At 46.4% G+C, this 82,436-nt stretch carries 73 protein-coding genes and 1 rRNA gene; 51 read left to right on the forward strand and 23 right to left on the reverse strand.

The genetic code is table 11. The features are described from left to right. The first annotated feature begins 13 nt into the window (after positions 1 to 13). Positions 14 to 130: ribosomal RNA gene (gene rrf / locus CUS_RS12290) — 5S ribosomal RNA — on the forward strand. Between the two features lie 294 nt (positions 131 to 424). On the opposite strand, the gene CUS_RS12295 is transcribed toward rrf, so the two are convergent. The 5 genes from CUS_RS12295 to CUS_RS18720 form a co-directional block, all read right to left on the reverse strand. Next, entirely contained in the window at positions 425 to 1,051 is a 627-nt protein-coding gene (locus CUS_RS12295; protein WP_002851315.1) for a putative bacteriocin export ABC transporter, read from the reverse strand. A 2-nt stretch (positions 1,052 to 1,053) separates the two neighbouring features. Next, positions 1,054 to 3,153 carry a hypothetical protein gene (locus CUS_RS12300; RefSeq protein ID WP_002851281.1) on the reverse strand — a complete coding sequence of 700 codons (2,100 nt, stop codon included), beginning with the start codon at positions 3,151 to 3,153 and terminating at the stop codon, positions 1,054 to 1,056. Positions 3,154 to 3,239: 86 nt separating this feature from the next. After that, positions 3,240 to 3,578 (reverse strand): lactococcin 972 family bacteriocin, encoded by a 339-nt coding sequence (locus tag CUS_RS12305; protein ID WP_002851297.1) that lies wholly within the window; start codon positions 3,576 to 3,578, stop codon positions 3,240 to 3,242. 429 nt (positions 3,579 to 4,007) lie between these two features. Then, positions 4,008 to 4,439, reverse strand: coding sequence for an IS66 family transposase (locus CUS_RS12310; protein WP_002851276.1), 432 nt, complete (start codon positions 4,437 to 4,439; stop codon positions 4,008 to 4,010). 729 nt (positions 4,440 to 5,168) lie between these two features. Next, positions 5,169 to 8,096: a BspA family leucine-rich repeat surface protein gene (locus tag CUS_RS18720; RefSeq protein WP_002851225.1), complete on the reverse strand. Its 2,928-nt coding sequence runs from the start codon at positions 8,094 to 8,096 to the stop codon at positions 5,169 to 5,171. Between the two features lie 531 nt (positions 8,097 to 8,627). On the opposite strand from CUS_RS18720, the gene CUS_RS12325 reads away from it, so the two are divergent. From CUS_RS12325 to CUS_RS12365, 9 genes are all read left to right on the forward strand, one after another. Next, entirely contained in the window at positions 8,628 to 9,245 is a 618-nt protein-coding gene (locus CUS_RS12325) for a flavodoxin family protein (protein ID WP_002851209.1), read from the forward strand. Positions 9,246 to 9,527: 282 nt separating this feature from the next. Next, positions 9,528 to 11,813, forward strand: coding sequence for a YceG family protein (locus CUS_RS12330; protein WP_002851263.1), 2,286 nt, complete (start codon positions 9,528 to 9,530; stop codon positions 11,811 to 11,813). A gap of 2 nt (positions 11,814 to 11,815) precedes the next feature. Continuing rightward, positions 11,816 to 13,000, forward strand: coding sequence for a toxic anion resistance protein (locus tag CUS_RS12335; protein WP_002851240.1), 1,185 nt, complete (start codon positions 11,816 to 11,818; stop codon positions 12,998 to 13,000). A gap of 159 nt (positions 13,001 to 13,159) precedes the next feature. Beyond that, entirely contained in the window at positions 13,160 to 13,741 is a 582-nt protein-coding gene (locus tag CUS_RS12340) for a TerD family protein (protein ID WP_002851316.1), read from the forward strand. A 13-nt stretch (positions 13,742 to 13,754) separates the two neighbouring features. After that, complete coding sequence (locus CUS_RS12345) at positions 13,755 to 14,408, forward strand: TerD family protein (protein WP_002851169.1); 654 nt, start codon at positions 13,755 to 13,757, stop codon at positions 14,406 to 14,408. A 122-nt stretch (positions 14,409 to 14,530) separates the two neighbouring features. Further along, a complete protein-coding gene (locus CUS_RS12350) occupies positions 14,531 to 17,299 on the forward strand; it encodes a cation-translocating P-type ATPase (RefSeq protein WP_002851283.1) in 2,769 nt (922 codons plus the stop codon). Between the two features lie 275 nt (positions 17,300 to 17,574). Next, positions 17,575 to 18,819 carry a phosphoribosyltransferase domain-containing protein gene (locus CUS_RS12355; protein ID WP_002851223.1) on the forward strand — a complete coding sequence of 415 codons (1,245 nt, stop codon included), beginning with the start codon at positions 17,575 to 17,577 and terminating at the stop codon, positions 18,817 to 18,819. Positions 18,820 to 18,822: 3 nt separating this feature from the next. Continuing rightward, positions 18,823 to 19,878 carry a cysteine protease StiP family protein gene (locus tag CUS_RS12360; protein ID WP_002851236.1) on the forward strand — a complete coding sequence of 352 codons (1,056 nt, stop codon included), beginning with the start codon at positions 18,823 to 18,825 and terminating at the stop codon, positions 19,876 to 19,878. Between the two features lies 1 nt (position 19,879). Continuing rightward, on the forward strand, positions 19,880 to 20,635 hold the full coding sequence (locus CUS_RS12365; RefSeq protein WP_002851216.1) for an HAD family hydrolase: 756 nt from the start codon (positions 19,880 to 19,882) through the stop codon (positions 20,633 to 20,635). 82 nt (positions 20,636 to 20,717) lie between these two features. Here CUS_RS12365 and CUS_RS12370 read toward each other — a convergent pair whose 3' ends face one another. Then, positions 20,718 to 21,740, reverse strand: a complete 1,023-nt coding sequence (locus CUS_RS12370) for a hypothetical protein (protein ID WP_002851207.1) — start codon at positions 21,738 to 21,740, stop codon at positions 20,718 to 20,720. A 205-nt stretch (positions 21,741 to 21,945) separates the two neighbouring features. After that, positions 21,946 to 23,715: a dockerin type I domain-containing protein gene (locus tag CUS_RS12375; protein WP_002851282.1), complete on the reverse strand. Its 1,770-nt coding sequence runs from the start codon at positions 23,713 to 23,715 to the stop codon at positions 21,946 to 21,948. A gap of 732 nt (positions 23,716 to 24,447) precedes the next feature. Between CUS_RS12375 and CUS_RS12380 the strand changes: the two genes are divergently transcribed. The 3 genes from CUS_RS12380 to CUS_RS12390 all read left to right on the forward strand — a co-directional run bounded on the left by CUS_RS12380 (position 24,448) and on the right by CUS_RS12390 (position 28,269). Then, positions 24,448 to 24,897, forward strand: a complete 450-nt coding sequence (locus tag CUS_RS12380; RefSeq protein ID WP_002851247.1) for a hypothetical protein — start codon at positions 24,448 to 24,450, stop codon at positions 24,895 to 24,897. Positions 24,898 to 24,942: 45 nt separating this feature from the next. Then, positions 24,943 to 25,755, forward strand: a complete 813-nt coding sequence (locus CUS_RS12385; RefSeq protein WP_002851226.1) for a zinc-ribbon domain-containing protein — start codon at positions 24,943 to 24,945, stop codon at positions 25,753 to 25,755. A 444-nt stretch (positions 25,756 to 26,199) separates the two neighbouring features. Further along, a complete protein-coding gene (locus tag CUS_RS12390; protein WP_002851167.1) occupies positions 26,200 to 28,269 on the forward strand; it encodes a CotH kinase family protein in 2,070 nt (689 codons plus the stop codon). 50 nt (positions 28,270 to 28,319) lie between these two features. Here the strand turns inward: CUS_RS12390 and CUS_RS12395 are convergent, their stop codons facing one another. The 5 genes from CUS_RS12395 to CUS_RS12415 form a co-directional block, all read right to left on the reverse strand. Then, positions 28,320 to 29,171: a hypothetical protein gene (locus CUS_RS12395; protein ID WP_002851256.1), complete on the reverse strand. Its 852-nt coding sequence runs from the start codon at positions 29,169 to 29,171 to the stop codon at positions 28,320 to 28,322. Between the two features lie 151 nt (positions 29,172 to 29,322). Further along, positions 29,323 to 30,471, reverse strand: coding sequence for a zinc dependent phospholipase C family protein (locus tag CUS_RS12400; RefSeq protein WP_002851198.1), 1,149 nt, complete (start codon positions 30,469 to 30,471; stop codon positions 29,323 to 29,325). A gap of 40 nt (positions 30,472 to 30,511) precedes the next feature. After that, positions 30,512 to 31,093 (reverse strand): flavin reductase family protein, encoded by a 582-nt coding sequence (locus CUS_RS12405; RefSeq protein WP_002851286.1) that lies wholly within the window; start codon positions 31,091 to 31,093, stop codon positions 30,512 to 30,514. After that, on the reverse strand, positions 31,090 to 31,446 hold the full coding sequence (locus tag CUS_RS12410) for a hypothetical protein (protein ID WP_002851314.1): 357 nt from the start codon (positions 31,444 to 31,446) through the stop codon (positions 31,090 to 31,092). The genes CUS_RS12405 and CUS_RS12410 overlap by 4 nt, the downstream gene beginning before the upstream one ends. Then, a complete protein-coding gene (locus CUS_RS12415; protein ID WP_227945382.1) occupies positions 31,439 to 31,798 on the reverse strand; it encodes a hypothetical protein in 360 nt (119 codons plus the stop codon). The genes CUS_RS12410 and CUS_RS12415 overlap by 8 nt, the downstream gene beginning before the upstream one ends. Before the next feature lie 199 nt (positions 31,799 to 31,997). Between CUS_RS12415 and miaB the strand changes: the two genes are divergently transcribed. From miaB to CUS_RS12515, 20 genes are all read left to right on the forward strand, one after another. Next, on the forward strand, positions 31,998 to 33,395 hold the full coding sequence (gene miaB / locus CUS_RS12420; RefSeq protein WP_002851213.1) for a tRNA (N6-isopentenyl adenosine(37)-C2)-methylthiotransferase MiaB: 1,398 nt from the start codon (positions 31,998 to 32,000) through the stop codon (positions 33,393 to 33,395). Between the two features lie 293 nt (positions 33,396 to 33,688). Further along, on the forward strand, positions 33,689 to 34,102 hold the full coding sequence (locus CUS_RS12425) for a YlbF family regulator (protein ID WP_002851163.1): 414 nt from the start codon (positions 33,689 to 33,691) through the stop codon (positions 34,100 to 34,102). 97 nt (positions 34,103 to 34,199) lie between these two features. Further along, the gene (gene mutS, locus CUS_RS12430) at positions 34,200 to 36,815 is read left to right on the forward strand and encodes a DNA mismatch repair protein MutS (protein ID WP_002851274.1); all 2,616 of its coding nucleotides are present in this window, start codon (positions 34,200 to 34,202) and stop codon (positions 36,813 to 36,815) included. 210 nt (positions 36,816 to 37,025) lie between these two features. Then, the gene (gene mutL / locus CUS_RS12435) at positions 37,026 to 39,167 is read left to right on the forward strand and encodes a DNA mismatch repair endonuclease MutL (RefSeq protein WP_002851273.1); all 2,142 of its coding nucleotides are present in this window, start codon (positions 37,026 to 37,028) and stop codon (positions 39,165 to 39,167) included. A 73-nt stretch (positions 39,168 to 39,240) separates the two neighbouring features. After that, entirely contained in the window at positions 39,241 to 40,203 is a 963-nt protein-coding gene (miaA, locus tag CUS_RS12440) for a tRNA (adenosine(37)-N6)-dimethylallyltransferase MiaA (protein ID WP_002851262.1), read from the forward strand. 65 nt (positions 40,204 to 40,268) lie between these two features. After that, entirely contained in the window at positions 40,269 to 40,517 is a 249-nt protein-coding gene (hfq, locus tag CUS_RS12445) for an RNA chaperone Hfq (RefSeq protein ID WP_002851215.1), read from the forward strand. A 15-nt stretch (positions 40,518 to 40,532) separates the two neighbouring features. Continuing rightward, positions 40,533 to 41,762 carry an HlyD family efflux transporter periplasmic adaptor subunit gene (locus tag CUS_RS12450; RefSeq protein WP_002851278.1) on the forward strand — a complete coding sequence of 410 codons (1,230 nt, stop codon included), beginning with the start codon at positions 40,533 to 40,535 and terminating at the stop codon, positions 41,760 to 41,762. After that, positions 41,713 to 42,453 (forward strand): YggS family pyridoxal phosphate-dependent enzyme, encoded by a 741-nt coding sequence (locus tag CUS_RS12455; RefSeq protein ID WP_002851221.1) that lies wholly within the window; start codon positions 41,713 to 41,715, stop codon positions 42,451 to 42,453. The genes CUS_RS12450 and CUS_RS12455 overlap by 50 nt, the downstream gene beginning before the upstream one ends. Positions 42,454 to 42,456: 3 nt before the next feature. Next, entirely contained in the window at positions 42,457 to 43,062 is a 606-nt protein-coding gene (locus CUS_RS12460) for a cell division protein SepF (RefSeq protein ID WP_002851238.1), read from the forward strand. A gap of 5 nt (positions 43,063 to 43,067) precedes the next feature. Then, positions 43,068 to 43,847, forward strand: a complete 780-nt coding sequence (locus CUS_RS12465) for an RNA-binding protein (protein WP_002851232.1) — start codon at positions 43,068 to 43,070, stop codon at positions 43,845 to 43,847. A 13-nt stretch (positions 43,848 to 43,860) separates the two neighbouring features. Next, positions 43,861 to 44,643 carry a DivIVA domain-containing protein gene (locus CUS_RS12470; protein WP_002851254.1) on the forward strand — a complete coding sequence of 261 codons (783 nt, stop codon included), beginning with the start codon at positions 43,861 to 43,863 and terminating at the stop codon, positions 44,641 to 44,643. 69 nt (positions 44,644 to 44,712) lie between these two features. Further along, complete coding sequence (lspA, locus tag CUS_RS12475; RefSeq protein WP_002851203.1) at positions 44,713 to 45,210, forward strand: signal peptidase II; 498 nt, start codon at positions 44,713 to 44,715, stop codon at positions 45,208 to 45,210. Beyond that, positions 45,203 to 46,117, forward strand: coding sequence for an RluA family pseudouridine synthase (locus tag CUS_RS12480; RefSeq protein WP_002851184.1), 915 nt, complete (start codon positions 45,203 to 45,205; stop codon positions 46,115 to 46,117). The genes lspA and CUS_RS12480 overlap by 8 nt, the downstream gene beginning before the upstream one ends. Before the next feature lie 8 nt (positions 46,118 to 46,125). Beyond that, on the forward strand, positions 46,126 to 46,941 hold the full coding sequence (locus tag CUS_RS12485) for a Cof-type HAD-IIB family hydrolase (protein WP_002851182.1): 816 nt from the start codon (positions 46,126 to 46,128) through the stop codon (positions 46,939 to 46,941). A gap of 124 nt (positions 46,942 to 47,065) precedes the next feature. Further along, positions 47,066 to 47,905 carry a transketolase gene (locus CUS_RS12490; RefSeq protein ID WP_002851280.1) on the forward strand — a complete coding sequence of 280 codons (840 nt, stop codon included), beginning with the start codon at positions 47,066 to 47,068 and terminating at the stop codon, positions 47,903 to 47,905. Between the two features lie 3 nt (positions 47,906 to 47,908). Continuing rightward, positions 47,909 to 48,856 (forward strand): transketolase family protein, encoded by a 948-nt coding sequence (locus CUS_RS12495; RefSeq protein ID WP_002851246.1) that lies wholly within the window; start codon positions 47,909 to 47,911, stop codon positions 48,854 to 48,856. 875 nt (positions 48,857 to 49,731) lie between these two features. Next, complete coding sequence (locus CUS_RS12500) at positions 49,732 to 49,968, forward strand: hypothetical protein (protein ID WP_002851289.1); 237 nt, start codon at positions 49,732 to 49,734, stop codon at positions 49,966 to 49,968. A gap of 12 nt (positions 49,969 to 49,980) precedes the next feature. Then, positions 49,981 to 50,418, forward strand: coding sequence for a GNAT family N-acetyltransferase (locus CUS_RS12505; protein ID WP_002851205.1), 438 nt, complete (start codon positions 49,981 to 49,983; stop codon positions 50,416 to 50,418). A 27-nt stretch (positions 50,419 to 50,445) separates the two neighbouring features. Then, entirely contained in the window at positions 50,446 to 50,736 is a 291-nt protein-coding gene (locus tag CUS_RS12510) for a hypothetical protein (RefSeq protein WP_002851228.1), read from the forward strand. 11 nt (positions 50,737 to 50,747) lie between these two features. After that, positions 50,748 to 52,019, forward strand: coding sequence for a replication-associated recombination protein A (locus tag CUS_RS12515; RefSeq protein WP_002851298.1), 1,272 nt, complete (start codon positions 50,748 to 50,750; stop codon positions 52,017 to 52,019). Between the two features lie 252 nt (positions 52,020 to 52,271). Here CUS_RS12515 and CUS_RS12520 read toward each other — a convergent pair whose 3' ends face one another. Further along, complete coding sequence (locus tag CUS_RS12520; protein ID WP_002851164.1) at positions 52,272 to 53,189, reverse strand: S1 RNA-binding domain-containing protein; 918 nt, start codon at positions 53,187 to 53,189, stop codon at positions 52,272 to 52,274. 419 nt (positions 53,190 to 53,608) lie between these two features. Between CUS_RS12520 and CUS_RS12525 the strand changes: the two genes are divergently transcribed. After that, positions 53,609 to 54,487: a fibronectin type III domain-containing protein gene (locus CUS_RS12525; RefSeq protein WP_002851219.1), complete on the forward strand. Its 879-nt coding sequence runs from the start codon at positions 53,609 to 53,611 to the stop codon at positions 54,485 to 54,487. 100 nt (positions 54,488 to 54,587) lie between these two features. Here CUS_RS12525 and CUS_RS12530 read toward each other — a convergent pair whose 3' ends face one another. Genes CUS_RS12530 through CUS_RS12550 form a run of 5 tightly spaced genes read right to left on the reverse strand, consistent with a single transcriptional unit; the run spans position 54,588 to position 59,319 of the window. Continuing rightward, positions 54,588 to 55,466 (reverse strand): ComEA family DNA-binding protein, encoded by an 879-nt coding sequence (locus CUS_RS12530; RefSeq protein WP_002851244.1) that lies wholly within the window; start codon positions 55,464 to 55,466, stop codon positions 54,588 to 54,590. A gap of 3 nt (positions 55,467 to 55,469) precedes the next feature. Beyond that, the gene (locus CUS_RS12535) at positions 55,470 to 57,740 is read right to left on the reverse strand and encodes a glycoside hydrolase family 3 C-terminal domain-containing protein (RefSeq protein ID WP_037277320.1); all 2,271 of its coding nucleotides are present in this window, start codon (positions 57,738 to 57,740) and stop codon (positions 55,470 to 55,472) included. Continuing rightward, positions 57,740 to 58,261, reverse strand: a complete 522-nt coding sequence (locus CUS_RS12540; RefSeq protein ID WP_002851242.1) for an immunity 42 family protein — start codon at positions 58,259 to 58,261, stop codon at positions 57,740 to 57,742. The genes CUS_RS12535 and CUS_RS12540 overlap by 1 nt, the downstream gene beginning before the upstream one ends. Before the next feature lie 6 nt (positions 58,262 to 58,267). Further along, positions 58,268 to 58,714 (reverse strand): YaiI/YqxD family protein, encoded by a 447-nt coding sequence (locus tag CUS_RS12545; RefSeq protein WP_002851252.1) that lies wholly within the window; start codon positions 58,712 to 58,714, stop codon positions 58,268 to 58,270. After that, positions 58,714 to 59,319: a hypothetical protein gene (locus CUS_RS12550; RefSeq protein ID WP_002851249.1), complete on the reverse strand. Its 606-nt coding sequence runs from the start codon at positions 59,317 to 59,319 to the stop codon at positions 58,714 to 58,716. Before CUS_RS12550 ends, CUS_RS12545 begins: the two co-directional genes overlap by 1 nt. Before the next feature lie 250 nt (positions 59,320 to 59,569). On the opposite strand from CUS_RS12550, the gene CUS_RS12555 reads away from it, so the two are divergent. The 15 genes from CUS_RS12555 (at position 59,570) to spoVM (ending at position 73,314) form a co-directional block, all read left to right on the forward strand. Then, positions 59,570 to 60,229, forward strand: a complete 660-nt coding sequence (locus CUS_RS12555) for an HAD family hydrolase (RefSeq protein ID WP_002851284.1) — start codon at positions 59,570 to 59,572, stop codon at positions 60,227 to 60,229. A 115-nt stretch (positions 60,230 to 60,344) separates the two neighbouring features. Continuing rightward, a complete protein-coding gene (locus tag CUS_RS12560; protein WP_037277323.1) occupies positions 60,345 to 61,232 on the forward strand; it encodes a YicC/YloC family endoribonuclease in 888 nt (295 codons plus the stop codon). A gap of 9 nt (positions 61,233 to 61,241) precedes the next feature. Further along, a complete protein-coding gene (locus tag CUS_RS12565) occupies positions 61,242 to 61,496 on the forward strand; it encodes a DUF370 domain-containing protein (RefSeq protein ID WP_002851234.1) in 255 nt (84 codons plus the stop codon). Next, complete coding sequence (gmk, locus tag CUS_RS12570; RefSeq protein ID WP_002851285.1) at positions 61,489 to 62,136, forward strand: guanylate kinase; 648 nt, start codon at positions 61,489 to 61,491, stop codon at positions 62,134 to 62,136. Before CUS_RS12565 ends, gmk begins: the two co-directional genes overlap by 8 nt. Further along, positions 62,129 to 62,335, forward strand: coding sequence for a DNA-directed RNA polymerase subunit omega (gene rpoZ, locus CUS_RS12575; protein ID WP_037277325.1), 207 nt, complete (start codon positions 62,129 to 62,131; stop codon positions 62,333 to 62,335). Before gmk ends, rpoZ begins: the two co-directional genes overlap by 8 nt. Positions 62,336 to 62,366: 31 nt before the next feature. Continuing rightward, positions 62,367 to 64,820, forward strand: a complete 2,454-nt coding sequence (gene priA, locus CUS_RS12580; RefSeq protein ID WP_002851204.1) for a replication restart helicase PriA — start codon at positions 62,367 to 62,369, stop codon at positions 64,818 to 64,820. Between the two features lie 14 nt (positions 64,821 to 64,834). Further along, the gene (gene def / locus CUS_RS12585) at positions 64,835 to 65,302 is read left to right on the forward strand and encodes a peptide deformylase (RefSeq protein ID WP_002851258.1); all 468 of its coding nucleotides are present in this window, start codon (positions 64,835 to 64,837) and stop codon (positions 65,300 to 65,302) included. Further along, positions 65,299 to 66,231, forward strand: a complete 933-nt coding sequence (fmt, locus tag CUS_RS12590) for a methionyl-tRNA formyltransferase (RefSeq protein WP_002851305.1) — start codon at positions 65,299 to 65,301, stop codon at positions 66,229 to 66,231. Before def ends, fmt begins: the two co-directional genes overlap by 4 nt. Positions 66,232 to 66,266: 35 nt before the next feature. After that, positions 66,267 to 67,556 (forward strand): 16S rRNA (cytosine(967)-C(5))-methyltransferase RsmB, encoded by a 1,290-nt coding sequence (gene rsmB / locus CUS_RS12595; protein ID WP_002851186.1) that lies wholly within the window; start codon positions 66,267 to 66,269, stop codon positions 67,554 to 67,556. A gap of 4 nt (positions 67,557 to 67,560) precedes the next feature. Beyond that, entirely contained in the window at positions 67,561 to 68,607 is a 1,047-nt protein-coding gene (rlmN, locus tag CUS_RS12600; protein ID WP_002851248.1) for a 23S rRNA (adenine(2503)-C(2))-methyltransferase RlmN, read from the forward strand. Between the two features lie 18 nt (positions 68,608 to 68,625). After that, positions 68,626 to 69,354: a Stp1/IreP family PP2C-type Ser/Thr phosphatase gene (locus tag CUS_RS12605; RefSeq protein WP_002851250.1), complete on the forward strand. Its 729-nt coding sequence runs from the start codon at positions 68,626 to 68,628 to the stop codon at positions 69,352 to 69,354. A 33-nt stretch (positions 69,355 to 69,387) separates the two neighbouring features. Next, complete coding sequence (pknB, locus tag CUS_RS12610; protein WP_002851296.1) at positions 69,388 to 71,637, forward strand: Stk1 family PASTA domain-containing Ser/Thr kinase; 2,250 nt, start codon at positions 69,388 to 69,390, stop codon at positions 71,635 to 71,637. A 6-nt stretch (positions 71,638 to 71,643) separates the two neighbouring features. Beyond that, complete coding sequence (gene rsgA / locus CUS_RS12615; RefSeq protein ID WP_002851271.1) at positions 71,644 to 72,525, forward strand: ribosome small subunit-dependent GTPase A; 882 nt, start codon at positions 71,644 to 71,646, stop codon at positions 72,523 to 72,525. After that, positions 72,518 to 73,147, forward strand: coding sequence for a thiamine diphosphokinase (locus CUS_RS12620; protein ID WP_002851197.1), 630 nt, complete (start codon positions 72,518 to 72,520; stop codon positions 73,145 to 73,147). Before rsgA ends, CUS_RS12620 begins: the two co-directional genes overlap by 8 nt. A gap of 83 nt (positions 73,148 to 73,230) precedes the next feature. Continuing rightward, positions 73,231 to 73,314 carry a stage V sporulation protein SpoVM gene (gene spoVM / locus CUS_RS20800; RefSeq protein WP_100084584.1) on the forward strand — a complete coding sequence of 28 codons (84 nt, stop codon included), beginning with the start codon at positions 73,231 to 73,233 and terminating at the stop codon, positions 73,312 to 73,314. Positions 73,315 to 73,435: 121 nt separating this feature from the next. Here spoVM and CUS_RS12625 read toward each other — a convergent pair whose 3' ends face one another. The 5 genes from CUS_RS12625 to CUS_RS12645 all read right to left on the reverse strand — a co-directional run bounded on the left by CUS_RS12625 (position 73,436) and on the right by CUS_RS12645 (position 80,074). Then, on the reverse strand, positions 73,436 to 74,611 hold the full coding sequence (locus CUS_RS12625) for a glycoside hydrolase family 130 protein (protein ID WP_002851206.1): 1,176 nt from the start codon (positions 74,609 to 74,611) through the stop codon (positions 73,436 to 73,438). Between the two features lie 195 nt (positions 74,612 to 74,806). Further along, complete coding sequence (locus CUS_RS12630) at positions 74,807 to 75,472, reverse strand: sortase (protein WP_002851160.1); 666 nt, start codon at positions 75,470 to 75,472, stop codon at positions 74,807 to 74,809. A gap of 15 nt (positions 75,473 to 75,487) precedes the next feature. Beyond that, entirely contained in the window at positions 75,488 to 76,672 is a 1,185-nt protein-coding gene (locus CUS_RS12635) for a Cna B-type domain-containing protein (protein ID WP_002851257.1), read from the reverse strand. Between the two features lie 395 nt (positions 76,673 to 77,067). Continuing rightward, positions 77,068 to 79,545, reverse strand: a complete 2,478-nt coding sequence (locus tag CUS_RS12640) for a right-handed parallel beta-helix repeat-containing protein (RefSeq protein WP_100084587.1) — start codon at positions 79,543 to 79,545, stop codon at positions 77,068 to 77,070. Positions 79,546 to 79,711: 166 nt separating this feature from the next. After that, positions 79,712 to 80,074, reverse strand: a complete 363-nt coding sequence (locus CUS_RS12645; RefSeq protein WP_002851208.1) for a hypothetical protein — start codon at positions 80,072 to 80,074, stop codon at positions 79,712 to 79,714. A gap of 201 nt (positions 80,075 to 80,275) precedes the next feature. Between CUS_RS12645 and gap the strand changes: the two genes are divergently transcribed. Together gap and CUS_RS12655 are read left to right on the forward strand one after the other, a co-directional pair. Beyond that, positions 80,276 to 81,316: a type I glyceraldehyde-3-phosphate dehydrogenase gene (gap, locus tag CUS_RS12650; protein ID WP_002851313.1), complete on the forward strand. Its 1,041-nt coding sequence runs from the start codon at positions 80,276 to 80,278 to the stop codon at positions 81,314 to 81,316. A 205-nt stretch (positions 81,317 to 81,521) separates the two neighbouring features. Beyond that, positions 81,522 to 82,397 carry a hypothetical protein gene (locus CUS_RS12655; RefSeq protein ID WP_037277329.1) on the forward strand — a complete coding sequence of 292 codons (876 nt, stop codon included), beginning with the start codon at positions 81,522 to 81,524 and terminating at the stop codon, positions 82,395 to 82,397. Positions 82,398 to 82,436: the final 39 nt, after the last annotated feature.

The following is an 82,436-nucleotide window of genomic DNA, read 5'->3' on the forward strand; positions in this document are numbered from 1 at the left end:
CCTCTTCAATTTAGTCGGTGATCATTGAGATGAGGTCACACCTGTTCCCATGCCGAACACAGAAGTTAAGCTCATCTTCGCTGAAAATACTCGGCGGGCGACCGCCCGGGAAAATAAGTTGTCGCCGACACAAAACCTAAAAAGACTGATGATTTTTTCATCAGTCTTTTTTTGATTTAATCTTGATGAGTGCAGCGATGAGGACGAATAATCAGCAAGGCGAGTTGTTTCGACAACTCGCTCCTGCTGTATCCTGCGTAGTGGAAAAGAAAAAGCCCTCAGAAACGCTTACAGAGCGTTTCTGAGGGCTTGCGTTTATTCGTTTCAATAGGGTTTGTGCCTGTTGCGGTATGCTCCACAATTCTGATTATGAATTATGCGGAACGGAAAATGAGTGCTCCAATAGGCTTAGGGAACCGTCTGATCAGCCGATCTTAATTATCCTATCACATTGATCTGCAACATACGTATCGTGAGTAACTATTATCACAGTTTTGTTATCTTCTTTATTGAGTCTTCTTAATGTTTTAATAACAATATCTCTGTTATCAGGATCTAAGGATCCTGTAGGTTCATCTGCCAGAATGTATTTTGAAGGTTTTAAAATAACTCTCGCCAGAGCAACTCTTTGCTGTTCACCGCCGCTAAGTTGATATATTTTCGCCTTTTCATATCCATCAAGCCCCACTTTTTTTAGTGCATTTCTGATCAATTCCTTTTTATTTCCCTTTGTGAAACGTAAGGCAAGTTTCAAATTATATTCTACTGTTTCTTCGTCTATCAGGGCATAATTCTGGAAAAGATAGTTGAATTTATAACGTATTATAGAAATTGCTTTATTACTCTGAGGGGTAATATCCGTAAGATCATCTATAGACACTCTGCCTTTATCGACAGTTTCAAGAAGACCTATGATATTAAGAAGTGTACTTTTTCCGCTTCCGCTTGCACCGACTATAGCCACGAATTCTCCGTCATTTATTGTCAGGGAGAAATTTTCATAGATCACTTTTTTACCGTATTTTTTGCTTATCTTTTTTAATACTATCATAACTATCCTCTCTTTGTATATTCAAGAATGCTTTTGCTGTCTTTATAACTGATAAATACAGATGTCAGCAAAACATCAAAAATTATCATTATGATACCGATCAGCAGGACAAGCCAATTTCTGAACAGTACCAATGACACGATCGTAACACTGATATTTGATAATAAAGAATCAACATATATTCCCGAATAACGGTCAATGAAACCATAACCAAGAATTTTTTTCACTGCTATGTGAACTACATAGTGTTTTATATGTATTGTGATATTCTGAATAGATATCATTATCTCTGCAATAAGTGTCAGCAACAGTATAACACTATATATTTTTATCATCATGCTGTTTTGTGCGATTTGGTCTTCAACTGCCTCGTAAATACTGCATGAAACAAACTTTACTTCATCAAGGTCATAATATTTTCCAAAAATATTATTTATTTCAGCTTGGCTGTCCTTGTAATCATCTACATGAATGTAATAATTATCTTGTGCAACTATCTGATAGTCATAATCCTCAGCATTGTTTTCAGTCAATACATACAGTATCGGGTCTTTGATCCTGTTATAATTATCTACAGCTGTATCAACAAGCATAGTAAAATACTCCTGATCGTTTTCGGCCCATATCAGTTTGGTCTTATTTGTCGGTGAAAAGTCCGAACTGAAATACTCTGTTATTTCATCCAGTTTATCTTTATATTTTAATGGGACGATAACGATCGTATCTGTTTCATTTTCTGATATTTCGATATTATCACCGTTTTCATCTTTAACAGGAAACTTTTTCAGATAATTTGTGTTTACTTCTACACTCATTCTTGGGACAAATTCCGTTTGCTTGAATTCTTTGGCATACAATGGCGAAAAATAGCAAAAATCGGCATATATGCCACCTTTTTCATTCAGTTCAATATATAGTTTTTTGAAATTGCTGTAATCCTCATCTGTTTCGCCTGTCCATGAACTATCATTGCTTATAATATAATTCGTGATATAAGCATAGTCATGTATCTTTTCCCAATCATCATATTTGCTGTGATTAAGATTATTATATGAACGTATCTGCGCGATAACGTTTATAGAAAAACCTATAACGACAATGCTGAGTACACTTTTAATTATAATATTGAAACGACTTATGGCTTTTATAGGCAGTCTGTTTTTGACAGCATCACTTATCGAAATGCACCTTAAGTAGACAAATGGAACGGCATTAAGTACAATTGTAAGGATAAGTACAACACCGTAACTTTTTATTATATGCAGAATGAAATCACTATACAAACTATTTTTTTCAGAAAACAAAACTAATGACAATATAATGGCAGATAAAGCAAAAGCCATCGCTTCAAGCAAAGCGATCACCGCAACACTGCCTATACAAAGATCCGTATTATTATACCCAAGTAACTTTTTTACCGCATATTTTTTTGATGACATTATAATATCATAAAATGTAATAACACCGAGAATAACAATAGTGATGTAGACTATTATCATTATTGGTTTTGTCTCGCCCGCTTCACCACGTTCAGATGTATCCTCTGTCACTATAATACCATTAGCACCAAGCTGCTTTTTTATACTATCATAATCGCCGTTATTAGCAGTACATATTATAAATGATTTATTTAATGGATCGGCAGAATTATCAAAATATGTTTTCATTGTTCTGATACTGAATAACATATCTTTTCCGAAGCTGTTGATCCTTCCTATACACTTCGGGTCATCATTTTTTTTAGTTGTAAGATACTTATCAGAAGAACGATCCTTGTCCTCAAAAAAATGACCTTCCCCAAGGGAAATGTCTTCAAAAACGGTATAGTTATATGCCAAAATATTTTTAGCGTAAATACCATCTTTATCTACACTGTTGCAATACAAATTTCCGCCGTATTGCTTTAGTGTATCATCAAGTGTGTTATATATTTTCTCTTTATCGTCTTCTTTTGAAGATAAAAAGACATGACAGGCAAACGTATTCTTTTCACCTATCTTATTAAGTTCAAGTAGATAAGCATTTTTCTCTTGTACATAATCGTTTATGAATACTGTACAAGCAATAACTATAAACAACAGAAAGTATACTATTTTTTTCATTTTATTCCCTTCGCAAAAAAAGAGAGTAAAGAGCGATCATTTATATCGCTCTTTACTGTTCTTATCATGTCTTAAGTTGATCCATACTACTTAACTCCACCCGGATGATCATAATATGAATTGTATTCATCATAGTACAGATATTTTTGTGTTTCTGCTTTTGCCCATTTACCCTTTTTAGCCTCTTTCTTGTCTTTATCCGTAAATCCACCATCTCCGTTCCTTTTTACAATGGCTGTAGCTGTATGCTTTTGTACTTTGCAATAGAAATTTGAATACTGACCTGAAGCAAGTAAAAATCTTGTCATGCCATAGTCAAATTTATCGGTAGAATGACCATAGCCAGCAGAAGCTACAAAAGCAGTTGTTGTCGCCATCGTTGTTGCGGCTGCAAAGGTCAAGATTTTCTTCGCGATTTTGTTCATGTTTAATTACTCCTTATCGTTATGTATTACATCATTACCCAACCCATACCACGGTTAATGTCGTATTAAAAGCTGTTAAAATATCCCCTCCTCATTCTTGTGGCAAAATACATTGAAAAATCCTATAAAAACTTTGCTTTGTATAACAATTTGAATTGAAGAATAATGCAATTTTATTATAACACCACAGAGTAAATTTGTCAATATGTATAATTAAAATTAGTTTAATTTTAGTTATGCCTAATTAAATACACTTAATTGCTCAAAAAGGCTTATATTCGGTAAATGAGATATATGAATGCGAATTAGCATTTGTTTTTATGTGGAATGTAAAACTTATATGAATTACCGATTTTCCTTGTTCATCATTTGTCCCCCCCAACACCCCCCACCAAAACACAGATCCCCGAGCAGTAGCCCGGGGATCGCTCATATTGCTTTACAAATTTTCTGCACAGATTCGTTCCAAGGCAGAAGTTCTTCAAGTATATCGGGATTGATAAAAAACTCCATGCTCGGCAGAACTGTCAGCAGCAACTCAAAATATTTGAAAACATCAAGTCTGTTTGCCTTAGCAGTTTCTACGATACTGTAGATATCAGCACTTGCTCTAGCACCTTTGGGCGTGTCGCTGAACAGCCAGTTTTTACGCCCAACGGTGAAAGGTCTTATCGCATTTTCAGCGGCATTGTTCGAGATCGAACAGTCACCGTCTTTGAAGTAGTTACCGAGAAATTCCCATCTCTTGAAAGCATATTCAAATGCCTTTCCAAGCTGCGTTTTCGGAAGTACTGTCGGTGCTATCTTTTCAACCCATTGTTTCAGCTTAACTTCGTTTTTGATCTTCGTTATCTCATTCATTCTAATCAACTCCTCTTAGACTTCTTTAGTTATTACTAGTTTAATCTATTTTGAGTTGATTTGGTAGGGTGGGGGATTTTGAGGCGGGTGCGCTATAATCAATAACCGTCAAGCCCTCCGCAAATACAAAATCAAGACCCCGCCGAGATCAATATCCGGCAGGGTCCGATTCGCTTATCGCCTTTAAATTTGAGTTTCATGTCTACATACTTAATTATATCCTATAAGGAAGCAGGATAATCTTCGCGCTTTTATTCATGCGTTCGAATGTATGCTTTAGAGTTCAGTTTCACTCAGTGTATGGTTGATTATTACTGATCTGGGATAAAATGATGTTATACCATTTCTTATTGTATATGGTATATTCTATGACTCTATCTTCCAGAATAAATCGTATTATTTTTTTATCATTATTTAATTCGACTTTATTTACTTTATGCTTTTTTCCAAGATAAGTAACAAGCAATTTTGTATTGCTATTATATATTGTATGACTGAAAACAATAAACAATATTATAACAGCGAATGATATTGTAACATATAAAATCAATATATTATTTTGTGAAAATAAAAGCCATAATAATTCACAGAATAAAACAGTAAGTATATGAGAGATTCTCTTGTTATCAAATAAAAGTTTAACAGAAAAAAGACCGTTACTGTTTTTAAGAATGATATGTTTTTTTACCAGTGTGAATATCACTGAAATCAAACTGAAAATAATAATTATCATGAGTTTTCTCCTTCTTGATTTGAAACCTCTTGATATATTAATTGTTTTAACAATTCAAAATCTACCTCGGTTTCGACAATTGCTATTTGTCCATATTTTGGATCTCCCAAAAATCTATTGATATATCCAGGTGATGTCCATTCTGTGGGATAGTAATCACGAAGCCACTGATCGGTTGTACATATATTTGAGAAACATATATATCCTCCAGTTGCATCAATAGCTTCGTACAATTCCTGCTGCTTCTTATCTGTAATTATTTCATACAATGGCGTTGTCAAAAAACCAGCAAATGAAAGAGCAGAACCCACCTTAGGATCAGCCTTCAAAATTATTACTAATACGCCAGCTAATGATATAATATCAATTGGTTTTTCAAGGTATGGAACGTCTACTTGTGTGTAATTAACAGCATTAACTTTTATTGATTCAAAGTTTTCTTCATCAGTTATTATTGCAAGTTTTACGTATACGTTGTCACATTCTACCTGAGATGTTTTATATGTCTGTCTTCCCCCATTCGGCGCATACAACCAGTTATCCTCCGAAATATGGATCTCATATTCGCCCTCGTTATTATTAGTTGGGTTATTGACGAGTATCATATATGCTGAATCTTGTTCAAGTTTAAAGACATATGTTATCTCTGTGAAATCGTCAGAAAGTCTGATTTCTACAGGTTCAGTTACCTCAGTTTCAGTAGCATTGAATATCTTAACAGTAGATTCATAATCGTCAGTCGTATATCCTTCACCGTACTTTGTTTCCTTAGTGCCTGTTATAGTAAAAGCAAAGTAGCTGTTTTTGGAAGTGGATAAAGCGAATGTGGCATCAATACCTACGTTTCTTTTTCGTATAGCGATAATTTCGTTTTTTCTGGGTCCATTCTTATCCTCCGGAGAAACAAGTGTAGAAGAACCTCTCATATTCATGCCCAAATCTTCAAGATCTGGTATTTTCGGATTTTTCCCGCTAATGCTTTCGCTGTCATCGATCCAGCTGTCAATAATAGGGGCTATAGTATAACTCGATACATTTTCTTCCTTTTCGTAGAAATCTTCAATACCATCCCCATCAGAATCTGTATCATTAGGTATGTAGATAGTCACCGCATGTTTGATAGCGTTTGCTGTATCCCATTCGCCGTCAACTCTTGCCGCGATCGCTAGCTTGTAGCTAGTACCCGGTGTCATGTTCTTTGGAGTTGTGTAAGAAGTGGTAGTGATATCCTGTTTCTGTATTCTCCATTTGCCTGCCAGATATAAAGCGATGCCGTATCTGTCAGCGTCCTCGACTTTGTCCCATGTTAATCTTCCCTGGTGATATATCTGGTTGTATTCAAACTTTATGTTTGTAGGGTATGTGAGTTTGACAGTGCCAAAGAGTTTATAAGTGTTTTTACCGTTGTTTTCAATAACTGCATAATCACCATTACCGCTGATAACAGTTTTAGGGTCATTAATATTCACCCAGCCGTCACCGTTAGGGAGTACGGCGTCTTCTTTAATATTTTTAAAATTCTCACTAAGAGTAAGTGTGTTCAGCTTTTCACAGCCAGCGAACATATCATACATATATTTTACTTTGCTTGTGTCGAAACTACTCAAATCAAGTTTTTCTAAGTTTGAACAACCATTAAACATATTGTTCGTACTTGTAACATTACTTGTATCAAAATTACTTACATCAAGTTTGGTCAGTCCAGAACACCCCCAGAACATACCTGCTATCGTTGTGACCATGCTTGTATCCAAACTGCCCAGATTAATTGATGTCAAACTAGAGCAATTTTCAAACATATAACTCATATTTTTTACATTGCCCGTATCAAACCCGCTAACATCAAGTGATGTCAGGCTGGAACAATTATAAAACATACTGTTAATGTCTGTAACATTGCTTGTATCCAAACTGCCCAGATTAATTGATGTCAAACTAGAGCAATCTTCAAACATATAACTCATATTTTTTACATTGCCCGTATCAAACCTGCTAACATCAAGTGATGTCAGGCTGGAACAATCGTAAAACATACTGTGAATGTCTGTAACATTGCTTGTATCAAAATTACTTACATCAAGCGATGTCAAGCCGGTACAACCACCGAACATATAATACATATTTGTAACCTTGCTTGTATCAAAACTGCTTACATCAAGTGAGGTCAGGCTTGTACAGTAATTGAACATATATGACATATTTGCAACATTGCTTGTATCAAAACTGCTTACATCAAGTGAGGTCAGGCTTGTACAGTAATTGAACATATATGACATACCCCCAACCTTGCTCGTATCAAATCCACTTAAATCAAGTGAAGTCAGGCTTTCACATCCAGAGAACATATCACTCATTTTTGTAGCATTGCTTGTATTAAATGAACTTAAATCAAGTGTGGTCAGGCTTTTACAGTAATTGAACATCCCACTCATATTTGTAACATTGCTTGTATCAAATGAACTTAGATCAATTGAAGATAATTCATCACAACCATCGAACATTCTACTCATATCTGTAACATTGCTAGTATCAAATCCGCTAACATCAAGATCGGTCAGGTTGAAACAGTCATAGAACATATCAGACATATCTGTAACCTTACTTGTGTCAGCATTTGATAGGTCGATAGAAGTACAGCTAAAATCATTGAATAGCCCATAACAATTTTTCGGCAGTACTGTTCCTGCTTCAGCTATGACAGATTTTATTTGTCCGCGGTTATTTATGTTAGCAATCCATATATCAGTATTGTTTACCTCACCCCTAAGCGTAAGCACACCAGTATTTTTATCAAAAGTATAGCAAACCTCTCTAGCCGCCTGCGCGGTTATGCACTGTGATATCATAGGCGCACAATTGCTAACAGTACCACCAAACACAAATGTCAGCGAGAGAAGCCCCGCTATGATCTTTTTACTCTTCATTTTTATATCCTCCTAAACTTTCCTTACCGATACGGCAGAACGAATTATTCAAAATTGATAATTCGTACATTATATTGTACCATAACCAAATATTGCATGTCAATAATATAACATATTATTCGATGTATTTTACTTAAAAATATAATTTATGAAAACAAAATATCAGTGTTATATACAAAAAGCTTTGTATCCCACAATGCGCAGATACAAAGGCTTATTTAATATTAAATTGGTCAGCAATATTGTCTGTTTGTTGCGGTCATTCGGGTTCGTAGGGTGTTCGATTAGGAAGTCCTATAGCAATCCAACTATTTAAATTCACAAAATCCGGTCGCTAAAGCTCGGATTTATGGGTTTTGTGACCGGATTTTGTTTGAATTTTAAGGCGGATTGCTATAAGTCAAACTGAAATACCGCCATCGCACTTACTGATGATTTTTCATCAGTCTTTTTTTCTTGATTTATTTTATAAAATGTGCTATAATTTAAAAGTAAACTTTGGTTTATATATTATGATCGGAGGTACATTTTATGAAAGTTCTGATGCTTAACGGCAGTCCCAAGTCAAACGGAAATACAGCCCTCGCACTTGCTGAGATGGCGAAAATCTTTGCTGCTGAAAATGTTGATGCTGAGATCGTTAATGTCGGCAATAAAAATATTCGCGGCTGCCTTAGCTGCAACGGCTGTTCTAAAAAGGGCTGCTGTGTTATCGACGACGGAGTTAACGATATCGCTGAAAAACTTAAAGCGGCTGACGGTCTTGTTATCGCATCGCCTGTTTATTACGCTTCTGCTAATGGTACGCTTGTTTCATGTCTTGACAGGCTTTTCTACAGCATTCAGTGCGATTTACGCATGAAGGTGGGTGCTTCTGTTGCTGTTGCAAGACGCGGCGGCTGCTCTGCAACATTTGATGAACTTAATAAATATTTTACTATTTCGGGAATGCCCGTTGTTTCAAGCCAGTATTGGAACAGCGTTCACGGTGCTGCACCGGGACAGGCATCTGAGGACGCTGAGGGCCTTCAGACAATGCGTACTCTCGCCAAAAATATGGTTTTCCTGATGCGTTCGATCGAATTGGGTAAGAAAGAGTTTGGTCTGCCTGAACAGGAAGAACATGTATTCACAAATTTCATAAGATGATTTCTTTACCGCGCCCTTTATTAAGGTGCGGTTTTGTTATAGGTCGATTTTCACAATATCATCATAAATGATTTGGTTGAAGTGCCTAAGTATAACGCTGGTTATATAGATAAATTAACGAATTGAATACCAAAGTGTGAATAACTCTTGACTTTTATTTGCGGTTTAGGGTATAATATATAAGGTTAATTGTGCCAATTTTTTAAGCACGAAACTTTAGAAAAAAATTGCCCGCGGCGGGCATCTGCTGCCTGCTGACGGATATATTAAGGGTATGTCTGAATGTTTGAGCATAAGAAATTAAGAGGGCTTGACGATTACTTTAAAGAACTTAACGCAAGACCTGAAAAATGTGTTTATTTTTACCGTATCTGCGGATATAATGAGCAGGTCGCAGAATTTATAAAGAGGTATTACGAAGCCGCAAGAACAGGCGGTGTCATTATCGAGGGCAGGATACCTAATCCCGATAATAAGAACCTTGCCTATTTTGAAGAAATGATGGGCATGGATTTTAAGATGGACTTGAATTTCCTGACCATGAAGCTGAAAAAATGGCTCCCGCGAATGAGTGATTATCAGCGTGATACCGTTGCAGGGTCTATCTATAACACCCTAGCAACTCTGCGCAGTCAGGGCAAAAACGATAATATGCTGAAAAACTGCTATATCAAGTTCATGTGCTGGCTGTATTATAAGTTTGAGCGTGTGACTGCTCAGCTGGGCGAGAACAAAGTGCCCAAAATATTGTATGAAGGCGATATAAGCAACTACGAACTGCTGTTGATAACAGTGCTTTCAAATGCGGGCTGTGATGTCGTCTTGCTTGAGTATAACGGTGATGAGGGCTATCTTAAGGCTGACCCTCAGTCATTGGTGTCCTATAAGCTGGATATCGCAGGACTGAGCGCTTTCCCTGACGGCTATAGTCTTAGGGGTATGCGCGATATGCAGCAGGCTGAAGCGAGCAAACAGCGTCTTTACGGACCTGCACCGAAGTTTTCCAACTGTACCAATGCCTGGATAAGCGGCGAGCAGGATCATATCGCTGAATTTAAAATGCCTGTCAGCGCGCGCGGCAATGACCCGAAGCTGTTTTACAATATCTATACAAGGATAAATGGCGTCTGGGATAAATTGACCTATCTGAATGACCTCTACCAGATGCAGCTGGAGATCAAAAACAGCGGCAGGAGAGTCGTGATCGTAGATGAAGTCATTCCGCTGCCAACACCGGACGAGATAAATAATGTTCCCCGCAAATACTATAATAAACCCGAACAGATGATAGCCGACCTCGCTCTTCAGATACGCTACGGCAATAATATCGAACTGCAAAGGGTAATGGTCAAGAGCTTTGTTGATACCATGCTCGATGAATGCAAAAATGAGAGCAATAATCTCAATAAGCTGACCAACAAGGCTGTCTACCTTATCTGCTGGCTGAAAAGGTATATGGCTCAGCTGTTTGCCAACTGGCGTATGCCCGAAGTCGCATGCTTTATCTATATGGGCGGCTGCCGCAACGAGAATGAGGCGATGTTCATGCGTTTCATTTCAAGGCTGCCTGTCGATGTGCTGATACTTCTGCCAAACCTGAATGCGGAAAAATGCTGCCTGAAAGACAAGCTGCTGTATGAACAGAACTGCGCTGAAACACTTGATGTGAAGAAATTCCCCGCAGAGAACACTCAGCTGCAAATGGCGACGCTTGCCTATCATGCCGAACGTGAACTGGATACGCTGATGTACCATGATTCCGGCATCTACCGCAACAGACAGTATTCTAAGGCTAATGCCGTAACACTTAAAACAATGTACGAGGAAATAGCTATCCTCTGGAAAGAAGAACTTAAGTACAGACCGAATTTCAGTACAGTTGACGATGTGGTGAACATGCCTGTGCTGTTTGCAAAAGTTTCGGGCGTTAAAGATTCTGATCTTGAACAGTACTGGGGCAGCATAAAACAGCTGCTCACCCCCGATACTTTCCTGATAACTCAGGCACCGTATATAAGTTCTGACAGCTATAATGAAATGAAAAGTTACAGCACAGAATTTCTTAAAAGAGGTGTGCTGCAAAGAAATGTCATCAAAAATCACCCCAGCTTCCGCTACGGCTTTTTGCGTGACGAGATACAGGATCATATCCTTGATAAATTGCAGCTGCTTATCGACAGCCGTATGATAAAAGGTACTTTTGAGAACGGCACCGAATATACGATAGTTGCAACTGTAATGAATATGAATATGGATCTTGTCAGGAAGATACAGAGTTTTGACTTCACCAAGACCAATCCGAAACTGATATACATCAATTCGGGTGAGCGTATGATCTCGCTCGAAGATTCGATCATTGTTGCATTCCTCAACCTGATAGGCTTTGATGTGGTGTTCTTTGTGCCCACAGGCTACCAGAGCGTTGAAAAGCATTTCAATACATTGATAATGGAAGAACATCAGATAGGTGACTACGTTTATGACCTTAACGTTCCCGATCTGAGAAGATTTGTAGTCAAAAAACAGCCAACTTCATGGCGTGACAGAATATTTAAGAGAGGTAAATAACTATGGGACTTGATTTCAGCAAGGCAGCTCCACAGGCTGCACCGACCGCAACACCGACAACAAACGCAATGCCAACTATGGCAGCAGCTCCCGTTCAGCAGGATACTGAACTGGCAGTGGTAGAAAAGTACGACATCGTGGCAGACAGAGAGCAGATGACCACTGAACTCGTCAACTCGCCCGAAGTAGATGCTCTTGTAAGCACTATCGAACTGGACAACCTTGATTCTATCGTATCTTTCGGCGCTGAGGCTGCCGATGAGATCTCAAAGGCTTCCGATCAGGTGCTCAACAGCATGAATATGTCACAGATCGATGAAACCAGTCAGCTGATGCAGACACTTGCAAGCATTATGTCAAAGTTCGATGTTGACGAGATAAAGGACGATCCTTCGTTCTTCAAAAAGTTCTTCAACAACGCAAGAAAGCAGCTGGATAAGATACTCTCCAAGTACCACACTATGGGCGATGAAGTAGATAAGATCTACGTTCAGCTGAGAAAATATGAGGACGAGATAAAGCAGTCCAACAGAAAACTCAATACCATGTTTGAGGCTAACGTGGGCTTCTATCACGATCTGGTAAAGTATATCCTCGCAGGCGAGCAGGGCTGTAAGGAACTTGAAGCATACATCGCACAGAAGCAGGATGAGCTTGCAAAGACAGGCGATAACTCCATACAGTTTGAGTTACAGACACTCAATCAGGCACTCATGATGCTCGAACAGAGAGTTCAGGATCTGCGTACTGCCGAGAACGTTGCTATGCAGTCGATACCGATGCTCAAGACTATGGAGTTCTCCAACTATAATCTGGTCAGAAAGATCAACTCCGCATTCATCATTACCCTGCCTATCTTCAAGCAGGCTCTTGCTCAGGCTATATTGCTCAAGCGCCAGAAGATACAGGCTGAGTCGATGGCTGCACTCGACCAGAAAACTAACGAGATGCTTATAAAGAATGCTCACAACACTGTTGAACAGTCCAAGATGACCGCAAGACTGGCATCAGGCAGTTCAATACAGATAGAAACTCTCGAAACCACATGGAAGACTATCATGAACGGTATCGAAGAAACCAGAGGCATCGAGGCTGAGGCACGCAAGAAGCGTCAGGACGATAAGATCAGACTGGAAGCTATCAAGCAGGATTTCAAGGCTCACTACGATGTGCCCGTTAAAAAGTAAGCTATCTGTAAAGTGCAACCATTAGTTGCGAAACTTCCACTGCTTGTCGCTGGACAAGCGCGGAAATTTCTGCTATAATTGCAATTACAGAAAGATAAATGGGGCAATACCCCAAGACAACAAGGCGAAAGCCAAATGATCCAAAGGAGGAACATTATTATGCCAATCAATCTTAGCAAAGGACAGAAAGTCAGCTTAACAAAGGGTAATCCCGGACTGAAGAACATCATGGTAGGTCTGGGCTGGGACGTAAATGCGTTCGATTCGGGTGTAGATTTCGACCTCGATACCGCTGCATTCATGGTAGATGACAGCGGCAGGTGCCCCAGCGAGAAGGAATTCATCTTCTACGGCAACCTTGAACACACCAGCGGTTCTGTAAAGCACATGGGCGATAACCTGACAGGCGGCGGCGACGGTGATGACGAGCAGATCATGATCGACCTGAGCCTGATCCCTCAGAATATCTCCAAGATCGCTTTCACTGTTACCATCTATGATGCTGACAACAGAAGACAGAACTTCGGTCAGGTATCCAACTCTTTCGTTCGTATAGTTGATCAGGCTACAGGCGAGGAGATCGTCAGATATGATCTGGGTGAGGATTTCTCCATCGAAACAGCTATAGTTGTTGGCGAACTGTACAGAAACAACGGCGAGTGGAAGTTCAACGCTATCGGCAGCGGTTTCCAGGGCGGACTTGCAGCACTCTGCGGTCACTATGGTATCGACGCTGAGTAAGGAGTAAGCTGCTATGTCGATCAGTTTGCAAAAAGGACAGAAAGTCAGCCTTTCTAAAGAGAGCGCAGGACTTTCAAAGGTTATTGTCGGTCTTGGCTGGGACGAAGCAAATCGACCTCAGCCCCAGCAGAAGCAGGGCGGTTTTTTCTCCGGACTGTTTGGCGGTTCAAACACTTCGGGCAATATGCAGTCTGTCGGCGGTGACACCATCGACTGTGACGCAGCTGCATTCATGCTCCAGAACGGCAGACTTGTCAATAAGAATGACATAATCTACTACGGCAATCTGCGCCACGCAACAGGTACAGTCGTTCACATGGGCGATAACCTTACAGGTGCAGGTGATGGCGATGATGAGCAGATCGTTGTTGATCTTGCTCAGGTGCCGCCTCAGTATGACAGGATCGTTGTTACTGTAAACATCTACCACGCAAAGCAGAAAAATCAGCATTTCGGCATGATAAACAATGCTTTCATCAGACTGGTGGATGCCAGAAACAACAAGGAGATATGCAGGTATAACCTGACTGACAGCTATCCGGGCATCACCGCAATGGTGTTCGGTGAGATCTACAGGCATAACAATGAATGGAAGTTCAATGCTATAGGTCAGGGCACCAACGACGGCAGTTTATCTGAACTTGCCGGAAGATATGCGGGCATGTGATAGTCCGTACTCAAAACAAAGAAAACAGGAGAACTGCGGCAGATGCCGCGGTTTCTCCTTATTTTCTGAAAAAATTCGGCTGTTCATACAGCTGATCTGTTTGTAAGGGAGTTTTAAAATTTATGGATCTAAAAGGTTTGACCTCAAAACAGGTCGAAGAATCTCGTGCAAAAAATGGCTCAAATGCCATACCTGAGGCAGAGCCTACCACGTTCTTTAAGGAGTTTCTTGAAACATTCGGTGACCCGATGATCAAGATCCTGCTGGCTATCGCCGCACTGATGATAGTAATGGCGATATTCGGTCTGGCTGAACCTTACGAGCCTATCGGTACTATCGTGGCAGTCCTGATAGTTGCTTTCGTTTCGGCAAAGACAAACGTTGCCAGCGACCAGAAGTATATCGAACTCAAAGAGAGTGCTGAGAAGGATAAGTGTAAAGCTATCCGCGAAGGTACTACAAATGTCATCGAAGTCGATGATGTCGTTGTCGGTGACCTGATACTGCTCCAGTCGGGCGATAAGATACCCGCTGACGGCGTGCTGGTACACGGCAATATCAAGGTCGATAACTCCGCACTCAACGGTGAGGCTGAGGAGTGCAAGAAGACTGCTGCTGAGGCAGGCTTTGAGATGCCTTCCGAGATCACAGGCGATACTTTCGTTGATGAACATTCGCTGTTCAGAGGCGCTGTATGTATCGACGGCGAGGGTTACCTCGATGTAAGAAATGTCGGTCTTAAGACAATGATGGGTAAGATGGCTGAGGAAATGAATGAGGAAGAACCCGATTCACCTCTGAAAGTCAAGCTGGCTAAGCTGGCTAACCAGATCTCGGTGTTCGGCTATGTTTCCGCTATCATAATCGCCATAGTTTATTTCATTTACTTCATCTTCTTCGCTAACGTTGTCACCGAAGCCGGCGACGTACTTGGCAAGGGTCCTTCGGTATTCTTCAATACCTCCGCAGCAGGCTGGGGCTGGGGCGATATAATCGGCAAGTTCGTTGACGGTGTTTCCATCGCTATCCTGATCGTTGTCTGCGCAGTTCCTGAGGGTCTGCCTCTGATGATCTCGCTGGTACTGATGCAGAACACCAGCAAGATGCTCGACCACAACGTTCTGGTACGTAAGGCTGTCGGTATCGAAACAGCAGGTTCTCTGAACGTTCTGTTCTCCGATAAGACAGGTACTATCACAAAGGGTAAGCTGGAAGTAGTTGAGTTCTTCACTGCTGACGGCAATGTTATCCCCAACGATCAGCTTGCAAACCACAAGCAGGTAAAGACCCTTCTTGATATCTCCATCGGTAAGAACACTCAGTCATTGTTCGACGGCAATCACAATGTCATCGGCGGTAACTTCACCGATCAGGCACTTATGCACTTTATCGGTGAGGCTGATTTCAATGCACTTAAAGAAAACACCGAGTATGAAGTCACCACTTATCAGGGCTTCAACTCTGCTAACAAGTTCAGCCAGTCCAGAATAGATAATCTGGGCAAGACCTTCTACAAGGGCGCTCCCGAAAGACTGCTGGCTAAGGCTACAAAGTACCTTGATGCTGACGGTAATATCAAGGATATCGATATGGCTAAGCTGAATGCCAAGATCGATGCGCTGGCAAACAAAGCTATGCGTGTACTGAGTTTCGGTTACTCCGAAAAGGCTATGGTCGAGAATCAGATCAACGATGATGTTGTTATCATCGGTCTGGTGGGCATCAGAGATGATGTTCGTCCTGAGGCTAAGGAAGCTATCAAGGAAGTTCAGGACGCAGGTATCCAGGTCGTAATGATCACAGGTGACCGTCTTGAAACCGCAAAGGCTATCGCTAAGGACGCAGGTCTTATCAAGTCCGATAATGACATCGCACTCTCTTCCGCAGAACTGAATAAGATGTCTGACGAAGAGGTCAAGAAGATCGTCCGCGATATCAGAGTTATTGCAAGAGCACTGCCTACCGATAAGTCTAGAATGGTAAGGATATGTCAGGAAATGAACCTCGTTGTCGGCATGACAGGCGACGGCGTAAACGACAGCCCTGCACTTAAGAAAGCCGATGTCGGCTTCGCAATGGGCAGTGGTACAGAAGCCGCTAAGGAAGCAGGCGAGATCGTTATCCTCGACGATAACTTCAAGTCCATCAAGGACGCTATCCTTTACGGCAGAACTATCTACCACAACATTCTTAAGTTCTGCAAGTTCCAGTTGGTCATCAACGTTGCCGCAGTTCTGGTTTCCGCATTCGGTCCGTTCTTCGGCGTTGAAGAACCTCTTAAAGTTACTCACCTGCTGTTCGTTAACCTCGTTATGGACGGTCTGGGCGCTATCATGCTGGGCAACGAGCCTGCACTTGAAAAGTACATGCACGAAAAGCCCAGAAGAAGAGATGAAAGCATCATCAGCAAGCCGATGGCTATACAGATCGGTGTTATGGGCGCTTGGCTGACTATCATGAGTTTCCTGTACTTCCTGATACCTGCCGCAGGCAACGGTATCGGTGATGTCATGAAGGATCTTTCAAAGGGTCTTGTATGCACCAACCTGTTTGATGGCAACGTAGACAAGCTCAAGACAGGCTACTTCGTACTGTTCATTCTCAGCGCACTGGCTAACGGCTTCAATGTAAGAGATGACAGGTTCGGCATATTCAAGGGTCTGAACCTGAACCCAGGATTCATCAAGGTAATGTTTGCTATCATCGCTGTACAGGCAGTTATCGTTAACTGCGCACTGATACCTCTTGCACCTTTCCAGTGGATAGGCAAGATGTTCAGCTGTGAGCCTTTCGGCATAGCAGGCTGGGTACTGGTAATCATCATGGCACTGACCATGATACCTGTTGACCTCATCAGAAAGACTGTTACCAATTCTGTAAACAACAAGTAAATAACGTTTTCACGGCTCACACACGGTTCTAAGGTGTGAGCCGTGAGTTATGTTTGATCTGAGCTGCATTTCAAATGCAGCACAAAGCCCTTGCAATGGCAAGAACTTTGTGGCGTGTTTGAATAATCATTTATGGTCATCCCTTTAAAACACCACTAAGAATAAAGGTATAACGAGGAAAAGAAAACCACCAATTATTCTAATGCTCGCTGAAAGGCTGTTTGGTATGGTGTGTCAGCGGGATTATCACGTAATCATTTCATAAGGAGAAAACAATGGAAAGTCAGTCATTAACAAAAAGAAAAACTTTTGATACACACCTTGCCTACGTGGTAAAAGGCAGTTCCGTGATGAATGCTGTACCCGTTGAAGAGTGCAGTTTCGCTGAGTATTCGCAGCAACAGCTGATGCACCTCGCAAAGCGTTTCCACAATACCAAGCGCACTTATCTGCTGGTTGACCCTCTTCAGGGAAAGCATATCCCTGTCAGCCCGCGCGACTGCCTGACCATGCTTCGCACACTCGGCGGCAGACTGCAAGCCGAGTTCCCCGAAACTAAGCTGGTAGTCGGTTTTGCCGAAACAGCTACCGCCATCGGCGCTGTCGTGGCTGAGTGCATGGGCGTCGGCTGTTCGTATATCACCACCACCCGTGAGGAAGTTCCCGAAGTCAGCAGTTGGATAGAATTTCAGGAAGAACACAGCCATGCCACCGAGCAGAAACTTTCTGCTGATGGCTTTGCCGCTGCACTTGAAAAGACTGAAACTGTAATTTTCGTAGATGATGAACTGTCCACAGGCAAAACCCTTGTCAACATGCTTGAACAGCTGAAACAGTCGTTCCCTCAGCTGAACGAAAAGCGTGTTGTTGCCGCGTCCATCATCAACCGCATGAGCGATGAGAATATCATGCGCCTTGCCGACAGGGGAATGATCTGCCGTGAACTTCTTAAGATAGACAATATCGACTACACTGAAACTGTCAACAAGTTCGCTATAACAGGCGCATCAGACCTGCCCGCGAATGACCTCGATGATGACTGCATCAAGTCGGCTTACCTGATAAAAGACGAGTGCGGACGCTCTCCCAGAACAGGAGTGGTCATCGGAGAATATATCAATGATGTTCTTGCGCGGCATGGATTTATAACCTCTGCCGACAGCACCATGCTGCCCGCAGGCAGAGATATTGTGGTCATCGGCACAGAAGAGTGCATGTATGCAGGTCTGCTGATAGCCGAACAGCTTGAACAGAGCGGCAATTACGACAGCGTGAAGTTCCACGCGACCACACGCAGTCCCATCGGTATCTGCACCGATGACGATTACCCGATATTCAACGGCTACAAGCTCCAGAGTTTCTATGAAAAGGGGAGACAGACCTATCTCTATGACCTCGCCCGCTATGATTCGGCAGTCATAGTCACCGATTCTGCCCCCGATAATATGGAGGCAGTCACCGAGCTTGAAGCCCTTTTGCGTCACTACGGCTGCCGCGAGATAATTGTGGAAAGGATATAACTGATGTTCGGTTCATACAGATCTGATGATGTAACAATACTTCTCAAAGATATAACAGGTCAGGTAAAACCCCAGACCACAGAAGAACGTGAGCGGCTTATACAGGGCGGCAGACATTACTGCGAAATGCTCCCCATTGAATATGAGCCGTCTGAGCAGTATATGAAAATGTTCTATACCGCTCTTGATATGTACAGCGGCATCACCGCTGAGGCTGTGGGCAGACTTGCTCAGCTGATATACAAAGATAAGGGCGAAAAAGCGGTGCTGGTATCTCTCGCCAGAGCAGGCACTTCCATCGGCGTGCTGTTGAAGCACTATATGGACAGAAAGTACGGCATCAACGTGGCGCATTATACCATTTCGATAATCCGCGGACGCGGCATCGACAAGAACGCTATGGACTATATACTGGCAAGGCATGACCCTAAGTATATCCAGTTCATTGATGGCTGGACGGGTAAAGGCGCTATCACCCGCCAGCTTGTTGAAGCTATGGCAGATTACCCGCAGGTCAGTGCAGGTCTGGGAGTGCTGTCTGACCCCGCATTCATTTCCGAAAAATGCGGCACTCACGATGACTTCCTTATCGCCAGCAGTTGTCTTAATTCGACAGTTTCAGGGCTTCTCAGCAGAACCTTCCTGCGTTCCGACATAATCGGTGAAAATGATTTTCACGGTGCGGTCTTCTATAAAGAACTTGCCGATAAAGACCTGACCTATCACTTCATCAACAGGGTAGAGCAGGAATTCTCATTCGAGGACTATGACCTCACCGATAAAGCCGCAGATACAGCAGAAAATACTATGGAGGAGGTGCGCCATATCTGCCGCGATTTTGACATCGCAGACATAAATCTGGTAAAGCCCAGCATTGGCGAAGCGACAAGAGTTCTTCTGCGCCGCATGCCCTGGAAAATGCTGGTGCATAGCCTTGATGACAGCGAGCATCTCGGTCATCTCTATCAGCTGGCTGAGGAAAAGGGCTGTGAACTGGTAGAGTACCCGCTCAGGCATTACCGCGCCTGCGGGCTTATCAAAACTATGGCGGATAACTGATATGGGAAAGATACTTTTAGCATGCGACCTTGACAATACGCTGATACACTCCTACAAGCATAAGCGCGAGGGTGATATCTGCGTTGAGATACTGCGCGGCGCTGAGCAGGGATTTATGTCCCGCCGCGTATATGAACAGCTTTCGGCTCTGCCTGATACTGTTGAACTTGTACCGCTTACCACCCGCTCGGTAGAACAGTTTGAGCGCATCAGACTGCCCGAAAATTCATTTGACCGCGCCATAACCACCAACGGCGCTATCCTCATAGAGAACGGCGTGCAGAACGAAAAGTGGCGGGAGAAACATCTGCGCTATGCCGCTGAACTTATGCCGCTTATGAAAAAACTCCGCGCCGAACTGGAGGGCGACCCTCTGCTGAATGTGGTGCGTATAGTCGATGAAATGTATCTGTACATCTCCTGTGCCGAACCAGAGTATGTGCCCGATTTTATGGACAAATACGGCAGTATCACAGAACTTGATGTTATGGCATCTGGCAGGAAGATATATTTTCTGCCGCCAAAGATAAATAAGGGCAGTGCGCTCCACCGCCTTGCCGAAAGGGAAGAGTTCCCGTTCACTGCGGCGGCGGGCGACAGCACTATCGACCTTCCAATGCTTGAAACGGCTGACCATGCCATTATCCCCGCCGCACTGGAGGGTCTGCTCAAAAACCAGAACCGCAGTGTGTTTCGCGGTGATGGTGACTTCGCTGAGTTCGTCACAGATACACTGTCCGAACTTATAAAAAAATAAGCCGCTGTAAGAAAATATCCCTATACCAAAACACAAAGCCCCGAAGCATCTGAATGCTTCGGGGCATATTTTATGTTTTCTATCAGACATTCAGCATGTCAGAAGTTACCAGCTTGCCGCCGCAAACGGTGCAGAATTTTCCGCTGGGGAAAGTCTTTCCGCACTGAGTACAGTGCATCATGCCGTCATTTACAGGGGCAGAAGTCTGATCGCTCTGAGCGACCAGTGTAGTTCCGCATACTGTGCAGAACTTGCCTCGCTCAAAGGTCTTGCCACAGCTGGGGCAAACCAGTCCTGATGTGTGCGATGCAGTGGGTGCAGAAGGTATCGGCGCAGGAGTTGGAGGTGCCATTAAAGGCGCGGGGGCAGGTGCAGGCTGTTCGGATGGTGCGCCTGCGGGAACCAGATTTCCGCCGCATGCAGTGCAGAACTTGCCTCTTTCATGTACCTTGCCGCATTCTGTGCAGACCAGCTTACCATCAGTCGTTTGCACAGCAGGCTGAACAGGCATTTGCTGTACAGGTTCGGGCTGTACAGCAAGTTCGGGCTGAGGTGCAGCGCCCATCGGCTGTAAACCTGTGCCGCATACAGTGCAGAATTTGCCTCTTTCATGTATCTTTCCGCAGGCGGGGCAGATAAGTTTGCTGTTGTCAGCGGCGGTTGCCTCTGCAGCAGGAGTTTTGATCACCGGCGCTTCTTCCACGATAGGTGCGGGTGATCCTTCAACCGCTCCAACGGCTCTGAGCGCACCACCGCATGAAGTGCAGAATTTTCCGCGCTCATGTATCTTGCCGCACTCAACACATACCAGCTGACCGCCCGCTTCGGGAACTTCTGCGGCGGGAGTTTCTACAACAGGTTCGGACATCTCCTGAACAGCGGGTGCATCATCAATGACAGCGCCGCCGATGGGTTTCAGCGCAGTACCGCAGAAAACACAGAACTTGCCGTCAGCGAATTTTTTTCCGCACTCAGGGCATTCAGCGGTAGGTTCGGCATCGCTCTCAACGGTCTTTATAGTGAAAAACTCACTGAGTTCGCCCCCGCAGTAAACGCAGAATTTGCCGCGTTTGCCTGTTTTACCGCATTTATTACATATAAGCATATTTCCTCCATTCCCGACAGTTGCATATAGCTATGCCGTACAAATTATTTGATACCGATATTAAATATTCTGGTTATTTTAATTATAATATTAATTCAACCGAATGTCAAGAGTATTTTGATGATTATGCGAAAAAAATCAGCCGCCCCCGCCAAATATTGGCGAGTGCGGCTTTTTCTATAACTATACTTCGCAGGAAATCTCACTATTTTATGCCCAGCATTTTGACTAATGTCATGCCGTCTTTAATGTTTACCATACCGTTGCCGTCAATGTCTGCACGCTGATAGCAGTCCTTTTTCAGAGCCTTTTTACCCGAAACGTGCGCAAGTACGACTGACGCATCGGTAACATTGGCAGAACCGTCACCGTTTATATCGCAGTCTGCCGTTTTCGGAACTGATGGAGAAACAGCCTTTGTGCCGCCGTTGTTCTGAATGGTTATCGTGTAAACACGGCTGGTTCCGCCCGCAGATATGCAGGTCACCTTTAAAACATTCTTGCCGTTGACCAGCGAAACATTGCCTGTGCCGTATACAGATGAATTATCGCTTTCTGCCCAAGCAGATATTTTCACACTGTCAGCGTTTACTGTTGCAGTGTACTCCTGTCTGCCGCTGCTGAAAGCAGGTGATATACCGACACCTTCAATGCTAAGTCCGCCGAGATAGTCGTTGCTGTCATTTTCAGTACCGGGCATCGGGCATACACCTGATGGCATGTTGTCATAAACGGGTATCTTGAATTCCATTGCAGTCGCCAGAACATCACTGCTGTAAGCATTCAGCATGTTGCGCGCTTCTGTTGCCTGACCGAAAACGCATGTCATATACTGGTGTGCAAAGTAGCCGTTGCCGCCGTCAGTCATGTCAAACTTCTGCAAATAAAGGGTATCCTGCTGACGGTTGATGTAGCCGTTGCCTAAGAATATCGACCCGCCGATTATCGACTTGTACTGATTTGTCCAGGGCAGTAATATCGAAGAGTCATAGGTTGATGCGTATTCTGCCGCCTTTGTGCCTGCTGTCATGGTAGCGGTCGCAAAAGCCTGTACATCGAAGAAGTTGAAATAATTCTCGTAGCCTTCAACTGTGCCCAGCGATTGCGGCGCACCGTATCTGCCCTGTTCGTTAAGACATCTCAGCGCCAGATGATATGGCGATACGCCCGAAGTTTCAGCCGCTTCAATGAAAGTATCGGCATAGCTGCGAACTTCACCCGTGTCAGGGCAGACATAATCGCCGCCCATGAATGACCCGCTGAGTATAGCCGAAACGCCCGAACGTGTCTGAACATTGCGGTCGTATGACAGGTTCTCAAACATGAATATGCCATCATCATTTATGAAATTTCTGGGGTCAAGATAATACTTGATTATCCCCTCAGATGCAGCGACCCAGCCTGTGTCAAGCTGATACCACAGACCTGTGCTGTAGTCATAAGCACCCTTTTCCATCGACTTCCATGAGTCAGGCGCATAGCTGTGTACAAGGTTTCTGCCGATGACAGTTTCTTCACTTACAGCTCTTTCCCAGTCGATGCCCACATGCTGTGCCTCGAATATCCAGTTGGGGTGCTGCCTGTGCATCTCCCTGAGGTATACCCTGTAACTTTCAGGAAAACCCTGTGATTCAAGATATGACTCGTAGTCGCTGCTGCTGCCCTGCGCCGTGAATTCCGATATGCACTCGGCAGGCACATAGCCGTCCAGCAGTTCATAGAGGACTCTGTACCACAGCTTTCCGTTGCTGTCATACTTTTCGCCCAGTATCGTTATGTAGTCGCCGCCGTCAAGCCAGCCCTTAGCATAAGAATTAGCATCGGCATCAGCCCGAACGTCAATGTAATCAACTGCACAAATACCACTTCTGTCCTGCGCCGCACTTGCTGTAATAGCATTGTTTTCCGCAAGGACTGTGCTTCCCAGCATCATAGCTGCTGCCATGATGACTGCTGCTGTCTTTTTTAGTATCAACGTTTTCACCTCCTGGTGAACAATAACAAAACTCTTCAATTACCTTCATTGACCCATCGTTGACTTTGTGGATATGTTCATTATATATAAAAAAAATCAACTTGTCAATCACATTTTATGTGAACATAGAGCGGAAATAGTTAAATGAACTCGCATAATTAATTAGTTACAAAAGAATTACAGCATATATAGAATTGAATATCAGCAAAACCACAATATATAGTGTGAGAATGTATGTTCACGCGATTTCTTCGTGATTTTTAACGAAAATTCAGCGCAGACTTTGACAATATGAACTTCCATAAGTCAGAAATTTGTATGCTGTGTAACGGTTACAGTGTATATTATTACAATATTTGTAACTGATTTGAATGTGTATCAAGATTATTTTCGACTCGAAATGAAGTTATTTTACGTTATGCGGAGTTATAAGTCTGCTTTCGCCGAAAAGCAGATACAATAATATGAAACTCTCCCGCAGAACTTTCGTGCTGCACACATAACTCTGACAGATATGTGAAAACATTCTTATCTGATGTAAAGCATTTAAAAATAAGCACTATTTGCTGCTTCAAAATCTTACATTAATTCTTCACTTTGTAGAAAAAGGCTGGTATAGGGGCAAAAACCTTAATTTTCTTACACATTTGTCTTTACTTTTGTAAAATAGTGTGATATAATATAATTTAGGGTCGTTTCAGAACAAGAACACCTGTCGGAGGCTAGAATAATATGACAAAAAATGAGGCTTTGGAAGTTCTCTCCTATCACTCCTGCCGTAATACCAATGTCGAAGACCCAAGGTGGGAATTCGGCTTTATCGGTCGTCTGCGACCGTCCGGCGGCGAACTTAACGAAGATAACTTCATCCAGATAATGGAGAGCATTCGTATTCTCAGAGAAGACCTTACTGCTGAGAAGATAGATAAAAATCTCGTCTACGATATCACAAGTATAATACGTCTGACGAGAATGTGGTGCACACCGCCCAACGGCGGCGCAAATAAAACAATGTCTGCCCATGAACAGGAGCAGCTCCTTCAGTGGGTCAGCATAATCGAAAAAACGCTGTTTTACCTGCTTGACGGTGCAGAGGATAATATCGCCTTTCAGGATTATTACTGCTATTTGCAGGACAGCACCGAGCAGCTGTTCAAAGCTGAACTGCTGAGAATGATATAGAAAAAGAGAAATAACGGCATTGCCGAAAGTGAGGAGTGTACAAGAATGAAATGTCCGATGTGCGGAAAATCAGTTGGTGACCATGATGCTCTCTGCCCCTCGTGTGGGTCTGAGTTATTTATTGATACCAAACTCGCCGCTAAAATTTTTGAGAAGCGTGAAGAGCCTGAGCCTGATGTACCAAAGTCAAAGGGTAAGAAAAAAGATAAGGTTGGCAGACTCAAAGGCAGTATGAAGCCGGACCTTCACAGTATCAAGTTGATAGCTATCGCCCTGCTCTCACTGTTGGTCATCATTCTTGTGGTCGTGCTGATATTCAGGTCTATCAGCACAAAGGGCGAAAAGTACGCTAAAAAAGCGGCTGACTTCATCGGCGCTGATTTTGATACAGCGTCCAAAAAGATGGACTTTAAGATAAAGCAGGAGTCGGGCTATAAAGGGCTGACTGCTGTTATCGACTATAACTACGTTGCCGAGTCTGATGACGATGTCCGCATCGACGGTGTGACTTATCCCGAATGGGCAGTCATTTTCAAGACCGATGAAAATGACAGGATAACCGAAGTGCGCTATTGTGACTTCAAGAGTATAAAGAGCGATATAAAGGGTGTAAAAAAGGAGCATATGGTGAATCTTGATAAGTTCACCACAGGCACCGATAAGTCCACGATCGATAAAGAACTTGATATGGACTATTACAGCATATCTTATACTAAGGACGGCACTGCCTATATCTACCGCTACTGGTACGAAAATGACAGCGGCGATGAACAGCCCGTTGTTCTGACTGTCTACTATGACAGCGACGGTGATTTCAAGGCTTATACACCCCAGATGCTCAACCACAGATATATGTGATGTCTTTCGTCCCCGCTACAGTGCGGGGACGATTTTTTATGGCTAAATATGTTATTATTTTTTTTCGACATTATCCGTCAGAAAATAATTATAAATTTTGATTAAAAACCCTTGACAAATGACCGCATATTTGTTATAATATCATTGACGAGATACGAATGTGTTTCGTATGCCCGCCGATAGCTCGGCAGACAAAAACATCATAAAGACGCCATCAGGTGTCTTTTGCAACGGCTGGCTCATCTGATGTTTTCAGGCTTTTTACGGTGAGCAGGGAAGTGATTTATTCGGATAGCTTCCGAAAGAATCATATACTGCCCTCTGGGTTGGGGGCAGACCAGAGAGCTTTCGGTGCATGAGCCGTGAGCTCTGACCATGTAAATATCGCACAGCCTGTTTGCTTCGGTAAACAGGCTGCTTTTATTTGAAAGGAAATGACAATAAATGAACAGCAAAAGAATAATTGCTCTGCTGGCGGCGGCAGTGCTTGCCATTTCGGTGACAGGCTGTGCTGACAGTTCAGGCGGTAATAAAGACAGCAACAAAGCGGCAGATACGCAGTCTGCTCAGGCTGAGGGCGAGGATAAAGATGCTCCCGAAGTCCCTGTTGACTCGACATTTGACGAGAACCTGCCACAGGTGGCGTTCAGCCTTGAAAGCGGCTTCTATGACAGCGAGCAGTCGCTTGAACTTTCTGCGGGCGATGGCATGATTATCAGATACACAACCGACGGAAGCCTGCCTACCGCTTCTTCGCAGGAGTATACCGAAGCTATCCGTCTTACCGACCGCAAAGGCGATTTTGCCACCCTTGCCGAACATCGCGACATCTCGGCCAACGGAGATTATAATCCGCCCATGAACGTGCTGAAAGGCAACGTTATCCGCGCCGCCGCCTTTGATGACAAGGGCAGTCACGGTCAGGTCATCTCGCACACTTTCTTCGTGGGTATAGACAGACAGAAAAAATACGGCGATGTGCCTGTCATCTCAATAATGATAGACCAGTCAGACCTCTTCGATTACGACAAAGGCATATATACACTGGGCAGATGCCACGATGAATGGCTTGCAGAAGATAAAAGCAACGCCTCTCTCGATGGCTGGAAGCATGAAGCAAATTACACCCAGCGCGGCAGGGAATGGGAGCGCCCTGTCTATGTGGAATATCTCCTTCCTGACGGCACTTCCGCTTTTGCACAGGATATGGGCGTGCGCACGATGGGTGCGGCTTCCCGCAACGAGTACCAGAAGAGTCTGCGCCTTACCGCACGCAAGGAGTACGGTGAGAAAAATGTCAGCTGTGAGATAATTCCCGATAACGCCCGTTCTGACGGTAACGGGAATGTGGAGAAATACAAGTCCTTCGTGCTGAGGAACGGCGGAAACGACTGTAACTTCGCTAAGATACGCGACCCGCTGTTACAGTCGATGATAGCCGACAAGACTTCCTTGGAAACACAGCAGTTCACCCCTGTAGTGGCTTTTATCGACGGCGAATACTGGGGCATGTACACTCTCGTTGAAGACTACAGCGATAACTATATCGCCAACAATTACGATATCGACAACAAGAATGTTGTCATGATTAAATGCGGCGAGATAGAAGAAGGCGAGGAAGACGACATAAAACTCTACAGCGATATGTACGAGTTCATCACCGCCAATGATATGTCAGATGCCGATAACTACGCTAAAGCCTGCGATATGATAGATATGCAGAGCCTTGCCGATTACATGGCTTTCAACATCTATATCGCCAACGAGGACAGCATAGTGCAGGGCAACAACTGGCGCATGTGGCGCGTTCGTGACGGCGGCGGTGCGGCTGATGTCGCAGACGGCAGGTGGCGCATGATGGTCTATGACACCGACTATTCCTGCGGCATATATGCAGGCGGTCAGAACTATGACAGCAATTTTATCAAAAAAGCTATCTCTGCCACAGAAACTTTCAAAGACCTCGAACAGCCCCCCATCGATATATTCCGCAGTTTGCTGAACAATGATGATTTCAAGCAGATGTTTATTCTGTCCCTGTGTGATATGCGTAATATCAGCTTTGAAAAGGGAAAGGTCGATGATGCTTTCGATGATATGTCAGCGCTGTACAAGCCGCTGGTCAAGGACACTTTCACTCGCTTTGGTCCAAAATACGCAAAGGACGGTCTTGACTACAACACCATGCTTCTCAGAGATTTTCTTGACGGCAGATATGATGTATTCATGTATCACATCACCGACAGCTTCAAGCCCGGAAATAAGGTGAACGTTACTGTCAGGACTTCTGACAGCGCGAAGGGCGGCGCGGTAATGAATACCACTGCCCTCGACCTCAGTTCGGATTTTTCGGGGGAGTACTACACCGCTTACCCCATTACCCTGACAGCTGATCCGAAAGCAGGCAAGTTCGTCAGATGGGAAGCTGACGGTGCTGAACTTTCCGACCCTGATTCCGATATCACAGAAGTGACACTGTCAGCCGACTGTACCATAACAGCAGTCTATGAATGATCATGAAATATGTAAAGGCAGGGAAGCCCCCTGCCTTTTTTGTGCATTTGTCAGATAGTGCCTGTTACTGTGATCACTACTGTTCCGGGAACTACGGCATATTCGCCTGTTACAGGGTCTTGTGATATCGTCGCCGCAGGAACGGTGACAGCACCCTCAGAAGTTGTCAGCAGACCCGAAACCTCGTCATAGCTGTAGCCTGTGGTCTTTGTCTGACCGTTCATAGTCACCGTTATATCTCTAAGCGCAGGTGTGAAGGTGTCGGTTATCACAGCGTTGTCAGTCGCAGCAACTTCGGTGTTGCCGTAGTTGTAGACGGTAAAGGAGTAAGTCACCTGACTGTTTTCGCTTACAGTTGTTGGCGACAGTGTCTTTACCATGCTTATGACAGGCTGCTGTACCGCAGTCACAGTGGCAGAAACGGTCATATCCTCTGTCAGTGCCGCACCTGAAATGACAGCGGTGTTGGTTATAGAACCGTCAGCCGCAGGCGATGCGAAGCTGTTCGCCCTTGCCTGATATACTATCAACGCGTTACCCTCAGCGGGTATATCGATACCGTCCAGTGTCAGCGGCTGTTCAGCTGTCACAGTAGGTGCAGGCTGTTCCTCACCGTTGATGAAATACTTTACCGACTCTGTCATGATATCCAGCGGGTAGACGGTCTGACCCTCAGCGGTTTCATATGCGCCCAGATCATCTGTGACAGTCAGATCCGTAAAAGCCGAATTGCTGTCGTTTGTGATGCTTATGACATAAGTCACAACACCGTTGGGACTGTAGGTCGGCAGAAGCGAAGTCTTGTCTGCGGTAAGCGACTGCACGATCTCACCTGTGGTGATGTTTGAGTTGATGGTGTTGCCGTTGTAGCTGAATGCTGCCTGATTGTAAAATGTTGCCATGATTTATTCCTCCGTTATTTTTTTATTCATAAGGACTTTCCGTCCTCACTTACATAATATGCAGCAGAGTTCAGCATGACACAGCTTAGGCAAAAAAATACCGCCTGCCCGCTGAATATCACAGCGCGGCAGACGGTCACGTTCTGTTATTTTAGTTGATTATCCAGATCATACTGCTGTTTTCGGGTTCGTAAGCCGCAGTTGTCAGCTTTCCGCCCTTGCCTGTCAGAACCTTTGCATAGCCGCTTTCTTCGGTGGTTATTACAAACCTGCGGTTGCCCAGTGCCTCAACACGGAACTGCGCAGCTTTGCCGTCTATCTTAAGATAGTCATAGCCGCTGCACTTCTTGTTGACATATCCGCCGTCAGCGACTTTAAGACCGAAAGTGCCTTTCTCGCTGAGGCAAACCATCATCTTCTGCTCTCTGTCCTTATCTGCTTCATCGGGTAGGATGCCCTTTTTGGTCACCGTCAGCAGCAGACCGCTCGCTTCATTCTTGAAGCAGTACATCTTGCCGTCACAAAGGAAATTGCCGCTGTCCTCATTGCAATCTTTGTAGAATTTCAGCAGCACAGCCATAACATGCTGTTCGGTCACAGGCAGAGTGTTCTTCGCAGTGTCGTCAAAAGCTCTCGGGTCGAGATGCAGTATGGTGTCAACATATTTGCCCGCATACTTTATCAGCCTGTTGAATGCTTCTGCGGGGTCAGCCTTTTCGTACAGCTTTGAAAGCCGCTTGTCAAAGCCGTCAGCGCTGAAATTCTGATAGCTGTTGTTTATCTGCTTCTCAAAAGCATTGTGTACGTTGCTCGCCTTGATGCCGCTTGCCATGTTGGCAACATGGGGCGTACAGCCCATGTCAGATACAAAGTGGAGCGCTCTTCCCAGCGCAGTCATGGCTTCGCCGGTCTTGCCGCTCTTGTAAAGTGAAACTGCCGCCGTGTAGTTTGCGCGGAACAGCGTCCTCGCACTGGGAGAGAATTCGCCCAGTCTGTTGCGGTAGAACCCCTTTGTTTCTTCCAGTTCTTTGCCCTTAGCGTTCATGCAGGAATAGTAGTGCATACCCGAACCTTTGTCCATATCGCCCATCTTATCGGGCTGTAAAGCACCATCAGTTATCTGCTCATGCCAGTCCTTGTAAAAGGCAGCAGGTCTGAGTTTTTTCTCCTTTTCCAGAAGTTTCAGCGCATCTGCAACTATGTGCCTGTGTACATCAGCACTCCACGCAAAGGCGCGCTTTACCTTGAAACGGCTGCATACCAGTGCCGCCGCCGCTATAGTCAGCATTTCTTTCTTCATAACTTACTTTCCTCTTTTACTATAGTATTGCATGCGCCCGCTACCTGCGGCGCTTTTTATTTTTCCTTACAGAATATCCGAAGCTGCCCAGCTGCTTCCCAAGCTCAAAATATCCGCCGTGAGCATAAGCTATCAGCCCCGCCTTTTCAAGACACAGCTTGCCGCTTTCATCGAGCAGTTCCTGCGCCGAATCTATACCCACGATATCAGCTATGAACATATCGTGGCTGCCTAAGGGAACTATCTCCCTCACCTTACATTCTATGCTGACCGGGCATTCCGCGATAAGCGGCGCAGAAACTTTCACCGCATCTTCGGTGTGCAGCCCGCATTCCGCGAACTTGTCGGTCTTTGCACCTGTCTTTACGCCGCAGTAGTCCACCGCCCTTATTATATCTTTGGTGGGCAGATTGATAACGAACTCACCGCTTTGTTTTATCATCTCGTAGGAATATCGCTCAGGTCTTACCGAAATATAAGTCACAGGCGGTCTTGTGCAGAGTATGCCTGTCCACGCCACAGTCAGCACGTTTACCTTGCCGTCATGGGCGCAGCTTACCAGCGTTGGCGGCAGCGGAGATGTTATCACACTGCCTTTCCAGTGTTCCTTGTTGTAGGTCATTTCAAGTCCTCCTGTGAAAAGCCGTGTACCTTTTTATAAATGGCATCGTAGTCCTTGTATAGCAGCTGTACCGTGTTCTCCAGAAAGAAATAGTGCTTGATGTAAGGCACCAGCAGCACCAGCAGCAGTACCGCCAACGGTATCAGCATCAGCTTTTCGGATAACGCTATCGCCAGTATGGTGATGACGGTACACAGCGCGAACAGCACCATCACTATCAGGTGAATGAACCTCTCATGCTGGAATTGGTGCAGCTTTTCAGTGTGATATTCAAGCAGCTGTCCGAAGTCGCACCCCTCGTTTTCCAGACATTTCAGTATATATTTGCGGTAGTTTGTCAGATACTCAGTCATTGCCGCCGCTCTCCGACTTTTCCGCACATTCCGAAAGGTCAATGGGGATAGAGTCTTCTATCTCAAGGTCGCGCAGCTTCTTTTCCGAGAATTCTTTCATCTTTGCTTTGCGCTTTTCCTCCGCCTCAATATCCTTTGCGACTGTCATTACAAGCAGTTTGTCAATAGAACTGTAATATCTGCCGATACGCTGAAAGAAATTCGGCTTGCCTTTTTTCTTCTTCGAGGGTATCGTCAGTATCGCCAGCGCAGTCGAAACAGAAGCCGCCATTATAGCCTTTTCGGGCTTTGAATCCAGCTTTATGCTGACCTTTTTGCTGAGTTTCTTTATATCCTCTTTATTCATTGACATTACCTGCCCTTCATATAGTTTTACACTTTATTATACACCATTTTCAGACTGATTTCAAGGGGGAAAATAAAATTTTACAGAGTAATGTGTTTTTTTGTTCATTTTCTATCAGTTGACAAATGCTGAAAAAAGATATATAATAATTAAGTATGCAAACTAAAATGGAATAACAGTATCTTGTGTTGAAATGAGGGACATGATGACAGAGAATTATACCCCCGCCGCTGACCGTGAGGACGCGGTGGAAAGTCTGAGGTTATGGGCTGAAAAATATAGCGCCGATAATGGTCATTCGCCGCTGGCTTTTGTGCATTCCTACGGCTGCCAGCAGAATGTCAGTGACGGCGAGAAGATAAAAGGCATGCTGGCTAAGGTGGGCTATGATTTCACCGATGATACCGACAGCGCCCAGCTGATATTGCTCAATACCTGCGCCGTCCGCGAAAATGCCGAGGACAGGGTATTCGGCAACATCGGCAATTTCAAAAAACTTAAAGAGCAGAACCGTGAACTTGTGATAGGTATCTGCGGCTGTATGGCTCAGCAGAAGCATGTCGCTGAAAAGATAAAAGCGTCATATCGTCAGGTCGATCTTGTTTTCGGCACTTTTGCCTATAATGATATGTATTCCATGCTGTGGGAGGTCATCTCAAAGCATAAGCGGCTCTTTAACCAGAGCGAAGCCTGCACCGAGATAGACGAAAGCATGACTCAGCTGCGTGAGGATAAGGTAAGGGCATTCCTGCCGATAATGTACGGGTGCAATAATTTCTGTACCTACTGCATAGTACCGTATGTTCGCGGCAGAGAGCGCAGCCGCAAGCCAGAAGCTGTCATTGCTGAGGTGCGCAGTCTGGTCGAACAGGGCTATAAAGAGATAACTCTGCTGGGGCAGAATGTCAATTCCTATGAATACGGCTTCCCCGCACTCCTGCGCGAGATAGATAAGATAGAGGGCAAGTACCGCATACGCTTCATGTCCAGCCACCCAAAAGATGCTACTAAAGAACTGATAGATGCGATAATCGACTGTGAGCATGTCTGTACACATCTGCACCTGCCTGTTCAGGCGGGCAGCAACAGGGTGCTTAAAGCCATGAACCGCCGCTATACAGTGGAAAAATACATGGAGATGATAGACTACGCTCGCAGCCGTGTCCCCGATTTTTCTTTTACCACCGACCTGATAGTAGGTTTTCCGGGTGAGACTTATGAGGAATTCTGCGAAACTAAAGAGGTCATCAAGCGGGTGAAGTATGACAACATTTATTCATTCGTTTATTCCAGAAGAAGCGGCACTCCCGCAGCAAAGTTTGAAGACCATGTGACCGATAAGCAGAAAGGTCTGTGGCTGAGAGAACTTCTGCTTGAACAGCGCGAGATAACTTCGGAATGGTTCGGCAGATTTGTCGGCAGGACCGTCGAAGTACTCGTCGAGGGCGAGGGCAGGACAGGAGAGGGCTGGCTGACAGGCAAAAATGATGAAAATATCATCGTCGAAGTCAAGGCAGATAAAAAGTATATAGGCGAATTTGTCAGGGTGCGCATAACCAAAGCTATGAACTGGGCACTCAGCGGCGAACTCGTTTCAGAATAAAAATCTATGTGGTTATCTCGCTGACACACTACCAAAACAGCGGTTTTACAGAACTTATAGCAATCCGCCTTAAAATTCAGACAAAATCCAGTCACAAAATCCATAGATCCGAGCTTTTGCAACTGGATTTTGTGAATTTAAATTGTTGGATTGCTATAGATGTTTGGCGTATATCTTTCTCCACGCAGGCGGAGGAAGATATGCGGCGCTCAATTATCCTTTTGTTTAACGCATTTTCAGCCGGTGTGCTGAAGGGATAGTCATAAAAATCTATAATATTACAGGAGTGATCTATGATGAACGTTATCGAACTCACAAGACAGCTTGGCAAAGCTATACAGGAAGATGAAAGATATAAGAAGTACGAGGAAGCAGCAAAGTTCAATGACACTGATACCGAACTTCAGAATTCCATCGGCAGATTTAACCAGCTGCGCTCTGAACTTGGCGTTGAGATGCGCAAGCCCGATAAAGACGCTGACAGGCTCACATCTCTCGACAACGAGATAAAAGAGTTGTATGACGAGATAATGGCAATGCCCAAGATGATCGCTTTCAATGAAGCAAAGGACGAGATAGATGCACTGATGAAATCGGTCTACTATATCCTCCAGCAGGCAGCCGGCGGCGAAGATCCCGAGACTTGCCCCGCTCAGGCACCTACAGGCTGTTCGGGAAGCTGCGCTTCATGCGGCGGCTGCGGCTGATAAATTACAGATGATACCTTATCCCGACCATGCGCGGTGTGTTTATTTTGCGCGCAGCGGTCGGGCGATACCTTTTATATAGAACGGAGTGGCAGAGATGACACTGAAAGATATAGACGAATCTAAGCTAACGCCCATGATGCAGCAGTATGCTGCGGTGAAGAAAAAATATAAGAACCATATCCTCTTCTACCGACTGGGCGATTTCTATGAAATGTTTTTTGAAGATGCACTGCTGGTATCAAAAGAACTTGAACTGACTCTCACAGGCAGGGATTGCGGTCTTGAAGAACGTGCACCGATGTGCGGCGTGCCTTACCATGCCTGCGATGTCTACCTGAAAAAACTGATAGAAAAGGGTCATATGGTGGCGATATGTGAACAGACCAAAGACCCTTCCGAATGTCAGGGACTTGTCCCCCGTGAGGTCATAAGGGTGGTCACACCGGGTACACTTATTGAGAGCAGTATGCTCGATGAATCGTCAAACAATTATCTCTGCGCGTTCTATATGAAAGCTAAGGAAGCCTCGCTCTGCCTTGCGGATATCTCCACAGGCGAGGTGCATCTGTTTGAATTTTCGGGCAAAGATACCGCAAACAGCGCTATAAACGAACTGTCCAGATTTTCTCCCTCCGAGATACTTATAAACGATGCTGTCCTCTCGAATAAGGAGATATCAGCCTTTATCCGTGAAAAGATAAAGACCAGCGTCCAGCTGCTTGAAGATGCAGACTTCGACCCCGAACACCACACCGATGAAGTGCTGACCCAGTTCTCGGTCAACAGCCTCGACTCGCTGGGACTGAAAGCTGACAGTATAAGCGCATTCGCGGTCTGCGGATTGTTCGCCTATATCCATGATACCCAGAAAGCGCTTGTCGGCAGATTTTCCGAGATAACCCGCCACGATGCCGACCCGATAATGACCATCGGCTTTACCGCAAGGCGCAATCTCGAACTTACCGAAACACTTCGCAATAAGCAGAAAAAAGGTTCTCTGCTTTGGGTCATCAGCAATACCAAGACCTCAATGGGCAACCGTATGCTGAAATCATGGCTCGAACAGCCGCTCATTAATCCCGCAAAGATAATCGACAGACTCAATGCTGTTGAACAGCTGGTGCGCGACCCCGTTGCACTGGGCGAGATAAAGGAAGTTCTCGGCGGCGTGTATGACCTTGAACGCCTTATGACAAGGGTGATGTACAAGTCTGCCAGCCCCCGCGATATCAAGTCGCTCTCGCTTACTGCACTGAAACTTCCCGACCTGAAAAAACAGCTTTCGGCATTTGACGGCAAACTGCTCAAAGACTGTAACCGCCGCATCTCCACCCTTGATGCCATTTCAAATCTGGTGGAAAATGCACTGGTCGATGAACCGCCCGCAAATGTCAAGGACGGCGGAGTGATACGCGACGGCTTCAATGAACAGCTTGACGGTCTGAGAAATATAATCTCAGGCGGCAAGGGCATAATAGATGACATTGCCGAGCGTGAAAAGGAAAAAACGGGCATCAAAACGCTGAAAATAGGCTATAACCGCGTTTTCGGCTACTATATCGAAGTCACAAAATCCTACTATGACCTGATACCCGATAACTATATCAGAAAGCAGACCCTCACCAACTGCGAGCGCTTCATAACCGATGAACTGAAAGTGGCTGAGAATACGATTCTCGGTGCCAGTGATAAGATACTCTCACTCGAACAGGAGATATTCACTGAAGTGCGCGACTTTATCGCCACACAGCTTCGCATAGTGCAGGATACAGCCACTGCTGTCGCTGAGGTAGATGTGCTTTGTTCCTACGCGACTGCGGCTATAAAGAATAACTACACCAAGCCTGAGATAGCCATCGACGGCATAATAAACATCAAAAACGGCAGACATCCCGTTGTAGAACTTATGCAGACAGATGAGGTCTTCGTGCCCAACGATACTTATCTTGATCTGGGCAGCAACCGCATGTCTGTCATTACGGGACCAAATATGTCGGGTAAATCCACGTACATGCGTCAGGTGGCGCTGATAACCCTTATGGCACAGATAGGCTGTTTCGTGCCCGCCGATTACGCCAAGATCTCGGTGGTCGATCAGATATTCACCCGTATAGGCGCATCTGATGACCTCACCGCCGGTCAGTCAACTTTCATGGTGGAAATGAGTGAGGTCGCAGACATAGTAAAACATGCCACCAAAGACAGCCTTGTTATCCTCGATGAAGTGGGAAGAGGCACTTCTACTTTTGACGGCATAGCCATAGCCCGCTCGGTGTCTGAGTATATCTCCACATCGCGTTCGCTGGGCTGTAAGACCCTTTTCGCCACCCATTACCATGAACTTATATCCCTTGAAGATGAACTTACGGGAGTAAAAAATTACTCTGTTGCAGTCAAGCGTCAGGGCGATAATATCAAGTTCCTGCGAAAGATAGTTCCAGGCGGCGCAGATGAGAGTTACGGTATCGAAGTTGCAAAGCTGGCAGGTCTGCCAAGCAAGATAATCGGCAGAGCCAAATCTCTGCTGGGCGAGATGGAAGCCGAAGCCATCAAAGCAAAGGCTGCCGCCGCAAAAGCCGATGCCGACCAGATCTCATTCGATAAGATAAGCGACAGCATAGTGACAGATAAACTCCGCAAGACCAATATTGACGAAATGAACGATGAAGAACTCCGCGCATTCGTCAAAGATCTGCTGAGGTATGTGTAATAAATATGGTTGTCCCGCTGACCACCGTACCAAACAGCCTTTCGGCGTTTACTATAACAATAGCCGGCGGTTTTCTTTCCCGCGCCGCAGGCGGGGAAAAGAAAACACCTCATAAATGTTCCTTGCCATACCTTTATTCTTAATGGTGTATCAAAGGGATGACCATAATAAACTTTAAGGCTGAACTTAGCCATAGAACAGGAAAGCAAAATGTCAGAGATAAGAGTTTTGAGCAGAGAAGTTTCCGAACTTATCGCCGCAGGTGAGGTCATCGACAGACCCGCTTCGGTGGTCAAGGAACTTCTTGAAAACGCCATAGATGCAGGCGCAACGAACATAACCGTTGAGATAAAGAACGGCGGGCGCACCTATATGCGCGTCACCGATAACGGTAAGGGCATCGCACCCGACGATCTGCCCACTGCCTTTCTTCGTCATGCCACCAGCAAGATCTCGCAGAAAGATGACCTTGACAGCATAATGACTCTCGGTTTTCGCGGTGAGGCGCTGGCTTCTATCTGTGCGGTGGCGAAAGTCGATGTGCTGACCAAGCGCAAGGACGACAGCTACGGCACTCACTACGCTATCGAGGGCGCGGAGGAAAAGACCAGTGAGCAGTGCGGCTGTCCCGATGGTACTACTTTTGTTGTAAGGGATATTTTCTACAACGTTCCCGCAAGACTTAAATTCCTAAAAAAAGACAGTTCCGAAGCAAACCACGTTGCCGATCTTGTCACTAAGCTGACCCTTTCTCACCCTGACATTTCTTTCAAACTGATACGCGATAACAAGACCGAACTGCTTACCGCAGGTGACGGCAAGATATATTCGGCAGTTTATTCGGTCTATGGCAGAGAATTTGCCAACAGCCTGATAGAAGTTGACTATACATGGCAGGGCATACACGTTCACGGTCATGCGGTCAAACCGCTGGAAGCCAAGCTGAACCGCAAGTTCCAGAATTTTTTCGTCAACGGCAGATTTGTCAAGTCAAAGGCTTGCGCCGCCGCACTGGAGGAAGCCTACCGCAATAATATAATGGTCGGAAAATTTCCCGCGTGTGTGCTGTATATAGACGTTCCGCCAAACACGGTAGATGTGAACGTACACCCCACTAAAATAGAGGTGCGCTTCTCCGATGAAAAGCTGATGCACGAAGCCGTCTATTTCGCCGTGAAAAACGCGCTGATGGAGCGCGATGCTCCCCGCGAGATGGTGCTTGATAAAAAGAAGAATTTCTCCGCTCATGAACTTTACGATTTCCCGCCCGAAGACAACAGCGTTCAGCTGGAATTCGGCGTTGAAGAAAAAGAAACACTGACTGAGGAAGTCCCCGCCGACAGCATTCGCGAGGAGATGGTCAAGCCTGTTGTCACCGAACCTGCAAAAGAGATGATGACACCCGAACAGCCCGCCCCTCAGCCGAAGCACGAGCCTGAAAAAATTCAGTATCAGCCGATGGCAGAAGATGACAGACCTCTTCCCCCGCCTCCTGAGGAAAAGCCTTTTGAGCCGAAAGTGACAAAGGTAGAAAATATCCCCATAGATGAGGAAAGCCGTAAGGCGGGCGAAGACCTTTTCCTGTCTGAACTGGGCAGTGCTGAACCTGCACCCGCACCAAAACCGAAGGAAAAGATAACAGTCGAAGAGATAAACAAAGTGTTGCAGGAGATGCCTCTGCCCGATGCACCCGATGAAAACGACAGCAGTTTCCATTACATCAGCGGCAGAAGTTTTGTGCGTTCGGTGGTGCAGGAAGTAAAGCGTACTCCCAACAAGCCCAAGCCGATAGTTGTCGGTGAACTTTTCAAGACCTACGTGGTGGCACAGGCGGGCGACGAGATGCTGCTTATGGATAAGCATGCCGCCCACGAAAGGTACATTTTCGAGAAGATAAAGGGCGATATAAACGAACTTGAAACGCAGATGCTTCTCGAACCCGTCATGGTCATGCTTTCTTATGAAGAATATGATGCGCTGGCGGCAAATGTGGATAAACTGGGCAGACTGGGCTTCGAGATAGAACCTGATGTCGCACCGACAGTGGCGGTCAAGGGCGTGCCGATAATTCTCGGCGCTGACAAGAACCCCACCGAAGTAGTGACTGCACTTGCAAAGAATTTCATTCAGTGCAAGCATGACCCACAGCTGGATATATTCGATGACCTCTACCATTCGCTCGCATGCAAAGCGGCGATAAAGGCAAATGATGACAGTACACTGATAGAATTGCAGGCACTTCTCAATGCGGTCTACGAAAATAATGAAACGCGCTATTGTCCTCACGGCAGACCAGTGCTGATAAAGCTGACAAAAAAGGATATCGAACGCCAGTTCAGAAGACTGGTCTGACCCATATGATGTTGAATGACAGTGCCGATGCCGCAAAAGTGTCGGCAGGACCGATATAAAACGAGGTGATAAGGTGGACGAAAACAAAATACCTCTGCTGGTCATAGCAGGACCGACCGCATCGGGCAAAACTGCACTGGCGGTAGAACTGGCAAAACTCTATGACGGCGAAGTTATATCGGCTGACTCTATGCAGATATACAAAGGACTGAATATCGCCACCGCAAAGCCGACTATCGAAGAGATGCAGGGCGTTCCCCATCATCTGATAGATTTTCTCGATGCGGGCGAACCGTTCAGCGTGGCAGATTATGTGACGCTTGCATCAGAGAAGATACGCGAAGTCAGGAACAGAGGACATCTGCCGATAATATGCGGCGGAACAGGGCTGTATATCAGTTCACTGGTGGATAATATAATCTTTGATGACACAGGCAGTGACCCCGCCATACGCGCACGCCTGGAGAAGCAGGCAAAAGAAGAGGGCGCACATGCCCTCTGGCTGAAACTGTGTGAGGTAGACCCCGAAACTGCTGCTAAGGTACATGAGAATAACCTTCCCCGCGTTATAAGAGGACTGGAAGTCTTTGAACTGACAGGTACCAGACTGTCAGAACATAAACTAAACAGCAGGCGCGAACCATCGCCCTATAATGCTTGTATCATAGGGCTGACCGCCGAGAACAGACAATATCTATATGACCGCATCGAGCGGAGAGTACATATAATGGCTGAAAACGGCATGGTGGAAGAATGCAGGGAAGTCTGGCAAAAGGGCGGACTTGCAACAGCAGGTCAGGCAATAGGCTATAAGGAACTTGTGCCATATTTCGAGGGCAGCGCTTCACTTGAAGAGTGCCTTGATAAAATAATCCTTGAAACAAGACATTACGCTAAAAGACAGCTGACATGGTTTAGGCGAGTTGACAATATTTCGTGGGTCAAAATTGATATTTTTGACGATTTGAAAAAAATTATTGAAAATGTTCAAAAGATAGTAGCCAAATCAGAAATTATGTGTTATAATATAAAATGATGTATTGTAATGATATATCCGATAAGTGAAAACCTACACGAAGAAATAGAGAAGGAGTGTAAAAAATGAATAAGAATATCAATCTTCAGGACGTTTTTCTGAATCAGGCAAGGAAGGAGCAGGTGATGGTCAAGTTCATACTTATGAACGGCTATCAGTTCAAGGGCATAGTAAAGGCTTTTGACAGCTATGTGGTATTCCTTGACTGTGAGGGAAAGCAGAACGTTGTTTACAAGCATGCTATCTCCACCATAGTTCCCGACCGTTCGGTAAATATCCACGACGCGACAAGAACTAACCAGAGCGAAGGCTAAAAAGGTCGTGCAGAAATGAATTCATTGACCGTAAAAATACTTGCGGGACTTGTTTCTTTACTGATGATAACGACCATATGTACACAGATCTATTACTTTGTACATGACAAGCATGATACCGAAGAGGCGGTGCTTGCCACTGTAAATGAAGATATTTTGTTTGACGGCATAATCGTCAGGGATGAGAGCGTTGTCACCTATAATGGTGACGGCGTGCTTGATTATAAGTATGCTGACGGCAGTAAGGTATCGATGAACAGCACTATCGCAGAGGTCTATCCGTCTGAACAGGCTATCTACGCCAAAGACAGGATAGCCGAGATAGATGAGCAGATCGCTCTGCTGGAAAAGGCGCAGGATCCCGCAACGACAAATTATGCTGAGCCTGAAGCACTGCTGGCAGGGGTAAGGCGCGGTTATGACCAGCTGCTTGAATCTATTGAAAACAGGGAACTGGATAAACTGCCCGAAATAAAATCGCAGATCGAACTGAACAGCAATATGTACGGTGTCATAACAGGCACCGAAGCAGGCTTTGATGACGCGATAAGCAAACTGAAAGCTGAAAAGGCTGAGCTGAGTGATGCCGCAGGTGCGCCGCAGGATACCATAAAGGCTGACAGGACAGGCTATTTCGTGTCTTATGCTGACGGTTATGAGGATTCACTCAGAATGTCTGATGTCGGCAGGCTGACCGAAAGTCAGATACGTGAAATAATCAAGGGCGGCAAAAGCGTCCCCGCAAACGCCATCGGCAAGACCTTTGACAACTATCAGTGCAAGATAGTCGGCATAGTCAAGGCAGATTCGAGGATAACCGATGATGCGGCAGTGTCGCTGAAACTAAATTCGTCACGCACTGTCTATGACTGCACCGTTGATTCAGTGAAAAAAACAGGCGAAAATATGATAGTCGTGCTTGACTGTGACAGGGTCGATCAGACATTGGTAGGTCAGCGCGCGCTTTCCGCCAAACTGATATTTGACGAGTATCAGGGCATCAGGGTACCCAGAAGTGCGCTGAGATTTCAGGGCGATGACAAGGGCGTTTATGTGATGCTTGGCAAGGATATTTCTTTCAAAAAAATAAATGTCATTTATGAAGGCGATGATTTTGTACTGTCGGAGAATACTTCTGATGAGGAGTATCTTCTGCTTTACGATCAAATTCTGCTAGAGGTGGTATCAAATAAAGATGTGTCAGTCAGCAGTAAAGCCGAACGGGACGACGGATCCTCAGAATGAGTTCGGCAATGTTCTGGAAAACTATAAGAGAATTATATATAATGTAGAGAATGCTAAGGCTAAGTACCGCAGTGCTGATGATAATGTCAGCATAATGGCGGTGACTAAGACGGTGGCGCCCGAAAAGATCAATTTTGCCATCTCGCAGGGCATCACTCTTCTGGGCGAGAACAGAGTCCAGGAGTACCTTTCAAAAAAAGATCAGTACGACAAAACGGCGCAGGTGCATATGATAGGACGCCTGCAAACAAATAAAGTCAAGTATATCATAAACGAAGTCGCAATGATACAGTCGGTAGACAGCATCAAACTCGCAAAAGAGATAAACAGACTCGCTGTAAAAAATGACAGGGTCATGGATGTCCTGCTGGAAATAAATATAGGCGACGAAGCGAGCAAGAGCGGGGTCGCGGCAGAAGGGCTGGATGAACTGATCTATGAGGCGGCACAGCTTGAAAATGTGCGCATCAAAGGTCTTATGGCGATACCTCCTGTCGGCTGTGGTGAGGATATGTTTGACAAGATGCACAGCATATTTCTGCGTGTAAAGGAAATGGCTGTACCCGGTGTTTCTATGGAAACGCTTTCTATGGGAATGTCGGGCGATTATGAGCTTGCCATAAAACACGGCTCAAATCTCGTTAGGATAGGCACTGCGCTTTTCGGTGCCAGAAACTATTTGGAGGGTTAGTAAATGGGCTTAGTAAAAGGTTTTAAAAATCTTTTCTTTGGCGAAGAGGAAGAGGCGGATCAGCCCGATTTCGATCCTGATTTCTCGATGCCGAAAGGAAAACGCAGCTCCTCAGGTAAAGACGATATTTTTGACCATGAAAGCGAGCTGAACGGGTTTAAAGTAAATACAGGTTCAAAAAACAGCGGAACTGAAAAAAATTCAGTCTTCACAGAAGGCTATGATGATGTTTTTTCAAAACCGTACACATCAGGCGAGCCTAGCTTTACCGGCAGACCCGCTCAGGAAAAAACATATGAGGAGGAGCATACTATGGGCTTTGAACAGACAACAACTTTACAGATCGTACTTGCAAGACCTATTGATTTTTCAGAGGTTAGAAGCATTGGCGATGACATCAACGCATACAAGACAGTAATACTCAACCTTGAAATGGTAAAGAGTGACGATGCCAAGAGGATACTTGATTTCCTTTCGGGCGTTGCTTACGCAAATAAGGCACAGATCAAAATGATGGCACAGAAGACTTTCGCTATCATGTCAAAGAATGTGAAGTTCGATGGCAAGGATCTGCTGACCGAACTGGAAAATAACGGCTATAGTTTCTGATAAAGATGCAGAGAAATTTCTCGTTCCTGACTGATATCACCGATGACGATAAACGTCTGCTGTCAAGGTTTCTGGACTGGACTGAGATGGCTGAGGAGAAATACATAACAAAGCATTCTGCATTTCTCGATGAAAGACAGTGCAGGCTTTGTGAAAAAGTCATGGCATCTGTGAAATACGAAAATTACCTGCTGTGGGGCGGATATGAGGGCGCTGAACGAAAGATGCTCTGCGTTTATCCGCAGTACGGCGATGAAGATATAAAAAGCAGTTTTCCGATGACTGCGGTGACCTTTAAATACCGCAGTGAAGACAAACTCAGCCACAGAGATTTTCTGGGTTCGCTGATGGCGCTCGGGATCACCCGTGACTGCGTGGGAGATATTCTTGTGGGCGATGGCAGGACTTCTGTTTTCGTCAAGGATACTGCCGCGCGCGATGTAATGTCTGTCAGCAAGATAGGCAGGGTAGGCGTAAAGACAGAAGATGGGTTTGATCCCTCAACGGTCATAATGCCGGAATTCCGTGAAATAACGGGAACCGTCGCTTCACTGAGGCTCGATAGTGTGCTTTCGCTGGCACTGAGGATCTCAAGAGAAAAGGCTTCTGCGCTTATAAAAGGCGGGGCGGTAGAGATATCCCATGTCAGAACAGAGCAGACGAGCAAACATGTGGAGGTCGGTGAAAAGATATCGGCAAGGGGATACGGCAAGTTCCTCGTCAAGTCGGTGGACGGCGTCAGCCATAAGGACAGACTGCATATAACTATTTGTAAATATATTTAGGAGGGCTATAAAAATGATGACAGCTAATAGTATAAAAGCCAAAGATTTTACATCAGAAAAAAACGGCTATAGCCAGGCAGAAGTTGACAGCTTTCTGTCACAGGTAGCCAATGACTACGCCGCACTTGCAGCCGAAAACGCTGAGAATGAGGAGAAAATAGCCAAACTGGTCGAAAAGGTGACCGAATATAAAGAGGACGAGGACGCTATCAAGAGCGCACTGCTCTCTGCACAGAAAGAAGCCGCCAAGATAATCAGCGATGCCAAGAACAAAGCTGCCGCTATGGTAGATACAGCAAAGAGCGAGCAGAGAAAGCTGGCTGAACAGTCTGCTGCTGAGTGCGAGAAGATAGTGAGAGAGCATAAGGAAAGATGCGCAGCGCTTATCAAGGAGAACACCGAGATAACCGAGTCAAAGATAAACGCACTGAGAGATGCTTACGATGACGAGAGAGCAGCTTATGACGAACTCAGGGCTGAGGTAACTTACTTCAAGTCGCAGCTTACTTCTCTTTATCAGGAGCAGATAAAGCTGGTGATGCAGCTGCCTACCCTTACCGATGAAGAACTTGAGGCTTATGAGAACGGTGAGGGCGAGTACTATGATGATGATGACGAGTACTACGAGGAAGATGGCAAGGATATGGTAGATGATATCCCTGAGCCTGCACCTAATCCCTTTGAAAATCCTGCATCGAACTCTGAACTTGACAAGGTTTTCAGCACAGGTTCATTTGCACCTGTAATGCCTAAGCCGAGTCCTGATGAATTACAGTTCGGCAAGAAGAACGACTAATAGAAAAAAGGCTCTGTTAAAGCAGGGCCTTTTGACGGTTATAAATAACTCGCGGAGAGTAGGTGTGCAATGTTTGCACTTTCACTGATACTTGCAGCGCTGCTTGTCGCCATAGACCAGTGTTTGAAAGTTGTGGTAGATAATAAGATAGAACTGGGACAGGTGATAGAGGTCATAAAGTTCGGCAGTTTCAAGCTGTTCAGCCTGACTCATATAAGAAATACAGGTGCAGCATGGAGCATCATGTCGGGCAAGACATGGTTTTTGGTGCTGCTGCCGATAGTCGTGTGTATCGCAGGCATAGTTTATATGTATAAGATACGCAAAGGTTCAAAGCTGGAGATGATCTCAGTCGCAATGATAATATCTGGCGGTGTCGGCAACCTGATAGACAGGGTGCGTATGCACGAAGTCATCGATTATATCAAGTTCGAGCCGATTAATTTCCCAATATTCAATTTTGCAGATATCTGCATCGTCATCGGCGCAATACTCTTCTGCCTGTCGATAATTATTTCCGATGTTAAGAAGAGCAAGGCTGATAAAGCTGGTGAGAAAAATGGGTGAGCGCTTTGAGTTCATCGCCGCACCCGAAGATGCAGGCACAAGGATAGACAAGCTGTTGTCAGCACAGCTGTCCGATATGTCGCGCTCGGCTCTTCAAAAGCTGACCGAAGACGGAAGTGTGCTGGTGGGCGGCAAAGCGGTCAGCAAAAACTATAAGCTGAAAAACGGCGATGTGATAACAGTAGATATCCCGGAACCGCAGGAACTTAAGGCTGAACCGCAGGATATCCCCATAGATATAGTTTATGAAGATGATGCACTGCTGGTGGTAAATAAGCCGAAAGGCATGGTGGTACACCCCGCCGCAGGTAATCCCGACGGCACGCTGGTGAATGCTCTGCTATACCATTGTAAGGGGCGGCTTTCTTCGATAAACGGCGTGATACGTCCGGGGATAGTCCACAGGATAGATAAATTCACAAGCGGTCTGCTGATGGTCGCAAAGACCGATAAGGCGCATAACAGCCTTGCCGCGCAGATAAAGGAACATAGCTTTACCCGCGAATATAACGCGGTATGCGTCGGCAGGTTCAAAGAGCCTACAGGCACGATAAACGAGCCGATAGGCAGAAGCAAGTTCGACCGCAAGAAGATGTGTGTCACTTATCAGAACAGCAAAGAAGCTGTCACACATTATGAGGTCATAGAAGAGTTGGGTCAGTATTCGCTGGTTCGTTTCAGGCTGGAAACAGGGCGTACCCACCAGATAAGGGTGCATTCGGCATTCATCGGTCACCCTGTACTGGGCGATGATGTTTACGGCAGACCCTACAAGGGCATCGAGGGGCAGTGCCTTCACGCTAAAAAGCTTGGCTTTGTCCACCCCGAAACAGGTGAGTATATGGAGTTCGACTCACAACTGCCCGATTATTTCACCCGAATACTTGATAAGTTAAGGAAAGGATAACATTTTTAATGTTTGAAGATATTAGCAAGGTACTGCTGATAACAGATATGGACGGCACGTTCCTGCCGTCAAGCAAAGTGCCCGGTAAGCGAAGCGTCGATGCGATAGCGGATTTTCAGCGTAAAGGCGGTAAGTTCTCCATCGCAACGGGCAGAGCATTTCAGGCAGCACAGCAGTATTTTGACTCGTTTTCGGTCAATTGCCCGATAATCATGTGCAACGGTGGTATGGTCTATGACCTTGCCGAACGCAGACAGATACATGATGTTTTCGTGCCCGACTTCACGCGGGATATTGTGGCGGAAATTCTCCGTGACAACCCCGATGCAGGCTGTGAGGTGCTGACGCTGGACGCGGTATATGTTCCGCAGATGACACCGCTGGAGGCAAAACATAATGTCATCTGCAAGGTAGAACCTGTGATATGCACTGTTGAGGAAATTCCTGAAAACTGGTATAAAGTGCTTTTCGCCATCGAGCCTGAAAAGATGGAAAGACTGATAAGCTACGTACAAAAACGCGGCTGGTCAGGGGTGGATTTTGTGAGGAGCGCACCCGAATATTACGAAATACTCCCACAAAACATCTCGAAGGGTTCGGCTCTTGAAAAGATGCGCAGGCTATGCGGCATGGAGGATCACACCTTCGTGGCGATGGGCGATTACAATAATGATATTGAAATGCTGCAGGCAGCCGACCTGGCAGTCTGTCCTTCAAATGCAGTCGATGAAGTCAAAGCGGTGTGTGACATCGTGCTTGATAAGTCCTGCGAAGAGGACGCTGTTGCGGCGGCGCTTGAGTATATATACGGACAGCTTGGCTGATGCGCAGCACGAATGTCATGGTATGGCAGAACTGTCATGTGTGCCGACAGAATGCCATCACTGTACATCTGACTGCGGGCAGCGGCTCGTCTGAAATAAAATCTTACGATACGGAGGTATTTGTATGGACGCTACACTTAAAAAACAGCTTGAGATAACCGCCACAAAGGTTCGTCTTGGCATAATCGAAGGCGTTTTCAACGCTAAATCCGGTCATCCCGGCGGCTCTCTCTCGATAGCCGATCTGCTGACCTATCTTTATTTTGCAAAACTGAATGTTTACCCCGATAAGCCTGATGAACCCAGCAGGGACAGATTTGTTCTCTCAAAGGGTCACACAGCACCCGCACTTTATTCCACACTGGCTCAGAAGGGCTACTTCTCGGAGGAAGAACTTAAGAGCCTCAGACACATCGGTGCGCTGTTACAGGGTCACCCCTGCATCACCATACCGGGTGTTGACATGTCATCGGGTTCGCTGGGACAGGGCGTTTCTGTTGCGGCAGGTATGGCTCTTTCAGCAAAGTATCAGGGCGAAACGTATAGAGTATATACCGTTCTCGGTGACGGCGAGATAGAAGAGGGTCAGGTATGGGAGGCTGCTATGTTCGCGGCTCACTACAAGCTGGATAATCTGGTAATGATCGTTGACAACAACGGTCTTCAGATCGACGGCAAGATCAGCGAAGTAATGTCGCCATATCCGATAGTTGACAAGTTCAAGGCATTCGGTCTGCATGTTGTTGAAGCTGATGCACATGACTTCGATTCGCTGGAGAAGGCTTTCAACGAGGCTGAAACTGTCTGCGGACAGCCTACTGTCATCGTTATGAAGTCAACAAAGGGCAAGGGCGTATCCTACATGGAGGATAACGTTTCCTGGCATGGCGCTGCACCCAACGCCGAGCAGTATGCTCAGGCAGTTGAGGAGCTGACTGCACATCTGAAAGAACTGGAGGGCTGAGTCATGGCTGATGTAAAGAAGATTGCGACCAGAGAAAGCTACGGTAATGCGCTGGCAGAACTGGGCGATAAGTATGATAAGCTGGTGGTGCTCGATGCCGACCTGGCAGCAGCCACCAAGACATGTATTTTCAAGAAGAAGTTCCCTGACAGACACTTTGACTGCGGTATCGCAGAGTCAAATATGATGAGCGTGGCTGCGGGTATGGCAGCAACAGGTCTTATACCTTTTGCTTCTACCTTTGCTATGTTTGCGGCGGGAAGAGCTTTTGAGCAGGTAAGAAACTCCATCGGTTATCCTCACCTGAATGTAAAGATAGGTGCTACACATGCGGGTATATCTGTCGGTGAAGACGGTGCTACCCACCAGTGCAACGAGGATATCGCGCTGATGAGAGCTATTCCCGGCATGACTGTCATCAATCCTGCTGACGATGTTGAGGCAAGGGCAGCTGTTGAAGCAGCTATCAACTATGTTGGTCCTGTTTATATGCGTTTTGGCAGACTGGCTGTGCCTGTATTCAATGATGCAGCAAGCTACAAGTTCGAGATGGGCAAGGGCGTTCAGCTGAGAGATGGCAAGGACATTGCGATATTCGCAACAGGTCTGATGGTAAATGAAGCTATCGAGGCAGCAAAGACTCTCGCTAACGAGGGCATTGATGCAGCTGTTATAAATATCCACACGATCAAGCCTATCGACGAAGATATCATCGTTAAGAACGCTGAGAAGACAAACCTTGTTATGACTGTTGAAGAGCACAGTATCATCGGCGGTCTTGGTTCTGCGGTGGCAGATGTTCTTTCTGCTAAGCGTCCTACCAAGCAGGTAAGGATAGGTGTCAACGATGAATTCGGTCATTCGGGTCCCGCAGTTGAACTGTTGAAGCAGTTCGGTCTGTGCGCTGACAATATCGTTGCTAAGGCAAGGGAAGCTGTAAAGGCTAAGTAAAAAGCATTATAACACCCCGTCGGCAGAGATGTCGGCGGGGTGTTTTCAGTGTTGAGGGAATAGGTCTGAAATATGTAAAAGCGCGGAGGCGCTATTGATTTTATGCTTATTTAGTGGTATAATAAAAATGCAGTTATCCTGCTGAAACATCATGCTGCATGGTGATGACCATAAGTACCTCTCACAAACGTACTGTCGGGGGGCTTATAATGAGTTTTATACTATATTATAATGTGGTTATCCAGATGACACACCAAAATAAACGATGTTATATTGGAAACTGAATATAGTTGGCGTTTATCTTTCCCCCGCCTGCGGCGTGGGAAAGATAACATCAACTCAGTATTTCCTTGTTATAAAGTTATTTTTTGGTGGTGTGCTAAAGGGATAGTCATATATTATAATGGTGATATTACAGCTGTGATGATATCTTTTGGTGGGGCGGCACATATTAATATGAAGCACCGTTCATGACAGATCCGGAAACAGTCGGGAAGTGCCCATGTGGGTCTTGCGCTTTTAAACTTCGTCATTACACCGCGTTTCGGCGTCTGCCCCTCTTATGCACTTTGGCGTGGACAGAGGCGGTGGGGTGCGAGTGTTCTTCGTCCGTCATGTCGTGTACGTTGTCAAGCTGCTGCGAGGTGTACAGGAGTGTTCCTGCCGATAGTCGTACCGTAGTTCCGATAAAGGCAGCGAACAGCGTGCATACACCTCTACTATACAGACAAAATAGGTCAAAAGTTGTACGTTTTTGTACAACTTTTAATGAAATATGTCTAAATTAAATGAAAAATTATATAGTTGTACGAACGCTGATGGCAGAATTTAGATGATTTTACGAACTTTTTGAGTGTATCGGCGTGGTGGTCTGCATGCAGAAATACCATCTTGAAATAATAATGGCAGATGTCAGCGGCAAGGGTGTGCCGGAGGCTGCTAATGGGCGCGAAGAACTATTTGGCAGTGAACGAATGCTTGTTTCGCTAAATGAAAGCAACATTACAGACCACGAGATCCTGCCGACGAATGTAAAGTCGGCTGTTGATGGATCTGTCGGTGTTGCGGAACGGTTCGATGACATTACGATGTTTGCGATAACACTGAAATAAACGGAGAATGATATGGATATCACTTTTTCAAAGCTGGAACATGCAGACTTGCGGCAAGCATATGACCTCTGCATGAAGACATTTGGTGAAAATACAGATCTTTCTGAGGTTGAGAGAGTCTATCAAAGATATGGGGACGACCCTGACTACTATTTTATAGTCGGAAAGGCTGGGGGCAAGGTGGTCGCATATGCTACAGTCGCGATGGTCAACAACCTTTTTGACGGCGAAAGACCCATAGCGACACTGTGGTATGTCTGCGTTGATGAGGATCTCCGACGAAGAGGTGCGGCAGCCAAGATGATCGCAGAGATCGAAAAAACTGCAAGGTCGCGGGGGTGCAGCTGCCTTTTCCTGTCTGCTGTAAAGGGAAATATACCAGCCGAAGAATTTTACCGCGCGGTCGGTTTCAGGGACGAACTGGAGTCGGCTTTTATAAAAATACTCTGAATTTAAATGCCATCAGGGGGGGTTATAATGGAAGAACTTATCAAGGAATTTGTAGAGGCGGAAGTAAATAGCATAACTTACTGCGACCTGTGGAACTTTATCAAATCAAATTCGATAATTCGCGGTACCTTTGAGGGTCAGCAGCATATCGTAATGAAGATATCTTCGGGGCAGTTCATTATATACAGGCTGAATATAGGTATAGAGAACACAAAGTATCAGCCTGCGGTGGTGATCGCCAAAAACTATCTGCTCAAAAAGATAAACAGCCGCGCCTATGATTTGAAACTCCCTGATATACAGAACATTTTTGACTAGGAGAATTTAAAATGAATATCCCACTCGCAGAAAAGATAAGACCAAAGACCCTTGATGAGATAGTAGGACAGACCCATCTTATGGGGGAGGGAAAGCCGCTGCGCCGCATAATCGAGAGTGGTACTATACCAAACCTGATATTCTACGGACCATCGGGTGTAGGCAAGACGACCATTGCAAGATTTATAGCTGAAAATGCCAATATGACCATGTACAAGCTGAACGGCACATCTGCTTCGGTGGCAGATATAAAGAACATAATTGCCGAAACTGAGATGCTGAGCGGTATGAACGGTATACTGCTGTATCTTGACGAGATACAGTATCTCAACAAAAAGCAGCAGCAGTCATTGCTTGAATATATCGAGAACGGCAGCATAACGCTGATATCCTCAACTACCGAGAACCCGTATTTTTATGTGTACAACGCAATAATCAGCCGTTCAACGGTGTTTGAGTTCAAGCCTGTAACACCGCAGCAGATACAGCCTGCTATAAGGCGCGCTTTTGACCTTATGGCTGAAGATATCGGCGTTTCGCTGACACTTGAAGACGGAGTGATCGAGCATATTGCGCGGGGCTGCGGCGGAGATGTGCGCAAGTCGATAAACACGGTGGAACTTTGTGTACTTTCAGCAGAGAGAGATGAAGAAAACGGGCGCACTGTAAAGATGGAAACTGTTCGTCAGCTGACACAGCGCAGCAACATGCGGTATGACAGAGAGGGTGATGAGCATTATGATATCCTTTCGGCTTTGCAGAAGTCAATTCGCGGTTCGGACGAGAACGCTGCACTGCACTATGCGGCAAGGCTTATCGAAGCGGGGGATATAATATCACTCTGCCGCAGACTGCTGGTCATTGCCAGTGAAGATGTGGGGCTTGCTTACCCGATGGCAGCTGTGATAACCAAAGCATGTGTTGACTCGGCATTACAGCTGGGGCTTCCCGAAGCGAGGATACCGCTGGCAGAAGCTATAATAATGCTGGCGACTTCGCCAAAGTCGAACAGCGCGGAATCTGCCATCGATGCGGCGCTTGCAGTTGTCAGGAGCAGCGGCGCACTTGATTTTCCGCGCCATTTGCAGAACAAGCATTTTGACGGTGCGGAGGCACAGGTCAGGGGACAGCACTATCTATACCCTCACGATTATCCCAATCACTGGGTACAGCAGCAATATCTGCCTGATGCACTGATAGGTCAGGTATATTATCATTACGGTGATAACAAGTCAGAACAGGCGGCAAAAGCATATTGGCAGAAGATAAAAGGCGGCAGATAAGATTTTGCTATAAGTTCAATTGTTCTGAATTTTGATGAGTTTCATCAAGTAAAATTACTTGTCGTGTTAAAAATTCGCATTAAATCTTTGCTGAAAAATGTAACTGTTAAAATAGTTAACAGCAAAGGTGGTCAATATACTATTATAATAGAGTATATTTCTGAAAAAATTATCAAGTAAAGTTACTTGATATATATGAAATTATAGCAAAACGCGGAGAATAATGAAATTCTCCGCGTTTTTGCTGTTTGTTCAGAATACCGAAACCATAGTTTTGCCGCTTTCTTTGGTGGAATATTCCCACCTTTCAAGCCTGCCTGAGTTGATGAAATAGTTTATCTTTGAGGGAAAGCAGAGGTTCTCAAAGACATCTACGATTATCAGTTTGACTTTCATTTTGTCGGGGATAAGCGCTTTTATGTAGACGCTTGCTGCCTGACCTGCGCGAATTCCGTCTTTGGGTTCTGCAAGACCTGCGAGATTTGGTGCAAGTTCGATGAATATGCCGTAGGGTTCCACTGAACGTATCACACCGCCCACCGTTTCACCTGCCGAGAACAGCGAAGCGTTCTGCGACCATGTGCCGAGCAGTTCTTTGTGGGTCAGGCATATCCTGCCGCATTCGATATTTTTTACCGCCGCGTAGATATCCTGACCGTTGAAAAAACGGTCGTTGGGGTGGGCTATGCGTGAAACGGAAATGGCATCTATGGGGATAAGTGAGGGTATGCCGCAGCCGATATCGACAAATGCGCCAAAAGGTTCAAGGTGGGTGACTTTGGCTGGTATGACATCGCCGCAGCGCAGACCGTTTATGTAATTATCCTTGCATTCCTGCTGTGCCGCACGACGCGAAAGAATTGCTGTGACACCCTCGTCACTGTCGATGATATCGGTAACTTTAAAGCATACCGTCTTGTTGACACGCGAAAGCAGTGCGATGTCACGGGTGGTGCCGTCAGCTATGCCCAGCGCACCCTCTTCGCGCGGGATAAGCCCTTTTCCGAATGGCAGTTCGACCACAAGGTCATGTTCTGCTGTACACATCACTGCATGCCCTTCCAGTGTCAGACCTCCAGCCATAGCTTCGGCAAGATTTTCGCGGCTGCGCAGGTAATAACGGTTTTCGGGCGAGTTGAAAAACCTTCCTTCGGGTAAATATTTTGTCATTTTTTGCACCTCTTTCTTGCGCTGTAAAAATATTAAAGTCAGCGCTTGTGGAGTTTTTGTTAGTTATTTTTTTGAACGAAATCGTTTCCTCTGTGATATATTATGCAGAGTGACAAATCCATATGATGAACCTATTGTGACGAATTGTGTAATTTTACGTTATTTTCTGTTCGACCCTTGACAAATACTTCCCGCTGTGTTAAACTATTCACATTGTTTGTAACGGCTTTGTAACCAATTGGCCGATAACAGGGTTTATTCGGTTACATTTCGGTACACTGAAAAAAACAGTATCTAGGGGAACGATCAAGATATCAAGTAAGCAGATATGATCTGCTGAAAAATACGAAAGGGTGTGAAACGGCAGGTCTGCATTTCGGCAGAGATACTAGCCGCAGGCAGATCGGGTCAGATCAGAGATGAGTTTTATTTACAGAAAAAAAGCAGCGTTCAGAAAGATAGCAGTGCTGGTAATGACACTTGCAGTGCTTTTTGTTATGACAGATATCAGCGGTATAAAGGCATCTGCACTGATGTCAACAAAGGCGGCTGTGCCTACATGGATAGAGGAGAAGACCTTTGACAGCAATTATACCCATCCATACAACAGCCAGATAGATACGATAATCCTCCATTGGAACAAGACTAAGGGTGCCAGCAGGTATCAGGTCTACATCAAGGGCGGCAAATACAAGAACTGGACAAGGTTCTGTACTACCACACGCAGCAATGTCACCGCGAAGAACCTGAACAGGGCGACTGCTTATCAGTTCAGGGTGAGGGCTGTTTACTCAAACAACACCTATTCTGCTTATTCCAAAGTTCAGAATATAAGCACCTCACGCATGAATTACGATCAGGCAGGCTGGGAAGCTATGTGTCGTATAGTTTACCACGAAGTCGGCAGGATAAATGACGATATGTGGGATAATCCCATAGTTTATGTTGCAGACTGTGTCGCAAACCGCTATGTTGCGGCAAAATATCTCAACGATCCCCTCTGGGCGCCATATTACCGCAATTACGGTGATATACAGTCGATAATCTATCGCAGCGGCGGATTTATGTCTGACAGAGGACTTACCAATGACGGCTGCAATTACGGTTATGTGCCAAACAAGGTAAAGCAGGCTGTATGGGGTGCGACCTACGCACTGCCGTCTTACAAGGGCATCAAGAACGACTACACCGTTTTCTACTGGTGCAATACCAGCTATTATCAGAGCAGCTATAAGATAGCCTACTCTTTCAAGATCCCGTGGGGCTATTTTTCGATATGGAAAGAATTCTGGGGATAAACGATATATGAAAAAAGCAAGCCTTACCGAACGTTGGTAAGGCTTGCGCTCTGTTATAAAAAGCCCGCAGTCCGATATTTTCGGTGCTGCGGGCTTTTTGCTATGTGATTATGTATGGTTTAAGTTCGGTGAGGAACTCGTTGCTGATATCTTTTATGTAGATCAGCTGGAGGTAGCTTTCGTATTTTCCGCCCAGCACTTCGCGCATTTCTAGTATCTTGTCTGCGAGTTCTTCGCTGATGAGCAGTTTTTCAATGAGTTCCTGTTTGTCAGCGGTGTTTATGTTCACCTGCTGACGCATCGGCTCGGTAGGAAGTGTGACAGGCTGTTCGCTTGTAACGGTCACATCTGCGGAGGTCATCACTTCGGTGACAGTCTGTGGTGCTTCGGTCACAGCTGTGGTCTGCGGTTCTTCACTTACTATAGGGATATAGTCTTCTTCCGAAACATACAGATAGCCTTTGAGCATTTCGAGCCTGCTCTCACCTATTCCCGATACCTCAAGCAGCTGTTCCATATTGCTAATGATGCCCAGTTTTTCACGCAGCCCCAGTATAGCTGATGCTGTGCTTTCGCCCACGCCGTCTATAGCAGTCAATTCTTCAAAGGTCACAAGATTTATGTCGATGGGAAAGTATATGATGACCTCTTCTTCATGTGCTTTTGCAGTGGTGACAGCAGTTGTCTTCGGGGGCTTGGAAGTTGTGGTCTTTACGGTGGTTTCTTTTGGCTTTTTGGTGGTTGTCACCTTGCTGTCGGCAGACTTTTTGGATGAACTTTTTTTCGCTGACCTGCTTTTGCTGCTGTTTGGAACTTCACTTTGTTCTTCGGCGGCAACGGAGGAACTTCTGTATATCACGACGGGCTTTTCATCGGGCTTTTTTAGTTTTGCGGCAAAAACGGCAGAAATTATCAGCGCCGCCGCCAGCAGTGCATAAAGCGAATATCCCTTTAGTTTAGCAAAAAGCCCGTCTTTCATAGCTTACCCCTCCAGCATGGCATTGAGCCTGTCAAGCATCTCTTGCAGCCACACTCTGTTTATCTCGGGTCTTTCATCGTAGCAGAGTATGCCGCGCATCGGTGTGTCTTTCAGCATGGCTAGTGCCAGTTCCATAGAATTTGAGCCGAGTCCGTCGCCGTTCATGTCGGTCATGCCCTTACAGAACTTGTCTATAAGCTCGCCAAAGACTTCCTTGCCCTCGCTGCATGAAAGTACATCGCCAACAGTGCTGTTGAATGTGAAATGAACAGGAAGTTTCGCAGTGCCATTCACATATACCGACCCTGTCAGCCTTATATCGCGGGAAGATGCACCGACCATTATCTCAAATTCGCCATACTCAACGAACCAGTCATTTATGGCAGTTTCGTAGTAGGCAAAAGCACGCTTGTCAAGATTGAACACTACCTTTCTGCTCTCGCCTGCTTTTAGTGTTATTTTCTCAAATCCTTTGAGTTCCTTGACGGGGCGCATCACCGACGACTCTTTATCGCCCACATAAAGCTGTACCACCTCAGAACCTGTGCGGCTGCCCACATTTGTCACGGTACAGCTGACAGTTAGTGTCTGGTCTTCATTTATCTCGTTCTCGGATATGACGAGGTCGCTGTACTCGAACTTCGTGTACGAAAGTCCGAACCCGAACGGGAAGCGCACTTCCATCTTCTTTTTGTCGTAGTACCTGTAGCCTACGAATACGCCTTCGCTGTAGCTTACTTCATCGCCAACACCCGGAAAATTCAGGTATGACGGGGTGTCTTCCAGCTTCATGCACCAGCTTTCGGCAAGTCTGCCGCAGGGGGCGGCATCACCGAAGAGCAGTTCGCAGGTGGCTTTGCCTACGCCCTGTCCGCCGAGATACATCTCCAGCAGAGCCTTTATATTGCCGATGAAAGGCAGTTCAACAGGCGAACCGTTGTGCAGTACCACGATGATGTTCTTGTTGACCTTGTATATCTCATTTATCAGTTCTATCTGGCAGTCGGGCATGCGCATGTGAGTTCTGTCATAGCCCTCAGACTCGAAACTCTCGGGCAGTCCCGCAAAGATAACCACCTTGTCGTTGTACTTTGCACAATCTACCGCCTGTTCAAGAAGTTCGGGAACGGTCCTGTCCTCTTCGGTGATGTAGCCCTGTGCATATTCGACCTTGCAGTAGTCTTTTACAGCTTCCAGCGCCGAAACCGCCTTAAAGGAGTTTATATGCGAACTTCCGCCGCCCTGATAGCGCGGTTTGGCGGCAAACTCACCGATGAAGCATATCTTTTCGTTCCTGTCAAGAGGGAGGATATCGTCATCGTTTTTAAGCAGTACCGCGCACTGTGCTTCTATCTTTGCGGCAAGTTCGTGGTGTGCTTCCATATCCCACTTGGCGGGAGTACGGCTCTCTTCAGCCTTGTCTGTCAGCCGCAGGACGCGCTCGGTGCATTTGTCCACCGCTTCCATGCTAAGTTCGCCTCTGTTGACGGCATCGACTATCAGTTTGTCGTTTTTGCCGAAGCTGGCGGGCATTTCAAGATCAAGTCCCGCCTTAACGCCTGCGACCCTGTCATCGACTGCGCCCCAGTCGCTCATAACAAGACCGCTGTATCCCCAGTCATTTCGCAGAACATCGGTCAGAAGCCACTTGTTCTGTGATGAGTGGTAGCCGTTTATACGGTTGTAGGAACACATTATCGTCCAAGGGTCAGCCTGCTTTACGGCTATCTCGAACGGAGCGAGGTAGATCTCCCTAAGTGTGCGCTCGTCTATGCGTTCGTTGATCGTAAGGCGGCGGTTCTCCTGATTGTTGGCGGCGAAATGTTTCAGCGATGTTCCCACGCCCTTGCTCTGCACGCCCTTGATGTGTGCCGCCGCCATCTCACCTGCGAGGTACGGGTCTTCGGAGAAATACTCGAAATTTCGTCCGCAGAGGGGTGAACGCTTGATGTTACAGCCGGGTCCCAGTATAACGGAAACTTTCTCTGCCTGACATTCTTCGCCCAGTGCTTTGCCCATCATTGTCAGCAGGTTTCTGTCGAATGAGCATGCCAGCGCGCAGGCTGTCGGGAAGCAGACTGCCTTTATAGCTTCGTTGGGGTTTGCTGAACCCTCTGCGTTCTTGCGCAGACCGTGAGGACCGTCTGATACCATTATCTGCGGTATCGCCAGTCGTTCGACTGCTTTGGTATGCCAGAAATCAGCGCCCGAAAGCAGGCTTGCTTTTTCTTCAAGAGTAAGTTCTTTGAGTATTTTTTTGATGTTCAATGTCATTACCTCCATTCGTTCAAGAGATCGTTGTAAAAATTTTTCAGTTCATTGATGGTCTTAAAATACTTTTCTGCGGGAATTTCCAGCGTGTCATGCAGCTTAACATCCGGGTATTGGTCACGCCTATCGTATACAAACAGCTTGATATTTTCACCGTCCGAAATTATAAAAATGCTCCAACCATCATCGTTTATTTCGTGAAATGGTATCAGGTAAGAATAGTCGTTATCGATATCATCATCATCGTCTATATCGGGATAAGTGATATTCACGAACATTTTCAGAAGCTCAGCATCATCAAGCTGATACAGTTTTTTGTCTACCACAGGTCTTATCAGCGGGGAATCATCGTCCAGCAGTTCATCAAGCTCACAGTTGAATGTGGTCGTTCTCACATATTTGGGATAAAGTTCATCGTTTATCATTAAGAACATCAGTCCGTTGATAAAGGATCTGTCTTCCCACCCCATACGCTCTATGATGAACCCGAAGTTGTTGGGATATGATGTATCACCTATAAACATTTTTTCTCACCCCTTTTGCGAATATTTTGCTATCAGTTCTTCAAGCGCTTCGGCAAAGCTGACGTTCTGGGCATCTGTACGCTTTTTAGGACCTTTTGGGTGCTTGCCGCTGCAAATCAGCTTTTTGTTCAGGTGTCTTGTCATTAGCATGCTGTCGATATTGTCGTTGGTGTAGACTATGCCGTTCTGGTTCAAAGCATGTGCCCGCTTTGAAAGGCACATCGCCGCCAGTCCGTAGTCCTGCGTGACGGCTATATCGCCCGCACTGATCATGTTGACCAGTTTGAAGTCTGCGCTGTCAGCGCCCTTGTCAACGGTAATTACCTCAGCATCATATCCCGAAAAATCGTGGGAAGTATCGCACACTATCGTTACAGGGATACGATGTTTCTTTGCTATGCTGACAGTCAGCCTGACAACAGGGCAGCCGTCAGCATCGATGAAAATGCGCATCAGTCGTCTTCCTCGCCCTCGACGTAGAATGTAGCTTCCATATCGGCAATATGTGCCGCCAGCGCCAGCGGGTACATGCCCAGCGCTCTGCCGATGGTGTTGACATTCTCTTCGCCCGAAAAGCCCATGTGCCAGCGTATAGCCATAGCTTCCTCGCGGGTGAGCCGCATGTAGCTGCTGACTATGTAGACTGATTTCTCACCATGACCGTAGGGAAGCGTGTCGTGGTACTCGTAGTAGGGGACTTTCTCCCAGACACCCGTTGCATCGTTCTTTTTGTTGCGGAAGCTCGTTCTGTAGAGATTTACCTTGCATATATCGTGCAGCAGCGCTACTACAGCTATGCTTTCATCGGGGTAGGAAAGACCGTATTCGTCCTTTACGCGGTTTCTTTCGAGATAGTTTTTCAGGCATTCGTAGACATGCAGGCTGTGGCCGCAAAGACCGCCCTCATAAGCACAGTGGTAGCGTGTAGATGCGGGAGCGGTGAAGAAGTCGCTGTTCTCGCTTGTAAGAAAGTTCAGCAGCTTGTCAGAACCCGCGCGGGTTATGTTTGTTTTGTAGATATCAATGAATTTTTCTTTGTTTTCCTCTATGTTTGTCATAAGTTAACCTCCGTTGTGAAAAATCGACAAATCTTTACTTATAGTATAACATATTTTTTAGCAAAAGTAAAGCCGTCAGCAGAAATAATTACTGAGATCAATTTTCAGTGATGCAGAGATAAGTACAGGTTTAGCGGTGCTGCATCATTGTGGGAGATATGTTTGCAAAAACTTTCATAAAATGTCTTGAAATCGATATGTCAAAGTGATATGATATAATAGTTAGACTATGTAATGAAGAGGTGACATTATGAAAGACTACAAAGCCTATATTTTCGATTTTGACCTTACCCTTGCAGACTCTTCGGAGGGCATACTCGAATGCTTTAAGCATTCGCTGAAACATTTTGGATGCCCTGTACCCGATGACAGGACGATATACAACACCATCGGACTGACTTTGCAGGATTCGTTCGATGTGCTGACCAATACCCCCATGAACCCTCTGCGGGACGAGATGCGGAAGGTCTATGTGGAAAAGGCAAACGAGGTCATGTCGGCGCATACTTATTTTTACAGCGACACACTCGCGGTAATGGAAGGGCTTCGCGAAAAGGGTGCGAAGGTCGCCATAGTTTCATCGAAGATGCGCTACAGGATAGTAGAGTCATTTGAGATGCAGCTGCATGCACACCCATATGACCTTATAGTGGGGCTTGATGATGTGCCTGTACCGAAGCCCGACCCTATGGGTCTTGAAAAGGCTATGGATATTCTCGGCGTTAAGGCTGAGGAGGTACTGTATGTGGGCGACAGTTACATAGATGCAGAAGCCGCTGTCAATGCGGGTGTGGATTTTGCGGCTGTCACCACAGGTTCGACTGACAGGGAACGCTTTGAGGAGTACCCGCATGTGGCTATGGGCGGGAGTCTGACGGAAGCACTCGAAAAAAATATGAACCTGATGTAAAAACAATCATAAAATTATGTTAAAAAACCTTGCTTATTTGCAGAAAAAATGCTATAATATAATTTGAATATTATGCTTTGTTAAAATGGCATTTTGCAGAAAGGAAAGCAGATATATGGTTAAAAGTATGACAGGATTCGGCAGAGAACATGTCGTGGCAGAGGGCAGAGAGATAATCGTTGAGATACGCTCGGTTAACCACAGGTATTACGAGTTCACTGCAAGGACTCCCCGCGCTTACGGCTATCTTGATGAGAAGCTGAAATCATTTCTGAAAAACGGCATATCACGCGGCAAGGTGGAGGTGTCTGTGACCATCTACAACCAGGAGGGTACAGATGCCGAGATAGAACTGAACAAGTCGGTGGCTAAGGGCTACCTCGATGCACTGCGCGGTTCGGCTGACGAACTGGGGCTGAGTGATGACCTGACACTGTCAAATGTGATGCGCCTGCCCGATGTTTTCACGGTGGTCAAAAAGGCTGAGGATGAAGAAGTGATCTGGGATCAGGTGAGAGGTGTGGCTCAGGCAGCGCTGGACAGGTTTGTTGAGATGCGCGAAACTGAGGGCAGGAAGATGTATGAAGATGTCAGCGGCAGGCTCGACTTTATCGAGAAGACTGTCGGTGAGATAGAAGCACATCAGCCGTCTGTTGCCGAAAGCTACAGCGAAAGGCTCTATGAGAAGATCAAGGATACGCTGAAAGCTGTTGAACTTGACAAGATAGACCAGCAGAGGATACTGACTGAGGTGGCTATATTCGCTGACAAGGTGGCTATAGACGAGGAAACGGTAAGGCTGAGAAGTCATATCTCGCAGTTCAGGGATCTGATAGCTTCTGATGAACCTGTGGGCAGAAAGCTGGATTTTCTGGTGCAGGAGGTGAACCGTGAGGTGAATACCATCGGTTCTAAGGCGAACGATCTGACCATCACAAAAAAGGTGGTAGACCTTAAAGCTGAGATAGAGAAGATAAGAGAACAGATACAGAATATCGAATAAGGTGATAAGATGCAGCTGATAAACATCGGTTACGGCAACATGGTGTCGGCGGCAAGGGTGATAGCTATAGTTGCGCCCGATTCGGCACCCATCAAGCGGCTGATACAGGAGTCGCGCGACAAGGGCACGCTGATAGATGCGACCTACGGCAGGAAGACCCGCGCAGTTGTCATAATGGACAGCGACCATGTGGTGCTGTCGGCGGTATCACCCGAAACAGTCTGCGGCAGAGCCGCCGAAGAGGAGGTCGAAGAAGATGAGTGAAAATAAAAGAGAACCCAAGCTGATAATAGTTTCTGCACCGTCAGGCTGCGGAAAGGGAACTATAATGCACAAGGTGTTTAACGATGATGAGGTGTTCTATTCGGTGTCATGCACTACAAGACCGCCAAGACCTGAGGACATAGCGGGCGTGACCTATAATTTCCTGACAGTCGGGGAATTCGAGAAGATGATAGCGGAGGACGGTTTTCTGGAGCACGCATTCTATTCAGGCAACTACTACGGTACACCGATAAAGCCTGTTGAAGATAACCTCGCGGCAGGTAAGGACGTTATACTGGAGATAGAAACTAATGGTGCTTTTCAGGTCAAGGAGTTAAGACCTGATGCGTCATCACTGTTCATACTGCCGCCGTCTGTCGCTGAACTTGACAGAAGACTGCACAAGCGTGCGACAGAGGACGAGGAAACTATCCAAAAGCGCGTGGCTCAGGCGGCGGGCGAGATAGAGAAGTCGGACAGATACGACTATGTGATAATGAATGACGATCTCGATAAGGCGGTGGAAGATTTCTGTGCCGTAATTGACGGCATCAGGGGCGTTAAGGAAGCCGCTGTGAGATTTAGTCCCGAAAATGAAGATATTAAGAAAATGATACGAGAGGTGCTTGAAAATGCTTAGACCTGCAATTTGTCAGATTTTGAAGAACAATGAGAGTTATTATTCACTGGTTATCGCCGTTGCAAAGCGCGCGAGAGAGATAACCGATGAAGCCAGCAAGAACGAGAAGCCGCTGGAGGAGAAGCCTGTAAAGACTGCGGTAGACGAGTTTGCGGCAGGGGAATACAAGATAATCGAGGATCCATCACTTAAGAACTGATCTGTAAAAATGCTTGGCGGAGGTCTGAAAAATGGGGGATAAAGGTACTGTTGCGATGGTGGCAATGAGCCATGCGGCATACAGCTTTGATGCGGAGTACAGCTACCTTGTGCCCGAAAAATTCAGGCAGAAGCTAAGAGCGGGCATGAGGGTGTTCGTGTCCTTCGGGCGGGGAAACAACCGTGTTATCGGACTGGTGACGAGGATCTGCGATGATGACGGGAGCGGCAGAAAGCTGAAACCGATACTGGCTGTCGTTGACAGCGAGTGCCTTGTGACTGACGAGATACTGAAAATAATCTTCTGGCTGAAGGAGAATACCTTCTGCACATATTACGATGCTTTCAGGACTGCTGTGCCTACGGGCTTTTCGTATAAGGCTGACCTGCATTATGCGCCGGTAAACACTTATATACAGAAAGAAAGGCTGTCACCCGAAGAAGCCGAGATAATCGACTTTCTTGAAATTACGGAGGATCAGCAGGAGATAGACAAGTTCCTCGATATAAAGGCTTTTCCCGAAAGGAAGAAGCCTCTGGATATGCTGATAGACAAGGGCTTTGTGGAAGAAACACAGAGTTTCAAGCGAAAGGTCGGGGACGAGAGCGTAAAGATGGCAGCACTGGCTGAGGGCTACGAAGATGCAGAACTTACGCCGAAACAGAAAAAGGTCGTTGAACTGCTGGAAGAGTGCGGCGCGGCTTCGGTGAAAGAACTTTGCTATATGACGGGCTGTACTGCGACCATAATAAAGCGTCTGTGCGACAAGAATGCCGTGAGGGTGTTCGAGCAGGAGGTCATGCGGGATACGCTTGGGGAGATAACCGAGCGGGAAAGTCCCGATGACATAACGCTGAACGAAGAGCAGACAGCTGCCTTTGACGGCATAATGGCGCTTATCCGCGCCGGCAAGCCTGCGGGGGCACTGCTGTATGGTGTGACCGGCAGCGGCAAGACTTCGGTGTTCATCAAAGTCATTGACGCGGTGCTGAAAATGGGCAGAACGGCTATGATGCTGGTGCCTGAGATATCGCTGACACCGCAGATGGTGGCGCGGTTCAAGGTGCTTTTCGGTGAGAGCATCGCGCTTTTGCATTCGTCGTTGTCACTGGGGCAGCGTATGGACGAATTCAAGCGGATAAAGCGCGGTGAAGCAAGGATAGTGATAGGTACAAGAAGTGCTGTGTTCGCGCCTGCTTCCGACATCGGTGTTATAATAATGGACGAAGAGGGCGAGCAGTCCTATAAATCGGACTCAACGCCGCGTTACCATGCAAGAGATGTGGCTATACAGCGCTGCGGTCACAATGGCGGACTGCTGCTGCTGGCATCGGCTACACCGTCACTGGAAACTTTTTATTATGCGCAGACAGGAAGATTTCATCTGTTCACGCTCAAACACAGGTACAAGGACGCTGTTCTGCCAAAGGTCGAGATAATCGATATGCAGACAGAGGCGGCTGAGGGAAATGACAGTCTGCTGAGCAGGAGGCTGGCTGACGAGTTGACAGAAACTTTGCAGCGTAACGAACAGGCTATACTTCTGCTGAACAGGCGGGGATTTACCACCTACATAAGCTGCCGCAGCTGCCGACAGCCTGTGGTATGTCCGAAATGCAACATACCGCTGACCTATCACCGCAAGAACAACAGGTTCATGTGCCATTACTGCGGTTACACGATGGATAACAACGCGGTATGCCCGAACTGCGGGTCGGATAAGCTGAGATCAAGCGGTGTAGGCACGCAGCGGGTCGAGGACGAGGTGGCTCGCATCTACCCGGATGCGAGGATACTGAGAATGGACGCTGATACCACGACTTCGCGCTATGCGTATGAAGAGAAGTTCAAGGCGTTCGAGAACCACGAATATGATATAATGCTTGGCACACAGATGATAGCAAAGGGGCTGAATTTCCCGAATGTGACGCTGGTGGGGGTCATCTCGCTGGACAAAGCACTGTTCACGGGGGATTTCAGAAGTTACGAGAGGACTTTTTCGCTGCTGACACAGGTGGCTGGACGCAGCGGAAGGGGAAGCAAGCCGGGCGCTGCATATATACAGACCTTCGTGCCGGATCATTATGTGCTGAACTTAGCAGCCGACCAGAACTATGACGAGTTCTACGAAGAGGAGATAGCGCTGAGGCAGTCGCTGATATACCCGCCATGCTGCGATATATGCGTGATAGGCTTCGCAAGCACGATGGAGAGCAGGGCGATACGCGCTGCCGACCATGTGACGCAGTTCATAGCGCAGTATCTTCGCACGAACAAGGTGGATTTCCCGATGCGCGCTATAGGACCTGCACCATGTACGCTGGAGGTCATCAACGGCAAGTTCAGGTACAGGCTGATATTAAAATCGAAAAATACAAGACTTTTCAGGCAGATGATAAATGCTGTGCTGAAAGACTTCAATGATAACAAGGACTTTAAGGAAGTCCGTATCTACGCCGATATAAACGGTGATATAGGGCTTTAGAAAGGAAGAGTAAAATGGCTGTCAGAAAGATTTTGAACAAAAGCGATGAAACGCTCCACAAAAAGTGCAAGCCTGTAGAGAAGTTTGACGAAAAGCTGTGGACATGGCTTGACGATATGCGTGAAACACTGGCACAGGCAAACGGTGTCGGTCTGGCTGCACCGCAGGTGGCGATACTCAGGCGTTTCTGCATAATCGATGTGGGTGACGGTAAGGTCTATGAACTGATAAACCCTGAGATAACATGGAAGTCTGAGGAGACTCAGTATGTGCTGGAGGGCTGCCTTTCCTGCCCGAATGAGTGGGGATATGTCACCAGACCCAAGAGCGTAAAATTCAAGGCGCAGGACAGGAACGGCGAGTGGTATGAGATGGAGGTCAGCGACCTGTTCGCACAGGCTGTTTGCCACGAAACTGCACACCTTGACGGTCACCTGTTTACCGAGATAATCGAGGAATATGCTGAGGTGCAGGAACAATGAAGATAGTTTTCATGGGGACACCCGATTTTGCAGTGCCGTCAATAAAGGCACTGTATGATGCGGGTCATGATATACAGGCTGTGTTCTGCCAGCCCGACAAGCCGAAGGGCAGGGGCTACAAGCTGGTCCCGCCTCCTGTGAAGGTATTCGCGCTGGATAAGGATATACCGATATATCAGCCGAAAAGCCTGAAAAACGGCGGTGAGGAGTTCATCAAGGTCATTGAGGATCTTGCACCTGACTGCATCGTGGTGGCGGCTTATGGCAAGATACTGCCGAAAGCGGTACTGGATATACCGCGACTGGGCTGTGTGAACGTGCATGGCTCGCTTCTGCCGAAATATCGCGGGGCGGGTCCGATACAGTGGGCTGTGCTGAACGATGAAAAGACAACTGGCATCACAACTATGCTTATGGGCGAGGGGCTTGACACAGGCGATATGCTGCTCAAGTGTGAAACCGAGATAGGCGAAAATGAAACAGCGGCAGAACTGTTCGACAGGCTGGCTGACATGGGCGCTGAACTTATCGTGGAAACACTTGATAAGCTGGAAAAGGGTGAGATAAGCCCTGTTCCGCAGAACGAGGAAGAAGCTACTTATGCGCCGATGCTGACAAAAGACCTTTCACCGATAGATTTTACGAAGTCGGCAAGGGCTGTTCATAAGCAGATATGCGGACTGTCGGACTGGCCATGCGCTTCTACGACAATAGGCGGCAAGAGAATAAAGGTGTACAGGTCGGAAATAGTGGCAGGAAGCACTACTAAGGCGGCAGGTACGGTTGTCAATGTCAAAGACTTGACAATTGCCTGCGGCGATGGCATGGTGAAACTGACCGAAATACAGGCTGAAGGCTCGAAGAGAATGGCAACAGCTGATTATCTGCGCGGTAAGCCTGTAGCTGAGGGAACTGTACTTGGAGAGTGACAAGTGGAAGTGCTTGTCAAATGGAGGATAGCTGATTGGGAAATACCAGAAGGTTTACTGTCAAGCTGCTGACTAGGCTTGATGAAAACAGTTCATACTCTAATATATTGCTTGACGAGGCGCTGGCTAGAAGCGATTTCGACAAGCGGGATAAAAAATTCATATCGGCACTGTTCTATGGTGTTCTTGAAAGACGGCTGACGCTTGATGCGATGATCGCAGAACTTTCAAAGAACCCTAAAAATAAGCTGAACAACACGCTGAGGAACATTCTGCGAAGCGGGCTGTATCAGTTGAAATATATGGATTCGGTGCCTGATAACGCGGCTGTCGATGAATCGGTGGAGATGGCTAAGAAATTGAGAAATCCTGCATCTGCGGGATTTGTGAACGGTCTTCTGAGGGAGTTCATCAGGCGTGATAAGGCTCTGCCGAAGTCTGATACCGAAATAGGACGGCTGTCGCTGGAGTACTCCTGCCCTGAATGGCTGGTTGGAAAATGGCTTGCTGAATATGGCAAGGAAAAATGCTTGTCACTATTAGAAAGCTCTATCGGACGTGCTCCTGCAACTGTCAGGATAAATCACTTGATAGGTTCTGTGGAGGAAACACTGGATATGCTGGCGGCTGAGGGCGTTACTTTCGAGAGAAGCAGTATATCCGACTACACGGTGCATCTTGCGAATGCAGGTGCGGTTGAAAAGACGAAGGCTTACAGAGAGGGGCGGTTCCATGTACAGGATATCGCCAGTCAGCTTTGCTGCAAAGCGCTTGACCCACAGGCAGGCGATACTGTCCTTGACCTCTGTGCCGCACCAGGCGGAAAGACATTCACTATCGCTGAGATGATGGGCAATGAGGGCAGAGTGTTGGCTTTTGACCTCCACCCGAACAGAGTGAAGCTGATAAAAAGCGGTGCTGATAGATTGGGACTCAGCTGTGTAACGGCTGAGGTCAACAATGCTAAAGTGTTCAATGATAAGCTGCCGCCGGCAGACAGAGTGCTGGTAGATGCTCCGTGTTCCGGACTGGGCGTGATACGGCGCAAGCCTGAGATAAAGTACAAAGACCCCGCAGACTTTGAGCGTCTGCCTGCTGTGCAGTATGAAATACTTGACACTGCATCGAAATATGTCAAGGCGGGCGGATTGATGGTGTACTCGACTTGTACGGTATCGCGGGCTGAGAATGATGATGTGGTGAAGAAATTTCTGGCGGCGCATGAAGATTTCGAGCCTGACGGCGAAGATTTCATGCAGACGATAACGCCTGAAATGTATGGTTCTGACGGTTTCTTCACTGCAAGACTCAGGCGGCGGGGGTGACGGCATGCTGAGTTATACTGATGACGGCAGGATCGATATCCTCGGACTTATGCCTGAAGAACTCGAAGAGCAGATATTGCTTATCGGGGAGAAAAAGTTCCGCGCAAAACAGATATTTGAGTGGCTTCATGTCAAGCGTGTGGATAGTTTTGATAAAATGACTAACCTATCTGTACAATTGAGGGATAAGCTCAAAAAAATATTTTGTCTAAAATCACTATTTATCGTAAAAAGACTTGAAAGTAATACCGATAATACTGTAAAATATCTGTATAGGCTTCCTGACGGCAACCATGTCGAGAGCGTCATAATGGAGTACAATCACGGTAATACTGTATGCGTTTCTACGCAGGTGGGCTGTAAGATGGGCTGTAAGTTCTGCGCATCGACCATTGCCGGTTATAAGCGCGACCTTTCGGCTTCGGAGATACTTCTGCAAATTTATGAGGCTGAACGCGACAGCGGCAGGAAGATAGGCGGTGCGGTGCTGATGGGTATCGGTGAACCGCTGGATAATTATGACAATGTTGTGGGCTTTTTGAAAGTGCTTTCCTGCGAGGCGGGCATGAATATGTCGCTTAGACATGTTTCTGTTTCGACCTGTGGGCTGGTGCCGCGTATATATGAGCTTGCCGAGCTTAAGCTCGGCATAACGCTGTCAGTTTCGCTCCACGCCACCAACAACAGGGCGAGAAGTGAGATAATGCCTGTAAACAACAGGTACGATATTGCTGAACTGATGGCGGCTTGCAGGTATTATTTCAAAGTGACGGGCAGGCGCATCTCTTTTGAATATGCGCTGATTGACGGGCACAACGATTCTCAGGCTGCCGCAGAAGAGTTGGCGGCACTGCTGAGAGGGTTCACCTGTCATGTCAATATAATACCTGTCAACAAGATAAAGGAACGCGATTACAGGTCTGACAGGAAGGCTGCCATGAGGTTTCAGAAGCGGCTGGAGGCTCTTGGGCTGAACGCAACGGTCAGAAGGACACTGGGTGCTGACATCGACGCGGCATGCGGTCAGCTGAGGCGTGAATATGAAATTTAAGGAAAGGCGGTGAGCTGTATGTTTTTGGCTTACGGTACGGATATCGGTCTTAACAGAGAGGAAAATCAGGACAGGGTCAGGGTGGAACCTCTGGGCGATAATATCTGCATCGCTGCTGTTTGTGACGGCATGGGCGGTGCGGCTTCCGGCGGTGTTGCCAGTCAGCTTGCTGTAGATAGATTTATCGGCAGGGTACAGGAGAATTTCCGTCCGCAGATGAACGATAATTCTATCAGAAATCTTTTGCTCAATGCTGTACATTACGCGAATACATGCGTTTATGAGAAAAGCATCGAGGATATAGATAAGAATGGAATGGGTACTACCTGTGTTGCGGCGCTGGTGATCGAAAGGCGCGTATACGTGGTAAACGTGGGTGACAGCAGGGCATATCTGCTCAACAAGGACGGCATCAGCCAGATAACCACCGACCACACTTATGTTGAAACACTGGTGCAGAGCGGTAAGATAACGGCTGAGGCTGCAAGGATACACCCTATGAGAAATGTTATCACCAGAGCGGTTGGCGTTGAGCCTGATGTTGAGGTGGACTATTTTGAGTGCAGTGAATCAGACAATTTTGCGGTCGTGCTGTGCTCTGACGGTCTGTCGGGGTATTGCAGTGAGGAGTTCATATACTGCACTGTTTTCGGGAACAATCTTGATGATGCGGTGCGGGCGCTGATAGACCATTCCAATGAAGGCGGCGGCAGAGATAATATAACCGTTGCTATCATAGCTAACTGATAAGACAATAATTTAGTTTAGGAGTTGAATAAAATGGATTCTAATATCGGTAAGAAGCTGGATGGCAGATACGAAATTACCGAGCTTATAGGTGTCGGCGGCATGGCTGATGTCTATAAGGCACAGGATGTTATGGAGAACCGTCCTGTGGCTGTAAAGATCCTTAAGCCTGAGTTCTCGGGCGATGAGGAATTCCTGAGAAGGTTCAGGAACGAGAGCAAGGCTATCGCAGTGCTGTCGCACCCGAATATCGTAAAGATATACGATGTGGGCTTCACTGATGAGATACAGTTCATCGTCATGGAGTATATTGACGGTATAACACTTAAGGAGTTTATTGAACAGCAGGGCGTGCTGAAATGGAAGGACGCACTGCACTTTATAACACAGATACTCCGCGCATTGCAGCATGCCCATGACAAGGGCATCGTTCACAGGGATATCAAGCCGCAGAACATCATGCTGTTTACCGATGGCTCGATAAAGGTCATGGATTTCGGCATTGCAAGATTTTCAAGGATAGACGGCAAGACCCTTTCGGATAAGGCTATCGGCTCTGTACACTACATCTCGCCTGAACAGGCGCAGGGTGAGATGACCGATGAAAGATCGGACATCTACTCGGTGGGCGTAATGCTTTATGAGATGCTGACAGGCAGAAAGCCATTTGATGGTGATACTGCTGTGAATGTTGCTCTTAAGCACATGCAGGAAACGGCTGTTCCGCCAAGAGAGATAATGCCTGCCATTCCCGAAGCACTGGAAGAGATAGTCATACATGCGATGGAAAAGCAGCCTGCGCAGCGTTACCAGTCGGCGGCTGAGATGATAAGGGATATCGATACTTTCAAACTCAACCAGTCGGTCGTGTTCGGTTATAAGAACGGCGTTTCGCCTGTGTCTGACAATGGCGGATTCTACCCGGTGAATAATAACAATGTCACCAGAAAGCCTCCCATCGATGAATACGATGATGAAGACGAGTACTATGATGACGATGAAGAGTACGATGATGAAGACTATGACGATGAAGACGATGATGACGACTACGAAGAGGATACAAAGAAACGCTCGTATGTAGTGCCTATACTGCTGGCTGTTACCGTTGCTGTTGTTATCGTGGCAGCGTGCATAATCGGCTGGACAGTCATAAATGCTTTTTCAAAGGACGGCACCACGAGCATACACACAAGTACTGTTATGCTGCCTAACTTCGTTGGTGAGAACATTGTACGTGTACAGCAAGACTGGGATGATAAGTTACAGCTGGATCTGGTCAACGAGTACAATACCGAGTATGAAGAGGGCATAATCTTCTGGCAGAGCCAGGCGGTCGGCAAGTCTGTTAAGGAAGGCACGACCATAACACTTAAGGTCAGCAAGGGTCAGAGAACTGCTATAATCCCTGACGTTTCGGGTTCTGAGGCGGCTGTAGCCGAGAGCGGACTGAACGCTGCTAACTTCAACGTTGTGCTGAGAAGCATGTGGGATGACAACATTCCTGAGGGTATCGTTATCGGCACTGAGCCTGCGGCGGGCACAGAGTTCATCGAGGGCGGCAATGTAACGATCTATGTCAGCAAGGGTCCTCTGAACAATAATGTCAAGGTACCTAATGTAGTTGGTCTGACACAGGAAAAGGCTATGACCATTCTGAAGGAGAACAAGCTGACTGTAAGCGTTAAGGAAATGCCGCACGATGGTGACAAGGGCAAGGTAATCGATCAGACTCCTGAGGCTGACAAGTGGCTGGAGAAGGATTCTGAGGTAACTATCTTCGTTTCAACAGGTGAAACACCTGATGTATCGCTGACCATCAAGGTTCCTATGCCTGAGGGTCTGCATGGTGCATATTCGATAGAGATATACAAGAACGGTAACGTGATCGGTACACAGTCCATCTCAAATGCAGAAACTGTTGCCGGTGCAGAAGTTTACATTGATATCAAGGGCAAAAAGACCGAAACACTGACTATCTCCATAAGAAATGAAGAAACAGGCAAGTCTGTAAACTATGCTGTATTCAATGTCGATTACGACAAGAAGAGTGCTGAACTTAACGGTTCGCTGAACAAGGATGGTCTGCTGGCTATCACACCGACCACCACAGCAGCCAGCACGACTGAGAGCGATACACAGTCTACTTCGCAGTCGTCGGAAGAGCCTCAGCAGACTGAAACTCCTCAGGTTACTGAGGCGCCTCAGCCATCGGAAGAACCTCAGCAGAGCGATGTACCGTCTGCTGAAACACCCGACAACGGCGCGGCACCTGCTGCATACTAAAGTGATATGACGGGTATAATAACGAAAGCTATCGGAGGTCTCTACACTGTAGATGCCTCCGACGGCATATATGAATGTAATGCGCGGGGCGTTTTCCGCAAGAAAAAGATATCGCCCATGTGCGGTGACCGTGTGAATTTTAAGGCGGCAGGAGAGGGCTTTGTCATTGAGGAGATACTGCCGAGAAGTTCTGAACTCATCAGACCTCCGCTGGCTAACCTCGACCTGCTGGTGTTCGTTTCATCGACTGTTGAGCCGCGTCCGAACACTCTTCTGCTTGACAAGTTCATTGCCATTGCAGAGTTCAAGGGCATAAGACCTGTGGTGGTGTTCACGAAAGTGGATAAGCAGTCGGGGGCAGAACTGGCTGAGATATACCGCAGTGCCGGCATAGATGTATTTGAGTGCGATAATGTCACGGGTGAGGGCAGTGCTGAGGTCAAGGCGATGTTACAGGGCAAGCTGTCGGCTTTTACAGGCAATACCGGCGTTGGGAAGTCCTCACTGCTTAACAACATGTTCCCCGAACTGGAACTGGCGACAGGTGAGATAAGCAAAAAGCTGGGCAGGGGCAGGCATACGACCCGACATGTACAGCTATATAAACTGGAGGGCGGCGGCTATATCGCTGACACACCAGGATTTTCGTCCTTTGACACTAACAGGTACGACATAATCTTCAAGGAAAAGCTGGCGGGCTGTTTTGTGGAGTTTGCCGACTACACTGACAAGTGCCGCTTTCCCGATTGCAGTCACACTAAGGAAAAGGGCTGTGCAGTGATAGAGGCTGTCAAAGCGGGGGAGATACCGCAGTCACGTTTTGACAGCTATGTGCAGATGTATGAAGAAGCCAAACAGCTTAAAGAATGGGAGTACAAGAATGATTGAGCGCTGTGTTATTTTTGCCGGCGGCGATGCTGTCAGGGCAGAGAATGTTTCTGCTGAGGTCATAAACGGGGCGTTCGTCATATGTGCTGACAAGGGGCTGGCGCTGGCGGAAATTCTGGGCATAAAGGCTGACCTTGTGCTGGGCGATTTTGACTCGCTGAACTACAAGCCTGAGGGGGAGAACGTAAAAGTCTACCCCGCCGAAAAGGACGACACTGACCTTATGCTGGCTGTGAGAACAGCGCTGGGCATGGGGTACAGAGAGTTCTTCATATACGGCGCATGCGGCGGCAGACTGGATCATATGATCGGCAATATAGCATGCCTTGCGATGATAGCTGACAACGGCGGCAGAGGTGTTATAATCGGTGATGATGACATAGTTTCGATCTATGACAGCGGGTGTCACAAGATACCCTATAAAGAGGGTTTTTCGCTTTCGCTGTTCGCATATTCTGCTGAGGTAAAGGGGCTGACCATAAGGGGAACGAAGTACCTTGCTGAGAATGTTACCCTGACTGATGCGGTGACGCTTGGGGTGTCAAATGAGATAACCGCCGACTTTGCCGAAGTGGAGTTCACAGATGGCAGACTGCTTGTGATACAGTCGCGGGTGAGGTAGTCACCAAATTTGCGACTTCCGAATAGTATATACCGAGCCGTGTGAGAAACGCGCTGCAAGTCATTTGACGGGAGGTAATACTTATGAAGGTAGTTGTGGTGAAAAGTCCGAAAGTCTTGTCGGGCATACTGAGAATGATATTCGGCATTGACAAAGAGGACAGATAGATCATAGCAGATCTGCATTCAGCACTTGCAGACGCTTTTGGTGGCTGTTAGCACTGAATATCATGAAATTTATGACGTATAATATAAAACAGCACTGACTTCTCGCCAGTGCTGTTTTGCTTTACTTGTTCAGAAATTTCAGGTTTTTCTCGATAAGTTCACATCTCTGCTTTACGCAGTCCACCGACCTGAGCGGGTCGGACGGAGTGTTGAAGGTGTAGTCCACCAGCTTGTCGATGGTTGTAGCGGCTACATGTACTCTGGTATCGCTGGAAGCGTAGTAGATGTAGACCTCGCCTTTTTCGTTTACCACTGCGCCGTTTGTGAAGCAGACATTCGATACATCGCCCACCCTTTCACGACCGTGAGGAGCGATGAACACACCTGATGGTGCGGCTATCAGCTTTTTGGGGTCGTTGAGGTCGGTGGCAAAAACGTAGATGACATATCTAAGACCTGCCGCAGTGTTGCGAACACCATGCGCGATATGTATCCAGCCCTTTTCAGTCTTGATGGGCACTGCGCCTGCGCCGTTTTTTGATTCGGTGATGGTGTGGTATATTCTGGGGGAAACCACCACTTCTTCGGTGCATATGACGGGGTCGGTGATATCTTCACAAAGCCCGAAGCATACGCCTCCGCCCGAACCTGTTTCGATGAAATCGTCCTGCGGACGGGTGTAGAAAGCATACTTGCCATCAACAAATTCGGGGTGCAGAACAACATTCCTCTGCTGGGGGGACTTCGACTTAAGGTTCGGCAGACGCTCCCAAGTTTTAAGGTCTTTAGTTCTGACGATGCCTGCCTGCGCAACAGCGGCAGAGAGGTCGTTCACCGACTTGTCCTTGCTCTCAGAACAGAAAACGCCGTATATCCAGCCGTCCTCGTGCTGCGTAAGGCGCATGTCGTAGACATTGGTTTCATCGGGTTCGGTATCGGGAAGCTGAACAGGGAAGTCCCAGAAACGGAAACCCTCTGTGGGTGACTCGCTCTCAGCTACCGCGAAAAAGCTCTTCCTGTCGTTGCCCTCAACTCTTGCAACGAGGTAATATTTGCCGTTCATATATATTGCGCCCGAATTGAGCACTGCATTGATACCAAGTCTTTCCATGAAGTATGGATTGGAAGCGGGATCAAAGTCATAGCGCCATATCAGCGGGGCGTGTGCGGCGGTAAGTACGGGGTGTACATACCTGTCGTAGATACCGTTATAGCTGCCCGAAACCTTGTTCGGACGGGTTATGAGCGCCTCATATCGTGCGTTCTCTCTTGCGAAGTTAGTTTCAAAAATACTCATTGATGCACCTCATTCTTTGAATTTAACGTATGTGTCATAGTATAGCGCAAATTTTCCGAAAATGCAAGGGGGCATTCTGCAAGCAATCGTTTACACCCGAAATTTTGGCAAATGCACAAACGAGTGTTGGTTTTAGCCCTCAATAAATATGCTATATCACAACTTGTCTTATCGGTCGTGAGATATTGCAGAGTATCATTTTTTTAGGACGCAGCGGCAGGTAACACGGCTGTAGCCGCTCCATGTGCAGGTGAACAGGGTCATATCCCAGTCTTTTTTTGCGCCTGCAAGCATACGGTCACCGTCCCAGCCGCTTATCAGTTCGGTATAGCTTATCTCGTAGGTGAATTTTCTGCCATTCAAGTCGGTGAATATCACCTCATCGCCCGATTTAAGTTCTTCTAAACTATCAAAGAATCCCGCGTAGTTGTGCGAGCAGATAATGAGGTCGCGTCCTGAGCGAGTGCCGCTGTACTGACATGGTGCAATGTTCATATCGTCATAGCTCCAACCGCGTATGACAGGGAACTCCTGACCCAGTGCGGGCATGGTTATCAGCCCGATGTATATCCTGCCGTCGATATCTACAGACGGCTCTATCTCTTCGTATATCGGGGCTTCTGACCGCGTGTCTTCTTCGGTTATGTCCTCGCGCTCAAACACCGCAAAGGGTGAGTCCTCCTGAGTATCTTCCACAGGTTCCTGCGGTATCATATCTTCCAGCTGAACGAGGACTTTGTCCATCTCAGCTTTGCTTTGGGCTTCGTGAAAGTGATTATACAAAGCAAGAAGCAATGCCGAAGCTATCAGCATTGCTCCCAGAACTATCATCACGCGCCCGATAATGTGTCTTTTAGCCATTACTTACGCTGTCCTTTAGTTTTCTTTTTTTCTGCTGAACCTGAAGCCCGCCGCCATCAGCAGCAGTCCTGCGCCTGCCATGACGGGTATCGGCCAGCGCAGCGAACCTGTCTGCGGCAGAGGAGTATTTGTTGTGCCGCCGCCTGTTGTACCTGTACCTGTGGTCGAAGTAGTGCTTTGTTTGCTGTCAGGTGTCTTTGAACTTGAAGAACTGCTGCCTGAATCTGAACTTTCCTCGCCTGTTATCTGACCGTTGTCGGAAGAATCCATTTCGGGAGTGCGGCTGCTCGCTTCTGACGTTGCTATCTCTTCACTGTTGTCGGAGTCTGTGTCGCCGCCTCTGCTTGAATCAGAAGGAGTATCGACCTCACTATCCTCCGAGTCCTGACTGTCGATACCACCGTGACCGTCAGAATAGGTATTCTCTATCCTGAAAGCATTTTCAGCTTCTTTGTAAACTACTGTGCAGTCATCGGGGACATTCACTTCTTTAACTGACCAGTCAGCTTTGCTGTTGCCTGTCCAGAAATACTGCCAGTTGTTGTCGGCGCTGAGGGTAACGACCTCTGTGACCTCACCGTCACAGTATATCTCTACCTCAATGTTTTCAGGAATTGTGCGGTCGTCTGCATTTATCCATACCTTTTCAACACCGTAGTCAGAGTCATCACTGCTTACGTCTTCTGCGGAGAATTTTGCATAGATGCTTATATTTCCGACCGCCAGTTCTTCATCAGTGAACTCTTTCAGCATCGGTGCAGGTGTGAATTTCTTGCTGTCTGCTATCACTTCACTGCCGACTACCAGATATACACCACTGCCGACACCTGTCAGAACGGCGTTGCCGTTCTTGTCTGAAATGTTTTCCGATAACGCCGACAGCTTGTCGAGTCGGGCGTAGTTAGCAAGTGTATTTGCGGCGTTCTGCGCCTCAGATGTCGTACTGAGTTTGCTGAGGTCAACAGGGTAGCCCGCAAAATCACCTGTCAGCTTAATGGCAGCACCATCGCGCTCACCGACCTTGAAAAGCTGCCAGCGCACCCCTTCAACACCTTTATCCTGCTGTTTTCCGATAATATTCAATTCAGCCTGAGCCGCCTTGACGGGAAGTGCAAAACAGCTTATCATACATAATACCATAGCCAGCACGCACAACAATGCGCCGCTTAGCTGCATCGCTTTTGCTTTTTGTTTGTTCATAATATACTGCTCCTTAATAATTATTGGGACAATAGTGTGTGAAAAATGTTAAAAGCAGTGAAAAGATACTGTTTTATCGAGTTAATTATAACATTTATAGTGCGTTTTGTCAATGGCTTTTTATCTGATTTATCGAGTGAATTTACATTATATTTACAAACTGTTTTTCAAAGTGCGCAGATACGCGGTATTCAATAGTTAAAATAATCAATCGAACGGAACAAATATGTAAATTATTTATGAATGACAAAAGCCGATGCTGAACACATCGGCTTTTATAGCAATCCGCCTTAAAATTCAGACAAAATCCAGTCACAAAACCCATAAATCCCAGCTTTTGCGACTGGATTTTGTGAATTTAAAAAGTTGGATTGCTATAGTATAATCATTCGTTCTCAGAACCACAGCCCGTAGAAAGGTGAGTCGCTTGCTGAGTTCAGTCTTCTGGAATAGATGCGCAGGTCATTTGAACGTCTTGCATTGTCGATGGCGCCCAGCAGTTCAGAACTTTCGTGGGGTTTATCGACTATACTGCTGAGTGATGGCGATGCGCTGACAGTCATGACCTCATAGCGATCGCTGGTCTTGCCCGTAAGTGTCATCGGGGGTTCTGACAGTGTGCTTATGGTCGAACCCTTTGCAAGGCTGATAGTGTAGCTGAACTCACGGAAACCGTAGAATTCGCCGCAGCCTGATACGACTGCCGTTGCCTTGCCCGCCGCGAGATTGTTGTAGAACTTGACCGTATAATCGACATTTTTTTGCAGCTTTCTGCCGTCAAGATAAATGTTGAAGTCGGGTTCGATGCGTTTGCCGCTGTAGCGGTAAGTCCTGCCGATATCTGCTGTGCAGTCACTAAGGGGAGATCTGGTTCTTACCGATATGGTGCCCGAACTGCTCTCGGTATAGCTTCCGCCGATATCGAGAAGTGCATCTACTCTGTAGTCGAATTTTGTCTTTGATGGCAGCATCTCATCGATGTAGGCGGGGGTGTTTACCACTGCGACTTCTTCAAATTCGCCGTCGCTGTCAGATGCTCTTCTCTTGACAGAGTAGCCGTCAGAGCCTCCCTTGCTCAGCCACGAAAGCTGAACGTGGTCACCGTAGACACCGTCTGCGGTCAGTGCGGTTATGGGCATGGCGAGTATCTGCCCTGAGTATTTTGCGCTTGTATTGTTGGTGAAGTCGTTGTTGTCAACAAATGCACTTGCGCCTTCGTCAGCGGTGATGCCTGCGGTAACACAGCCGCTTATGGCATTGTTTATGACATTTATGCCCGCTGTATCGGATATCTTAACGCCGCTTTCCTCTGCGCCTGTGATGGTGTTGCCCTTTACTTCCGCCACCGAGCCGCCGCCTACAGATATACCGCTGTGTGCAGAACTCTGCACCGTGTTGCCTGTTATTTTTAGCTGAGCATTTTTGTCAGCAGCGATCCCGCAAGCCGCGCTGTTCATGCAGTTGTTGGAAGTAACGCTGTTAGCCGAACCGCCAACCACTGCGATAGAATGTCCGTTACTGCCTATAAGACTGTTGTTCTTGACAGAAACATCGGTGGAATACTTCACGTTCATCAGATTGTTCTCGTATATCGAGCCGTCAGTGACAGTGCCCAGCACGTTCGAGTTGACTATGACACCCGTCGCATCCGTCATCTGCAAAGCGGTGCCTGCGGTGGTGATGTTGTTTGAGTCTATCAGCACGCCCTCGACCTTGTAATCGTGGTCGGGGAAAGCAGTGTTCTGCACCAGCTTTCCGTAGAGGTTTATGCCGAAAGGCTTCGGGCATTCATCTGTCAGCACTGCCAAGATGCTGTTGCCTTTTATTATAGTATCCGAGAAGTCGTTTATCCTGTCGTACACGCCGTTGTAGCCTGCAACAGGGGCGTTGTAGCCTGAAACCTCCATATAAGTCATGTTTTTGAAGTCTATGCCGCTGCCTACACCGGTCATCGTGTTGTTCTCGATGGTGCATCTGCGGTAGTTCTCCATTATTATAGCAGAATCGTAGATGTTGCTGAAAGTATTGCCGCTTATGCTGAAATTAGTGTAGTACTCGCCTATCGTTGCCGAATGTGAGCCGATGCCGCGCATAAGGTCGTAGAAATCGTTGTTCTTGATGATGACATTGTCACATGGGGTGTCATCAAAGGGAGCGTAGCCTTCAAAAAGGTTCTCATTATTCAGTATATCGAACTGTATGGCTTCCTTGTACTTTGGCCCATAGTATTCATGGAAACTGCACCCTTCCACTGTGACATTTTTAGCGCCGCCCAGTTCAAGCATGTGGCAGTTGAAGTTATCTTTGAAATCAACATTCTTCACCCAGAGGTCATGGAGGTGACCCATTCTTATTGTGGAGAATGCTTTGACATTGCCGCCGTTGGTGTTGCCGTCCAGCACACCGCCTTCAATGATGATGTTGTGCGCACCGTTGAAGCCGCCGTCATCGTTGTCGAGATAGTTCATTATCAGACAGCCGCCCTGAAAGTCCTTTCTGAGGGTGGCATCCTGCAGGTACAGCCATGTGTTTGAGTGAACATACAGACAGCTGCCTATACTGTAAGTACCCGCTGGTATTATTACTTTGACCTGCACTTTGTCGCTGGCATGGCTGCCGGCGTAGTCGAGGGCTTTCTGTATGGCAGCGGCAGAATTCTTTCTGCCTGTGCTGTCAGCCCCGAACTCGGTGACATCTATCGCCACAGCCGAACTGTAGCCGCTTATCGAAGCACCTGTTGCTGTCGAACCTGTTATTACGCTGTAATCATAGGCGTGTGCGGTCAATAAAAAATGCCCTGACGCAAGCAAGACTGCGGCACAGCATGCAGCAGCCCACTTTGAAAGGGCAGACACAAATCTTTTTGAGATCACCAAGCCTCTATCCTTTCGCTTATCTTCTCCAAAAAACTGTTTGTCTGCGGCGTTATATATTTTTATGCCGTCAGACGAATGAAAATATTTACACAGATATATTATATCATCATACCTCAGATTTGTCAAGCATTTCGGGCTGTTATGACATGTTTTCAGCTATTTGTCAGTGTTCTTTCACATAATGTATGAACTCTTCTTTATGGTCGAGAAGAAAGTACATCTCAGCCAAAGTGACGAACGACTCGGCGGGAGAACTGCCAAATTCTTCCGCCACAGCGTCGATGATATGCACAGTTTTGCCGTCAGACGCGATGATATATTGATTACCGTCAAGGAAAATGCCGACGCGCTTTGTGTCAGTGTTTAGCATATCACCGTATTTTAGCTTTTTTTCGGTGTCGTCAGCCGCAAGAAAACCTTTTATCAATGCTATGTCATCGCTGTCGCCCACATCTGTAAAAAGAAAGTCAGCCAGCTTTTCCGAGATGCTTCTGCCGTATTTTTTCACGATCTCTTCAACAGTCATTTTATCACCTCACATCAATACAATTATATTACAGAAGCGCCGTGATGTCAACATTATGCCAAAATTTCCACCAATGCTGTCATATACTGAACAGAATGACCAAGTTTTAAAAAATATAAAGTTTTTTTGGAAAAAGACTTGAAAAGTTCGGGCAAATGGTGTATAATAGATACAGAAATTTTTTCTAGGAGGTACAATACAATGGCAAATGTAAAAGTTGCAATTAATGGTTTTGGTCGTATCGGCCGTCTGGCTTTCAGACAGATGTTCGGTGCAGAGGGTTATGAGATCGTTGCTATCAACGACCTGACTAAGCCTTCTATGCTGGCTAACCTGCTGAAGTTCGACACCGCTCAGGGTGGTTACTGCGGCAGAATAGGTGAGAACACTCACACTGTTTCCGCTGATGATGAGGCTAACACCATCACTGTTGACGGCAAGACCCTGCAGATCTACGCTAAGGCTAACGCTGCTGAGCTGCCTTGGGGCGAGCTGGGTGTTGACGTTGTTCTGGAGTGCACAGGTTTCTACTGCTCTAAGGCTAAGAGCCAGGCTCACATCGATGCCGGCGCTAAGAAGGTAGTTATCTCTGCTCCTGCAGGCAACGATCTGCCTACTATCGTTTTCTCTGTTAACGAGAAGACCCTGACTAAGGATGACAAGATCATCTCTGCTGCATCCTGCACCACTAACTGCCTGGCACCTATGGCTAAGGCTCTGAACGACTATGCTCCTATCCAGAGCGGTATCATGAGCACTATCCACGCTTACACCGGCGATCAGATGATCCTCGATGGTCCTCACAGAAAGGGCGATATGAGAAGAGCTAGAGCAGGCGCTGCTAACATCGTTCCTAACAGCACCGGTGCTGCTAAGGCTATCGGTCTGGTTATCCCTGAGCTGAACGGCAAGCTGATCGGTTCTGCACAGAGAGTTCCTGTTCCTACAGGTTCTACCACTATCCTGACCGCAGTTGTTAAGAAGGCTGATGTTACTGTTGACGGTATCAACGCTGCTATGAAGGCTGCTGCTTCCGAGAGCTTCGGTTACAACACCGATCCTATCGTTTCTTCTGACGTTATCGGCATGAGATTTGGTTCTCTGTTCGATGCTACTCAGACTATGGTTTCTAAGATCGCTGATGATCTGTTCGAGGTTCAGGTTGTTTCTTGGTACGACAACGAGAACTCCTACACTTCTCAGATGGTTAGAACCATCAAGTACTTTGCAGAGCTGGGCTAATTCCCAATAATTGCAACAAATATTTATCCCCCGAAGTTTTGTGCTTCGGGGGATATTTGTGTGAAAGTGAAATATTTCTTATTTTATTTACTTGAAATTATCACATTTATGTGTAATAATTATGTCTGTTGAAACCGATTGCCATATAAATACACGGTTTTTCGGTAAAAAAGACAAAACGTTACACAAAGAAAGGACGATAACTATGCTAAACAGTAAGGAAAATTTAAAGAGGATCTCGGTGGGTTTGGCGGCTATGATGCTGGCACTGACTATGGCGGGCTGTTCTTCGGCTGAGTCCGGGGACGCTGACAAGGCTGACAGCAAGGCTTCTGCGGCGGCTGAGAATTCTGAAAAGGAAGAAGAGAGCAAGTCTGAGGAAGTTGAGGATTCCAAAGAAGAAAATGAAGAGCAGAAGGAGGACGCTGAAAGCAGTGAGGCTGCTGTTACCACAGCACCCGGTGATATCGATCTTGACTCGATGATAGCCAGCATAGAAGCTGATATCCCGCAGGTGACTGCTTTCTCCGGTATCGACATTGGCGGCTCTAAGCCGGAGGCTGACAGTTCTGCTTCTTCAAGCGCTGATACATCTTCGGCTGCTGAGGCTGTCACCACTACAACTACAATGCCCGAAGCCAATGCCCCTGTCACCGCTGACCTGAAAAGCAATCAGCAGCTTGTGTTTGACGGTATGATATACGACAACACCAATATCCTTGACTCTGCTATAACACCTCCATCGGGCTGGACTGATCAGGGCTTCTCGAACAAGGATTATCAGAATCCGCTCTACCCGAATGTTTCAATAGTTGAATCTGACGGAGTCGTACAGTTTGTAAGAACGAGGAATGAAGGCGGTGCACTGCCTGAACTGCAGCTGTACAAGGGACTTACATGGGGTGCGACTGCAAGCGATGTCAAGGCAGCTTATGGTGAGCCTGTCCATGAGGGTTCCGGCGAACAGTACGGCACAACTTTCACCACCCTGTATTACAAAGACAGCAATGACTACCTGATAATATACAGTGTATCAGATGATTGGGGACTGTTTGACGTTTCGTGTCAGGGTAAATACTAAGTACAAAAAAAGGCACTCCAAAATATGGAGTGCCTTTTT

The organism is Hominimerdicola alba 8, assembly GCF_000178155.2.
Classification (GTDB): domain Bacteria; phylum Bacillota; class Clostridia; order Oscillospirales; family Ruminococcaceae; genus Hominimerdicola; species Hominimerdicola alba_C.

Excerpts from the sequence above, each read along its gene's own strand:
- CUS_RS12295 (WP_002851315.1), bottom strand. The coding sequence starts at position 1,051 with ATGATAGTATTAAAAAAGATAAGCAAAAAATACGGTAAAAAAGTGATC.
- CUS_RS12300 (WP_002851281.1), bottom strand. The coding sequence starts at position 3,153 with ATGAAAAAAATAGTATACTTTCTGTTGTTTATAGTTATTGCTTGTACA.
- CUS_RS12305 (WP_002851297.1), bottom strand. The coding sequence starts at position 3,578 with ATGAACAAAATCGCGAAGAAAATCTTGACCTTTGCAGCCGCAACAACG.
- CUS_RS12310 (WP_002851276.1), bottom strand. The coding sequence starts at position 4,439 with ATGAATGAGATAACGAAGATCAAAAACGAAGTTAAGCTGAAACAATGG.
- CUS_RS18720 (WP_002851225.1), bottom strand. The coding sequence starts at position 8,096 with ATGAAGAGTAAAAAGATCATAGCGGGGCTTCTCTCGCTGACATTTGTG.
- CUS_RS12325 (WP_002851209.1), top strand. The coding sequence starts at position 8,628 with ATGAAAGTTCTGATGCTTAACGGCAGTCCCAAGTCAAACGGAAATACA.
- CUS_RS12330 (WP_002851263.1), top strand. The coding sequence starts at position 9,528 with ATGTTTGAGCATAAGAAATTAAGAGGGCTTGACGATTACTTTAAAGAA.
- CUS_RS12335 (WP_002851240.1), top strand. The coding sequence starts at position 11,816 with ATGGGACTTGATTTCAGCAAGGCAGCTCCACAGGCTGCACCGACCGCA.
- CUS_RS12340 (WP_002851316.1), top strand. The coding sequence starts at position 13,160 with ATGCCAATCAATCTTAGCAAAGGACAGAAAGTCAGCTTAACAAAGGGT.
- CUS_RS12345 (WP_002851169.1), top strand. The coding sequence starts at position 13,755 with ATGTCGATCAGTTTGCAAAAAGGACAGAAAGTCAGCCTTTCTAAAGAG.
- CUS_RS12350 (WP_002851283.1), top strand. The coding sequence starts at position 14,531 with ATGGATCTAAAAGGTTTGACCTCAAAACAGGTCGAAGAATCTCGTGCA.
- CUS_RS12355 (WP_002851223.1), top strand. The coding sequence starts at position 17,575 with ATGGAAAGTCAGTCATTAACAAAAAGAAAAACTTTTGATACACACCTT.
- CUS_RS12360 (WP_002851236.1), top strand. The coding sequence starts at position 18,823 with ATGTTCGGTTCATACAGATCTGATGATGTAACAATACTTCTCAAAGAT.
- CUS_RS12365 (WP_002851216.1), top strand. The coding sequence starts at position 19,880 with ATGGGAAAGATACTTTTAGCATGCGACCTTGACAATACGCTGATACAC.
- CUS_RS12370 (WP_002851207.1), bottom strand. The coding sequence starts at position 21,740 with ATGCTTATATGTAATAAATGCGGTAAAACAGGCAAACGCGGCAAATTC.
- CUS_RS12380 (WP_002851247.1), top strand. The coding sequence starts at position 24,448 with ATGACAAAAAATGAGGCTTTGGAAGTTCTCTCCTATCACTCCTGCCGT.
- CUS_RS12385 (WP_002851226.1), top strand. The coding sequence starts at position 24,943 with ATGAAATGTCCGATGTGCGGAAAATCAGTTGGTGACCATGATGCTCTC.
- CUS_RS12390 (WP_002851167.1), top strand. The coding sequence starts at position 26,200 with ATGAACAGCAAAAGAATAATTGCTCTGCTGGCGGCGGCAGTGCTTGCC.
- CUS_RS12395 (WP_002851256.1), bottom strand. The coding sequence starts at position 29,171 with ATGGCAACATTTTACAATCAGGCAGCATTCAGCTACAACGGCAACACC.
- CUS_RS12400 (WP_002851198.1), bottom strand. The coding sequence starts at position 30,471 with ATGAAGAAAGAAATGCTGACTATAGCGGCGGCGGCACTGGTATGCAGC.
- CUS_RS12405 (WP_002851286.1), bottom strand. The coding sequence starts at position 31,093 with ATGACCTACAACAAGGAACACTGGAAAGGCAGTGTGATAACATCTCCG.
- CUS_RS12410 (WP_002851314.1), bottom strand. The coding sequence starts at position 31,446 with ATGACTGAGTATCTGACAAACTACCGCAAATATATACTGAAATGTCTG.
- CUS_RS12415 (WP_227945382.1), bottom strand. The coding sequence starts at position 31,798 with ATGTCAATGAATAAAGAGGATATAAAGAAACTCAGCAAAAAGGTCAGC.
- miaB (WP_002851213.1), top strand. The coding sequence starts at position 31,998 with ATGACAGAGAATTATACCCCCGCCGCTGACCGTGAGGACGCGGTGGAA.
- CUS_RS12425 (WP_002851163.1), top strand. The coding sequence starts at position 33,689 with ATGATGAACGTTATCGAACTCACAAGACAGCTTGGCAAAGCTATACAG.
- mutS (WP_002851274.1), top strand. The coding sequence starts at position 34,200 with ATGACACTGAAAGATATAGACGAATCTAAGCTAACGCCCATGATGCAG.
- mutL (WP_002851273.1), top strand. The coding sequence starts at position 37,026 with ATGTCAGAGATAAGAGTTTTGAGCAGAGAAGTTTCCGAACTTATCGCC.
- hfq (WP_002851215.1), top strand. The coding sequence starts at position 40,269 with ATGAATAAGAATATCAATCTTCAGGACGTTTTTCTGAATCAGGCAAGG.
- CUS_RS12450 (WP_002851278.1), top strand. The coding sequence starts at position 40,533 with ATGAATTCATTGACCGTAAAAATACTTGCGGGACTTGTTTCTTTACTG.
- CUS_RS12455 (WP_002851221.1), top strand. The coding sequence starts at position 41,713 with ATGTGTCAGTCAGCAGTAAAGCCGAACGGGACGACGGATCCTCAGAAT.
- CUS_RS12460 (WP_002851238.1), top strand. The coding sequence starts at position 42,457 with ATGGGCTTAGTAAAAGGTTTTAAAAATCTTTTCTTTGGCGAAGAGGAA.
- CUS_RS12465 (WP_002851232.1), top strand. The coding sequence starts at position 43,068 with ATGCAGAGAAATTTCTCGTTCCTGACTGATATCACCGATGACGATAAA.
- CUS_RS12470 (WP_002851254.1), top strand. The coding sequence starts at position 43,861 with ATGATGACAGCTAATAGTATAAAAGCCAAAGATTTTACATCAGAAAAA.
- lspA (WP_002851203.1), top strand. The coding sequence starts at position 44,713 with ATGTTTGCACTTTCACTGATACTTGCAGCGCTGCTTGTCGCCATAGAC.
- CUS_RS12480 (WP_002851184.1), top strand. The coding sequence starts at position 45,203 with ATGGGTGAGCGCTTTGAGTTCATCGCCGCACCCGAAGATGCAGGCACA.
- CUS_RS12485 (WP_002851182.1), top strand. The coding sequence starts at position 46,126 with ATGTTTGAAGATATTAGCAAGGTACTGCTGATAACAGATATGGACGGC.
- CUS_RS12490 (WP_002851280.1), top strand. The coding sequence starts at position 47,066 with ATGGACGCTACACTTAAAAAACAGCTTGAGATAACCGCCACAAAGGTT.
- CUS_RS12495 (WP_002851246.1), top strand. The coding sequence starts at position 47,909 with ATGGCTGATGTAAAGAAGATTGCGACCAGAGAAAGCTACGGTAATGCG.
- CUS_RS12500 (WP_002851289.1), top strand. The coding sequence starts at position 49,732 with ATGCAGAAATACCATCTTGAAATAATAATGGCAGATGTCAGCGGCAAG.
- CUS_RS12505 (WP_002851205.1), top strand. The coding sequence starts at position 49,981 with ATGGATATCACTTTTTCAAAGCTGGAACATGCAGACTTGCGGCAAGCA.
- CUS_RS12510 (WP_002851228.1), top strand. The coding sequence starts at position 50,446 with ATGGAAGAACTTATCAAGGAATTTGTAGAGGCGGAAGTAAATAGCATA.
- CUS_RS12515 (WP_002851298.1), top strand. The coding sequence starts at position 50,748 with ATGAATATCCCACTCGCAGAAAAGATAAGACCAAAGACCCTTGATGAG.
- CUS_RS12520 (WP_002851164.1), bottom strand. The coding sequence starts at position 53,189 with ATGACAAAATATTTACCCGAAGGAAGGTTTTTCAACTCGCCCGAAAAC.
- CUS_RS12525 (WP_002851219.1), top strand. The coding sequence starts at position 53,609 with ATGAGTTTTATTTACAGAAAAAAAGCAGCGTTCAGAAAGATAGCAGTG.
- CUS_RS12530 (WP_002851244.1), bottom strand. The coding sequence starts at position 55,466 with ATGAAAGACGGGCTTTTTGCTAAACTAAAGGGATATTCGCTTTATGCA.
- CUS_RS12535 (WP_037277320.1), bottom strand. The coding sequence starts at position 57,740 with ATGACATTGAACATCAAAAAAATACTCAAAGAACTTACTCTTGAAGAA.
- CUS_RS12540 (WP_002851242.1), bottom strand. The coding sequence starts at position 58,261 with ATGTTTATAGGTGATACATCATATCCCAACAACTTCGGGTTCATCATA.
- CUS_RS12545 (WP_002851252.1), bottom strand. The coding sequence starts at position 58,714 with ATGCGCATTTTCATCGATGCTGACGGCTGCCCTGTTGTCAGGCTGACT.
- CUS_RS12550 (WP_002851249.1), bottom strand. The coding sequence starts at position 59,319 with ATGACAAACATAGAGGAAAACAAAGAAAAATTCATTGATATCTACAAA.
- CUS_RS12555 (WP_002851284.1), top strand. The coding sequence starts at position 59,570 with ATGAAAGACTACAAAGCCTATATTTTCGATTTTGACCTTACCCTTGCA.
- CUS_RS12560 (WP_037277323.1), top strand. The coding sequence starts at position 60,345 with ATGGTTAAAAGTATGACAGGATTCGGCAGAGAACATGTCGTGGCAGAG.
- CUS_RS12565 (WP_002851234.1), top strand. The coding sequence starts at position 61,242 with ATGCAGCTGATAAACATCGGTTACGGCAACATGGTGTCGGCGGCAAGG.
- gmk (WP_002851285.1), top strand. The coding sequence starts at position 61,489 with ATGAGTGAAAATAAAAGAGAACCCAAGCTGATAATAGTTTCTGCACCG.
- rpoZ (WP_037277325.1), top strand. The coding sequence starts at position 62,129 with ATGCTTAGACCTGCAATTTGTCAGATTTTGAAGAACAATGAGAGTTAT.
- priA (WP_002851204.1), top strand. The coding sequence starts at position 62,367 with ATGGGGGATAAAGGTACTGTTGCGATGGTGGCAATGAGCCATGCGGCA.
- def (WP_002851258.1), top strand. The coding sequence starts at position 64,835 with ATGGCTGTCAGAAAGATTTTGAACAAAAGCGATGAAACGCTCCACAAA.
- fmt (WP_002851305.1), top strand. The coding sequence starts at position 65,299 with ATGAAGATAGTTTTCATGGGGACACCCGATTTTGCAGTGCCGTCAATA.
- rlmN (WP_002851248.1), top strand. The coding sequence starts at position 67,561 with ATGCTGAGTTATACTGATGACGGCAGGATCGATATCCTCGGACTTATG.
- CUS_RS12605 (WP_002851250.1), top strand. The coding sequence starts at position 68,626 with ATGTTTTTGGCTTACGGTACGGATATCGGTCTTAACAGAGAGGAAAAT.
- pknB (WP_002851296.1), top strand. The coding sequence starts at position 69,388 with ATGGATTCTAATATCGGTAAGAAGCTGGATGGCAGATACGAAATTACC.
- rsgA (WP_002851271.1), top strand. The coding sequence starts at position 71,644 with ATGACGGGTATAATAACGAAAGCTATCGGAGGTCTCTACACTGTAGAT.
- CUS_RS12620 (WP_002851197.1), top strand. The coding sequence starts at position 72,518 with ATGATTGAGCGCTGTGTTATTTTTGCCGGCGGCGATGCTGTCAGGGCA.
- spoVM (WP_100084584.1), top strand. The coding sequence starts at position 73,231 with ATGAAGGTAGTTGTGGTGAAAAGTCCGAAAGTCTTGTCGGGCATACTG.
- CUS_RS12625 (WP_002851206.1), bottom strand. The coding sequence starts at position 74,611 with ATGAGTATTTTTGAAACTAACTTCGCAAGAGAGAACGCACGATATGAG.
- CUS_RS12630 (WP_002851160.1), bottom strand. The coding sequence starts at position 75,472 with ATGGCTAAAAGACACATTATCGGGCGCGTGATGATAGTTCTGGGAGCA.
- CUS_RS12635 (WP_002851257.1), bottom strand. The coding sequence starts at position 76,672 with ATGAACAAACAAAAAGCAAAAGCGATGCAGCTAAGCGGCGCATTGTTG.
- CUS_RS12645 (WP_002851208.1), bottom strand. The coding sequence starts at position 80,074 with ATGACTGTTGAAGAGATCGTGAAAAAATACGGCAGAAGCATCTCGGAA.
- gap (WP_002851313.1), top strand. The coding sequence starts at position 80,276 with ATGGCAAATGTAAAAGTTGCAATTAATGGTTTTGGTCGTATCGGCCGT.
- CUS_RS12655 (WP_037277329.1), top strand. The coding sequence starts at position 81,522 with ATGCTAAACAGTAAGGAAAATTTAAAGAGGATCTCGGTGGGTTTGGCG.